This window comes from Pseudovibrio sp. M1P-2-3 (assembly GCF_031501865.1).
GTDB classification, from domain to species: domain Bacteria; phylum Pseudomonadota; class Alphaproteobacteria; order Rhizobiales; family Stappiaceae; genus Pseudovibrio; species Pseudovibrio corallicola.
The window spans coordinates 366809-482151 of the sequence record NZ_JARRCW010000001.1 but is presented as its reverse complement, the minus strand read 5'-3'; the positions used below and the strand labels follow the sequence as shown (position 1 = coordinate 482151).

General features: G+C 49.0%; 109 protein-coding genes, 3 tRNA genes and 1 pseudogene (2 of these 113 running past the window's edge). 38 read left to right on the top strand and 75 right to left on the bottom strand.

Features of this window, described 5'->3' with window-relative positions; all coding sequences use genetic code 11:
• Positions 1 to 1014: the final stretch of a heavy metal translocating P-type ATPase gene (locus P6574_RS02325; RefSeq protein ID WP_310618783.1), read on the top strand. It extends 1203 nt beyond the left edge of the window; the window shows 1014 of its 2217 coding nt (coding positions 1204–2217); its start codon lies off the left edge, out of view; its stop codon occupies positions 1012 to 1014.
• A 140-nt stretch (positions 1015 to 1154) separates the two neighbouring features.
• Positions 1155 to 2717, top strand: a complete 1563-nt coding sequence (locus tag P6574_RS02320) for a CYTH and CHAD domain-containing protein (protein WP_310618782.1) — start codon at positions 1155 to 1157, stop codon at positions 2715 to 2717.
• A 52-nt stretch (positions 2718 to 2769) separates the two neighbouring features.
• Here the strand turns inward: P6574_RS02320 and P6574_RS02315 are convergent, their stop codons facing one another.
• Together P6574_RS02315 and P6574_RS02310 are read right to left on the bottom strand one after the other, a co-directional pair.
• Positions 2770 to 4671 (bottom strand): glycosyltransferase, encoded by a 1902-nt coding sequence (locus P6574_RS02315; protein ID WP_310618781.1) that lies wholly within the window; start codon positions 4669 to 4671, stop codon positions 2770 to 2772.
• A 359-nt stretch (positions 4672 to 5030) separates the two neighbouring features.
• Positions 5031 to 5987, bottom strand: coding sequence for an MBL fold metallo-hydrolase (locus tag P6574_RS02310; protein WP_310618780.1), 957 nt, complete (start codon positions 5985 to 5987; stop codon positions 5031 to 5033).
• Positions 5988 to 6254: 267 nt separating this feature from the next.
• Here P6574_RS02310 and P6574_RS02305 point away from each other — a divergent pair, with 267 nt between their 5' ends.
• Both P6574_RS02305 and fosX read left to right on the top strand, forming a co-directional pair.
• The gene (locus tag P6574_RS02305) at positions 6255 to 6701 is read left to right on the top strand and encodes a DUF4345 family protein (protein WP_310618779.1); all 447 of its coding nucleotides are present in this window, start codon (positions 6255 to 6257) and stop codon (positions 6699 to 6701) included.
• A gap of 67 nt (positions 6702 to 6768) precedes the next feature.
• The gene (fosX, locus tag P6574_RS02300) at positions 6769 to 7173 is read left to right on the top strand and encodes a FosX/FosE/FosI family fosfomycin resistance hydrolase (RefSeq protein ID WP_310618778.1); all 405 of its coding nucleotides are present in this window, start codon (positions 6769 to 6771) and stop codon (positions 7171 to 7173) included.
• A 67-nt stretch (positions 7174 to 7240) separates the two neighbouring features.
• On the opposite strand, the gene P6574_RS02295 is transcribed toward fosX, so the two are convergent.
• Positions 7241 to 10117 carry an AsmA family protein gene (locus tag P6574_RS02295; RefSeq protein ID WP_310618777.1) on the bottom strand — a complete coding sequence of 959 codons (2877 nt, stop codon included), beginning with the start codon at positions 10115 to 10117 and terminating at the stop codon, positions 7241 to 7243.
• A 322-nt stretch (positions 10118 to 10439) separates the two neighbouring features.
• Between P6574_RS02295 and P6574_RS02290 the strand changes: the two genes are divergently transcribed.
• The 3 genes from P6574_RS02290 (at position 10440) to P6574_RS02280 (ending at position 12986) form a co-directional block, all read left to right on the top strand.
• A complete protein-coding gene (locus tag P6574_RS02290; protein ID WP_310618776.1) occupies positions 10440 to 10907 on the top strand; it encodes a tellurite resistance TerB family protein in 468 nt (155 codons plus the stop codon).
• An 8-nt stretch (positions 10908 to 10915) separates the two neighbouring features.
• Positions 10916 to 11677 carry a glutamine amidotransferase gene (locus P6574_RS02285; RefSeq protein WP_310618775.1) on the top strand — a complete coding sequence of 254 codons (762 nt, stop codon included), beginning with the start codon at positions 10916 to 10918 and terminating at the stop codon, positions 11675 to 11677.
• Positions 11678 to 11990: 313 nt separating this feature from the next.
• Positions 11991 to 12986 carry a hypothetical protein gene (locus P6574_RS02280; protein ID WP_310618774.1) on the top strand — a complete coding sequence of 332 codons (996 nt, stop codon included), beginning with the start codon at positions 11991 to 11993 and terminating at the stop codon, positions 12984 to 12986.
• Positions 12987 to 13116: 130 nt separating this feature from the next.
• On the opposite strand, the gene P6574_RS02275 is transcribed toward P6574_RS02280, so the two are convergent.
• A complete protein-coding gene (locus tag P6574_RS02275) occupies positions 13117 to 13719 on the bottom strand; it encodes an acetate uptake transporter (RefSeq protein WP_310618773.1) in 603 nt (200 codons plus the stop codon).
• Positions 13720 to 14048: 329 nt separating this feature from the next.
• Positions 14049 to 17495: a pyruvate carboxylase gene (gene pyc, locus P6574_RS02270; protein ID WP_310618772.1), complete on the bottom strand. Its 3447-nt coding sequence runs from the start codon at positions 17493 to 17495 to the stop codon at positions 14049 to 14051.
• Between the two features lie 283 nt (positions 17496 to 17778).
• On the opposite strand from pyc, the gene P6574_RS02265 reads away from it, so the two are divergent.
• A complete protein-coding gene (locus P6574_RS02265; RefSeq protein WP_310618771.1) occupies positions 17779 to 18459 on the top strand; it encodes an outer membrane protein in 681 nt (226 codons plus the stop codon).
• A gap of 277 nt (positions 18460 to 18736) precedes the next feature.
• On the opposite strand, the gene P6574_RS02260 is transcribed toward P6574_RS02265, so the two are convergent.
• A complete protein-coding gene (locus P6574_RS02260; protein WP_310618770.1) occupies positions 18737 to 19456 on the bottom strand; it encodes a LuxR family transcriptional regulator in 720 nt (239 codons plus the stop codon).
• 851 nt (positions 19457 to 20307) lie between these two features.
• Here P6574_RS02260 and P6574_RS02255 point away from each other — a divergent pair.
• From P6574_RS02255 to P6574_RS02240, 4 genes are all read left to right on the top strand, one after another.
• Complete coding sequence (locus P6574_RS02255; RefSeq protein WP_310618769.1) at positions 20308 to 23277, top strand: helicase-related protein; 2970 nt, start codon at positions 20308 to 20310, stop codon at positions 23275 to 23277.
• 16 nt (positions 23278 to 23293) lie between these two features.
• A complete protein-coding gene (locus tag P6574_RS02250) occupies positions 23294 to 23683 on the top strand; it encodes an RNA-binding S4 domain-containing protein (protein WP_310618768.1) in 390 nt (129 codons plus the stop codon).
• Positions 23684 to 23852: 169 nt separating this feature from the next.
• On the top strand, positions 23853 to 24194 hold the full coding sequence (gene fdxA / locus P6574_RS02245) for a ferredoxin FdxA (protein WP_310618767.1): 342 nt from the start codon (positions 23853 to 23855) through the stop codon (positions 24192 to 24194).
• Positions 24195 to 24608: 414 nt separating this feature from the next.
• Entirely contained in the window at positions 24609 to 25202 is a 594-nt protein-coding gene (locus tag P6574_RS02240) for a CarD family transcriptional regulator (RefSeq protein WP_310618766.1), read from the top strand.
• Positions 25203 to 25432: 230 nt separating this feature from the next.
• Here the strand turns inward: P6574_RS02240 and P6574_RS02235 are convergent, their stop codons facing one another.
• Both P6574_RS02235 and P6574_RS02230 read right to left on the bottom strand, forming a co-directional pair.
• Positions 25433 to 26893, bottom strand: coding sequence for a M48 family metalloprotease (locus tag P6574_RS02235; RefSeq protein ID WP_310622088.1), 1461 nt, complete (start codon positions 26891 to 26893; stop codon positions 25433 to 25435).
• Positions 26894 to 26904: 11 nt separating this feature from the next.
• Entirely contained in the window at positions 26905 to 27594 is a 690-nt protein-coding gene (locus tag P6574_RS02230; protein WP_310618765.1) for a nuclease, read from the bottom strand.
• Positions 27595 to 27867: 273 nt separating this feature from the next.
• Between P6574_RS02230 and P6574_RS02225 the strand changes: the two genes are divergently transcribed.
• Positions 27868 to 27944, top strand: a tRNA-Arg gene (locus P6574_RS02225).
• 168 nt (positions 27945 to 28112) lie between these two features.
• On the opposite strand, the gene P6574_RS02220 is transcribed toward P6574_RS02225, so the two are convergent.
• The 9 genes from P6574_RS02220 to P6574_RS02180 all read right to left on the bottom strand — a co-directional run bounded on the left by P6574_RS02220 (position 28113) and on the right by P6574_RS02180 (position 41704).
• Positions 28113 to 30659: an autotransporter outer membrane beta-barrel domain-containing protein gene (locus P6574_RS02220; RefSeq protein WP_310618764.1), complete on the bottom strand. Its 2547-nt coding sequence runs from the start codon at positions 30657 to 30659 to the stop codon at positions 28113 to 28115.
• Between the two features lie 323 nt (positions 30660 to 30982).
• Complete coding sequence (locus P6574_RS02215; protein ID WP_310618763.1) at positions 30983 to 31159, bottom strand: hypothetical protein; 177 nt, start codon at positions 31157 to 31159, stop codon at positions 30983 to 30985.
• A 152-nt stretch (positions 31160 to 31311) separates the two neighbouring features.
• Positions 31312 to 32109 (bottom strand): peptidylprolyl isomerase, encoded by a 798-nt coding sequence (locus P6574_RS02210; RefSeq protein WP_310618762.1) that lies wholly within the window; start codon positions 32107 to 32109, stop codon positions 31312 to 31314.
• A 5-nt stretch (positions 32110 to 32114) separates the two neighbouring features.
• On the bottom strand, positions 32115 to 32840 hold the full coding sequence (gene narI, locus P6574_RS02205) for a respiratory nitrate reductase subunit gamma (protein ID WP_310618761.1): 726 nt from the start codon (positions 32838 to 32840) through the stop codon (positions 32115 to 32117).
• Between the two features lie 11 nt (positions 32841 to 32851).
• Positions 32852 to 33562, bottom strand: a complete 711-nt coding sequence (gene narJ / locus P6574_RS02200) for a nitrate reductase molybdenum cofactor assembly chaperone (RefSeq protein WP_310618760.1) — start codon at positions 33560 to 33562, stop codon at positions 32852 to 32854.
• Complete coding sequence (gene narH / locus P6574_RS02195; protein WP_310618759.1) at positions 33562 to 35085, bottom strand: nitrate reductase subunit beta; 1524 nt, start codon at positions 35083 to 35085, stop codon at positions 33562 to 33564. Before narH ends, narJ begins: the two co-directional genes overlap by 1 nt.
• Positions 35082 to 38819 carry a nitrate reductase subunit alpha gene (locus tag P6574_RS02190; RefSeq protein WP_310618758.1) on the bottom strand — a complete coding sequence of 1246 codons (3738 nt, stop codon included), beginning with the start codon at positions 38817 to 38819 and terminating at the stop codon, positions 35082 to 35084. The genes narH and P6574_RS02190 overlap by 4 nt, the downstream gene beginning before the upstream one ends.
• A gap of 61 nt (positions 38820 to 38880) precedes the next feature.
• Entirely contained in the window at positions 38881 to 40275 is a 1395-nt protein-coding gene (locus P6574_RS02185) for a NarK family nitrate/nitrite MFS transporter (protein ID WP_405048069.1), read from the bottom strand.
• 64 nt (positions 40276 to 40339) lie between these two features.
• Positions 40340 to 41704, bottom strand: coding sequence for an MFS transporter (locus P6574_RS02180; protein WP_405048068.1), 1365 nt, complete (start codon positions 41702 to 41704; stop codon positions 40340 to 40342).
• Positions 41705 to 41960: 256 nt separating this feature from the next.
• On the opposite strand from P6574_RS02180, the gene P6574_RS02175 reads away from it, so the two are divergent.
• Positions 41961 to 42659: a cyclic nucleotide-binding domain-containing protein gene (locus tag P6574_RS02175; RefSeq protein ID WP_310618757.1), complete on the top strand. Its 699-nt coding sequence runs from the start codon at positions 41961 to 41963 to the stop codon at positions 42657 to 42659.
• A gap of 80 nt (positions 42660 to 42739) precedes the next feature.
• On the opposite strand, the gene P6574_RS02170 is transcribed toward P6574_RS02175, so the two are convergent.
• On the bottom strand, positions 42740 to 43387 hold the full coding sequence (locus P6574_RS02170; protein ID WP_310618756.1) for a hypothetical protein: 648 nt from the start codon (positions 43385 to 43387) through the stop codon (positions 42740 to 42742).
• A gap of 621 nt (positions 43388 to 44008) precedes the next feature.
• Here P6574_RS02170 and rirA point away from each other — a divergent pair.
• Entirely contained in the window at positions 44009 to 44509 is a 501-nt protein-coding gene (rirA, locus tag P6574_RS02165; RefSeq protein WP_310622087.1) for an iron-responsive transcriptional regulator RirA, read from the top strand.
• Positions 44510 to 44562: 53 nt separating this feature from the next.
• Here the strand turns inward: rirA and P6574_RS02160 are convergent, their stop codons facing one another.
• From P6574_RS02160 to P6574_RS02140, 5 genes are read right to left on the bottom strand one after another with little or no spacing between them, the layout of a single operon-like run.
• A complete protein-coding gene (locus P6574_RS02160) occupies positions 44563 to 45576 on the bottom strand; it encodes an energy transducer TonB (protein ID WP_310618755.1) in 1014 nt (337 codons plus the stop codon).
• Positions 45569 to 45967: an ExbD/TolR family protein gene (locus P6574_RS02155; RefSeq protein WP_310618754.1), complete on the bottom strand. Its 399-nt coding sequence runs from the start codon at positions 45965 to 45967 to the stop codon at positions 45569 to 45571. Before P6574_RS02155 ends, P6574_RS02160 begins: the two co-directional genes overlap by 8 nt.
• Before the next feature lie 60 nt (positions 45968 to 46027).
• Positions 46028 to 46405 carry an ExbD/TolR family protein gene (locus tag P6574_RS02150; protein WP_310618753.1) on the bottom strand — a complete coding sequence of 126 codons (378 nt, stop codon included), beginning with the start codon at positions 46403 to 46405 and terminating at the stop codon, positions 46028 to 46030.
• Entirely contained in the window at positions 46395 to 47132 is a 738-nt protein-coding gene (locus P6574_RS02145) for a MotA/TolQ/ExbB proton channel family protein (RefSeq protein ID WP_310618752.1), read from the bottom strand. The genes P6574_RS02150 and P6574_RS02145 overlap by 11 nt, the downstream gene beginning before the upstream one ends.
• A 13-nt stretch (positions 47133 to 47145) precedes the next feature.
• Positions 47146 to 47583 carry a hypothetical protein gene (locus P6574_RS02140; RefSeq protein WP_310618751.1) on the bottom strand — a complete coding sequence of 146 codons (438 nt, stop codon included), beginning with the start codon at positions 47581 to 47583 and terminating at the stop codon, positions 47146 to 47148.
• 278 nt (positions 47584 to 47861) lie between these two features.
• On the opposite strand from P6574_RS02140, the gene hemP reads away from it, so the two are divergent.
• On the top strand, positions 47862 to 48023 hold the full coding sequence (hemP, locus tag P6574_RS02135; RefSeq protein ID WP_310618750.1) for a hemin uptake protein HemP: 162 nt from the start codon (positions 47862 to 47864) through the stop codon (positions 48021 to 48023).
• A gap of 202 nt (positions 48024 to 48225) precedes the next feature.
• On the opposite strand, the gene P6574_RS02130 is transcribed toward hemP, so the two are convergent.
• The 7 genes from P6574_RS02130 to kynU form a co-directional block, all read right to left on the bottom strand.
• Entirely contained in the window at positions 48226 to 49431 is a 1206-nt protein-coding gene (locus tag P6574_RS02130) for an ABC transporter substrate-binding protein (protein WP_310618749.1), read from the bottom strand.
• 43 nt (positions 49432 to 49474) lie between these two features.
• A complete protein-coding gene (locus P6574_RS02125) occupies positions 49475 to 50476 on the bottom strand; it encodes a branched-chain amino acid ABC transporter permease (protein ID WP_310618748.1) in 1002 nt (333 codons plus the stop codon).
• A 9-nt stretch (positions 50477 to 50485) separates the two neighbouring features.
• Positions 50486 to 51358: a branched-chain amino acid ABC transporter permease gene (locus P6574_RS02120; RefSeq protein ID WP_310618747.1), complete on the bottom strand. Its 873-nt coding sequence runs from the start codon at positions 51356 to 51358 to the stop codon at positions 50486 to 50488.
• Positions 51359 to 51362: 4 nt separating this feature from the next.
• Positions 51363 to 52052, bottom strand: a complete 690-nt coding sequence (locus tag P6574_RS02115; RefSeq protein WP_405048126.1) for an ABC transporter ATP-binding protein — start codon at positions 52050 to 52052, stop codon at positions 51363 to 51365.
• Between the two features lie 59 nt (positions 52053 to 52111).
• Positions 52112 to 52885, bottom strand: a complete 774-nt coding sequence (locus P6574_RS02110) for an ABC transporter ATP-binding protein (protein WP_310618745.1) — start codon at positions 52883 to 52885, stop codon at positions 52112 to 52114.
• Between the two features lie 244 nt (positions 52886 to 53129).
• Complete coding sequence (gene kynA / locus P6574_RS02105; protein WP_310618744.1) at positions 53130 to 53966, bottom strand: tryptophan 2,3-dioxygenase; 837 nt, start codon at positions 53964 to 53966, stop codon at positions 53130 to 53132.
• Between the two features lie 3 nt (positions 53967 to 53969).
• On the bottom strand, positions 53970 to 55163 hold the full coding sequence (gene kynU, locus P6574_RS02100) for a kynureninase (RefSeq protein WP_310622086.1): 1194 nt from the start codon (positions 55161 to 55163) through the stop codon (positions 53970 to 53972).
• 347 nt (positions 55164 to 55510) lie between these two features.
• On the opposite strand from kynU, the gene P6574_RS02095 reads away from it, so the two are divergent.
• Positions 55511 to 55963, top strand: coding sequence for an NUDIX hydrolase (locus P6574_RS02095; RefSeq protein ID WP_310618743.1), 453 nt, complete (start codon positions 55511 to 55513; stop codon positions 55961 to 55963).
• Between the two features lie 4 nt (positions 55964 to 55967).
• Here the strand turns inward: P6574_RS02095 and P6574_RS02090 are convergent, their stop codons facing one another.
• The 6 genes from P6574_RS02090 to P6574_RS02065 all read right to left on the bottom strand — a co-directional run bounded on the left by P6574_RS02090 (position 55968) and on the right by P6574_RS02065 (position 60285).
• Complete coding sequence (locus P6574_RS02090) at positions 55968 to 57320, bottom strand: ATP-binding protein (protein ID WP_310618742.1); 1353 nt, start codon at positions 57318 to 57320, stop codon at positions 55968 to 55970.
• Between the two features lie 5 nt (positions 57321 to 57325).
• Positions 57326 to 57874: a heme NO-binding domain-containing protein gene (locus P6574_RS02085; RefSeq protein ID WP_310618741.1), complete on the bottom strand. Its 549-nt coding sequence runs from the start codon at positions 57872 to 57874 to the stop codon at positions 57326 to 57328.
• Positions 57875 to 58065: 191 nt separating this feature from the next.
• Positions 58066 to 58836, bottom strand: coding sequence for a hypothetical protein (locus P6574_RS02080; protein ID WP_310618740.1), 771 nt, complete (start codon positions 58834 to 58836; stop codon positions 58066 to 58068).
• A 7-nt stretch (positions 58837 to 58843) separates the two neighbouring features.
• On the bottom strand, positions 58844 to 59899 hold the full coding sequence (locus tag P6574_RS02075) for a Rieske (2Fe-2S) protein (RefSeq protein WP_310618739.1): 1056 nt from the start codon (positions 59897 to 59899) through the stop codon (positions 58844 to 58846).
• Complete coding sequence (locus tag P6574_RS02070; RefSeq protein ID WP_310618738.1) at positions 59900 to 60061, bottom strand: hypothetical protein; 162 nt, start codon at positions 60059 to 60061, stop codon at positions 59900 to 59902.
• Positions 60061 to 60285, bottom strand: a complete 225-nt coding sequence (locus tag P6574_RS02065) for a hypothetical protein (protein ID WP_310618737.1) — start codon at positions 60283 to 60285, stop codon at positions 60061 to 60063. The genes P6574_RS02070 and P6574_RS02065 overlap by 1 nt, the downstream gene beginning before the upstream one ends.
• A gap of 361 nt (positions 60286 to 60646) precedes the next feature.
• Here P6574_RS02065 and P6574_RS02060 point away from each other — a divergent pair, with 361 nt between their 5' ends.
• Together P6574_RS02060 and mog are read left to right on the top strand one after the other, a co-directional pair.
• Entirely contained in the window at positions 60647 to 61672 is a 1026-nt protein-coding gene (locus P6574_RS02060) for an IS110 family RNA-guided transposase (protein ID WP_310622079.1), read from the top strand.
• Positions 61673 to 62000: 328 nt separating this feature from the next.
• On the top strand, positions 62001 to 62525 hold the full coding sequence (gene mog, locus P6574_RS02055; protein WP_310618736.1) for a molybdopterin adenylyltransferase: 525 nt from the start codon (positions 62001 to 62003) through the stop codon (positions 62523 to 62525).
• Between the two features lie 63 nt (positions 62526 to 62588).
• Here mog and P6574_RS02050 read toward each other — a convergent pair.
• From P6574_RS02050 to P6574_RS02025, 6 genes are all read right to left on the bottom strand, one after another.
• A protein-coding gene (locus tag P6574_RS02050; RefSeq protein WP_310618735.1) for an IS630 family transposase occupies positions 62589 to 63652 on the bottom strand; the annotation gives its coding sequence in 2 pieces (ribosomal slippage) (positions 62589 to 63169 and positions 63169 to 63652; 1065 coding nt in all).
• A 157-nt stretch (positions 63653 to 63809) separates the two neighbouring features.
• Positions 63810 to 63886 (bottom strand) — tRNA-Arg (locus P6574_RS02045).
• A 73-nt stretch (positions 63887 to 63959) separates the two neighbouring features.
• A tRNA-Arg gene (locus P6574_RS02040) sits at positions 63960 to 64036 on the bottom strand.
• A gap of 191 nt (positions 64037 to 64227) precedes the next feature.
• On the bottom strand, positions 64228 to 65709 hold the full coding sequence (locus tag P6574_RS02035) for a two-component system sensor histidine kinase NtrB (protein ID WP_310618734.1): 1482 nt from the start codon (positions 65707 to 65709) through the stop codon (positions 64228 to 64230).
• A gap of 109 nt (positions 65710 to 65818) precedes the next feature.
• Positions 65819 to 67234 (bottom strand): dihydrolipoyl dehydrogenase family protein, encoded by a 1416-nt coding sequence (locus tag P6574_RS02030; RefSeq protein ID WP_310618733.1) that lies wholly within the window; start codon positions 67232 to 67234, stop codon positions 65819 to 65821.
• Positions 67235 to 67251: 17 nt separating this feature from the next.
• Positions 67252 to 68067 carry a TVP38/TMEM64 family protein gene (locus P6574_RS02025; RefSeq protein ID WP_310618732.1) on the bottom strand — a complete coding sequence of 272 codons (816 nt, stop codon included), beginning with the start codon at positions 68065 to 68067 and terminating at the stop codon, positions 67252 to 67254.
• A 417-nt stretch (positions 68068 to 68484) separates the two neighbouring features.
• On the opposite strand from P6574_RS02025, the gene rpmH reads away from it, so the two are divergent.
• The 10 genes from rpmH to P6574_RS01975 all read left to right on the top strand — a co-directional run bounded on the left by rpmH (position 68485) and on the right by P6574_RS01975 (position 77159).
• Positions 68485 to 68619 (top strand): 50S ribosomal protein L34, encoded by a 135-nt coding sequence (gene rpmH, locus P6574_RS02020; protein ID WP_310618731.1) that lies wholly within the window; start codon positions 68485 to 68487, stop codon positions 68617 to 68619.
• A gap of 63 nt (positions 68620 to 68682) precedes the next feature.
• The gene (gene rnpA, locus P6574_RS02015; protein ID WP_310618730.1) at positions 68683 to 69123 is read left to right on the top strand and encodes a ribonuclease P protein component; all 441 of its coding nucleotides are present in this window, start codon (positions 68683 to 68685) and stop codon (positions 69121 to 69123) included.
• Between the two features lie 10 nt (positions 69124 to 69133).
• Positions 69134 to 70918: a membrane protein insertase YidC gene (yidC, locus tag P6574_RS02010; RefSeq protein ID WP_405048067.1), complete on the top strand. Its 1785-nt coding sequence runs from the start codon at positions 69134 to 69136 to the stop codon at positions 70916 to 70918.
• Between the two features lie 195 nt (positions 70919 to 71113).
• A complete protein-coding gene (locus P6574_RS02005) occupies positions 71114 to 71752 on the top strand; it encodes a CatB-related O-acetyltransferase (RefSeq protein ID WP_310618728.1) in 639 nt (212 codons plus the stop codon).
• Positions 71753 to 71821: 69 nt separating this feature from the next.
• Positions 71822 to 72463: a ribosome biogenesis GTP-binding protein YihA/YsxC gene (yihA, locus tag P6574_RS02000; RefSeq protein ID WP_310618727.1), complete on the top strand. Its 642-nt coding sequence runs from the start codon at positions 71822 to 71824 to the stop codon at positions 72461 to 72463.
• Between the two features lie 212 nt (positions 72464 to 72675).
• A complete protein-coding gene (gene argB, locus P6574_RS01995) occupies positions 72676 to 73563 on the top strand; it encodes an acetylglutamate kinase (protein WP_310618726.1) in 888 nt (295 codons plus the stop codon).
• 161 nt (positions 73564 to 73724) lie between these two features.
• Positions 73725 to 74426 carry a pyrimidine 5'-nucleotidase gene (locus P6574_RS01990; RefSeq protein ID WP_310618725.1) on the top strand — a complete coding sequence of 234 codons (702 nt, stop codon included), beginning with the start codon at positions 73725 to 73727 and terminating at the stop codon, positions 74424 to 74426.
• Positions 74427 to 74520: 94 nt separating this feature from the next.
• Complete coding sequence (locus P6574_RS01985; RefSeq protein ID WP_310618724.1) at positions 74521 to 75432, top strand: LysR substrate-binding domain-containing protein; 912 nt, start codon at positions 74521 to 74523, stop codon at positions 75430 to 75432.
• Positions 75433 to 75511: 79 nt separating this feature from the next.
• Positions 75512 to 76354 (top strand): 2,3,4,5-tetrahydropyridine-2,6-dicarboxylate N-succinyltransferase, encoded by an 843-nt coding sequence (dapD, locus tag P6574_RS01980; RefSeq protein ID WP_310622085.1) that lies wholly within the window; start codon positions 75512 to 75514, stop codon positions 76352 to 76354.
• Positions 76355 to 76697: 343 nt separating this feature from the next.
• Positions 76698 to 77159, top strand: a complete 462-nt coding sequence (locus P6574_RS01975; protein ID WP_310618723.1) for a DUF4265 domain-containing protein — start codon at positions 76698 to 76700, stop codon at positions 77157 to 77159.
• Positions 77160 to 77216: 57 nt separating this feature from the next.
• Here P6574_RS01975 and P6574_RS01970 read toward each other — a convergent pair whose 3' ends face one another.
• The 3 genes and pseudogenes from P6574_RS01970 to P6574_RS01960 all read right to left on the bottom strand — a co-directional run bounded on the left by P6574_RS01970 (position 77217) and on the right by P6574_RS01960 (position 79652).
• A complete protein-coding gene (locus P6574_RS01970) occupies positions 77217 to 77840 on the bottom strand; it encodes an HAD family hydrolase (protein ID WP_310618722.1) in 624 nt (207 codons plus the stop codon).
• Between the two features lie 527 nt (positions 77841 to 78367).
• Positions 78368 to 78847: a hypothetical protein gene (locus P6574_RS01965; RefSeq protein WP_310618721.1), complete on the bottom strand. Its 480-nt coding sequence runs from the start codon at positions 78845 to 78847 to the stop codon at positions 78368 to 78370.
• A gap of 103 nt (positions 78848 to 78950) precedes the next feature.
• Positions 78951 to 79652 (bottom strand): annotated as a pseudogene (locus P6574_RS01960) (IS6 family transposase).
• 135 nt (positions 79653 to 79787) lie between these two features.
• Here P6574_RS01960 and P6574_RS01955 point away from each other — a divergent pair.
• From P6574_RS01955 to P6574_RS01945, 3 genes are all read left to right on the top strand, one after another.
• The gene (locus P6574_RS01955; protein WP_310618720.1) at positions 79788 to 80606 is read left to right on the top strand and encodes an SDR family NAD(P)-dependent oxidoreductase; all 819 of its coding nucleotides are present in this window, start codon (positions 79788 to 79790) and stop codon (positions 80604 to 80606) included.
• 62 nt (positions 80607 to 80668) lie between these two features.
• On the top strand, positions 80669 to 81175 hold the full coding sequence (locus P6574_RS01950) for an enoyl-CoA hydratase/isomerase family protein (RefSeq protein ID WP_310618719.1): 507 nt from the start codon (positions 80669 to 80671) through the stop codon (positions 81173 to 81175).
• Between the two features lie 82 nt (positions 81176 to 81257).
• Positions 81258 to 81413: a hypothetical protein gene (locus P6574_RS01945; RefSeq protein WP_310618718.1), complete on the top strand. Its 156-nt coding sequence runs from the start codon at positions 81258 to 81260 to the stop codon at positions 81411 to 81413.
• A 557-nt stretch (positions 81414 to 81970) separates the two neighbouring features.
• Here the strand turns inward: P6574_RS01945 and P6574_RS01940 are convergent.
• The 8 genes from P6574_RS01940 to P6574_RS01905 form a co-directional block, all read right to left on the bottom strand.
• Positions 81971 to 83152, bottom strand: coding sequence for an acetate/propionate family kinase (locus P6574_RS01940; RefSeq protein WP_310618717.1), 1182 nt, complete (start codon positions 83150 to 83152; stop codon positions 81971 to 81973).
• 8 nt (positions 83153 to 83160) lie between these two features.
• Positions 83161 to 84579: a bifunctional enoyl-CoA hydratase/phosphate acetyltransferase gene (locus P6574_RS01935; RefSeq protein ID WP_310618716.1), complete on the bottom strand. Its 1419-nt coding sequence runs from the start codon at positions 84577 to 84579 to the stop codon at positions 83161 to 83163.
• 272 nt (positions 84580 to 84851) lie between these two features.
• Complete coding sequence (locus P6574_RS01930) at positions 84852 to 85448, bottom strand: TadE/TadG family type IV pilus assembly protein (RefSeq protein ID WP_310618715.1); 597 nt, start codon at positions 85446 to 85448, stop codon at positions 84852 to 84854.
• A 34-nt stretch (positions 85449 to 85482) separates the two neighbouring features.
• On the bottom strand, positions 85483 to 86094 hold the full coding sequence (locus tag P6574_RS01925) for a TadE/TadG family type IV pilus assembly protein (protein ID WP_310618714.1): 612 nt from the start codon (positions 86092 to 86094) through the stop codon (positions 85483 to 85485).
• Positions 86095 to 86112: 18 nt separating this feature from the next.
• Positions 86113 to 86604: a pilus assembly protein N-terminal domain-containing protein gene (locus P6574_RS01920; protein ID WP_310618713.1), complete on the bottom strand. Its 492-nt coding sequence runs from the start codon at positions 86602 to 86604 to the stop codon at positions 86113 to 86115.
• A 116-nt stretch (positions 86605 to 86720) separates the two neighbouring features.
• Positions 86721 to 87587 (bottom strand): C40 family peptidase, encoded by an 867-nt coding sequence (locus P6574_RS01915; protein ID WP_310618712.1) that lies wholly within the window; start codon positions 87585 to 87587, stop codon positions 86721 to 86723.
• Between the two features lie 23 nt (positions 87588 to 87610).
• Entirely contained in the window at positions 87611 to 87961 is a 351-nt protein-coding gene (locus P6574_RS01910) for a MarR family transcriptional regulator (protein ID WP_310618711.1), read from the bottom strand.
• A 99-nt stretch (positions 87962 to 88060) separates the two neighbouring features.
• A complete protein-coding gene (locus P6574_RS01905; protein WP_310618710.1) occupies positions 88061 to 89443 on the bottom strand; it encodes a leucyl aminopeptidase family protein in 1383 nt (460 codons plus the stop codon).
• A gap of 302 nt (positions 89444 to 89745) precedes the next feature.
• Between P6574_RS01905 and P6574_RS01900 the strand changes: the two genes are divergently transcribed.
• Positions 89746 to 90453, top strand: a complete 708-nt coding sequence (locus tag P6574_RS01900) for a tetratricopeptide repeat protein (RefSeq protein WP_310618709.1) — start codon at positions 89746 to 89748, stop codon at positions 90451 to 90453.
• Positions 90454 to 90459: 6 nt separating this feature from the next.
• Here the strand turns inward: P6574_RS01900 and P6574_RS01895 are convergent, their stop codons facing one another.
• The 11 genes from P6574_RS01895 to P6574_RS01850 form a co-directional block, all read right to left on the bottom strand.
• Positions 90460 to 91446: a type II secretion system F family protein gene (locus P6574_RS01895; protein ID WP_310618708.1), complete on the bottom strand. Its 987-nt coding sequence runs from the start codon at positions 91444 to 91446 to the stop codon at positions 90460 to 90462.
• Positions 91447 to 91478: 32 nt separating this feature from the next.
• Positions 91479 to 92501: a type II secretion system F family protein gene (locus P6574_RS01890; protein ID WP_310618707.1), complete on the bottom strand. Its 1023-nt coding sequence runs from the start codon at positions 92499 to 92501 to the stop codon at positions 91479 to 91481.
• Entirely contained in the window at positions 92502 to 93965 is a 1464-nt protein-coding gene (locus P6574_RS01885; protein ID WP_405048066.1) for a CpaF family protein, read from the bottom strand.
• 33 nt (positions 93966 to 93998) lie between these two features.
• Positions 93999 to 95279, bottom strand: coding sequence for an AAA family ATPase (locus P6574_RS01880; RefSeq protein WP_310618706.1), 1281 nt, complete (start codon positions 95277 to 95279; stop codon positions 93999 to 94001).
• A gap of 10 nt (positions 95280 to 95289) precedes the next feature.
• Positions 95290 to 96006, bottom strand: a complete 717-nt coding sequence (locus tag P6574_RS01875; RefSeq protein ID WP_310618705.1) for a CpaD family pilus assembly protein — start codon at positions 96004 to 96006, stop codon at positions 95290 to 95292.
• A gap of 11 nt (positions 96007 to 96017) precedes the next feature.
• Complete coding sequence (locus P6574_RS01870; RefSeq protein WP_310618704.1) at positions 96018 to 97442, bottom strand: type II and III secretion system protein family protein; 1425 nt, start codon at positions 97440 to 97442, stop codon at positions 96018 to 96020.
• Between the two features lie 27 nt (positions 97443 to 97469).
• Positions 97470 to 98246, bottom strand: a complete 777-nt coding sequence (gene cpaB / locus P6574_RS01865) for a Flp pilus assembly protein CpaB (RefSeq protein WP_310618703.1) — start codon at positions 98244 to 98246, stop codon at positions 97470 to 97472.
• 39 nt (positions 98247 to 98285) lie between these two features.
• Complete coding sequence (locus P6574_RS01860; protein ID WP_310618702.1) at positions 98286 to 98795, bottom strand: A24 family peptidase; 510 nt, start codon at positions 98793 to 98795, stop codon at positions 98286 to 98288.
• Positions 98796 to 98891: 96 nt separating this feature from the next.
• Positions 98892 to 99104 carry a Flp family type IVb pilin gene (locus P6574_RS22045; RefSeq protein WP_405048065.1) on the bottom strand — a complete coding sequence of 71 codons (213 nt, stop codon included), beginning with the start codon at positions 99102 to 99104 and terminating at the stop codon, positions 98892 to 98894.
• Between the two features lie 184 nt (positions 99105 to 99288).
• Positions 99289 to 100230: a 2-hydroxyacid dehydrogenase gene (locus P6574_RS01855; protein ID WP_310618701.1), complete on the bottom strand. Its 942-nt coding sequence runs from the start codon at positions 100228 to 100230 to the stop codon at positions 99289 to 99291.
• A gap of 101 nt (positions 100231 to 100331) precedes the next feature.
• Positions 100332 to 101579, bottom strand: a complete 1248-nt coding sequence (locus tag P6574_RS01850; RefSeq protein WP_310618700.1) for a DNA recombination protein RmuC — start codon at positions 101577 to 101579, stop codon at positions 100332 to 100334.
• A 195-nt stretch (positions 101580 to 101774) separates the two neighbouring features.
• On the opposite strand from P6574_RS01850, the gene def reads away from it, so the two are divergent.
• The 4 genes from def (at position 101775) to truA (ending at position 105132) form a co-directional block, all read left to right on the top strand.
• Positions 101775 to 102305 carry a peptide deformylase gene (def, locus tag P6574_RS01845; protein ID WP_310618699.1) on the top strand — a complete coding sequence of 177 codons (531 nt, stop codon included), beginning with the start codon at positions 101775 to 101777 and terminating at the stop codon, positions 102303 to 102305.
• 442 nt (positions 102306 to 102747) lie between these two features.
• On the top strand, positions 102748 to 103689 hold the full coding sequence (fmt, locus tag P6574_RS01840; protein ID WP_310618698.1) for a methionyl-tRNA formyltransferase: 942 nt from the start codon (positions 102748 to 102750) through the stop codon (positions 103687 to 103689).
• 64 nt (positions 103690 to 103753) lie between these two features.
• A complete protein-coding gene (locus tag P6574_RS01835) occupies positions 103754 to 104308 on the top strand; it encodes a GNAT family N-acetyltransferase (RefSeq protein WP_310618697.1) in 555 nt (184 codons plus the stop codon).
• Positions 104309 to 104331: 23 nt separating this feature from the next.
• A complete protein-coding gene (truA, locus tag P6574_RS01830) occupies positions 104332 to 105132 on the top strand; it encodes a tRNA pseudouridine(38-40) synthase TruA (RefSeq protein WP_310618696.1) in 801 nt (266 codons plus the stop codon).
• A 135-nt stretch (positions 105133 to 105267) separates the two neighbouring features.
• Here the strand turns inward: truA and P6574_RS01825 are convergent, their stop codons facing one another.
• The 7 genes from P6574_RS01825 to P6574_RS01795 form a co-directional block, all read right to left on the bottom strand.
• Positions 105268 to 105855, bottom strand: a complete 588-nt coding sequence (locus tag P6574_RS01825) for a hypothetical protein (RefSeq protein ID WP_310618695.1) — start codon at positions 105853 to 105855, stop codon at positions 105268 to 105270.
• A 33-nt stretch (positions 105856 to 105888) separates the two neighbouring features.
• A complete protein-coding gene (gene dapE, locus P6574_RS01820; protein ID WP_310618694.1) occupies positions 105889 to 107058 on the bottom strand; it encodes a succinyl-diaminopimelate desuccinylase in 1170 nt (389 codons plus the stop codon).
• A 57-nt stretch (positions 107059 to 107115) separates the two neighbouring features.
• Positions 107116 to 107565 carry a DUF805 domain-containing protein gene (locus P6574_RS01815; RefSeq protein ID WP_310618693.1) on the bottom strand — a complete coding sequence of 150 codons (450 nt, stop codon included), beginning with the start codon at positions 107563 to 107565 and terminating at the stop codon, positions 107116 to 107118.
• A 240-nt stretch (positions 107566 to 107805) separates the two neighbouring features.
• Complete coding sequence (locus P6574_RS01810; protein ID WP_310618692.1) at positions 107806 to 109035, bottom strand: CPBP family glutamic-type intramembrane protease; 1230 nt, start codon at positions 109033 to 109035, stop codon at positions 107806 to 107808.
• Positions 109036 to 109140: 105 nt separating this feature from the next.
• Complete coding sequence (locus P6574_RS01805) at positions 109141 to 110382, bottom strand: hypothetical protein (protein ID WP_310618691.1); 1242 nt, start codon at positions 110380 to 110382, stop codon at positions 109141 to 109143.
• A 172-nt stretch (positions 110383 to 110554) separates the two neighbouring features.
• The gene (gene sigJ / locus P6574_RS01800; protein WP_310618690.1) at positions 110555 to 111478 is read right to left on the bottom strand and encodes an RNA polymerase sigma factor SigJ; all 924 of its coding nucleotides are present in this window, start codon (positions 111476 to 111478) and stop codon (positions 110555 to 110557) included.
• A 1-nt stretch (position 111479) separates the two neighbouring features.
• On the bottom strand, positions 111480 to 111926 hold the full coding sequence (locus P6574_RS01795; protein WP_310618689.1) for a carboxymuconolactone decarboxylase family protein: 447 nt from the start codon (positions 111924 to 111926) through the stop codon (positions 111480 to 111482).
• A 238-nt stretch (positions 111927 to 112164) separates the two neighbouring features.
• Here P6574_RS01795 and P6574_RS01790 point away from each other — a divergent pair, with 238 nt between their 5' ends.
• The gene (locus P6574_RS01790; protein WP_310618688.1) at positions 112165 to 112755 is read left to right on the top strand and encodes an NADPH-dependent FMN reductase; all 591 of its coding nucleotides are present in this window, start codon (positions 112165 to 112167) and stop codon (positions 112753 to 112755) included.
• Between the two features lie 7 nt (positions 112756 to 112762).
• Here the strand turns inward: P6574_RS01790 and P6574_RS01785 are convergent, their stop codons facing one another.
• The 4 genes from P6574_RS01785 to upp form a co-directional block, all read right to left on the bottom strand.
• On the bottom strand, positions 112763 to 113653 hold the full coding sequence (locus P6574_RS01785; protein WP_310618687.1) for an aldose epimerase family protein: 891 nt from the start codon (positions 113651 to 113653) through the stop codon (positions 112763 to 112765).
• 125 nt (positions 113654 to 113778) lie between these two features.
• The gene (locus P6574_RS01780; protein WP_310618686.1) at positions 113779 to 114297 is read right to left on the bottom strand and encodes a retropepsin-like aspartic protease family protein; all 519 of its coding nucleotides are present in this window, start codon (positions 114295 to 114297) and stop codon (positions 113779 to 113781) included.
• A gap of 116 nt (positions 114298 to 114413) precedes the next feature.
• Positions 114414 to 115079: a phosphoribosylanthranilate isomerase gene (locus P6574_RS01775; protein ID WP_310618685.1), complete on the bottom strand. Its 666-nt coding sequence runs from the start codon at positions 115077 to 115079 to the stop codon at positions 114414 to 114416.
• A 111-nt stretch (positions 115080 to 115190) separates the two neighbouring features.
• Positions 115191 to 115343 carry the 3' portion of a uracil phosphoribosyltransferase gene (gene upp / locus P6574_RS01770; RefSeq protein ID WP_310618684.1) on the bottom strand. 477 nt of this gene lie beyond the right edge of the window, so 153 of the gene's 630 nt are visible here — the last part of the coding sequence; its start codon lies beyond the right edge, outside the window — the gene reads right to left on this strand; it ends in the stop codon at positions 115191 to 115193.

Sequence of the window (115343 nt, the reverse complement as noted above, 5' to 3'; positions counted from 1 at the left end):
TTGGTGGCAGGAACAGGGGCTGCCGCGCGAGCGGGAATTTTGATCAAAGATATTGAAGCTCTGGAGCGGGCGCACAAGGTGGATACGGTTGTTCTGGATAAGACCGGCACCTTGACCGCTGGCAAACCCCAGTTGGCAAGCCTGCAGGCGTTCGACAAAAAAGAAGACCGCCTTTTGTTTATTGCCGCCACCTTGCAGCAAAGCAGCGAGCACCCGCTCGCCCACGCCGTTATTGAGGCTGCCAAAGCAAACAACATCCGCCTTGGCAAAGCCCATGATGTGCAGGCGATCCCCGGAAAGGGATTGATTGCGGAGCTGGCGGGTCAGCGGGTTTCCATTGGCAATGAAGCCCTTATGAATGAACTTGGCGTTTCCAGCATGATGGCCAAGGGCTTGATTAAGACCTATGAGGCAGCGGGCCAGACGGCTGTAACCGTTGCCCTTGATGACCGTGCCGTAGGCGTTCTGGGCTTTGCAGACCAGCCTAGGGAGAACGCAAAAGAAGCAATTCAGGACCTGAAAAACCGCGGTATTCGCACGGTTATGCTCACTGGAGACGCGGAACGGGTGGCTCAGACAATCGCCCAGCAAGTGGGCGTTGACGAAGTTTATGCCCGCATACAGCCAGAGGGCAAAAATGCCGTAATCCGGAAACTGCAAAAAGAAGGCGCCACCGTTGCCATGGTTGGCGACGGGATCAATGATGCTCCGGCCCTAGCTGCGGCCGACCTTGGTATTGCCATGGGCTCGGGCGCAGATGTTGCAATGGAGGCTGCTGGCATCACCCTCATGCGTTCGGACCCGCAAATGATCGCATCCGCGCTTGATGTTTCCAAAGCCACACTTAAAAAGATACGCCAGAACCTGTTCTGGGCCTTCATCTACAATATTGTCGGAATTCCACTTGCAGCGCTTGGGTTGCTCTCCCCTATTATTGCAGGTACTGCCATGGCAATGAGTTCAGTCTCTGTTGTTACCAATGCCGCCTTGTTGCGGGGCTGGAAGGTGAAATAGCAAGTTGACAGGTGCTTGAACCGACTTCAGGCACCCGTCAATTCTATCGAAAATACACTCTCGTCTTTACAATTTTATAGAATCCGTAGAGCCTTCACTTGGGCACATTTGGTAGCCTCCGTCTTTCATGGGGGGAGCACTTGTCTAAAAGAGAAATCGAACTGAAATTGATGGTTAACGCCGGCACTTTGAAACGGTTGCGAGATCAAAGTGGACCGAAAGGCTATGCTGTGGCCTCGGCTACGCTGAAAAAACTACGTTCCGTTTACTTTGACAGTGAAAACCACGACTTTCGCAGCGCCAAGACAACGCTACGCGTACGCCAGATCGGACCGAACTGGATCCAGACAGTGAAAGCGGGCCGCACTTTGAATGCGGGCCTCTCCAGCACCATGGAATATGAGAGTGACGCCAACGGGCCGCTCCCCGATGCAAGCCTGATCCCTCCCAACACCCTTTCCAAAAAGCTGATGGGCCTTATCGACCAAAAACGCGTTGGCCCCGTGTTTGAAACGGAGATTTACCGCGCAATCAAAGTCTTCTCCACTAACGAGGGGGACGAGATCGAGGTTTCCTTTGACATTGGCGAAGCCCGTGCCGGCAAGAAACAGGCCCCTATAAGCGAGGTGGAACTGGAGCTCACACAAGGCTCGCCTCGCGCCCTGTACTCCCTTGCCAAACACATCATCGGGTCGCAAAGCTTTACCTTTTCCATGCGCAGCAAAGCCGATTTGGGCTACCGGCTAGCACGAAACCAGCCTACTCTCCCGCCAACTTCGTCCAAGGAAGTTGGCCGGTTGTCCTTGACCAAGGATATGAAGAACAGCGAAGCGTTCCAGCTCATCTTGCGCGCCTGCATGGAACGCATTGTCCATGCGCGCGGTCAGGTGATCGATGGTGACCACCACTGTGGAACACAGCAACTTCATCAGGCACTAAACCTACTTTCAGCAACATTCGTAATCTATAAGGATATGCTGGACAAGGATCAGGTGAAACCACTGGCAAGCATAGCCCGCCACTTGATCGGCAGAGTACTTGAGCTGCGAAAACGGGAAACGGTGGCAAGTGACACGGTAGCGTCGTTGGAAACCGCAAGTCCTCTGCCAGAGAGCTTAGAACTTATCCTGTCCCACGCCTGCGAGGCTTTGTGTTCCTCTCAACGGGATTTACGCATGGAGCTTCGCCGCAAACAGACCAACGGTTTTTTGTTTGACCTTGGCAGTTTTATCGAAGTCAAACAGTGGAAAGAGCACCGCGCATTCCAAGAGGGGCCAATCACAAAGATGCCTTTGGAAGAGTTTGCCAGAGAAACAATGCGCAAACGATGGAAAGCCTGTCTGCGGGGCATCAAAGGAATTACAAAACGCGCTCCGGTTCTTGAAAACGGATTTGATAGGAACCTCAAGCGCTTCATTTCGGCTCTGGATATCTTTGGTTCCCTGTTCCCACCGGAAAGTACAGAGCCGTTCATCAAAACCCTGTCCAAAGTGCAAGCCTCCTACCAGCTTGCGGCCTATAGTACTGTGTGCGAGAGATTCCTTTTGCAAAACTCCTCCCATATCCTCCCTGAGTCAGAAGTGCTTATGGCGCATCGGTTTATTGCCGACTGGCACAAAGCCCAAACCTCTGACAAACTGCGGGAACTGGTGGAAGACTGGGAGCACCTTCAAACGCTTCCCAAATTTTGGAAAATGAAATAAGACGGCGCCGCCCCCTCAAGAAATTTATGGTTTAGCGAAAACGCGTCACCGCCTAACTCATTGTGCGCATGTCATTATCTGAAAAACGGCATCCACTTTTCGAAGATAAACTGCCTTGGTCCTCTGCTTTTTCGAGTAAATGATCTTTCCAGAATTCTTCAGTACTCACCTCTTTTGCGAAGGCTCTATAGTCGGCATTTACCTGCCGATTTTTGAGCAAAAAGGCCGTGGCATTTCTCGCAAACCGAAGGAGATTGGCCATGTATTTCCGAAGGGATTTTTCTACTTTGTATCCTGAAAAAGTTTGCGCATCGATTGTTACCACGTAGGGGCGCAGGAAACTCTCAAAAATATTTGCCCGACGATCCAACGGCATTCTCCTGCCTTTTTTATGGAGGACAAATTTTGGCAGGAGGTGGCCGTTAAGCGTTAAAAACCGGAGGAAGGCCCACAGAAAAAAGCTATAATTCCAGACCCCGTTGGGGACGGTTTTCTCAAGGTCGCAGGAGAAGTTTTCTTTAACTTTTTCGTTCTTAGTCAGGTTGGCAAATTGCTGGCGCTTTCTAACCATATCCAGATTGTTTTCCCAAAACTTTGGGCCCGAGAGCACATCTTCCATTGCAATGTTGACGGCGGCAGCACTTTCATAGTGATAGGATGCATTGTACCTATTGAAGTAGCTCCACATCATAGAAACTTTGCCAAAACGGCCAGTGCCAAGTCTCTTGAAAACAGAATGATTGATGAGGTGGTAGCGCATATCCAAATACACAATCAAAGGAGATTTCTTGATTGAGAAAGTTTCCTGATGAGAGGCAACACCGCTTACCCCTATAATCTCGAAGTTATTTGCAAGGGAGAAGTAGATGTCATCCCCCCGAACAAAGAACGGGAAGGTCCAGCTTTCCACTTGATCAATTGGGAAACAGAAGTACCACCATCCGCCATACCTGTTTTCCGAGGCTTTTGGGGTATCAAGAGCGCTCCTTACTACATCCTCAAATTTGCGTAGGTCTTTTCCGCAATGCATCGGCTGACAGCGACGGTGGAAGATTGCTCCGTTCTCCCACATCCTCCACTTTTTCTGCGCCGTAATCATGGCCCCGCTAATGGCAAGGTTAGGCCTTTTTGAATAGCGCAGGACGGAAAGGGTACGGCGAATATTCTCCGGATGGAAAACGGCATCATCATCCATAAACAGAATATGGGAGGACATCTTGTTTTCTTTTGCCTCCAACAGCCCGCGCATAAACCCGCCCGCCCCGCCAAAGTTCCTGTTCTTTATGACATGGCTTTGATCGAACGAAACCGCATCAGTAGCGCCGCCATTATCCACCACCAAAAGGTTAAAGTCGTTTCGAAGATCTTTGTTCTTGAGCATGTAATCTTGAAGCCGGTGTCCGGTGGACTGAACTGCCTCATCTTGTTTGAACGTGGTTATAACCGCAGTCAGGGACACATCATTGCAAGGTGGCCCCAAAACCACATAGTCAGCTTGGATTAGCTTTACATCTGTTTCAGCGACTACTGAAAAGTAAATCAAGCAGTTATCAAAGTCGTCAAGCTCTAGTGGAACAGGCTGGCTGTGCCCTTCCTGCAGTGATACGCGGGCCCTTTGGATAAGCACCGCAGTTTTGTTCAAATCGGCCCTATAGACAAAGACAGTGCAATCGCCTGTTCCTTGAAGGCTCAACGACAACAAATGGCGAGTATCCAGATCAAAGGCATACAAGGGAAACGAGTTGAAATAACTGTTGAAGTGTATCGAGCCACCAGAAGCTACAAAGTAGAAATTGCCTTTAAAGCCTGTCCGCGAATTTTGGGAGAAATGGTAATAAAGATCCGCCTCACCATTGATGTGGTCATCTGGAAAAACCAGCCTCTGAGCTATAGTTGTAGCCACTAGACCGGAGGGAGCTCCCTCTAGGCCCTTGCTTCCAGCTAATCTGTCCATACTGTGAGTGCCCAAAACCGTTTACATCAGTGAGGTGTTACTTTTTCGCGTATCTCAATCCGAAAACCGATGCCCACTTTTCGCGATACGCCGTAATAAAAAAATCAATTTGCCAAAACCAACAGCATTCCAATGCGTCTTATGCTTTCGCTTGAAACCTCAGGCAAAAATTACTTCAGGATCAGGCCCCTATACTTTAGCCCCTAATTCATGCCCCGCGCACCTCTTCAATTTGCGCGGTACTGAACCTTTTGGTCTCCAATAAGTGCCGCTGCAGCTCCAAACGTTCGGAGCCGCAGCAGTGGCATCTTCTTCAGAAGCACTTCCTATTTTCTTCCCTATTAAAGCCTGAGGACAGATTAATAGCCAAGGAAAGCCCCACCGTAATGTCGGCCAAATTTAGCAACGAAGAAAGCCTCAAAGCCATGCACTCTTCCATACTTGGGCTGCAATTTCTCGTAGGAGCTTTTAAGGGTTTTTCGCATGATTTTGGTATCATCCATCCGCTCGACTCCCCAGTGCAATATTTCCTGTTGGATGACCTGCTCAAACTCTACGGTCATATCCCGAAACGCCTTGAGGTCACTCAGGTCTCCCCTCACACCATGGCTGGGGATGTAGAACTGAGCATTCAGGTCCACCAGACGGTTAAGCGCACGAATGTAACCCGGTGAATAAAAGTCAGGAAAATCAAAGGGAGGGACGAGATTCACAAACATCATGTCAGGCGCAAAGACCACATCATCTTGCAGTACATGAAACGCATAGAGGGTTTGAGAGTGGGACCAAGGCATATAAAGTGCATCAATTTCCACGCCCCCTAGTGACAGGCGGGTATCTCCTTCAATCGGCTGCGTCACCTTGGATATGTTTGCACCCAGCTTGGGCCAGTCTGCCACCAGCATGTTGATGTCCCGATGACCAATAACCTCTGCTCCCTCAAAGAGCTCCGAGCCGCGAATATGATCCAGATGATTGTGTGAATAAACAAGCCACCGGACCTTCTCATCAGGAAACGTCTTTGCAAGAGCCTGTTTCATGCCCTTTGCATGGATCAGGCTAAAACAATCGAACACCGCAATGCCCTCGGGTGAGCGCAAGATCATTGAACGGGCAAACTTATGTTCATATGCATAAACCAATCCGTTAACTTGATAGAGTTTCGGGCCGATGCCGTCATACTGGCTGAAGTAATTTGTGGGGATGGCGCGGCTATATGCGAGGGACCGAACTTGGCGGCTCAAGCGGCGGGCACTGCGACGAAAAGCAGATAAACCATTTCCGGTTACTTCCGTGTTCTTTTTGTGGGTAGACATAGCCAATCTCCTATAACCACGTTTTGCTGGGTGTACCTTTTATGTTGTGTTTCGGCTTTGCTATTTCTATACCGATTCGCATAAAATTATTTTAAGGTTAAATAGTCGGCTCTGGAGCTTCCGGATACGGGGAACCAGGAACCTACCCAAACGCTGTAGAGAGCCTGAGACGATCAATTTCGTTCAAAATTTGTTGAGTTGATTTCATCAAGCTACGCCCACAACTATTCCCGAAGGCCGCGCTGAGGGCCGTTGATGAGGGCAAACATGAAAAACTTGAAACTAACGATTTTGCGGGTGGGAGCAGGCTTTTTCGCCATAATTGCAATGTTGACTGGCCTTCGCCAGTTTTTGGGCGGTGTAAACGGTGCACTTGAAGACTATGAACTTGGATATGTACCTTACGAGTCGATTGCCGGACTGGACAATGACCTGCGTTTTCTCGCGGTATGCTGGTTCATTGTCGGGGTGTCGCTTGCGGTTGGTGCCGTGCTGCCCCGCAAGAAACCAGACTTTATCCTACTGGGCCTTCTTGTTGTGGTGCTGGGTGGCTTTGCCCGCCTCTATGGATTTTTAGAGTATGGACCTATTCCTCACGAATACATCCCAATTACGATAGAATTTATTGGCGGTGTTCCCCTATTGCTTCTGTTTGCCAGTTGGCGGCAAGAGGAACAGGGCGCTCCTGCTGGAAATACAAAGAAGCTGGCTTAAACAAGCTCCCTTCCTTTGAAAGGGCAGCCCATAGATCTCCCCCCCCTTTGGTAGTTTGGAAAATGAAATGATTGAAGGCTTGAGCCACATTACTTTTATCGTCGCCGATCTGGACCGGATGGCTGAAATCCTCGTTGAAGGATTGGGCGCTGAGCAGGTTTATGAGAGCGGCGAGAAGACCTTCTCAAAGTCCAAGGAACGCTTTTTCATGGTGGGCAGTCTGTGGATCGCCACGATGGAGGGCGAGGCCCTGCCATCACGCAGCTACAACCATGTGGCTTTTAAAGTCAGCGATGACACATTGGATGGCTACCGCCAACGGCTTGAGCGCATTGGAGTAGAACTGCTACCTGACAGACCGCGCGTTGATGGAGAAGGCCGCTCTCTTTACTTCTATGATGATGACAATCACTTATTTGAGCTGCACACAGGCACACTTGACCAGCGTTTAAAATCATACGCGAAAAAGTAATGTTTCCTGACAAAGATAGGGAAGCAAGCTCTCTTTGACATGAGTGCTCCCCTATCTAGAACTTGACTTATTCCCCCGACAAATCGCCCGGGTTCATACCCCAGCCCTTTTCAATAGATTCCAACACGGAGGCATCGTCTGCTTTGCCTGAAATCACATCGTCAATATCGATTTCTCCGGAGGAAAACTCCGCATCGCGCTGACGTTGTAGAAGCGACTTTCGAGCCTGAACTATATTGAGCGGAGCAGCGGAAATTGTCGCCATTCCCTCCGGCTTGTTTTTCGGCACCATTGGCGGAAGAGAGGTTTCTGCCACAGCCACACTTTCAGCTGCATTAGAGACTTTTGCCCTGATAGAAGCTGTTTGAGTTTCTCCATCATTGGCATCTACAGGTTGTGTTTTCAGTTTCCGGGCAAGTTTTTGGGCCGACAACTGTTCTGCAAGGCGTTTGGAGACTTCTTTTCCAGCTTTACTGCGAGAGCTGGAAAGAGAGGCAGTATCTTCACCGGTCTTTTCTCCCACCGAGAAATCTGGCAGTGACAGGCCCCCAGCCACCTGAACAGGTGTTTCTTGCGGGCCAAACTGAACTTTATCACTGTCAATCGGCAGGTTTGTTTTCTCGATAAAGCTTGGAACCAGTTTCCAATCTACAGTTCCGTCTTTCAAGTCGATTGCCCCACGCCCCTCAATAAGGGACTGGTTGCTTTGAAGGGATAAACCGTTGAACTGGGCTTTGCCTTGGGTAAACGTGACTTCAGCACCCCATGTAACAAAGGGAGTGGAAGCACCATCACTCAAAGGCCATCCTTTAATGGCGCTCACTTTTAAAGTGCGGGCCATCTGATCCAGATCCAGACTATGAAGTCGTCCGTTATCCAGACGGAAGCTGAGGGCTCCTTCTGCATTTCCCCACAGCCGGGCCTGCGTATCCCCTTTGCTCGCCACATCCACTACCGCATTCAAAGTACCTTCAACCCGTGGCAGGTTGGATATTGATGCCAAAAACGGATCGGCGTTTACAGAGCGAAGGGAAATATCGGCTTCCAACGCCGGCATGCCCTGTTCCAGATGGGTCACAATTCGCCCGGAAGCCGCACCGCCATAAAGGCTTGCCTGTTTAAAATCCCAGTAAAGCCGTTCATCTTTTGAATGGGCGTAGAGGGTTGCACTGTCCACCGCCAGATCGCCAATACGAAGGTCTTGCAAATCAAGGTTCAAGTCTATGTTCAAGTGAGACAGATCCAGCGGGATACCGGTGCTGTTTTGTCCATCTTCGCCCTGCCCATTCAAAAAGGTACCATCGACAGACAGGCCGGACATAGCCAGCTCGCCTTTTAGCAAAGGAGTTGCCTCTTGCGTCACATGAATATCGCCTTCCAGCCGTGTATCACCCAAGAAAACCGACAGCTCCTTGACTTGGAGCTCCTCGTCTTGTTGTGAGAACGTACCGGAGGCAGACAGTTTATTGTCCTGCAACACTTCAGGGAGTTCCAGCCCATACCACTTGGCAAACTTGACGAACTGCTCGGTTTCAAAAGACAGGGTATAGCCGCTTTGCTCTCCTGTTGAATAGCCAGCGGAAAAGCGCGGGTTGGCCGCTTTAAGGCTTACGACAAATCCATCTGTCACAGTGCCTGAAAGTTCCAAAGGTTCCCCGCGCCAGTTGGCCTCACCAGTCACAACCGCTGAACTTCCGTCGCCAGAGAAGGTTACATCCAGTCCAAGAGCTTCTAAAGTCTCGCCATCGTCTTTGCGCGCAAGAGCATCTGGCAATTTTATCTGCTCTAATTTTGCGTCTTTCACACGCGCAGTTCCTTCAATATTCAAGTCTCTGGCAAGTGCCTCCAAAGACTGTCCTTGAGCGCTCAAGGTAAGGGAAACCTCCCCCTCTCCCGCAGCAAGGTTTTGAGCGCCTAACATTTGTAGTAGTGTCTGGAAGGGAATTGACGCACCGTTCACTTTTGCAGTTAACTGGTTTTGCTTATCTCCCCGCTCCCAATTGGCCGTGCCTTCCAGCATCAACTCACCTGCCTGCAAGCGAACGTCCCGCAGTTCCAAGCCCTTTTCCTGTAGGGATGCCCTGCCCGTCACTGCAACCGGTTCAAGCTCTGGGGAAACTGGATGGCCTATGCGGGTGAAGAATGCCTCAGGTTTGGAGACTTCAACACTCAACGCCAGATTGCCCAAAGGCGCACCGGCCCAAGTCACCTGCCCCTGCGCTGCAGCTTCCGCTTCGTTTGCCACGGATACAGCCAAATCCACCGAGCTTGGTCTTTTTTCAAAAAATGCAGCCAAAGACCCAAGACGTCCTTCAAAACGGTAGGGAATGTCTTGCGAGGTTACTTGTCCTTCAAGCGTAAGGTCTCCCCCATGCCCAGCGGAAAGCAGAAGAGCATCAAGGTTCGTTAGGGAAACATCCGCTTTTGTCTTCTTGTTTTGATAGCTAAGCTCACCTTGAACGACACGGAGCTCCACTGCACCAGCTGTCTGGAGCGGTGTAAATAGTTGCGTAAGATTGAAACCGGAGGAAGTGCCAGATGTCTCTTCCCCTGTTGAAACTGAGGGAGCCCAGCTGCGCGTTCCATCTTCATCCACCTGCAAATCAAAGCGGGGCTTTTCCAAAATCACATAGTCAATGCCCGGCTCTGCTTGCAAAATGCTCAGCCAGCCAAGACCAAGTACCATACGCTCACTTTGTGCGAACTCGAGCCCGTTTGTGGCCGAGGCGCCGGCAATGCCAACATTTTCGACTTCCAGCACGGGCGAGGGAAGCAGCTTGAACGTGCTGCGTCCATCCAAACGCAGCGCCCAGCCCGTTTGCTTAAAGAAGTTCTTTGCAAAAGCTGCCGTCCACTTTTCTTGCGGAACAAGGCTTGGGGCCATCACCAAGGCACCAATGACCAGCGCCATTAAAGCGCCCAGAAAAAGACTTACTCGTTTCATTCGTTTCGCTATACCCGATTCAGAGCGGCGCTTTTACCCAAAGCATGTAAACCTGTTCTTACCGCAGCTTGGTAAAAAAGTAGCCCCCATGGGCAAGGAAAAAGCGACGAAAATATGGAGCCTTACTCACTTACCCGCAGATCGGCCAAGTTTAAGCGGAATTCGCAACGGGTTTTACACCGGCATTTAAGGGAGAAAACGAGAGAGTTTTCCTTGAGTTTTAACGGTAAAAGCAGGCCCCTCAAAATCGGCATGTAAACATTTGGCATGGGCGTTGCTTCGCGTTACCATTGGTGAGCCCTATAACAAACTGGTATTTCTGATGCTGGACACTTTAAAATCATTTCTAAAAGACCTTACAAAAGGCGATGTAAAAAAACATGGTTATCAGGAGGATGACACGCGTCTGGCTGCTGCTGCTCTGCTTTTTCACATTATTGCTGTTGATGGCACCGTGGAAGATGTGGAGATCGCCGCACTTAACGATACTCTTAAACAACATTACCACCTCGACGACAGCCAGACAAAAGAGCTGATTGAACAAGCAAAGGAACGGGATGAAGAGTCCGTTGACCTTTATGGGTTTACATCGGTTCTTAAAAGGGAGCTGGATGAACAGGAGCGACTGACCATCATCGAGATGATGTGGAAGATGGTCTATGCAGACGGCTCGGTGCATGAGTTCGAAGATAACACGATCTGGCGCGTTGCCGAATTGCTTGGTGTCTCCTCCCGCGACAGAATGGACCTTAAACACAAGGTCGCCCAATCCTATGCAAAAGGGCGATGAGAGAATTCGTGCAAGCAAAGCCCCCACTGAAAACGGTAGATGCTCCCAAAGTCCTGATTATTCTCCATCAAGAAGGCTCGACACCGGGGCGTGTGGGGCACGAGCTGGTTAAACGTGGCTTCCAGCTGGATATGCGCCGCCCCAGATTTGGCAGTCCCCTTCCCGAAACCATGGAAGACCACGCCGGTGCCATCATCTTTGGCGGGCCGCAGTCTGCCAATGATACCGATCCCTATATTCTTCGCGAAACCGAGTGGATCAAGGTTCCCCTTGCCGAAAACAAGCCCTATCTGGGAATTTGCCTTGGCGCCCAGATGCTTGCGCGCCACTTGGGGGGAACTGTGCAGCCCAATGGCAAGGGACGAGTGGAAATCGGGTATTACCCTATTGAGCCAACGCAGGCGGGCAAGAACTTCATGCAGTGGCCCTCCAAGGTTTACCAATGGCATCAGGAGGGGTTTTCTCTTCCCTCAAGTGCGGAGCTTCTGGCCTCGGGACCTGGCGATTTTCCCAATCAAGCCTTTCGTTTTGGAGAGAAGGGTTTTGGGATTCAATTCCATCCGGAGCTGACACAGGCCATGATGCACCGTTGGACCACGAAAGCCTCCGAGCGGATGAAGGACCCGGGAGCACAAAGCAGGCATGACCATTTCTCGGGACGGGAGATCTTCGAGCCAAGAGTTCAACAATGGCTGCGAGATTTTCTAGACCTGTGGATTGGCTACCCCCATGGACAGCAGGAAGTGCCTAAGGAAAGAACCAGTATATAACACGGATTTTACAACTGACCCGCCTGTGCAACGCTAAAAGATGGCTCCCCCCAATACTGTTGAGGAGGAGGCCAAAGAGGTACGACACCGGTATTTCAAGCGAATTCTTGTCGTTTGAAATATAAAAGTTAGAGTGCGAAGCGTGAATGCGAATGAACGCAACGTGCTCTAAAGGGCGCAAGGCACAAGCGTGAACAATACACCAAAACCCAAGACACTTTACCTCCATATTGGCAGTCACAAAACCGGTACAACATCGCTTCAACATAGCCTGTATAATAGCCGTAGGGTTTTGGCGGAGCAGGGATTTAGCGTGTTTAGCATGCAGCCGGATGGCAAGGAGGAGCCTCGCGGGCATGCATACCTTTGGCTGGGGCGCAATACGTCAGACCTGCAAAGTGGCAAAGGGGCTTTCATTTTAGAAAAAGAAAAGCTCGCCCAACAGCTCGCAAACGTAAGCGGTTCTGTTATTTTTTCCAGCGAGCATTTTTCCTGGGTGTTTGATGAAGGCGAGTTGATCCAGTTTCATAAGGCCTTGAGGACGTATTTCGCACAGGTGAAAGTTATCATCTACCTGCGGCGGCAGGATCGTCAACTGATCTCCCATTTCCAGCAATCCGAAAAGGACCGTCACTCTTGGGGGAGGTCATTTTATGGAACCAGCACCAAAGCTATTCCGGACTTTGAGCCACACTTTGATAACTACCTCAACTACCACCAGCGCTTAAAAATCTGGAGCAATGTGTTTGGGAAAAAGAATATCATTCCCCGCGTGTTTGAGGCCAGTCAGCTTCAAAATAGTGATGTAATTGATGACTTTTGCCAGTTGCTCGGCATAGGGCGCATCGAGAAACTAAGGATGAACGAGGCCATTGGGCAGCTTGAAAAGCATTTCTATCATCTGCTTGAAGAAGCCCAGTTCCCGCACGGGCATTTGCGCCGAACACTCATCCAAAACCTGCAGCGCTCGCCACAAGCGCTTCCCAGCAAGAAACAGGCAATTGCCATTTATGAACGTTACCGGGACAGCAACAGACAACTGAACACCGAATTTGGCATTTCCAGTTTACCTGCCTTGTTTAAGGAGGACTTTTCTTTTTATCCCGAGGTCTCCATGAATGGATGGCGGGCGGATCAGGCTGATGAGGCTGTCCGCACTCTGCTTGTCCTGTTGCGGCAGCTGGACGAGGACAGTTTTTTGAATATACGGCGGAATTTACGTTGGAAACAAAGCCTGACCCGTCGCCTCTCCCGCATTTGGGCGTTCCACCCAAAAGCTAAAGGGACGGACCTGAAAAAATCGCGCTAATACCACTCAGTATTAAGGGGAACCTTTGGGTATTTATGGATACCGGCTCGGTGATCGGTATCCCCTTGGAAATAAACAGGGTGTCTCCCCGGACTTGATCCGGGGTCAAGTTACATCGTTATTTGCTGTTTCAGGCTACAGATTTCAGCTTTGGGGGCATAGGCTTTGAGGCGCACAGCAGTGGCTGCCCCTTTGGCAGCACTTCACGACCAAGTGCTTCTTTATAAATGATGGCCGCAAAGCTGTAGAGCGCGGACAAAGAAGTGATAGTCAGAGCATAGCCTGAGGCGACCATAAACGCAGGATCCACAAAGCTGCCCAAAAGCGACAGAGCCAAACCGATGTTCAAGCTGATGGACGTAATCGCATCTTGCAAGGTGTTATGCAGCGCCGCATACATCAAAATTGCAGAATAGATTGCAAACGGCACGGTGAACCAGCCCATATCCGCTGGTGTGCTTTCAAAGAAACCCAGTTCGTTGCCCGTGAGGAGACCACAAAATGCCAGCCAGAAAACGCCGTAGATTGTGAAAGCGCTGTAGCCAAAGTTATTGCCGCTTTTAAATGCCTGAAGGCCAGCGATAAACTGGGCAAGACCGCCCACAAAAAAACCAAGCCAAATGATCGGCCCCGTGCCTTCGAGCAATCCGATGTTTTGCATTTGCAGCGTAAAGGTGGTCATTCCAAATCCAGCGAACCCAACGGCTCCCGGATCACTTGTTTCACTTTGCACGAGGCATCCTCCGAATTCTTTTTTGTCTTGTCAGGCGGTAGGAGTCTAATGGGCGGCTCGCAGGCCCTTGGGCAACCAAAGGACCTGTCTATAAACAAAAATAAAAAAGGTGCGAGCATTTCCTCGCACCTTTGCACGTTTTCATCCGCGTCTGTGTAGTTTCACAGAGGCAAGACCAATCAGTTCCTTATACATCGCTTTTGGATCCCGACTCATTGGCCGGGATGAGCTTGTTACTAATCAAGGTTGTCACCCCGGACTTGATCCGGGGTTCATTTTCAGCCGAACTAAAACGGCTTTTTACAAGACCCCACTAGTACAGGTTGGCCTTACCCCTCAAAAGTTACCAGCAGGTCTTTGGCATCAATCTGGTCACCGCAAGCCACCAGCACTTCTTTCACGACCCCATCCGTTTCTGCATGCAGCGCTGTTTCCATCTTCATGGCTTCGATTGAAAGCAGTACATCGCCCGCTTTCACATCTTGCCCAACACTCACAGCTACGGTGGAGACAACACCGGGCATTGGAGCACCGACTTGGCTCTGGTTGCCCAATTCCACTTTGCGGCGTACCTTGCCCCCTTTTGCACCGTGAGCACGGTCTGCAATGCGAACGCGGCGCGGCTGGCCGTTCAACTCAAAGAATACCCGCTTCTCACCATTTTCATCGGTCTCGCCAATGGCAAGACAGGTGAGCACCATCACCTTGCCCGGCTCCAGTTCGATCATGATTTCTTCGCCAACAGGCAGGCCATAAAAGTAATTCGGCGTGGGCAGAACACTTGTGGGGCCATACATCTCTTGGGAGGATACAAAGTCGGTGAAGACTTTGGGGTACATGAGATAGGAGCTCAGTTCCGTTTCCGCTGCATCTCGCCCCAAAATGTCAGAAAGCTCGTTCTTGCGGGCCTCCAGATCTTCGTCTTTCAGCAAGGACCCCGGGCGAACTGTAATCGGCTGGGTGCCTTTCAGCACCTTGGCCTGCAACGCCTCCGGCCAACCTCCTGGGGCTTGACCCAAATCGCCATGCATCATCTGCACCACGGATTCAGGGAAGGCCACATCCTTGGTGGGGTCCAGCACATCCTCGGGAGTAATGCCTTGCGAGACCATCATCACCGCCATGTCTCCAACCACTTTGGAGCTTGGGGTCACCTTGACGATATCACCGAACATCATATTCACATCTGCATAGGCTTTCGCCACTTCATGCCAGCGGGTTTCCAAGCCAAGAGAACGGGCCTGCTCCTTCAAGTTGGTAAACTGGCCACCGGGCATCTCGTGCAGGTAAACCTCCGAGGCGCCGAAACGCAGATCACTTTCAAAGGCACGGTATTGGGTGCGCACGGCCTCCCAGTAGAACGAAATCTCCCGCATCACTTCCGTATCCAGCCTTGGATCTCGTGAAGAGCCTTTGAGAGCTTCGACAACGGACCCCATACAAGGCTGCGATGTGAGGCCGGAAAGCGCATCGGATGCCACATCAATGGCATCAACTCCAGCCTCGACGGCGGACAAAATACTGGAAGCCGCGATACCAGAGGTATCATGGGTGTGGAAGTGAACCGGAATACCCACTTCCTCTTTCAGCGCCTTAATCAGCAACTTTGCGGCCTGCGGTTTCAAGAGGCCAGCCATGTCTTTGAGGCCAAGAATATGCACGCCAGCTGCTTCCAGCTCTTTTGCCAGATTAACGTAGTATTTCAGGTCATATTTAGGGCGGGCACTGTTGAGGATATCGCCGGTGTAACAGATCGCCGCTTCACACAGCTTGCCTTCTTCCTGCACAGCGTCCAGCGACACCCGCATGTTTTCTACCCAGTTAAGGCAGTCGAACACGCGGAACAGGTCAATACCGTTCTCAGAAGCAGTTTTGATGAAATGACGAACCGCGTTGTCTGGATAGTTGGCGTACCCGACCCCGTTGGAACCACGCAAAAGCATTTGCAGCAGAATGTTTGGTGCTTTTTCACGTACTAAACGCAGGCGCTCCCACGGATCTTCGGTAAGGAACCGCATGGCAACGTCAAACGTTGCACCGCCCCAACACTCCAGCGATAGAAGCTGCGGCAGGCCTTTGGCATAGCTATCTGCAATCTGCGCAATATCGAAAGTGCGCATGCGGGTCGCCAGCAAGGACTGATGAGCATCGCGCATGGTAGTATCTGTGACTAAGACCTGTTTTTGGTCCAGCATCCACTTGGCGAAACCCTCAGGACCCAGCTTATCCAATATCTGCTTGGTGCCATCGGCAATTGGCTTGTTGATTATCGGAATAACCGGCGCGGCGGCATCTGCAGGCGGGCGCGGCCTGCTTTTCACTTCCGGATGCCCATTCACTGTGACATCGGCCACATAGTTCAGCAGCTTGGTGGCACGGTCAGAGGTTTTGATGTTTTCAAACAGCTCCGGCGTATCATCAATGAAACGGGTTGTGTAGTTGTTGGAGCGGAACTCCTTGTGGCTGACGATGCGCTCCAGAAACAGAAGATTGGTGGCAACGCCGCGGATACGGAATTCCCGCAGGGCCCGATCCATACGCTGGCAGACCTGCTCGGCAGTTGGAGCCCATGCGGTAATTTTTTCCAGAAGCGGATCATAGTATCGGGTGATCACCGCACCTGCGTAAGCGGTGCCGCCATCCAGACGAATACCAAAGCCTGTGGAACCCCGATAAGCACTGATTCGCCCATAATCAGGGATAAAGTTGGCTTCCGGATCTTCTGTTGTAATGCGGCATTGGAGAGCATGACCGTTCAAAGAGATGTTTTCCTGAACAGGCACGCCGGTTTTCAGCTCATCCCCAATGCGGCCACCTTCGGCAATGGCAATCTGTGCCTTGACGATATCAATGCCGGTCACCTCTTCCGTAACAGTGTGCTCCACCTGAATGCGCGGGTTCACCTCAATGAAGTAAAGCTCATCCGTGTCTGCATCCATGAGGAACTCAACGGTGCCCGCCCCTTGATATCCAACTGTCCGTCCGATTTTGAGCCCGTACTCGCAAATCTCTTCGCGCTTCTTCTCGCTCAGATACGGTGCAGGTGCGCGCTCAACCACTTTCTGGTGGCGGCGCTGGATCGAGCAATCACGTTCAAAAAGGTGGACGAGATTGCCGTGGCTGTCGCCAAGAATCTGAACTTCCACATGGCGGGCACGCTCCACCAGCTTTTCAAGGTAGACTTCATCTTTCCCAAAAGCTGCCTTTGCTTCACGCTTGGCTGAAACGACTTCGCGCTCGAGGGTTTCCTCATCACGGATAACCCGCATGCCGCGTCCACCGCCCCCCCATGAGGCTTTTAGCATCACAGGGTAGCCAACGCCTTTGGCCAGTTTTTTGATCTGCTCCATATCATCGGGCAGTGGATCCGTTGCCGGAACCACCGGCACACCGGCTTCAATAGCCAACTCACGTGCAGAGACCTTATTGCCCAGTCGGCGCATAGTGTCAGGAGATGGACCGATAAACGTTATGCCTGCAGCAGCACAGGCATCTGCAAACTCGGGGCTTTCGGATAAAAAGCCATAGCCGGGGTGGATGGCGTCAACCTTACGTTCCTTGGCAACTCGCAGAATTTCGTCGATGGAAAGATAAGCCTCGATCGGCCCAAGCCCCTTCCCCACTTGATATGCTTCATCAGCTTTGAAGCGGTGCAGGGCAAGTTTGTCCTGCTCGGCAAACACGGCGACCGTGTCCATGCCCAACTCATTAGCGGCCCGAAATACACGAATTGCGATTTCAGAACGATTAGCGACGAGAATTCGACGAATTTCCAAAAAACACCCCCATTAAATCGATTTAGACTGCATCTAATTACAAACTCGGCATCTGGTTGCAAAGTATATTTTTTAGGCAATGAGTCTTAAAAAGAGGCATTGCAACATCTACGCGGGGTCGTTGAATGATTGCAGTTTCTTGCGCGGCACCGGTTACATGGCGTTCCATACCGCCACTAACGCATACTCTGAACATCAGTTCCCCCTCCTCCCCATTTACCATATGGTAACTTATACTGATTACCGCTGAATTTTTTCGAAATATATAAAATTGGAAATATCAGTGATAAAATTAGTACTGGCTGTTGCGGCAGTTTCTTTGGGCTCTGTAACATCTGCATTTGCAGATAGTATGGTTGCTGGTTGGTATGTTGAGGCAGCCGCGGGTGTAAGTCTTGGAGAAGTTAAATTTGACGACAACTCAATCGATGATACAGCCTTTATCGGTCGCGTTAACTTTGGTAGATCTTTTGACAACAACCTGCGCATTGGCATTGAAGGCTCGTATTCTCAAGCTCTCTCAAAGTCCGGAAATGTATCCGGCACTGCATGGGAACATAAAGCCGACATCTGGTCTTTGATGGCCCTTGGCTACTACGATTTCAATAACAGCACCAAATTCACCCCATTTGTCGGTGCTGGTCTTGGTCTCGGCATAATAGATTATGAATCTAAATCCACGTTCAATCATATGAACGTTGATATGAGCGTTGAATTCTCTGATACGACTATACATGTTGCAGGTAAACTAACGGCTGGTGTTGCCTATGAGCTTAACGACAAGCTTCATATTATTGCTGATTATAGTCTGAACTACCTGCACGATGCTGAGTTCTATGACACATTCAAGTCTACATACGTTAGCGCTACGCACGGCCCTATAGGCGTTAGCGCTGCACTCGGCCCATTAGACGTTAGCGCTATCCAGAACACTTTTAACCTTGGTTTGCGCTACTCTTTCTGAGAGATCGCGAACTTAGATGATAAGCACTGAAGAGGTGCAACTGTAATGGCTGCACTTTTTTCTTTCTATACTTTAGATAGTCCAACTCAGGTGCCGAATTGGGTTTGTTTGAGTAAAGTTAAAAGGGTCTCTCTTAAACGATTGAGAACACCCTGATAACTTTACTCAACTTTTGTCTAATTATTTTTTATGGTCCCAAAAAGCGCTGGTTTTTTTTGGATAGTAAATCACCTAGAAAGGGTCGCAAGCCCGACCCCTCCTATTTACTCCGGGCGATTTAACGGATCAATCCAAGCCGGAACCCTTCTGCCACTGCATGGGTCCGGTTTGCGGCGTGCAATTTGCGAGCAGCAGACGCCAGATACCAATCTGCAGTGTGCTGGGAGATATTCAGTATTTGGCTGATCTCCCAACTGGTTTTGCCTGCCGCTGACCACTTCAGGCACTCCAGTTCGCGAGGTGTAAGTCTATGCCGCGGACGGTTCGCACTGGCCCCCACCAGCTCACGGACCTTGTTGCTGGCATAGATTCCCACCAAGTGAAGGACGCTAATTTCCCGCTCGGTCAAGCGAACTTCAGGGCCGCCCAAAAGCAGGACGCCTTGATAGCCTTGCAGGCCGTGAATAGGGACACAAATACCATCCGCCATGCCATATTCCTTGGCATCGGTGAGGATTTGCTGTGCCATAGCGGACAGCTCCCGGTCTCGCGAAACGCTTGACCACAAGAATGGACGAACAGCAATGCGGGCTTGGGCTATGAGCGGATCATTTTGCACATAGTCCCGGTCCAGATAGCGTTTTTGCCACTCAGCGCTCCAACCGCTGAGCATGATAGCGCCATCAAAAGATACACCCGGATCTGGAATAGCAGCTAAGCAAAACTGAGGAAAACCGAAAGAATTCCCAAGTTCTGAAAGACGACGAGCAACCCCCTCAGGTGCTTCCTCTTGGTTAATGGAGTCAATAAATTCTAGTGCAGCAGTTAAAGGATTCATATTATTTACCCCGTACTATTAGGCCCTCCAATAACCTTACTCTACGCAAATGCTGATTGTTTTAGAAGGTGCATTAACAAACCAAGACTTAGTATTGGACCTATATTCATTACCTTAACTATACATAGACACTAATTTAGCAGGATAACTTCATTTATAATGTGGTGTTCATTGACACCTCAACTATGAGAAAAACTATTTCATGCAATATTGTAATTAATTACACTTCATTATTATTTATGCAGCTAACAAAAATAATTACACCTGCCATTTAAAGAACTTAATACACGTATATTACGAATCGCTCATCTTCAAATAGAGATATTTTATCAAACATCGTTCTATTTCCATCAAAAACAAATCAACTTATGAACTCGATAAACGTGACCTATGCGCGTCACATAAAAATTCAAAGCAGAGATATATCACAGGAGGGGAAAACGGGGATAACCGAATCTGGGTAACAATAGGTCAAGGAACTTCACATTATCCCCAAGTGAAACTATGGAATACATAGGGAGAACACTGAAATATCACCGCCCTCAATTCCTGAAAATCATCCCCACTCAACTGTGTGTCACTGTGCGTCGAGTCGTTTCTGGTGCAGAAAATTGACAGGTTGCCCCCAACTGCACCACAAAATATCCCCAGTATAATTATTCAGCTTACAATTAAGTCCTAAAAGATTACCCCAAAGTTTTAAAAGAGAGGGCGACATGCCGTATTGGCTGTGCTAGAAGGGCCCCGTTAACAGCCGGAGACAATGGAATTCGGCAGGTTGAATTGCGGCTCATGCCGAGAAAAGGACTAGTTTCAGGCTTCAACGCCCGTTTCGAAGACAACAGCTGCACATGCATACAAAAACACTACCGCGCGCGGCACGTTCGCGCACTGTAACAGCAATTCTTGGGCCCACGAATACGGGCAAGACCCACTTGGCAATAGAGCGCATGTGCTCCTATTCCTCAGGCCTGATAGGCCTGCCCTTACGCCTGCTTGCTCGGGAAGTCTATGAGCGGCTGGTGGAGAAAAAGGGAGAGAGCCTCGTTGCGCTGATTACCGGCGAAGAGAAGATCATCCCCAAAGAACCCCGGTTCTGGGTCTCTACCGTTGAAGCAATGCCCAAGGACCTTACCGTGGACTTTGTCGCTATCGACGAGGTCCAGCTGGCAGGTGACCTCGACCGTGGCCACGTTTTCACCGACCGGATTTTGAACCTGCGCGGCCGCGAAGAAACACTTCTACTTGGCTCGGCAACTGTTCGTCCATTGCTTGAAAAGCTCCTGCCCGGCCTGAATGTCATTACTCGCCCGCGCATGTCCGTGCTGACTTACGCCGGTTCCAAGAAAATCACCCGCCTGCCGCGCCGCTCTGCAATTGTCGCGTTTTCCGCCGATGAAGTTTATGCCATAGCAGAGTTGATCCGCCGCCAAAGAGGTGGTGCCGCCGTTGTTCTGGGCTCCCTGTCGCCGCGCACACGCAATGCACAGGTTGAGCTCTTCCAGAACGGGGACGTGGACTGGCTGGTGGCAACTGACGCAATTGGCATGGGGCTGAACCTGGATGTGGATCACATCGCCTTTGCCGGTAACCGCAAATACGACGGCTACCAGTACCGTCAGTTGACGCCTGCGGAGACTGGACAGATTGCCGGACGTGCGGGACGACACCTGCGTGACGGTACATTTGGTGTAACCGGCCGCGTCAACAGTTTCGAAGACGATTTGGTCTATCAGCTGGAAGCTCACCAGTTTGCACCTCTAAAAGTGCTGCAATGGCGCAACCCTGATTTAAATTTTTCCTCCATATCTGCACTTTTGCAGTCATTGGACCGTTCTCCAAACGAAGAGGGCTTGACCAAAGCCCCTCCAGCGGAGGATATCGGAGTGCTCACGCTCTCCTCCCGTGACAGTCATATCAGGTCTGTCGCAACAACTCGCGAGCGTGTCTCGCTCCTGTGGGAGGTTTGTCAGGTTCCGGACTATCGCAAGATAGCACCGGCCAACCATGCAGACCTTGTCATGGGGATTTATTCCCACCTAGTTCGGGATGGGGCAATACCTGATGACTGGTTCCAGAACCAGATTGCCTTTGCTGACCGGACAGACGGGGATATCGACACACTGTCCAACCGGATTGCACACATCCGTACATGGACCTTTGTGGCTAACCGTGCCGACTGGCTAAAAGACCCTGCGCATTGGCAGGAAATTACCCGCGGCATAGAAGATAGATTATCCGATGCCCTTCACGAACGGCTTAAACAGCGCTTTGTGGACCGGCGAACCAGCGTTTTGATGCGACGTCTGAGAGAGAACAAGATGCTCGAAGCGGAAATCACCGCCACCGGTGATGTACTTGTTGAAGGTGAACACATTGGCCAGCTCCAGGGTTTCCGGTTTGTGCCGGACGCCAGTGCTGAAGGACAAGACGAAAAAGCTGTCCGTGCCGCTGCCCAAAAAGCTCTAGCGAGCGAAATTGAAACCCGTGCGAACCGCTTGGCCGATTCCGCCAATGAAGATTTTATTCTTTCGGCAGATGGCACCTTGCGTTGGCAGGGCGAGCCTGTGGCGCGCCTGATTGCCGGTGAACACGTGTTACGTCCGGCTCTTATCCTGCTTGCCGACGAACACTTGACCGGCCCTGCGCGGGACAAGGTGCAAGGACGCACCGACCTTTGGGTAAAAGCCCATACAGAAGGCCTGCTCAAGCCGTTGTTCGAACTGGAACAATCTGAAGGCGTTGAAGGCATTGCACGCGGGGTTGCGTTCCGTCTTTCTGAAAGTCTTGGCGTTATTGAACGTCAGGAGATTGCAGAGGACATTCGCCAGCTCGACCAGACCATGCGCGGTACTTTGCGCAAGATCGGCGTTCGCTTTGGTGCCTACCACATCTTCATTCCTGCCCTTCTTAAACCAGCCCCAAGCCAGCTAATGGCTCAGCTTTGGGCGCTTAAGAATGACAAGGAAGGTATAAAGGGTCTGACTGAGCTTCCAGAGCTTTCCGCATCCGGTCGCACGTCCGTGCCTTATGACAGTGAGATCGAAGCCGCACTTTATAAAGTGGTCGGTTTCCGCGTATGCGGTCCTCGTGCCGTGCGCGTTGACATTCTGGAACGCCTTGCTGACATTATCCGTCCGCTGGTTGCGTGGAAGCCTTTGGAAGAAGGCATCGAACCACCAGAAGGCGCCCGCCCTGAAGGCGGCGCGTTTACTGTGACAGTTTCCATGACCTCCCTGCTTGGCTGCGCTGGCGAAGATTTCTCCAATATCCTTAAGTCCCTAGGTTACCGCCTTGAAACAAAGGAAATTGAAAGACAAATCGTCAAAGCAAAAGAGCTCGACGCCTCAGAAGCTGAGCAGGAAACTGCCCAGACGCCTGCGGATGCTCCTGAATCTGGCGAAACTTCCGAACCTGCGAACGAAGAAGCAAGCGCTGAAAGCGTGAAGCCTGAAGAAGTTCAAGCTGAGCAGACATCTGAGGAAACCGCAGAGGCCGAAGCTGCGGAAATGGAAACGGTTACACTGGAAATCTGGCGTCCGGGCCGTATGGACCGCCGTCCACGCCCTCGCGAGCGTGAGCGGACTCAAGGTTCCCACCGTCACCAGTCTCAAGGTGAAGGAGAGCGCAAAGGACCTCGTCAACCACGTCGCCAACCAGGAAAACTTGGCGGCAAAGGACGCGGAACTCAATCCAGCAACCCGCAAAAGAGCAGAGGCTCAGCCGGTTCCCAGCCGCGGCGTGAAAAACCTTTGGATATGGATTCACCGTTTGCAGCGCTCATGTCCTTGAAACAAAATCTGGAGAAGGGCGACAAATAGTCGCCCCTATCAAGGTATGGACACGCAAGCAAGCCAACGAATTGACAAATGGCTCTGGTATGCGCGCGTTACAAAGTCCCGGACACTGGCACAAAAACTGTCAGTGTCCGGACATGTCAGAGTTAATAAAGTCAAAATCAGCGCCGCAAAGCATCCCATAAAAAAGGGGGACGTGCTCACCATCGCACTTCCACGGCGGACAATGATTCTCAAGGTTTTGGAGCTTGGAACCCGCCGGGGGCCTGCACCCGAAGCCCAGTTGCTTTATGAGGACCTATCTCCTCCTCCCCCACCCAAACCGAAGGTGGCCCATGGGGAACGGGAGAGAGGATCTGGACGGCCCACCAAGCGGGAACGACGCAAAATGATCCACTTCATGAACGTCAAGGAAAACGATTCTGATTAGCGCCTTCAAGCAAGAAGATTTCGCTCTCCTGCAACGAATGCAGGAGATAGATGCACTTGCGAAGGACAAGGAAAAACGGTAGGCATTGCCTCTTGAAGGTGGAGACTTGATGCCTTTGAACCTTTGGGGCTGTTATTGACTGTGTCGCCAATAATCTAAGAGGAAAACGATGACTTACGTAGTCACCGACAACTGTATTAAATGTAAATATACTGACTGCGTGGAAGTGTGCCCAGTAGACTGCTTTTACGAAGGTGAGAATATGCTCGTCATTGATCCGGACGAGTGTATTGACTGCGGCGTTTGTGAGCCTGAATGCCCGGCCGAAGCTATTTTGCCGGACACGGACCCGGGCCTTGAAAAGTGGATTGAGCTGAACGCCGAATATGCGGCTAAGTGGCCAAACCTGACCGTTCGCAAAGACCCGCTGCCAGAGGCACCGGAGTTTGACGGCGTGAAGGAAAAACTGGACAAGCACTTTTCTGCAAACCCAGGCACCGGCGATCAATAAGAATCACTTCCGGGGCATATTCTAGAGCCTCTCTAGGGCTTCTGGCGACTTATTTATTACCTAAAACAATCTGCGGATGGCTCAACTCGGCATTTTTACTGTAAGAGTTGGAAATCCGTGGATAATGTGTTATATGTAGAAAAGGTCGCTTGTCTTACTAGTCACACTCCTTCCCAAAAGGGGTTTTTTTATGGGCGCAGTTTTATTGAAACAACTGCTGATTTTCCGCCCTGCCCGGCTGGTTTGTTGAGAAAGAAATGACCGTCACATTTGAAGGTTAACGTCGCACAGTGCGAAAGCAGGGTTTTCGCATAATGCTCGTTTTCACGTCAGGTATAGAGGAAGGTGTCACATGTACTGTGGCGCCAAACCGGCTGTGTAAAGCCGGTTTACTGCGCAGGAGAATTACAGCGTATGGCCACACCCGCAAAGAAAACCGCGCAGCGTCAGGGATTCAAAACCGGAGAGCACATCATCTATCCATCCCACGGGGTTGGCATGGTTACAGCAATCGAAGAACAAAATGTTGCTGGGTACTCTTTGGAGCTCCTCGTTATCGAGTTTGAGCAGGATAAAATGACACTGCGTGTGCCTGTTGCAAAAATTGCTTCCGTGGGAATGCGAAAGCTCTCAGATGCTGCTGTTGTAAAGAAAGCTTTTGAAACAATCAAAGGCAAACCACGCGTTAAACGTACTATGTGGAGCCGCCGCGCTCAAGAATATGAAGCAAAAATCAACTCCGGTGACCTGATCCAGATTTCTGAAGTTGTGCGTGATCTGTACCGCTCCGACACACAGCCCGAGCAGTCCTACTCAGAGCGCCAGCTTTATGAAGCAGCCCTCGACCGCGTGGCACGCGAGATTGCAGCTGTACAGCGCCAGACAGACACCGAAGCCGTTCGTCAGATCGAACAGGCACTGTCGTCCTCCCCTGCCCGCGCAGCAAAAGCTGCTGCTGCCGCAGCAGCGGCTGAAGAAGGCAACGGCGAGCAGGAAGCTGCTGCTTAAGCTCACCTCCTCCTTTTCGGTACTCATTAAACCCGGCCATCGTGCCGGGTTTAATTTTGCCAAGCCAGATATGCGTGCGGCGACCACCTTTCGACTAGAGCGCGTTCCGTTTGATTGGGTTCAATCAAACGGAACGCGCTCAAAATAAATAAGTTAGAGAGCACAGTATGAATGCAAATGAACGCGATGTGCTCTACAGTATTGATATATCAATAAATAGCCTAACCGCTCTAATCAACAACCACCTTTAAGAGCCTTTTATCCTCAAACCGTTCATTTCCTTTAGTCTGGTTCAAAATGCTAAACAGTTCATAGCGGCGGGCCGGCTCGATGCCGCTCATTTTAACAGCAAGTTTACGAGCCGTATCTCCCTTCCTCGCCTCTATAATTTTGATACGTAAAGGTCTTAGGCGCGCCAGCTCAGCAGCGGAGAGCTGCCGGAAACTGTTCAAGGTCTGTTCAAACTGACTGGTGAAGGTAGAGCCGGGGGTTCTGCTGGCAAAGATGAAGCGGTATCCGGTGCTACCAATACGAACCACGCCAATTCGGAATGACCACCCGTCGGTGACTGCAGAGCCAATCACAGCGGGCAGACCATTCACTGTCGTGGGGCGCACGCTATTTGCAATCAGGCCATTGATCCAGCCACTGCGCAGGTAACTTTCCAAAGTGTCATAGCCTTTCAAGTCTGCTCCATCAAAACGCATTGCAGTGCCGCCGCCATTGCTGGCAAGAACAGCCTCCGTTGCATTTTCCAAAACATACCCTTTGGGCACAGAGAACGAAATTCCTAGAGCCTTATGAAGGAAACTGCGTCCTCGAACATACCCCTCTAAAGGATCATCCCCGAACAGCACCCCATCAATGCTTGTGAGATATTGCTGTTTTCCCTTCACTCCAATTCCAGGGGCCCCAATTTGGCGAGCACTGCGAATGGCCCGCTGGACCCGCTCTGGCGTATTGGGGTGAGAAGAAAGTAAATCAGGAGCGCTGTTTGTCTCCCCGCTCAAGCTTTGGAACTTGGCAAACTCCCCCATTGTTTTAAGAAAGCGCGCCGCCGCAAAGGGGTCATATCCCGCTTTGGAGAGCGTCCTGATGCCAATATCGTCGGCCAGCAGTTCCTGTTCCTGCGAAAAGCGGGCAAAGGAGACCTGAGAGGTTCGCTCTGCCTCACTCACAGTGCTCTGGTCGGCAACCACACTGCTCATCACCCGGTTTGCAAGTGCAGCTGCTGCTGCCCGCCTCTGCCGCTGGACTGCGTGGTTTGCCGTCACATGTGCCATTTCATGGGACAGCACTGCAGCCAATTCGGAGGTATCATTGGCCAGAGCCAGAAGACCACGGGTAATATAAAGATATCCTTCAGGCAGTGCGAACGCATTGACGGTGGGAGAGTTCAAAAGCGTAATGCGGTAATGTGTATTCGGATTATCAGAGGCAGCGACTAGGGAACCGACTACACGCGCAATCGCCTGTTCCGCCCCCTCATCGCTGTAGACTCCGCCATAGGTCGCCACCACACGGGGATGCTCCTTTTGGCTAACTCCGTCCACTAGGCTTGGTCTCAATCCACCTGATTTGCTGGACTTACGGCCAAAGTCATCCGTTATCTGGCAAGAGGCGAGCACGCCAAGAAAAACCAGAGTTATTAGCCCCTTCAGGAACAGGGGGAGAGGGAAGCGAGGCAGCATTGTCAAAGTTATCAGCTCTCAGGTGGCCCGGTATCCAGAATTTCGAACTGTGCAGGATGATCCAGCAGGATTTGTGGCCCGCCTCGAAGTTGGATCACTCCACGTAATCGAACCCGTTTTTCTTTCAAGTCTTCAAGATCACCATGAACACGTTCAAAATCTTTCACATTTCCTCTTTGAATAATGCCAGTAAAATCTCGTGTCCAGACCTTCCCAAAGTTTAAATAGATTACACTTCTTGTGCGCCCTATGGACAACACCTTTCCCTCAACTATTTGAAACAGACCATACTGCTTTGAAAGATCAGGATCTTCTGCATTAATTGCACGATATTTTTTCCATAAACCCAAGCGTAAATCACGTGCTTTTTTTTCTAGGAGGAGCCAGCGTTTCAGGCAGGCCGGCGTTCCAAATCGAGGACGTACAATCGCCAGCCCCTCAGAAATCAAGGTTTCGGAGAGGTTCACTTTATTCCTATCAAAAATAACTGAAGGCCACTCTCCCCACCGGCTTGGCTTTTCCGCCACTGGAAACGCAGTTGCGAACGTGCTCCCTTTGAGCCATCTCTCCATGCGGAGGAGAGCTTGCCCCCGTTGTAAATCCACATCTGCCAGCGCAAACCGTTTCCCATTTCCATTCAAAAACTGATTATTGCTATTCAAGGAGAGAACGGGAGACGCAAAACCCTCTTGCAAGGGCATGCAGGGCTCTGCCTGCCCTCTTGCACTCAAAAAGCAAAGGACGGTCAGGATGATGATAAACTGTAGATAGGGCAAACTGCTTCCATTCCTGAACATGGCTTCTCACCAGCTCACTTCTCGCCACCTGCAAGGCACCATAAAAAGGAGGCGCGGGAAACAATTGGAAACAGCCTATGAAAGGTCGTAGCATGGAATTTCCAGTGATCATCCTCGTGAAATCACTCGCATCACGCGTAAAATCATGCTATCGGGCAACTTCTATCCTAGGTTTCTGGCCCCGTAGCTCAGATGGATAGAGCGGCCGCCTCCTAAGCGGCAGGTCACAGGTTCGAATCCTGTCGGGGTCACCACTTCTCCTTTCTCTCAAAAGCTAGTTTTCCCCTCGGGAAATATATTTGAGGATGTGATTTGCATATAAATCTGCAACCATCCCATAAACGGGCTTTAGAAGTTGTACCCGTTCATGGGGAGTAAGGGAGGCGGATTGACACACATCAGCCTTCCACGGCTATCCGGTGCTAAAAGCTCCAGCGGAATTTTGCCTGAACAGTTTGGTCCAGTTCACCCTCTTCCACGGCACCTTCATAGGCTAGCTGTAACAGCCCAGCTTGCCCGACTTCTGCTTGCATAGAGGAGGAGAAATTAAATTGATCGTTTGCACCGGTCTGTTGATCCAGCTGGATCAAGGCACCATTCAAGCGTGCGGTTGGGTCTTGTTGCCATACAGAGGTTTGGCGTTGATAGCCAAGGCCAGCGGCGACTTTTACGGGAGCACCGAACACACTGCTTTCATGAGCAAGATTCAAGCCAACGGCTGTTTGCAACTGTGCTTCTGTGTTGGCATTGAATTGAAGAGCTGCCGAACCGCCCTGCTCGCCATATGCGCCCATGTGATGGCCAACCAGCGCGGCCTCAGCATACGAATTGAGCGCCAGTGACCCAACCTCCCATGCGCCGCTCCAACGACCAAAAAACTGCGCCTGACTTAAAGAAGTGTCTCCGGTAAGCTGCTGGCGACTTGCCCCCAGATCCACAGTACGCTGTGCACTTAGGGTTCCTGCACTCACTGCGCCGCCAAAAGTGAAGGAGGTAAGGCCGTGGTCATAGCGCTGATAAGCGCCTACGGTTGCCATTTGGGCTGTAAACTGGGTAAAATCGCTCTCGCTGCTGTGCTGGTCATGACCGGCAAACAAACCGAAGCGTCCTGAGAATGCCTCCTGCTCCAACCCGGCCAGCTGCCCCTCGCTCAGTTCACTGCCAAAGGACGCACTCCACTGGCTTAGCCCTTGCTGTTCGGGCCCCGTTACAGGCAATGCGGCCCGCAGGGAAAACTGTGATTGTGGTAACCGGGAGGTGGCCGAAGACCAATTGCTGGCAGCTAACTGAGACAAGGCCTGACTGGCCTGCTGGCCATTGAGATAGGCAAAACTGGAGACCAACTTTCCATCCAGATTTGAGGAGTTTCCATCTAAAGCTGCATCCATCACGGTGCCCATTTGACGCGCAGCAGACGATTTTGCTAGAGATTTCGCCTTTTGATCATTTCTCTCCAACGTGAGTTTGATGGTCTCTTCTTTGTGCTTGAGGGAGGCCTCCAAAAACTTGGAATTGAAGATCACTTTATCAAAAGAGCCCTTTATATTATCGGCTTCAACAATGGTATATGTTTTCTTCTTTTTATAATCCGTACGCTTGCCAAATGCCGCGACTTTGACCGAGGCGCCTTCATCAATCTTCACAAAGCTACTCACAGACAGCTTGTCTGCTTTAAGCGGCTGCACATCGATATGCAGTTTGCTGTCCTGATAAAAGCGGGCTGTATCCGCTTTTATGGTTCCACGCTCAGCCCCCCAGCCCGGGTCCAGATGCCCATTGGACTTCACATGCAATTTGCTAGCCGTACCGCTACCCTTCAGCCATGCACCTTTGTTGACATTCACCTTGCCTGCCATCGTAGCTTTGCCGAACAGCTTTACAGTACCATCCGTGATGCTGACAGTACCTGTCACCTGCGCATTAGAAGACAGAGTGACACGGCCTTTATCGTACACTTTCATAAAGCCTGTCATCTCCGCATTTGAAGACAGAGTGGCTCTGCCTTCATCGTACACTTTCATAAAGCCTGTCATCCGCGCATTAGAAGACAGAGTGACACGGCCTTTATCGTACACTTTCATAGAGCCTGCCATATCAGCATTCTTACGCAGCTCCACCACTCCACCACTCACATACACATCTCCGTATTTCCGCTTAGTGTTAGAATAGCGGCCATCTACTAGTATTAATGTGCCGCCTCTTACATATGTGGTGATACCCCCACTTATGCTATTATCTATTCGTGTGGAGCCGGAATGGTGGTATATCTTCCCCTCTCCGGTGATACTAGGTAGAGAATAGCTATTACGGGAGGAATGCCCATGTGTAATGATTATTTTACCTTTATCGGCTGGTCCTTTGATATAGATCTCACCTGCACCAATAGCTCCAGCATTTTTCCCGAGCACTAGAGAGCTCTGAGTAGTTCCAGAACTATTCCCAATGATTATATTACCTGTGAGGGCCAGAGCGCCCTTGTTTTTCAGAACCACCTGTCCATCAGATGCTTCGCCAATGTAGATATTCCCAGCAGAAACTTGGGACCCATCCCCATCAACCAACAACAACCCTGAATCACCATCTGAGGCGCCGACAAATATATTGTATCTAGTTCTGCCGTCAGATTTCGCACTGAACTTTGCACCGTCCAAAACCTTCAAGACTCCGCTGGCACCATTTCTGCCAATACGTACGTAATTTTTCGCTTGTAACCACCCGTCTTCACCATGAACAATAAGGCGGCCAGATTCCCCGATCCCGATATTTAGATAAGAATCCACCTCGCTTCCCTCAAACTCCTTTAGGTTGGGGTATTTATTTTTATTCCGCACCTCCCTAGCAAAAGCCTTATCCGAGCTTAGGATAACTTCTGTAGGACCTTCATCGAAGGTCCCGATATCAAGTGCATATGCAGGCGTGGTGGCCAGAATGGTGGAAACGAGAAGGGGGAAAGAGCGTGCTTTATTCATGATGGCTTTCCTCTGATATGGCAGCTACACGCCTAAATCTGCAAAATGAATTTTGGCATATAGTTGCTCACTGGAAGCCATTAACAAGCCGCCATTTCCCTAAGGTCAATAATGACATGCTCTCGAAACCAGGAAATACGGCTGGGAATATGTTGCAGGAAAGTTAAAGCTCGGTCAGCCTGCAGGTGGCAAGGCAGCAACAAAACGCAACTTGCCTCCCTTAGTGCCCGCTCCATTTGATTGACTTCAACCAAATGACAAGAATACGAACAAAATAAGGGTTTAGAGCAAGTCCAGTGAGTGCGAATGAACGCGACATTTACTCAAAGGAAAGAGAGCCTTTCGTTCATAACGGGAAGTATAAAGTAGCTGCCTTCAAAAGTGGTTTTTCTTGATGGCAGGGCATTCTCCACACCCAACATGGAATAGGAATGGGAAAGAAGGGAGAGTTTTGCCTCTACTCTGGCGTTAAGGGTGCAACGTCTAATGCCAAGCTGCATTATTGGAAACCTAGAGGGAAACACTTTCTAACTCAGATGAAATTGGACCGATGGGTTCACGTTTGAAGTGCAACACAGCTAATGTTGTGTTGTTATGTGCCAAGAGTGCCCGCACGCGAAACGGGCACTCTAGCAGTTATTTGAGACCTGTTTTAAAGGTTAGTCATGGGAACACCGGAGATTTGTGCACCAGAGACAAGTTCTTTAGTGAACTCTTGCGCCGCTTTCGCCCATCTCAGTTTCTCCAAAGCCTCGGAAATATTTTCCTGAACAGCTTCAAAAGGCAATGTTTCACCCTCTGCCATGGCGCCAAGATGGATTACATGATAGCCGAAACGGGTCAGCACTGGTTCTGGGGACACTTCGCCAGCTTTCATCACCCGCAGTGCCGCTTCAAATTCAGGAACCGTGTCTCCCGGACCCAGCTGGCCCAAGGACCCGCCACTATCCTTTGAAGAGCAATCGCTTTCCCTTGCTGCAAGTGCTGCAAAGCCGCGTGTATCCTTTCGGGCGGCTTCGAGAATGCTTGACGCACGTAGGAGAGCCTTTTCCTTCTCTTCCTTGCTGCGCGGATCACACGAGCACAGGATATGAGAGGCTTCCCAAAGAACAGGCGTCTTGAAACGCGAAGGATCACGGTTCCATTCTTCCTGAACTTCTTCAAGCGACGGCTTGGCAACATGAACGGCACTTTCAAGAAGACCCCTGATCAAGGCCTCCTCGTCTGTTTCCACTCTGCCTGCCCCAACCTCAACAGGTTCAGCTTTCAAGCCGCGCTTCTTCGCTTCTTGTAAAAGCAAGCTGCGAATGGCAAGGGCTTGAGATGCTTTGCGCCAAGCCAAGTGGGGCTTTCCTTTTGGAGCTTCATGATTTTGGGTTTCAGTTGCAATTGCTGTTCTGGAGATGACTTCCCCGTTTACAACCACATCTGGAGATAACCGTTTATCCATTTTTGTTACTCCGCAGGTTCTCTCAAGGATTTGTTTCCACTTTCAGAAAGGGGAAACTGACGACGAGAGCGGACAATCTGGTATCCGGGCCGGGTCAGGTAGCGAACCGGAGCGGAAAGCATGTGAACCAGACGGGTGAACGGGAAAACCAGAAAGATTGTCAGTCCCAAGAAAATATGCAGTTTGAAGATCCATGAAACATGAGCAATCTGTGCCGCTGCATCACCTTGGAAGGTAAAGATACCCTGAGCCCAAGCCATCAGCAGGGTCATTTCGTGACCATCCAGATGCTGAACAGAAACAAGGATAGTGCAAAGACCAAGGAACAGCTGAACAATCAACAGTGCCAGGATGGCAATATCTGCAAAGCTTGAAGTCTTGCGAATGCGTGGATCAGTCCAGCGGCGGTGGAACAAGATGCAAGCACCAGCCAACGCCATTAATCCGGCAACACCGCCAACAGACACGGCTAGAAGTTGCTTGAGACCATGATCAACGCCCAGCAAATCAATAAGCCAGATTGGGGTCAGCAGACCAAAGAAGTGGCCGAAGAAGATAATCAGTACGCCCACATGGAACAGGATGGACCCGACTTGCAACTGTTTACGGCGCAACAGCTGTGAGGACGACGTTTTCCAAGTAAACGGGTCACGCTCGTAACGAGCAATTGACCCGACAATCAGCACTGAAAGTGCGATATAGGGGTAGATGCCAAAAAGAAACTCGTTCATTTGTGCCTCCGTTATTCAGCCGCAGGGGAAACCTGAGCTGCATGGTTCTTCGGGGGGTCCATTTTCGCTAGCATATCGCGCACTTGCGGGCAGCCTGAATTGGGATCTGGACCAAAGGTGACCTGAGATTCCTCCCAGACCTGATCCAAGGCATCCAGATCACTGGGATCATCATCAGGTTGTCCCAAAAGTTCGGCCACGACTTCTTTATCTGTTGTGACACCGCTCAACTGGACAAGGGCTTTGAAGACCGCAGCATAAGGCGTGTCCCTGCGTTGCAGGCGCTCGCTCAAGGCTTCAAAAATATGCGCAGCATCCGCCAGTGTCTCTTTGACTTCTGTTTCAGGGCGCGTTGCCAGAAACTCAAGAAGAACAGGAAGATGGTCTGGCAATTCGGAGGTTGCAGGGGTAAAGCCTGCTTCCTCATAGGTTTCCACCAGAGAGACCATGGCTCCGCCGCGGTCGCGGCCTTCACCATGCACATGCTCAAACAGGTTCAGCGACAAAGTGCGGGAGCGGTCGAAGAGCATGACAAACTGCTCTTCCAGATCATAGATGTCATTAATGGTCAGGGCATCCACAAGAGGGCGCAGATCCCGCCGTGCAGCCGCTGTCAGCCGGGTGTCGGAGGCGAGAACGCCCCCAATTTCCGGCATGGCAGTTTGAAGCTCACGGGTTGGGTAGCTCAGAACCAGTGAGATGGCTTTAAGGGTTCTATCCATTACGCGGCTCCCTGAGGCATTTTCAAGGCAGCTTTCTTGCCGCCAAACAACGAGCCTTTGCTGATGCCAGATGAACACCCGTTACCGTCTGTGAAACCACAACCGCCCCGTAGTTCATAGGCGTCTTCCACCTGTTCACGGTGAGTTGTTGGAATAACAAACCGGTCTTCATAGTCTGCAAGCGCCATGATTTTATACATATCTTCAATCATATGCGCTTTCAGGCCAACCCGTTCTGCAATGCCCTCATCAATAACACCATCAACGGTTTTCGCCCGCATATAGGCGCGCATGGCAAGCATACGCTCCAACGCCGTTGTAACTGGAGCCTCATCACCAGCAGTCAGCATGTTGGCAAGGTACTTCACAGGAATACGCAGGGACTTTACGTCTGGCATATCGCCATCAACACCGATTTTACCAGCTTGAGCCGCATTCTGGATTGGAGAGAGCGGCGGAATGTACCAAACCATTGGCAGGGTCCGGTATTCCGGATGCAGTGGGAAGGCTACTTTCCACTCCATTGCCATTTTCCAGATTGGGCTTTCTTTCGCGCCTTTGATCCAGTCTTCTGGAATGCCATCGCGGCGTGCGGCGGCGATCACTTCAGGGTCATTTGGATCAAGGAAGACACCCAGCTGAGCATCATAAAGATCAGTTTCCTGCTCTGTGTTCGCAGCTTCCTCAATCTTGTCAGCATCATAAAGCATCACACCAAGGTAGCGGATACGGCCAACACAGGTTTCAGAGCATACTGTCGGGTTGCCGGATTCAATGCGTGGGTAACACAGGGTACATTTTTCTGACTTACCAGTGTTCCAGTTGTAGTAGATCTTTTTATAGGGGCAACCGGATACGCACATACGCCAGCCACGACATTTTTCCTGATCGATCAGAACAATGCCGTCTTCCTCGCGCTTGTAGATAGCGCCGGATGGGCAGCTGGCTGCACACGCTGGGTTGAGGCAGTGCTCGCAAAGGCGGGGAAGATACATCATGAATGTATTTTCGTATTCCCCGTAGATCTCCTTTTGAATGCCTTCGAAGTTGTAGTCCTGACTACGTTTTTCGAATTCACCACCGAGGATTTCTTCCCAGTTTGGTCCTTTTTCGATCTTCTCCATGCGCTCACCGGTTATCTTTGAGCGTGGACGGGCCGTTGGGAAAGCCTTGACCTCTGGGGCTGATTTCAGGTGGTCATAGTCGAAATCAAACGGTTCATAGTAGTCGTCAATTTCAGGCAGGTCGGGGTTGGCGAAAATATTCGCCAAGATCCGCCATTTAGACCCCTGTTTGGGCTGAAGCTTGCCGGAGCGGGTGCGTTCCCACCCGCCGTTCCAGCGCTTCTGGTTTTCCCAATCTGTCGGGTAACCTGTACCGGGTTTGGATTCCACGTTGTTGAACCATGCGTATTCAACACCGTCACGGTTGGTCCAAACGTTTTTACAAGTCACTGAGCAGGTGTGGCAACCGATACACTTATCCAGGTTCAGCACCATGCCTATTTGAGCGCGGACTCTCATTGTGCAGCCTCCCCTTCTTTGGCAGGTTCGTCCAGCCAGTCAATTTTTCGCATTTTCTTAACAACGACGTATTCGTCACGGTTGGAGCCCACGGTGCCATAGTAGTTGAAGCCGTAGCTCAGCTGAGCGTAACCACCAATCATATGCGTGGGTTTCAAGGTTGCACGGGTTACGGAGTTATGAATGCCGCCGCGCAGGCCGGTTTTTTCCGAGCCCGGTGTATTCACGATTTTTTCCTGAGCGTGATACATGAACAGCGTTCCGTCCTTCATGCGCTGGCTCACCACCGCACGGGCTGTCAAAGCACCGTTGCTATTGAAGACTTCGACCCAGTCGTTATCGACAATACCGGCTTTCTTCGCATCAACTTCCGACATCCAAACCACAGGTCCACCCCTGTTCAGGGTCAACATAAGCAAGTTATCGGAATAGGTTGAGTGAATACCCCATTTCTGGTGCGGTGTGATGAAGTTCAGCACCACATGTGGTTCGCCGTTTTCTGCCTCAGGGCTCACATCCGAGTTAATGGTTTTTAGGTCAACCGGTGGACGATATTGGCAGAAGCCTTCACCAAACGCCCGCATCCAAAGGTGATCTTGATAGAGCTGTTGACGGCCTGTCAGTGTGCGCCACGGGATCAACTCATGAACGTTGGTATAACCGGCGTTGTAACAAACCTTCTCGCTCTCGATACCTGACCATGTTGGTGAGGAGATGATCTTGCGAGGCTGAGCCGCTATGTCAGCAAAACGAATTTTTTCGTCTTCTTTAGGCTCTGCCAAGTGCTTGTGATCACGCCCGGTAGCCTGACCCAATTGGTCCCATGCCTTGACAGCAACTTCACCGTTGGTTTCCGGTGCAAGCATCAAGATAACTTCAGTGGCATCAATGTCGCTAACAATCTTCGGCAGACCTTTAGCAGGACCCTCACGCCATTCGCCATTGAGTTCGCGCAGATGCTGAACTTCGGTTTTGGTATCCCAAGCGATACCCTTACCGCCGTTGCCCACTTTGTCCATGAGAGGCCCAAGGGCAACAAAACGATCATAAATCGCGGTATAGTCACGCTCCACCGGAATATAGTTCGGTGCAGTTTTACCGGGGATCAGGTCACATTCGCCTTTCTTCCAGTCCTTCACATCTGGCTGCGCGATTTCTGCAGCCGTATCATGAAGAATAGGCAGGGCAACAACATCGGTCTCTTTACCCAGAACCTCAGGAGCAACTTCTTGGAACTTCTTGGCAATAGACTTGAAGATTTCCCAGTCAGACTTGGATTCATAGGCCGGATCAACCGCCGCCTGCAGCGGATGGATGAAAGGATGCATATCACTGGTGTTGAGATCGTTTTTCTCATACCAGCTAGCGGTTGGCAGTACGATATCCGAGTAAACAGCTGTTGTACTCATACGGAAATCAATGGTGACCAGAAGATCCAGTTTGCCTCTAGGAGCTTCGGCGAACCATTTTGCTTCCTTCGGCTTTTGTCTGCCTTCCTCTCCAAGATCCTTACCCAATACACCATGATCGGTGCCAAGAAGGTGCTTGAGGAAGTATTCATGGCCCTTACCGGAGGAACCAAGCAGGTTTGAACGCCAGATGAAGAGGTTGCGAGGCCAGTTCTCTGGCGCATCAGGGTCTTCGCAGGACATTTGCAGCTCGCCGGATTTCAGCTTGTCAGCCACATAGTCTTTAACTTCAACACCAGCTTCCTTGGCAGCCCGGCCAACTTCCAGCGGGTTGGTTTTCAGCTGGGGAGCGGATGGCAACCAGCCCATGCGTTCGGCTTGAATGTTATAGTCAATGATGCTGTTGGCAAACTCACCCTTTGGCGCTGTTGGAGATAGGATCTCGTCAGCTGTCAGGGTCTCATAACGCCACTGATCCGTATGCGCGTACCATGCGGACGTCGCGTTCATATGACGCGGTGGGCGTGCCCAGTCCAGAGCAAAGGCAAGCGGCTGCCAACCAGTTTGCGGGCGCAGTTTTTCCTGTCCCACATAGTGGCTCCAACCACCGCCCGATTGACCAACACAACCACACATGACCAGCATGTTGATGATACCACGGTAGTTCATATCCATGTGGTACCAGTGGTTCAGACCGGCTCCGAGGATAACCATGGACTTACCGTTGGTTTTTTCGGCATTGCGAGCAAACTCGCGTGCAACAGTGGTAATTTTTTCCGCTGAAACACCAGTGATCTTTTCCGCCCACTTAGGAGTATACGGAATATCTTCATCGAACTTGGTTGCTGTCCAGTCACCGCCAAGACCACGATCAAGACTATAGTTGGCGCAGTACAAGTCGAATACGGTCGCAACCAGAGCTTCACCTTCAGGAGTCGCAACTTTTTTGACAGGAATATTACGGGTCAGAATGTTCGGGTGTTCACACTTTACAAAGTGCTCGGTTGCATCGCCGCCGAAGTACGGGAAGTCAACGCCAACGACATCGTCATGATCTTCTTCAAGGATCAAAGAGGTCTTGAGAGCGACGTCTTCACCACTTGCCCGTTCTTCAAGGTTCCATTCACCTTTTTCACCCCAGCGATAGCCAACCGACCCATTTGGAGACACAAGCTTGTTGCTCTTGCCATCAATGGCAACGGTTTTCCAATCCGGGTTATTTTCTTCACCCAGTTTACCGTCCAGATCATCAGCACGTAAGAACTTGCCCGGGATCAGTCTACCGTCTTTTTCTTCCAGTTTAACCAGCATCGGGAAGTCGGAGTATTTGCGAACATACTCATCAAAATACGGTGCCTGACGATCCAGATGGAACTCACGCAAGATCACATGACCCATCGCCATTGCAAGCGCACTATCTGTACCCTGCTTGGGGTTGAGCCAGATATCACCGAACTTTGAGGCTTCAGAGTAGTCTGGGCAAATAACAGCAGACTTGGTGCCGCGATAACGTGCTTCAGTATAGAAGTGCGCATCCGGTGTACGGGTCTGCGGAACGTTGGACCCCCAAATCAGAAGGAAGCCTGCATTATACCAGTCAGCAGATTCTGGAACGTCTGTCTGCTCACCCCAAATCTGCGGGGAAGCCGGTGGCAAATCGCAATACCAATCGTAGAATGACATACATGTGCCGCCGAGCAGGCTCAAATAGCGTGAACCGGCTGCGTAGCTGACCATAGACATGGCTGGAATTGGCGAGAAGCCAAAGATCCGGTCAGGGCCATATGTCTTCGCTGTATAGGCATTGGAAGCTGCAATAATTTCCGTAGATTCTTCCCAAGTCGCACGGACAAAACCACCCTTACCACGGGTTTTGACATAGGATGCACGAAGAATTGGATCTTCCTGCAGCGCTTTCCATGCCTCTACCGGGCTCAGGTTTTTGCGCATTCTGCGCCACGCCTTGAGCAGCTTGCCGCGAATGAGAGGGTTCTTCACGCGGTTTGCAGAATAAAGATACCAACTGTAACTGGCACCACGGGCACAGCCACGCGGCTCGTGGTTTGGCAGGTCAGGACGCGTGCGCGGGTAATCGGTCTGCTGGGTTTCCCAAGTGACGATCCCGGACTTCACGTAGATTTTCCAGCTACAAGACCCGGTGCAGTTCACACCGTGGGTCGAGCGGACAACCTTATCATGACGCCAGCGGTTCCTGTAGGTATCCTCCCAGTCACGGCTTTCACGGGTCACTTGACCATGGCCGTCAGAGAACTTCTCTAGTTCTTTGGACTGAAGAAAGTTCAGCCTGTCGAGCAAATGGCTCATATTTGTCTCCTATTGGCGAGACGTGCGCTGGTCATGTCCAGCGCACGATAACATCGATGGCTCAGCAAGGAACCGGCGCATTTTTACGGCTGTAGAAGAACCAAGTAATTGCAACGCACACTGCGTAGAAAGCTACGAACGCCCAGAAAGCTGCGTGCGGTGTTCCAGTCATATCGATTGCAGTTCCGTAACCTTTTGGAATGAAGAAGGCACCGTAAGCTGCGATTGCACTTGTGAAGGCGATGATCGCTGCACTTTCTCTTTCGGACTGCTTGAGCATGGCGTCTTTATCCAGATGAGGCATCAAACGAGGCACTTCCTGACGCATGATGGATGGGATCATCTGGAACGTAGAGGCATTGCCTACACCTGTCAGGAAGAACAGTGCCATGAAGCCAGCGAAGAAGGCCCCGAAGTGTCCTTCCCAGTCGCCATCAGGCAAAGCTTCGTGCACGACAACAACAATAAGGATTTTGGCGATGAATACCCAGAAGGTAACTCGGCCACCACCAAACTTATCAGAAATCCAGCCTGTACCGGCGCGGCTCAAAGCCCCTACAAGCGGGCCAAGAAACGCATAGGCAAATACGTTTACATCGGGGAACTGGGTTTTGATCAAAAGAGGGAAACCGGCTGCGTAGCCGATGAAGCTGCCGAAGGTACCTGTATAAAGGATACACATAAGCCAGTTGTGTTTACGCTTAAAGATAACAGCCTGATCTGCAAAACTTGCTTTGGCTGAAGCAATGTCATTCATGCCGAACCAAGCGGCGATAGCGGACAGAGCAATAAATGGTACCCAGATAAATCCAGCATTCTGGATCCAGAGGTTGCTTCCATCTTTCAGAGTTTGAGCATCGCCACCTATAGCACCGAACACACCTGCTGTGATCACCATCGGAACCACAAACTGCATGACGGATACGCCGAGGTTACCAAGACCTGCGTTCAGGGCAAGTGCGTTACCTTTGGTCTTCTTTGGGTAAAAGTACGCAATATTTGCCATGGAGGACGCGAAGTTACCGCCACCAAATCCACACATAAGCGCCAGCAGGAGGAATACGAAATAGGAGGTATTGGGGTCTTGAACCGCAAAGCCTATGCCCAGTGCAGGAAGGAGCAAAGACGCAGTGGAAATGGCTGTCCATTTACGGCCACCAAAAATCGGAACCATAAAGCTGTAGAAGATGCGCAGTGTAGCACCGGAAAGGCCTGGGAGCGCCGCCAACCAGAAAAGCTGGCCTGTTGTGTAGTTGAACCCGATTGCAGGGAGTTTAGCAACAACCACTGACCAGACCATCCATACGCAGAACGCCAAGAGAAGCGCCGGAATGGAGATCCAGAGGTTTTTGGTTGCAATAGCTTGACCTTTTTCTTTCCAGAATGAGGGGTCTTCGGGACGCCAGTCGGTCAAGGTATGACCGTTTTTTTCCTGTTGTTGGCTAGCTGTCGCCATTGATTTCTCCAGTACAGGTAGATGAGTGAGGAGGCTGAACACTCAGCCCCCTAATATTCGCAGGTTAAACAGGCTGTGTTTGAGCAGCGGATTTTGCTCTACCTGCTTGGGAGCCAGGCTGCTCCAGTGGTGCTTCAGGAACATCTGAAAGATATTTTTCATCTGCCAACAGTGGGTGGCGAGCACGTTCCATACGGCGGATTGCGATGTGCATCCAAATGGTGGAAACGGCCACGATTACGAACAGAAGCATGAAGGGGGCAGTCCAAACGCCTGTCAGGTCCAAAAGAACTCCGAAAGAAATGGGTAGGAAGAAGCCACCCAAACCGCCGATCATGCCAACAAGACCACCAACGGATCCAACATGATGCGGATAATAAACCGGAATATGTTTAAAGACGGCAGCTTTTCCGAGGCTCATTACGAATCCAAGAATTACGGTTAGCGCAACGAAAACTCCGACAGACAAAGCAAAGCTGAACTGAATTTCTTCTGTGATACCGGAAACAATATAACTTGTTTCAGGGTAACTCATGATGAACAGAACAATGAGAGAGACGACAAACGTCAGGTACATAACAAAGCGGGCACCCCATTTGTCTGACATCCAACCGCCGAGTGCCCTGAAGATGGAACCGGGAAGAGAATAAAGACCGGCAAACACACCTGCTGTTGTCAACTCAAGGCCATAAGCTCCCACATAATAGCGGGGCAGGAAGGAAGCCAGAGCCACAAAGGCACCAAACACGAAGAAGTAATAGGTTGCAAAGCGCCAAACCTGAATATCTTTAAGAGGTTCCAGCTGGGCACCAGCAGAAACGTGTCCTTTACCAGTGCGCTTGCGCTCTAACTGCACCGGGTCTGTTTTTGAAAAGAGGAAAAACAAAACTGCAGCTACGACCAACACAACGGCGTAGACACGGGCTGTGCCTTCCCATCCAAGTGCAACAACAAGGAAAGGAGCTGCAAAGTTGGTGACTGCCGCCCCAACGTTACCTGCACCAAAAATTCCGAGTGCAGTGCCTTGGTGTTCTTTTTCAAACCATCGAGACGTATAGGCTACGCCAACAATAAAGGATCCGCCAGCCAAGCCCAAACCAAGAGCAGCGACTAGAAACACCCCATAAGATTCAACGGAGGTTAGCAGCCATACAGCAACCGCTGTAATTAACATTTGCAGCGGGAACATCACCCGCCCACCAAACTGCTCTGTCCAGACACCCAAGAAGATGCGGCTGACGGAGCCAGTCAAAATTGGCGTGGCAACCAGAAGGCCGAACTGGGTATCGGACAGTCCCAAATCTTCCTTAATCTGAACACCAATAATGGAAAAAATTGTCCAAACGGCAAAACAAACAGTGAATGCAAAAGTGCTAAGTCCCAAGGCTCGGTATTGATCCGAACGTGAAACGTCGGCGAGTGTATGCATAGCGGCTCCTCCAGGCATTTTAACTCACGGGTCGCGATTTATCGCTTGAAACAAGCATTTATGTGAATAGGATTGAAAAGATTTGATTTGGATCAGATAAAGGTAATTTCTATAAGTAAATAAATATCTTACATAAATTTGTCACTTGATTGATTTAGCGTAGACAAGCTCTTGACATCATTAAATCAAATATACACTTGACAAATATCAATTCAAATCATATGCAAAAAATAAAGTTCTTTAGGGTGAAACTCAGATGCGGTCCATTGATATACCTGGCGTTCGAGCGCTCCCTCTTTTTCAGGATATGAGCGAGGAAAATTTCCAGCGTCTCATGCGGGGCTGCTATGTGCAGACATTTCCACCCCAAGTGGACCTGATTACGGAAGGGGACCCCTGTGACTTTCTACACATTGTTGTAGAGGGTAGTGTCGAACTTTTCGCTGCCTGGAATGGCCGCGAGACAACCATGGCAACAGTTCACCCGGTTACATCCTTTATTCTGGCTGCAACCATAAAAGACGCCGCTTATTTGATGTCAGCGCGAACACTCGAGAAGTCACGATTAATCCTCTTACCTTCAAACGACGTTCGCGATATTTTTGATGAAGACCACGCTTTTGCGCGGGCAGTTGTTGCAGAACTAGCAAAATGCTACCGAACAGTGGTCAAGGACACCAAGAACCTCAAGCTCAGAAGTTCCATTGAGCGCTTGGCAAACTATCTTTTGCGGCTGCAGATAAAAAACAATGGGTCGAAAGAATTTGAGCTTCAGATCGAAAAGCGCCGCCTCGCCTCATATCTGGGTATGACGCCGGAGAACCTCTCAAGAGCAATTAAAGCCCTTCAGCCCTACAGTGTGACTATAGATGGCCCACGGGTGTGCATTGCAGACCGGGATGACCTAGCAACACTCGCCAAGCCCACTCCCCTTATTGATACACCAAGTCAGTAATATAAGAGCTGGCCCACGAACGAACTTCGTAGGCCATTTTATTGAGGGTATGGGAAGCTCAGAGAAGTTGCTTCGAGGCCCTAGGCCTCCTTGGCTGAATGGGCAGATGCTACAGTGTCTTTGTGTGCAGCAACATCGGTCTGCCGCAGCCCGGTGATCGTAATCCATCCCGCAGAGAGCATTGCAAAGTATCCCATCAGTTCCAGAGTTTCTTCCCAAACGAGGCTCGAGTCTATTGGCAGCCACTTCTTTTCAAAAATATCGCCGCCCACAACGAAGGCCAGTGAAACCAGACACCACCTAAATGTCGGGGAAGCCATAAAGCGAAGCGCCCGCCTGAAATAAAGACGAGGCCTCTTCAGCCAAACAAGGCCAATGCCCCCCAAAAAGGGCAGGCACAGCAGCACTGTCATAAGTTTGAGACCGTTTACAGTGTCGGCTCCCGCTCCATAAATTCTCAAGAAGGACGTTTCCCGAGCTGCAACCACGAGGCTGAGCACCGCAAAGAAAACCGCAAAAGTATAATGTACCGGTTCCGATCGCCGTTCATCACGTTTACTTAATAATGCAAGATTGGCCCAGATCAGCGTACTTCCCGCCATTACAAGAACCTGTGCCATCTCAAAAGGGCCATTTTCGGCAAAAAAAGTCTCCATAGGATAGATGGAGAAAACAATTCCCAAGGCAAAAAGTGCAAGGGAACAAACCACGCCAGTTTTATTATTCATTATTGGACCTATTTTATTCAGGTCCAATAACAGCCAGTCCCCTACCTAAAGGACACTTCGAGGCAGGTTGATTGCTGCAAATTACAAGACAGGCTTTAACTTTGACAAGGAAAGTTCAGAGACCTAGAAATTGGACCAGTGTTAATTATAGGTAATTTTTTATGTTTAGTAAAATTAGTCTGTAGAAATCTGAGTAAATTTTACCCGATTTTCACCGGCAAGACCAAGTCAATCAGCCCAAAGTCCGAAAAACTAAAAAAACAAAAGCATTTTATCAGGAGATGCTTGACGACTTACACAACAACCAACCTACACCTTTTGATAGTTCTTTCAAATAGTTTGCATCCTGCGCCAAACCATATTGGAAACCCCTCACTCTGATGGGAGTGAACCAAAGACTCTTTTGGCAATTAACCGCCAAGAGGCCCCTCGCAGAACATTTTTTTGAAGAAGAGTTAAGGGTGCGATTCGTGAAATTTGCCACATTTAAGCCAAAATCAGCGGCTCATGTTTTACAATTAACAGTTTTAAATCATTCTAAACTAGGGAGAATTTATTGTTGAGTGCTGGAGCCATGTTTTTCTATTGACGCAGGGCATCATTGTCGTCATAAATTATGTTATGCGCTTGACACAACAAACAAACTACGCCGTTCGCACACTCATGTACTGTGCTGCTAACCCTGACAAACCAAGTAAGGTTGCTGAGATTGCAGCCTCGTTTTCTATGTCTGAAACCCACCTTTTCAAAATTATGAAGGTGCTGGTTGATGCTGGGCTGATGAAAACCATACGAGGCCGAAACGGCGGCATCGTTCTTCCACGGCCTCCCAGTCAGATCACTGTAGGAGAAGTGGTAAGAGCTACAGAGGAAGCCTTTTTGCTTGCAGAGTGCTTTGATAGCTCTCGTCAAGACTGTCCTCTCGTCAACCACTGCGGGTTTAACAGTGTGCTTCACCGCGCTCTCAATGCCTTTCTGGAGGTATTGGACGGGTGTACCATTGCAGAACTGGCGGAAAACAGAAACAGTATTCGCCACCTTCTGCAAATTGAAGGAGGAGGAGAACTTCAAGCGCCCCCGCCTCCTCTCAAATCTGAAGCCTCAGTCTCTTCACAGCTTTAGTACAATACACAAGACCAGATCAGCCCGAATTTCAGGGCTGATTTATATATAACCTAGCGAATCCTAAAGGTTATGGGTACCCTCATAGGTATAACCTTACTCTTAATTTCAGCAGGAAACTTCGGAAACGGGGCGGCTCTCTTCACAGCTAGCAAGGCCGCTTGATCCAGTATATCTTTACCACTGCTTTGAGACAGGCGGAGACCTGTTATTGATCCATCACGATGAACTTTAAAAGACACCCGAGTAACGCCTTCAATTTTTCTACGCTTAGCCTTCCGAGGATAACTTCTTTCAGCCGCACGCTGCACTCGGCGCTTGGCCTTACCTAAATAGTTATCTTGGCTGGCATTCCCAACGCCCTGCCCGCCAGCATCACGCCCCCCAACGACTTTTTTGACAGTAGAGTTCCCTCTCTTGTTATTTACAGCCGCTGTCCCTTTTTTCTGGGCAGGCTTACTTTCCTTTTTGGTCGTCTTCTTTATCGGCCGCGCAGGCGCGGGTTTGGGGACATTTGCTACCAAAGACGGCTGATCAGGTTTTTCTTTCTCTTTGACCTGCTCTTGCTTCTTTGGCTCCACCTGCTCAGGCTTTACCTCTTTTACAGGTTCGCGCTTAACCTCTTCCCGCTTTACTTCTTTGAGCTGTTTTGGCTCTGTTTCCTTGGCGACGACTTGAACAGGTGTTGCAAGAACTTCTGTAATACCCTCACCAAGAGGTTCAACTGAAGCCACATCAACAGGCAAGACCTCCACTGGAGGTTCCACAGGCGGCGTCTCAGTATGCTCAAGAGCTGTGACCTCCTGAGGTTCAGTGTTTTCAACTTCCTTAACCTCCCTCACCTCTTCAACTGGTTCGGGAATAGTTTCCTCAATTTCCTCCTCAGCGCCCGCCACCAGATCTTCCAAAGACCCGACCACAGCAAGGGAAGCACCGCTTGAGGAGGACATTTGTACATCTGGCACTTCATCCGCAAACAGGCTGAATCCGGAGACATGCAGGCCTACCGACACAAGAATAGCGACTGGCAGTCCTTTTTTTGCAAGATGCGACACAGGGCTACCCATTGCCCTGCCCCTTAATGGTGATGAGTGAAATATGATTGACACCAAGCTTTTTCAATTGGCCAAGCAGGCGTGTTAGCGACTTAGCATTCAAAGACTTATCCGCGACCAACATTAATGGGGCCTCTTTTGAATATGGGCCCGTATCCGCAATGTCTGGCAGAGAGATCTCCGCCCCCTCCATTGTCATAGCACCCTCAGCATCCACTATGAGGGCACCAGCAATCAGCTCGCGTTCAGCTTCTTCCGCAACTTCAGCGGGGTTGATATCTTTGGCACTGTCCCGATCAATCGTCCCTGCAAACAGGAAGAAGATCAGCATCAGGAACACCACATTTATAAGCGGAATAGTATTTTCGAAAGGCCGCTTTTCCTTTTTGAGTGTTAAACGCATTGATCTGTAATTTTTATCTTCACAACTCTTAAAAGAATAAGCGCCTCAAAACAGGCAGGATTATTGCCCAACCAAGGTTGCATTCAGTTGCAGGGCTTTAAGCCTTTCCAGAACCAGAACAACATCTTGGACATTGGCATCTGTTCGAGGCATGACAGCAATTGAGCGCTCTTTATCCAAATCCGCCAGTCTCTGTTCAAGAAGAGAAAATTCCATAGGCTGACCACCAATATCGAGTTTGCCCTCTGCCCCGACGCGAATGAGAACAGGAGATTGCTTTATATCCCCGCGCCCGCTGGTTCCACTCGTAATATCCAAACGCTGGTACACAGAGAATGTGGAGGCCAGCATGAAGAACATGAGCAAAAGGAAAATGACATCAATGAGTGACGTCAGTCCCGGAGCTCTTCTTTTTCGAGCTCTTGCTTCAAGACGCATCTCTAACAATCCCAAGTCCGGCAAATCCGTCCTCTACCGAAAGGGGGAGGCTATGAGCGTTTGGCAGGTCCGTTACTGAGCCGGTAAACAGGGCTGTGATCAATTCCTCCATTGACGCCTGTTCCCGTTCAATTTTGCCTTCAAAAATGCTGAGGATGACTGTTGTTGGAATAGCGACAGCAAGGCCAACGGCTGTTGTGAGAAGCGCCACCCAGATACCACCGGCCAACGCGGATGGGTCAACTTGTGAACCAGCAGCCGCCATTGCCTGAAAGGCTTCGATCATACCAAGAACCGTGCCGAACAAACCTAGCAGTGGAGCGATTTGGGAGATAAGGTCCAGCCCGCGCAAATAAGAGCGAAGCTCGAACAGCTTGGCCATGCAAACGCGCTCCACGTCTTCACGAACGCGCTTCTCATCTACGTTTTCCCGCATCAAGCCGCGCATACCGTGGGACAGGCAAACGGCGAGAATGGAGCCTTTTTCAGCAGCGCTCTCGCATGCTTCCCTTTTACGGCCAGACTGCCACAGGTACAAAGTAACCTGAGCTTCCTTTTGGCGGCCCACACCCATTGCATAAAATTGCCAGAACTTTGACAGGGCAATTGCAACAGCAATAACACTCAAGCCCAAGAGCAAAGCAACCACACTGCCCCCGCTTTCGAGCAGGCTTTTCAACGGGGCAAGTGAGTTAAATCCAGAAAGGAAATTTGTAAAAGAAATCATTATCAGCTCACTCTCAAAGTGTCAGATCAATATTGGCAAGGGAGGACGTGGTTAAAGCATCCAGACAAATATTCTGATTTAGGCCATCACCATCACAGCTGCGCACATCGTTGACCAACAAACTGGAGATATTCGTGCAGTCTTGACCTGAAAGGTCATACTGGCGCACTCTCGTTTTTCCAGCAGGAAGGCGTCCGGCTTTCACAGTCAGAAAATCAAAAACACCGCCAGAGCGATCAAAAATCACGAGATCGACACCCAGCTGTTCAATGGTTTGTGACAGTCCGTTCTGCATCACAAGGCTGACACGGCAACTTTGGCCTTGAGATACAGCTTTGTTCAGCTGAAGACTTATTTCACCACCGGATGAAGCGTTCTCTGCCAAGGCAGAGTTTTGAAAACAAAATAGTGCCGCTACCAACCCAAGAGCGACGCTTCTAAATCTGGTCATATCCTAGCCTAACCAAGCAAATGCTTCTGAAAGTCATTCGCAATAAGAGCGCACGCTCGGCTGGCTGGCCACAGGGAGAGGGCGTAGCTGGCTTGCTGAACGTATGAAACCTGTCCCTCGTGCTCGATGTGACGCGAACCACCAACTTTGCACGAACAGGCATTGCATTTCTAATAAAACATGAGTATGCAAGTCAAGAATAAATAGCCAGCCTGCGACAATTTATATCGTTGGGCAAGCCAGATCAGGATGGAACTGCATGACGATGGAGCGGCCCCTTGCCCACCAAAACTTCAAGCTCGCAAAGCTCTGAGTTTACAAAGAAAACTCTAGACAGTGTAACCTTGTTCAATGGAGACAAGGAGGTTCAGATCAGCCACAATGATGAAACCTACAAGCTAACGATTACAAAGCTTGGCAAGCTGATTCTTACGAAATAACTCTTTAAAAAATATTTGTATAATACGTTCACAAAAAAGCCCGCAATGCGTCTGAAGCACTACGGGCTTTTGTTTTTCTATAACTGGCTCAGTAAACCGTTAAAGCAGTGAGACGTGTTATTGAAACAGTTCACTGCTTTAACCTATTGTTTAGGCACGTATCTTTAACCGAAAACCGATATCCACTTTTCGGCGGTACGCGTTAGTTCTGCGCGGAGATCGCGTCAAAGGAATCACCGCTGACTTTAAACAGAGCGTAAGATCCTGGAACGTCTCCAGCTCCATCAAAGTTCAAGTCACCAGAGGCGCCTTTATAGTCAATTTCTTTTCCAGCAGAAATCAGCTCAGCTGCCTTTTTCCATTCGCCCGGAAGAATTGGTTCCCCTTGGCCGTTTGACACCTCGATAATTGCGTCCGCAACTTTTGATTTGTCACCACCAGCTTTTTCCAATGCCAGCGCCATTATGAAACCAGCGTCGTAAGACGTTGTTACGAAAATCGCGTCTGGATCGCCACCGGCCCCTTTGAAGGCTTCATTAAAAATGGACAGGCCGTCAGATTTAGAACCCACAGGAGAAGATGCGGTGAAGGTTTCGAGGTTTTCTGCCCCAAGTTCACGAATCAGAGCATCGGACTTCATGCCATCTCCGCCAACAAAGTTGGAAAAGAAGCCGTTTTCCAATGCTTGACGAAGCATGGTCAGACCAGTTCCATCGCCGTAATCGAAAATTACCAGTGTGTCGGCACCTTCGCGAGCCAACGCTGCAAGGTTGGAACGATAGGAAGCTTTGCCTTCCTCGTGCGCGGCAAAGCCTGCAACCTGCCCGCCTTTTGCTTCAAACTCCTGCTTGAAAGCTTGTGCAAGACCGGAGCCATAGTCGTTGTTCAGGTAGGCAATCGCTACCTTGTTTCTTCCCTGTTCCAGCATGGTACGTGCCAGATAGCGGCCTTGGTCCACATCGGAAGGAACCGTTCTGAAAACAAGGCCGTTATCATCAAGACCTGTAATTTCCGGAGAAGTCCCCGACGGGGTAAGCATGGCAACACCTGCAGGCACACTAACGGAGTTGGCAACAGCCAGAACAGCACCGGAACAGTGCGGGCCAATTAGACCGGAGACCTGCTCCACATTGACGAGCTTGGTTGCAGAATCTACCCCGTTTTGTGGATTACACCCACTATCACCCAAAACAGCGACGAGTTTTTGGCCACCCAGAATGCCACCCTGCTCGTTCACCTGAGCAATGGCAAGGTTTGCAGCATCCAACATAGGGGGCGCCATTGCCGCAATAGGCCCTGAAACGCCGCCCAGAAGACCAACTTTAACTTCATCAGCCGCAACGCTTCCGGCCGAAAGAATGGTGGCACTTAGCAAACTTGCCGTTACCGCGAATTGCTTCAGTTTCATTATCTACCTCCAGCTTATATTCGGACACGCAACCGGAAGCGGTCTACGTTCCCCTCGTTTGTGAAAGGGATGCATTTTCAGTATTATTATTCTGCATCTTCTTATTCTTATTGGAATTTACGTACAGCTTTTCAGGCAATATCCCCTCAGGCCTGAAGCGCAGCACCAATTGCAACAGCAAGCCAATAACGAATACACGCATGTATTTGGCTTTGATTGCATATTCTGCGGGCAACTGGTCTGTGACCATTTCTGAAAAAGACCAGATGATCCAAACGACAGCCACACCCAAAATGGCTCCGCGGTTATTTCCTGCTCCCCCGAGGATCAGCATGATCCATATGAGGAAAGTGGCAATCATGGGATCAATGGCTTCTGGCGTTACAGAGCGATTGAAATGCACAAACAAAGCGCCACCAAGGCCCATAATCGCCGAGCCAAAGATAAAGGCCTCAAGGCGGCGGGCCTCGATATTTTTGCCCATAGCAGCGGCTGCATCTTCATTATCCCGAATACCGCGCATCATCCGGCCCCAAGGGGCTTTAATCTGGCGTTCGACACAAAAGTAGACAAGAGCCAGCACGACCAGAACCAGTGCCAGAAAGGCCAACTGGGACTGAAAGTAGGGCAAGTCTCCAAAGGGGCGAGGAATTTTGCTAACACCGCGCGCACCACCTGTCAGCCAGCCTTCAGACTTGATGACGAGCCTGATAATTTCAGCTATTCCAATGGTCGCGATAGCAAGGTAATCCGAACGAAAACGCAGACAAATCTTGCCGATGGGCCATGCGATGAGAGCCGACGCCACCATTGCCGCCGCCCATCCAGCAACGATTGGCAGGCCAAAGCCTCCAATGCGCCCGATAACCTCTGGAGAGGTAACAATTGCAGATGTGTAGGCGCCCACGGCAAAGAAACCTGCAATACCAGCATTAAACAGGCCCGTGTATCCCCATTGAACATTGAGCCCTATGGCAAGAATGGAATAAATTCCGATGAAGATCGCCATGTAAACGGCATAGTTTGCCAATCCAAAAAGTTCCATGACGTCCCCCTAAAGCACTTTGCCGCGTAACAACCCGGTTGGCCGTACAATCAGAATGATCAATAGAATGGCAAAGGCCATCGCCGCTTTGTATTCACTTGGAATGACCAGTACGGACAGCTCTTCGGCTATTCCAACAATCAAGCCTCCAAGAACAGCCCCTTCAATGCGTCCAACACCGCCAAGAATGGCCGCAGCGAACATTGGCAGCAGCATAGACCACCCCATCATGGCTTTTAGTTCCGTATTAATTCCAAGGAAAAAACCTGAGGCGGCGCAAAGTAGCCCCACAATTACCCAAGTAAGAACTGTAACCCGGCGGATATCTATGCCCGAAAGCTGGGCAAGCTCCGGATTATCGGAGATCGCACGCATGGCCTTGCCCCACTTGGAGGTTTGCAAAAACGTCCAAAGCACGCCCACAATGCCGACCATCGCCAAAATGGTGTAAAGTTCCCTGTCGCGAAGGCGAATGCCCCAGAATACATCCGGACGCACAATTCCGCGCGTATAGGTTTGTGTATCGACACCCCAGACAACCTGCACAACTGCGCGCAGCATTAGCGCGATACCAAGCGACGCCATAACCGTGACGATTTTGGGTCTTTGACGTAAATGCTCGTAGAACACCCGATCAATTCCAACCGCCAGCAAGGCACTTATAAGCATAGCAATGGGCAGCGCCGCCCACGGGCTTATACCAAAACCTGCGACCAGACCCAAAGCTGCGAATGCACCGAATGTTGCAAGATCTCCGTGGGCCAGATGGGCATAGCGCAGGATTGCAAACACCAGCGTAATTCCAACAGCTCCAAGAGCGTAGATAGATCCCAGAACGATCCCCGGAACCAGATAGAAGTTAATTAATTCAAGAAGTGTCATTCGCTTATCCGCCCAAGAACATTTCTGCGACCTCTTGGTCCGCTAAAAGTGCCTCGCCGGTTCCCTCATGGCGGTTTGAACCGCTTGCCAGCACATAACCTCTGTCGGCAAATGCAAGCGCCTGTTTGGCGTGCTGCTCTACCAGCAAAATGGAGACCCCTGTGTCACGTACATCCCGTGTGATTTGGAAAATCTGCTCCATATATCTAGGGGAAAGCCCCGCAGTAGGCTCATCAAGCAAAAGCAGCTTCGGGTCCAGCATCAAAGCCCGCCCCATGGCCACCATTTGCCTCTGCCCGCCGGACAGGTTTCCAGCCAATGTTGCGCTGCGCTCCTTTAAATCTGGAAATAGGGAATAAACGCGGTCGAACGCTGCAGAAAGATCCCCTTTACGCAGGAACGCGCCCATTTCCAGATTTTCCCGAATGGTCATTTCTTTGAAAATATTATCCACCTGAGGAACATAGCTCACTCCGTTTTGGACAATCTTGTTGGGAGACCAACCCGCCATATCGGTTCCCTCAACGACAATAGCGCCGCTTCGCACATTCAACAGCCCGAATACCGCCTTCATGGCCGTAGATTTACCAGCGCCGTTTGGCCCGACAATAACCACGATTTCCTTATGGTCTACGTGAAGATCTATGCCATGCAGGATATTTGCATCCCCATACCCAGCCACCACGTTTTCCATGGAAAGAACTCGCCGGTTTGAGGTGGACGCCTTACCCTGTCTCTCTGTTTTTGTAAGCATTATAGCGCCTCCGCCTGGGCAACTTCTCCCAAATAGGCTTCTAGAACTCTCGGGTCCGAGCGTACCGTCTGGAAATCTCCCTCAATCAAAGGTGTACCCTCGGCCATACAGATAACCGGATCACAGAGCTTCTCGATCATCTCCATGTCATGCTCGATAAGCATGAAAGTGTAACCGCGCTCCTTATTGAGAATTTGTATTTTCTCTTCCAACTTGCGCAGCAAAGTACGGTTCACACCGGCAGCCGGTTCATCAAGCAATACAAGCCGCGCATCGGTCATCATGGTTCGGCCCAGCTCCAAAAGCTTTTTCTGACCACCCGATAGATTACCGGCCAATTCATCCGCAACATGTGTGAGTTCCAAGAACTCCAGTGTATCCCAAGCTTTCCGTCTGGTTTCTTCCTCCTGCCTCAAGACCGAAGAATGGCGCAGCCAGTTGGAAAACAGGCTTTCTCCTAGTTGCGCCGGCGGCACAAGCATCAAGTTCTCCATGACACTTAAACGATGAAACTCATGGGGAATTTGAAAGGTTCTCACCAAGCCAAGGTGAAACCGCTGATCGGTCGTTAACTGGGTAATGTCTTTATTTTGAAAATAAATCTTCCCCCCTGTTGGCTTGAACGCACCGGCAATCAGATTGAAGAGAGTCGTCTTCCCGGCACCATTAGGCCCTACCAAGCCTGTTATGGTGCCCTGCTCTACCGAAAACGAACAATCGTGAAGCGCTCGAAACCCTCCAAAAGTTACTGTCAGCCCATCGAGCCTAAGCATTATATCCCCCCAAAAGTCACAGAATGTCACTTTTATTGCTTGTTATTATAAACCTACCCAATGAATTAGCAGGTTATATCATTAACTTTCCTTCATCTGCCCTACAATCGAATAGAGGCTGCAATCAATTGGAATTTCGCGTTTCACTCGATTTTTTATGATTTTGAACAAATTATCCTCAAAATTTAGAGGAATTTGGAAACAATATTTCAAATTACACTCATTAGTCGCGCAAATTAGCTCCCTACAAGTCTCCACGTACCGACCATAGCTCTGGAAACAGGACGACCTCCAGCATACGGCGAAGATAAGGGACACCTTCCGTACCGCCGGTCCCTCTTTTGAAGCCGATGATCCGCTCTACAGTGGTCACATGATTAAAACGCCACCTGCGGAAGTAGTCTTCAAAGTCCACCAGCTTTTCCGCCAACTCATAGAGACACCAGTATTTGTCGGGGAATTTATAAACTTCTGCCCAAGCTTGGGAAACACTCACATCCTTTTGGTAGGGCGTTGTCAGGTCACGGTTCAAAACAGAAGGATCAATGGACAATCCGTTTCGCGACAATGCCCGAATGGAAACATCATAGATGCTGGGTTGATGGAGGACTTCAGTCAGCCAAGCATGGATAGACCTATTGTGCTTATGAGGCTGGAGGAGCGCTGCCTGCTTGTTTCCCGCCATATATTCGATCGCCCGATACTGATAGGACTGAAATCCGGAGGACTGCCCCAAGCTCTCACGGAAACGGGTATAATCACTGGGGGTCATTGTACGCAGAACATCCCAAGCCGAATTGAGTTGATCAAAAATACGCGCAACCCGAGACAGGGTCTTAAAAGCCTGCGAATAGCTGTCCTGTTCGATACAGCTAGCGGCTGATTGAAGTTCGTGAATTGCCAGTTTCATCCAGAGTTCGGATGTTTGATGCTGCACAATGAAAAGCAATTCATCGTGGGCATCCGACAACGGTTTTTGCGCATTTAAAACCTGTTCCAGCTTCAAATAATCAGCATAGGACATCTTGTCATCAAACGACAGTTCTGCACCGTGATGTGAAATAGTCTCCCCAGTAGTCATACCTCACGTTACCTTTGCTTTTTTATAAAACGCCTCATTGTCCCACAGCCTCTCACCCATAACGCGCTGCAGAACTTTCGCGGCCTTCAAAATATCCTCCTCATCAAGATAGAGCGGCGTAAAGCCGAAGCGGATAATATCGGGCGCACGAAAATCACCTATAACCCCACCAGCTATTAGTGCTTGCATCACCGCATAGCCCTCAGCCACTTTGAAGGAGACTTGCGAGCCACGACACTTGCTATCTCTCGGGCTCACCAGCTCCAGTTCAGGACATCGGGCTTCCACTTCCTCAATGAACAGCTCACTCAATACCACGGATTTTTGCCATAGCCCCTCAAGGCAGACACCATCAAACACATCCAGCGCCGCATCCAGCGCAGACAACGCAAGAACAGGCGGCGTTCCCACGCGCATTTGGTTAACACCGGCTGCAGGAGCATAATCCAGCTGAAATGCAAAAGGGGCTTCATGGCCCATCCAACCGCTGAGCGGGGTATCAATGCGAGATTGATGGCGCTGCGAGACGTAGAGGAAAGCAGGAGCGCCCGGCCCTCCGTTGAGGTATTTATAACCACATCCAACCGCAAAGTCGGCCTGACACTCCTCAAGATATACTGGGAAAGCTCCGGCGGAGTGCGCCAGATCCCATAGTGTCAACGCGCCAGCGTTATGAGCTGCTGCCGTCAAGTCTTTCATATTATGGCGGCGTCCAGTTCGATAATCCACCTCGGTCACCAAAACCACAGCGATACTCTCATCAATACTATGAAGCAGGTCCTCAGGCTTGACCAATCGCAGCTCATAGCCCGCTTCACGAAGACGAACCAGTCCTTGCGCCACATAAAGATCTGTTGGAAAGTTGCCAGTATCAGAGAGAATAACTTTCCGTTCAGGCCTTAGATTCAGTGCAGCCGACAGCACCTTAAACACATTGATGGAAGTAGAGTCGCTTGCAATAACAGTTCCTGAAGGCGCACCTACAAGACGGCCGATTTTGTCGCCAACACACTCTGGCATATCGATCCAGCTGTGTTCATTCCATCCAGTGATGAGCGAACGTCCCCACTCGTTCTCAACAGTGTCCTTAAGTCTTTGAGATACGCCTTTTGGCAGAACACCTAGAGAGTTTCCATCCAGATAGATTACACTCTCGGGCAGGGAAAATAACTCCTTGCGTGGCAATTTCTCGTTCAAGAGGTTTTCAGTAACAGAAGCACCGGAAGCACTGTCTTTTTTACCACTCAAAATCTATCCCCCGATTGGCGCCGTTAAAGCGCTCTCCTTGTTTATTTCAAAGACCAACGCCTCGCTGCAATTATGTAGATAAAAATCACATAATTTGAATACTTTCATAAATCACAGCAAGATAAAATGGAAATATATTTCATTTCGAAACTTAAGGGCGCAATTTATTAGTTTTAGAGGATTTCATCTTACTGGAGAATCTGGCAGCAAGGTCTGTTCAACTGGGAGCCCCAACTTCACCCCCCCTCCCAAACACAATGGACACGCGTCCCGATAAGATATCTGGACTTTTCAAAATGACGGAAGCACTTTTGAAAATTGATAGACCAGCCGTAGAAACCGAGGAGCAGTTTGCTGCTCTCCCCTTTCGAAGGAGCAAATCTGGAGATATACAAGTGCTCTTGATTACATCGCGGGAAACGAAAAGATGGGTTCTACCAAAGGGGTGGCCCATGCCCAACAAAAGCGGGCCAGAAACCGCGGGAATTGAAGCCTATGAGGAGGCCGGACTTTACGGAAAAATCAAAAAAAAATCTGTAGGGTCATACCTCTATTTCAAGGTATTCAAAACAGGAAGAAGCTTGCCGTGCTCTGTTAAAGTCTACCCCATGAAAGTGGACCGGCTTTCAGAGAGGTGGCCGGAGCAACACCAGCGAACTCGCAAGTGGTTTGGCATAAAAAAAGCAATCCAGTCCGTGGACGAGCCGTCCCTCAAAGCTCTTTTGAGAAGCTGGGCGGTCTTGGCGTAAAGTCTTAAGTTGCGTTTTGCTTTGGCAGCCACTTATGCAGCTTATCAAGAATACCAGCCTTGGTAACTGGCTTACTTACATAATCATCCATACCCGCACTCAGGCATCGGCGCTTGTGCTCTTGTGTTGCATTGGCAGTAAGCGCAACAATAGGCGTATGCGGCAAACCGCACTTGCTCTCATAGCTCCGAATTTTCCGTGTTGTTTCATAGCCATCCATCACCGGCATGGACACATCCATAAAAACCAGATCCGGCTGTATTTCATGGAACGAATCCAAAGCTTGCTGACCGTGGTCGGCAAGTGTCATCTCAACAGGCTCACTTTCCAGATAGGCCATCAAAACAAGCTGATTGACTGGCGTATCTTCTGCGACAAGAATTCTGGATCCAGATTTATACCCCCTCAAATCACCGATAGCTTCTTTGGCCTGCCGTTGCTTTTCCATCTCAATGTAGATGCTGCTGGCTATGACAAGGGGGACCTCAACATAAAAGCACGACCCGACACCCAGCTCGGACTTCACGTAAACCTCTCCATTCAACAACTCCACCAGTGAGCGGGTAATGGCCAGCCCTAAACCGGTACCTGCATATTTTCGACTGGAAGAACTGTCTATTTGTTGAAATTTTTCAAAAACCTGATCTACCTGATCATCTGCGATCCCGATACCTGTATCGCGAACGGACACAGTGGCATAAGCAAGCTGTCCTTCTACTTGGAAGGATACAGAGATATACACGCCACCTTTTTCAGTAAATTTTACCGCGTTCCCCACGAGATTAGAGATAATCTGCCTTATAAAGGCTTGATCACTCACAAACATGAAGGGCCCTGCCTCAGGGTAGTCAACTTTCAGCTCCAGTCCCTTTTTTTCAGCCCGGTGCCAATTGATATTCATAACCGACCCCAGAACATCCTGCAGGTTCAAAGTGCCCACATTCACATCCATCTGCCCGGCTTCTATCTTCGAAAAGTCCAGAATATCATTGATAATTTCAAGAAGGGCCTGAGAAGAGTCCTGTATCATTGCAGCATACTCACGCTGCTTCACATCTAACCGGGTCTCGAACATCAACTCTGACATTCCAATGATCCCGTTCAAAGGCGTTCTGATTTCATGGCTCATATTTGCCAGAAATTCCGACTTAGCCACATTCGCCCGCTGAGCCTGCCGAGTAGCGAGCCGTAATTCATGGGTTCTCTCGTGAATACGCTCCTCAAGCTCCTCAAGTGTGGTGGAAAGCGCGCTATTGACCAAGTATAGCTCTCTTGCTTTGTCCTCAAGCAGCTTCTCGGCCTCTTTTCTGGCCTGCCGCTCTCTTTCAAAACGGCGTTGGAGACGCTGAATATCCATACCAACTATCGCCGAACAAGAGTAAATGTCGCTTTACGACCCTCACTCTCGGCAGGTGAGACCATCTGCAACTCTATGTCAGTACCAAAATGGGCACTGGCTCCTCGAATAAGCCCCAGAGCCAGATGGGAAAATGGCCGTGTGGATGAGTAGTCCATTATCAGCTTATTTGGTTCGGGCCTTTGATAGGAAAAAGTGGGAAGCTCTGCATGTGGGTAGAGTTTTCGGACCTCTCGATGGATATGATCCTCAATTCCCATAAGAAACACAAAGATATCATCAACTGAATCAAAAAACTCAGGATAGCGAATAACAAATCGGGAAAATAAATGACGGCCAAACACCTCAACCAAATCAGCAACAGGGATATTCGTTTTTTCACTGAGGTGTGTCACCAACTGCAAAATTTCAGTATGATCATACTCGCCAACAGCTGTATATACGCCTTTACTTGGCAAAAACTCTTCCATGGCCACGATGATATCGTCTGCGACATCGGGAGAGAACTCTTCCTCGACCATCTCGATAAATTCTGTAAACACGATACCGAGCATACCAATCCCTCCCATATGTCTTGGGATATAGTCGCAGAAAGGCCGTTAAGAGAAACTTTCGCCTAGAGGCATATATAGCTTTTCCAATAGGTTCCAGCTCACGTTAAGTTAATGGGAAATAAAAGCTGGCTCCCTTTTGAAGAAAACAAGAGGAACTCTGCTTCACTACTGACAGTGTCTCAGCAGCGCTTTTAAAGGCGCTCAACGGACGTTGGGTCAATTTTAAAAATCAACAGGTCGTCTCGCTGCTCAACTTCCCCCTCCATAGATATCAGGAGGGCGGTGTAGTCTAGAAAATCACTGGAAAGGGGATTGCCTTGCTCATCTGACAAAAGGAAAAAACTCTGCCCTTTTATGGGGCTGCTTGTAACAAATACGGGTGGTAAGCCGCCGATGATACAAAGGTTGGCGCAGGCTTTGTGGGCAAGGCCGTTGCCGGGCCGCATTGCACCGATATAGCATTTCCCATCACAGATCTCACCGGTTAACCGCCAACGCCCAAGGCTTTTGGAAGGGGAAATGATAGGACTTTGTTGGCTTGCTGCAGCAGTCTCCTCCAACGCCTCTATTCTTCCCACTTGAAGCATATTGATGGTACCACGCTTCAACGGGACCCCCTGAATTTTAACAGGGCCACTGATATCAGCAGTGAGTTTGGACTGAATTCCGCGCTTCCCTATTCCAGCTAGTAAGATCGCTTCCGAGCTGCCTTGCTGCCCCTCCTTCACGACACGCAGAATCGGATAGGGCTTGGCTTCAATCACCCCCATGAGAGGCTGCTGGTTTTGAGACCATGAAAAGTGTCCATCCCCGGGGTCTGACAGGGACGCTCCCAGACCAAATGCAACCCCAGCAGCCGCGCCAACAAGCACCGCAGAAACTACAAAAAGGAACCAGCGAAGAGCTTTGGGAGGTTTTTTTGACCAACCAATAAAAAATGGATCAGGCTGTTTAGTGGGCATCCCTTCCCTACTCTTTCTTCAAAAGAACTGGTGGAATTTTTGTCCCGGGAGGGTGGGCATGAGAGTTAAGAAACAGGGCTTGCCCTCTCAACTCAAGTGAGTATGTGGCAACTTTTTCCTTGAAAGGCGGGGGGGAACAACCATCCTCCAGACGATATTGATAACCATGCCAAGGGCATGTGACACAACCGTAAACAATTTTCCCCTCTCCCAAGGGGCCGTTTTGATGGGCGCACACATTGGAGATAGCGAAAACCTTATTTCCATCCCTAAAAATGGCGACCCGTTCATCCTCTTTCACATTGACGATAATGGCGCGTTTGTTTGGAATACGGAAAGGAGAGCCCACATTCACCCAATTGCCTCCGTCCTCAGCCACGAGGCCGTTTTGATCGACCAACCCCTCATGTCGGGCGGCAAGTAAATGTAAAACAATCACCATCGAGGCCGAAGCTCCAACAACAACTGGAAACAGCGGCCCGGCTGCACTTTGCAAAGCGCCCAAGGCAACATGCGCAACTATTAGGGCGTAAGCCACATAAATTCCCATATGAAGGGTCTTCCAGAGAGGAGGCCCCAGAAAGTGCAGCCAAAAGTCATGGCTTGTAACCGCTAGCACCACCAGAAGAAGCAGAGCCAGTAGACCAAGAATCTCAAAGGGAAAACCTAGGAACTGAAAAAAGCTCGTATTGCTGGTAAGAACTGCCACATATTTATTGGTTGGAGAAAATGCATAGTACCAGTCAATAACGTAGGACACATGAAAAAATGCAAGAGCACATGTAATCACGCCAAGGTGACGCCGATTATATAGCAAAGGCAGAAATCGCCGGTCCAAACGAGATAGCGGTCCAATACTCAAAATAACTGTCAGTAGGAAAAAGACACAAGTCCCGTATGCCTGTGCCTTATATATTGCACCGTCAATTGGCCGCGTCACCTGCTGATAGAAAGGAGCGAGATACAAATAAATTGACAGGTAGCTCCCAATACAGGCCAGAGCGACCAAATCATAAACCAGTTTCGTGCGATTCCAGATAACCGGAATGTACTTTACACTCACTTATTCCTCCCCAATTGTTTGAGCAGTTTCATCAAGCGCAACAGCGGGTTGTTCATGTTGACCGGAGGGTTTTTGCCAAAGTGCAACCGCAAGAACTGCAGGAATAAGAACTGCGAGAAAAAACCATAGGATACGGTGTGCCCTGCGATACCTTCTTTGCATCACCCCTCCTTTGGTCTCTGTTGTTTAAGCAGAACACGCCAGCGCACCAAAACAATTGGCCAAAGCAAGACAAGCCCCGGCAACAGTTGCGGACGAAACCAATAGGCTCCTCTCGCAGCGTCCTCAACGCGGCCAATTCCAAACACAAGAAACGGGAGAGCCACACAAGCCCCCAAGACGCAATAGACAATGGCAACTAGAATGATGAGTTCAGCTGCACCCATTTCGCTTTCAACCTCCTTTCAAGCCTCACTCCGGCTCACCGAGCTTTGACGGGAGCGAGCTACGCCTGCAAGACTATCGAGATTGTTTTAAAGAAGCCGATAGGGATAGTTTAAAGTTCTCAGCAGAACCAACAGCCCTTAACTTCAATTTACCTCTTACGCCCTCAGCATGGCACCGTTCTATGGGAAGCAGTATCCTTCCATAGGGTTGAGCTTGCATATTCGTAAAATCTGCATAGGCATCACTAACAGGCTGGTCCACTTCGAAGGAGCAAATGTGATGGAGTGGATGCCCCACCCGGCGGCATCGCAATGTGCCATATTTACGATTGAAGCAATCGAAGATTGGGAAGGGACATCCATGGCAGAGGTTAGCATTATAGGTTTAGATTTGGCAAAGCACAGTTTTCAAGCTCATGGTGCGGCACCAGACGGCAAGGTTTTATTTCGACGGAAATTGTCACGCGGGCAGATGTTACCGTTCTTTGCCAAACAAGAACCTTGTGTTGTGGCAATGGAAGCTTGCGCTACTGCCCATAGTTGGGGGCGAGAAATTCGCGCTCTGGGGCATGATGTTAAATTGATTCCCCCAATCTATGTGAAACCATTTGTAAAACGTCAAAAAAACGATGCAGCTGACGCGGAAGCCATTGCGGAAGCAGCGTCGCGCCCCACAATGCGTACGGTTCCGATAAAATCAAAGGATCAGCAAAGTCGCGCCGTGTTATTCCGTAGCCGCGATCTTTTTGTACGTCAACGTACTCAGTTGATCAACGCCTTGAGAGCTCATTTGGCTGAGTTTGGCTGCCTCGCACCAAGAAAGGCGGTACACGTTAAGAAACTGGCTGAGGCTTTGAATGCTCCGAACAGTGACCTGCCTCCTGTGGTGCTTCAACTCGGTCAGATCTACCTGGAGCAAATTGCACTGCTCACAAACCGGATCCAGTCCCTGGAAAAGCAGCTTCGAATAGAAGCGAACCAGGACAAGGCTGCGCAAAGATTGCAAACCATGCCCGGAATAGGGCCGATAACGGCCATGGCGGTTACAGCATTTGCCCCATCAATGAGCACGTTCCGCCGAGGGCGGGACTTTGCCGCATGGCTGGGGCTTGTGCCAAAACAATATTCAACAGGGGGAAGGCAGATCTTGGGCCGAACCTCGAAAATGGGCCAGCGCGATATCCGAAGGCTTTTGATCATCGGAGCTATGGCACTCATTGGTGCTGCCCGGCGGACGGGGAGGCCAGAAAGCTTATGGCTTGGAAGAATGCTTGAAAGAAAACCAAGTATGGTGGTGGCTATCGCGCTTGCAAACAAAATGGCTCGTAGATTGTGGGCTATGTTGGTCAAAGATGAAGACTACCGAAACCTGTCCCCGGCTAAATAGGTGCTTCAGGACAGGTCCGTCGGGATGTGAGGAGGGCTTTGAGCAGTAAGGGTAAACGATCGACTAGATCCGACTTGGCATAACCAGTCTTTCGCACCGGGCAAAAAGCCCGCAAATGTGTATTGGAGCCAAGTTGCGTATCTCCATACCGGCCCGCGGCAAATGCAGCGCCGCACAACGAGGCCTGACAGATGACCGCAACCGATCACATGCCAAAATTGCTCGAAAAACAACTTGCAAAACACGGGGCATCCACAGATGCGTTGCGTTCTCTCCTCCCCCCAATTAAAAGATGAAAATACAATCGACCACGGCAGTGAGAGACAGAATGAAAATTGCTTCAGTAACCATCTCAGACCGCGCTTCCAGCGGTGAGTATGAAGATAAAAGCGGCCCTGCAATTCAGCAATACATGCAAAATGCGCTGGTTTCTCCTTGGGAACCTATTAGCCGAGTTATTCCTGACGGGGTTGATAGTGTCAAAGACTGCCTTATTGAGCTTTGTGATGATTTGGAAGTTGATCTAATTCTCACGACCGGTGGTACGGGACCTTCCCCACGCGATTTAACGCCAGAGGCCATGGCACAAGTTATAGAAAAAGAGCTGGCAGGATTTGGAGAACTTATGCGCAAAGTCAGCCTTGAGGAAGTTCCAACAGCAATTTTGTCACGCCAGACTGCCGGTATTCGCGGAAAAAGCCTGATCATCAACCTGCCGGGCAAACCAGCGGCCATCAATACCTGCCTGAATGCAGTTTTCCCTGCAGTCCCCTATTGCCTAGATCTGATTGGCGCCGGATATATTGACACCGACCCTGAAGTCATCAAGGTCTTTCGTCCCAAAGCGAAATAGTTGAGATATATGAGCTTGTATCCGTTGGATGGAAGCTCCTTCACCATTTAATACCAACGGCACTTATAATTGACCTGTATGCGCCCAATTTCGTCTACCGATTGATGTGATTGTGTGGGGTTGTTGAATAAGCTTATTCCAAGCGGAACAGGCGGCATCGACAATTTCCTGGTAGTCTTGAAAGGTTCGGTTAGAGAGCCAGTTTTGCCGTAAGTACTGCCAAACATTTTCAACCGGGTTGAACTCCGGAGAACGGGGTGGGAGCAGCAAGATGGTTATATTATCAGGCAACTTCAGTTTTGCTGTTGTATGCCAACCCGCTTGATCCATCAGGACCACTGCGTGCGCCCCTTTGGCGACGGTTCGGCTGATTTCTTTAAGGTGAAGCTGCATGGAATTGGTATTGGCTTTGGGCAAAACAAGTGCTGCCCCTTTGCCGTGGGCGGGGCAGATGGCCCCGAATACATAAGTTGATTGATAGCGCCCGTCGCTGGGAGCCCGTGGTCTCGTTCCTTTTTTTGCCCACCTTCTGGTGAGCCCATTTTTTTGACCAATGCGGGCTTCGTCCTGCCACCAGATTTCCATGGATGTTTGTGAGGGCAAGCGCACTTTTATTTCTTTAAGCCGGGCATGGAAGTTTTTTTATATGTCTCCATAACTTGCTCGTCCTGTGCCGGGTGCTGTGGCCGAACGCTGACCCGAGAAAATCCCAGAACTGTGAGGAGGCTTGAAATAGCCCTTTCGCTATAGCTGACCCCAAACTTCTGCTCGATCACACCTTGCAGATCCCGCCGACGCCAGCGAATTACGCCGTGTTGTTGTAAATCAGGCCCAGCCTCAACCAGATCTGCAAATTCAGCCATTTGCTCTTTATTTAACCACCGGACACGGCCCGGGCTCTTACGATTGTACAGGCCGTGCGGCCCTTCTGCGTTAAACCGATGCACCCAGTCTCGCAGTGTTTGGCGGTCCATGCCGCCCATGCGTGCCGCCTCCAAGCGCGACAACCCATCATAAACAGCAGCAAGAGCAAGAAGGCGGCGGCTCTGCCTGACATCCTTACTTTGACAAGCAAGAGTTCGTAACGAAGAAGCATCATAGTCTCGGCGCAATGGGATCGCTGACATTGGGAATCTCCTTTCCCAATGTTGAATCACAATTCAAGTGATTTGGGAATCCTCATCCCGAGTCAAAAACAGGTGCCGTTGGTATAAAATGGAGAGGCGCATGCAAGATAGCAGGAATGACGCTGATTATTTTAAGAGATAAATTTTAATGGAGGAATGGCGCACCGGGGAGGATTCGAACCCCCGACCCCCAGATTCGTAGTCTGGTGCTCTATCCAGCTGAGCTACCGGTGCATTATCACATTTCCAAGCATTCACTATTAAGGTGAGTGCTATATAGTCCGAAGTATATTTTTTATTTATAGAATGGCGCACCGGGGAGGATTCGAACCCCCGACCCCCAGATTCGTAGTCTGGTGCTCTATCCAGCTGAGCTACCGGTGCATCACTATAATCTAAAAGAACATTTACTGGCCAACCGGCCTAGCGCTGTTCCCTCGGAACGGGGCCTTATGTACTCACCTCTTGCTGGCTTGGCAAGCGCTTTCGTTGCTTTTTTCCATTAGAACTGTGAATTGGGGATAAAGAATCACTCGTGAGAATAAACTAAGTCCATTTCCACTCCAAATCATATCTTAGGAGTGAAGCTGTGTCACAGTCGTTTGTCCGTAGTTTTGCTCATGATGCGGTAAGGTGATCTCAAAGCATGTACCAGTGGTGACGCTTTCATCCAGTTTGATAGTTCCCCCATGAGCCTCAACAATCTCCGCAGCAATCGCAAGGCCGAGCCCCGTACCATCAACTTTACCGGCGGAATGAAACGCCTTGAAAAGAGACTTTCTGGCATTTGCTGGAATGCCGGGTCCCGTATCAAGAACTTTAATCGTGCATGTCATCCCTTTGGCATAGGCTTCCACCATCACCCGTTTGATAACAAACTCTTGCTTATCTCCCTGCATGGCTTGAACCGAGTTCCTGCATAAGTTCATCAAAACCCGAAAGAGCTGCTCGGGGTCTGCCTCAACTTCAAGCTCTACAGGGACATTGTTCACCAACTGAACATCTGAGTGCCCTTCCAACCCAAGCACTTCAGCAACATCCTGCACAACCTCTCGCAGGCTCACCAATCTCAAGCTTGGGGGTTCCTCCTGCGCTTTGCCATAGGAGAGAACCGCACTGGTGTACTTGGCCGCCCGATCCAGACTATTCAATATTTTGGGGGTTATTCTCTGCACAGTCGGGTCAGGTAAAAGCTCTAACCGCTCTGAAAACAGCTGGGCAGAGGCAAGCAGGTTTCGCATATCGTGATTTATTTTTGAAACAGCAAGCCCCAAAGCGGCCATACGCCGCTGTTGGTGGAAATCTTTATTCAACTTCTTCTGCATCTGGCAAAGTTGCTGTTCGGCTAACCCGATTTCATCCAGACGCTCCGTAGGCTTAATGATGCTATGCGCATTTTCTGGTGCTGAAGCAAAGCGCTCCATTGAACGGAAAATCCGCTTCATAGGCTTAACAAACAACCATCGTAGAGTGCCGTAAACCAACCCTGCAGTTATCAAAGAAATAATCAGGGATAGTTTTAGAATATTAAGTGAGTACCGAACCATGTCGCTGCGCAGGGAGGAAGTGGGAATAACCATTTCCACTTGCCTTTCACGCCCCATCTGTATTTCACCAACCACTAGAATATCGCCTTGTTTCCGACCAAACAAAATGCTCAGACTCTCACTCACAGAATCCCAAGCGGACATATTGTCCATATACACCGTATCAACGATATCTTTTTGCTGATCGCTCATGGCAATAAGCTGGTGCGTTCCTCCTTCCGAATAAGAGATCACAACAGCATCGGTTGCCTCCAACAGCTGGCTTTGTAGAACTGGAGAAAAGTGTCCGGTCTCAGAAAGGAGGGTTGCTGCGACACCCGCGACACCCAGCTTGTCACTCAGCCATGCGTTGCGAAAATTTGCGATAGAGGGAACAAAGATAAGCACTTCACTGAGCATGACAAACAAAATAGTCATCACCAGCAGCTTACTGGACAGGCCCCAACGGCTCTTCAGCTTTTGTTTTTCATTGGAACAGTCTTCCAGATTGCCATTTTCAATTTCTGCCATAAAGCTCGCTCTGTCCGGCCTCACTGTTTGTTTTTATGGTTCAGCGTAACTTGGTTTTTCTCTAAATATCTTTAGCTTAACCCAAATTGGCAAAAAACAAGAATACCGACTATCCAAATAATCTTAAAATGCGCAGGGCCCCACGTAAAACAGATTTTTTGGGCACATCTGCGTAGTAGGAAAGAGCTGCACGTTTAATGGCTTCAGACCTTGTTGGGTAAGGCATCACAAGACCTAGCAGGGCACCCACTCCCATTTTTTTTGAAATCATTAGGGAAAGAACGTTTATCAGTTCTCCAGCATTATCGCCGACAATTCCCGCCCCCAACAAGCGCCCGCCGCGACCAACGAGCAATTTAACAAACCCCTCTTTTTTTCCAGAGCTAAGCGCACGGTCGTTCTCGGAAAAACTAGAGGTAAGCACTTTCAGGAAGCGCCCGTGTTTTTCCCGCGCTTCCGCCTCTGACAGGCCAACCTCGACAATTTCAGGATCGGTATAAAGAGTTCTTGGAGTCAAAAGGTTGTGGGCATTTACTGGCAATCTAAAGAGTAAAGACTTAATTGCCAGTGCGCCTTGAGCACCCGCCAGATGCGTAAACTGAAGTCCTCCGGTTACATCTCCAATCGCATAGATCTTAGGATTAGAAGTCCTCAAGCCCTTGTTTACCTGAATTCCACTTTGATTGCACTGAACCTCAGCCTGATCCAGACAGAGTTTTTCCACATTTGCCTGGCGTCCCGCTGCAATCAGCAGGTGACTTCCTTCTATGCCGACTCCCCGATCTTCATGACGAAGCTCAACGGATAGGCCTCGACCACTTTTCCTAACACGTTCAATATTGGCGTTATCAAGAATAGTCACGCCTTCCTTGCGCAGGGATGACAAAACAACAGCGCAAAGGTCAGCATCCATTTTCGAAAGGGCTTTTCCAGCTTCAATGACAGTGACTTGGCTCCCCAGCCGGGCATGAGCCTGAGCCATTTCCATACCAATCGCTCCGCCGCCAACTATAATCAGATGCTCGGGCTTCTCCTGAAGATCAAACAGAGTTTCATTTGTAAGATATGGAACACTGTCCAGCCCATTAATTTCGGGAATAGACGCTCTGGAGCCTGTAGCAACCACAAATCGCCGCGCTTTCACCTCCAGTTCTCCCACTTGAAGTGAGGAAGGTGAGGTAAACCGTCCTTCACTTCTTAGAACAGTAACTCCCAGACCTTCAAAGCGCTCCTGCGAGTCATGGGGAGCAATCTGGTCAATAACACCATGCAAAAACGTGCTCGCTGCCCCATAATCCACTTCCGGTTCGTTTACAGACATCCCGAACCGCACCCCATCCCTCTGCTCCTGCACATTTTTTGCGACCGCAAGGAGGGACTTTGACGGGACGCACCCATAGTTAAGGCAGTCCCCGCCCATCTTGCCATTTTCGACAAGAACGACACGAACTCCAAAAGATGCAGCTGCCGCAGCTACGGTAAGCCCCGCAGCACCGGCACCGATAACACAAATATCAGGTTTCAAAACTTGTCCGACCAAACCTATAATTCCTTATCAGATGAATTCCGGTCAATTCTCTTCTGGCGAAGCGTTTTGAGGAGCACCGGTATTAAAGAAACAATACCAAGCGCTGCGAAAGCGCCAAGTATTTGTGGCGTTATCAAAGCAGAGATATGGACTTGACAACGACCTGCAAGGGCACACCCTGGATCGGTTGCTTCCTGAGCGATGATCAGGCTATCCAGACCGGAACCAATCAACGTATAGGCAAATGTTCCCGGCAAAATACCCAGTGCCGTTGCAAAAAAATATGTACCCAAACCCACATTGAAAGCTGCTGGAGCAATATTTACCAGCCAGAAGGGGAAGATCGGCGTTAAACGCAAGAATAAAAGATAATAGAAAGCGTTATCACGGAATCCAGCGGCCATTTTTTGTAGCATTGCTCCACTTCGTTTTTCCAGTGTGGAACCTACTGAGCTGCGCGCAATCAGATAAATCACGGTTGCTCCTACTGTCGCGGCAAAAACTGTGAGCCCTCCCCCCAAGATCCATCCAAAAAGAAATCCGCCCGCGATGCTAAGGACTGCCGCCCCAGGAAAAGAAAGCGCAACAACCACCACATAAACCACAATGTAACTAACGGCACTCACAAACGGGTGCCCCTGAATAAGTATCATCAGGTCGTTTCGGTGTTTTATCAGCGTATTGAGTGTAAAGTGCTCGTGCGCCCCGTAAAGATAACCAATGCCCATAATGAGAAGAACGATTCCTACCGGTCCCCACCGGCGCAAAAGTACTTTTGTATCAAACCTGCGTCTTGTTGGCTTCACCTCGTCCCCTTTGGAGGATTTCATCCAGACCCTACCTTAAAAAATCAACTTACAACCGAATACATCGCAGGATGTATTTTGGGTCTCCTGCCTTGAGCACTGATACAACCAGTGCCCGCCAAACGACCTTCTGTGAAAACCTTTCCTAACAATTCTACAGTTTTTTTGGGAATCACAGGTTCGTGTTCACGGTTACATTTCAACTAAATTTGAACCTTTGCACGAAGATAATTACTCTTTAACGTCGATCATACAAAATAGATTGAGCTTTAGCTTGCACCCAATATTGACTTGGTTTCCTAGGAAGAATATAAGCGCCATCGACTAGGATTAGCCATCCAAGCAGCCGTTTTCGCGGCGGCCCCTTGAAAAAGGAGCGAGATGAGCGTCCGACCATAACATTTTAGATCAGAGTTTTGCTCTGAATACAGGTAAGAAACGATGAAGCGTACTTTCCAACCAAGCCGTCTGGTTCGCGCACGGCGCCACGGCTTCCGGGCTCGCATGGCAACAAAAAATGGCCGTCAGGTTCTGGCACGTCGCCGGGCAAAAGGCCGTAAGCGTCTCAGCGCATAGTGGTAACGCTACGCGGTGGGGAAAATTTACAATTCAAACGGTTCTAACCACCGCGACAACACTATGAAAACACTTAAAAAGCGCTCCGAGTTTCTGGCCGTAGCAAAAGGCGGACGGACTACTCGGCGTGCTTTTGTGCTTCAAGCAGCAAAAACCCGGGACTGTGGCGACCCTCGTATGGGTTACACAGTTACAAAAAAAACCGGAAACTCTGTAGAGCGCAACAGGATTAAGAGACGGCTTCGTGCAGCCGTCGCGCAGTTAAGCGATCATGCTACGGTATCAGGTGCAGACTTCGTGCTTATTGGGCGCAGAGGTGCTCTCAGTCAGCCTTTCGATACGCTGGTTAAAGATCTTTCCAGCGGCATGAAAACAGCTTTTCGGAAGAAGAAACCTCGCCCTGCCCGATCAGGATCTGGAGTGCCACATGCCAGACAACCTCAGAAGTTGTCGCACTCCGCAACAATCCACCCTTCGAATACGAGTGATCTAGTCGATGAATGATAATCGAAATATGATCCTGGCGATGGTTTTGTCGCTGGTTGTACTACTAGGATGGCAGTTCTTTTACGCCCAGCCACAAATGGAAAAGCAGCAGACCGAACAGGGGCTGGTGCAGGAACAAAGCACACAAGCTGGTTCCAATGTACCGGCTGCTGGATCGAACGGCGCTATTAGCCTGCCCCAGAATACCTCAGGCGGGAAGCAAGTTGTCACAATGACCCGTGACACCGCTCTTGCCAAGAGTCAGCGAGTTGCGATCGAAACCCCGAGGCTTTCCGGTTCAGTCAACCTCGTTGGCGGTAAATTTGATGATCTGCGACTGAAGGACTATCGTCAGACTCTCAACCCAGAAAGCCCGACGGTTATCCTTTTATCACCCAAAGGCAGCCCCAACCCCTATTATGCTGAGTATGGCTGGGTTGCGGACCCAGGTGCTTCTATAGCTCTTCCCAGTGCTGAAAGCCTTTGGAAAGTTGACGGCAATACCAACTTAACGCCATCCACACCTGTTAGTATCAGCTGGGACAATGGTCAGGGTCTCATATTCAAGCGTACGCTGAGTGTTGATGACAACTATATGTTCACCGTCAACCAGAGTGTTGAGAACACAACCGGTTCCAATGTCAGACTTTACCCGTATGGCCTTATTGTGCGCACGGGTGAACCTAAAACTTCCGGCTATTTCGTTTTACATGAAGGTTTGATTGGTGAGTTTGGCGAGAATGGCCTGAGCGAGCTGAAATATAGCGACCTGATTGACGACAAAAGCGTTCGTCCGGCGAAAGTTAACGAAGGCTGGCTCGGGTTTACCGACAAGTATTGGGCAACCACTTTGATCCCGACACCGGGAACAGATTTCCAGCCAAACTTCTCCTACAGTCAAAATACGCAGAATTTCCAGACAGATTTCCTTGGCAACGCTGTCGAGGTTCCTGCTGGCGGTACAGCTTCAACGTCTTCCATGCTGTTTGCAGGTGCAAAAGTCAGCGCCATTCTAGATGCCTACCAGAAAGACAAGGGCATCGAGAACTTTGAGCTGATGATTGACTGGGGCTGGTTCTACTTCCTGACCAAGCCTATGTTCTGGCTCATTGACGCTCTTTACACAATGACAGGCAACTTCGGCGCTGCTATTTTGCTGGTTACTGTTCTTGTGAAAGCTGTCTTCTTCCCGCTTGCGAACAAGTCCTACGTCTCCATGAGTAAAATGAAACTCGTGCAGCCGCAGATGACGGAAATTCGCGAAAAGTACAAGGATGACAAGCAGAAACAGCAGCAAGCCTTGATGGAGCTGTACAAGACGGAAAAGATCAATCCTTTGGCAGGTTGCTTGCCTATCCTGATCCAGATTCCGGTCTTCTTCTCGCTCTATAAGGTGCTGTTTGTAACCATTGAAATGCGTCACGCGCCGTTCTTTGGCTGGATTCAGGATCTTTCAGCTCCAGATCCGACAACCCTGTTCAACCTGTTTGGACTCATTCCTTGGGATCCACCAACATTCCTGATGATTGGTGCTTGGCCTTTGATTATGGGTGTCACCATGTTCCTTCAAATGAAGATGAACCCGGCGCCAACAGAACCTGCACAGCAGATGATCTTCAACTGGATGCCAGTCATCTTCACCTTCATGCTGGCTTCCTTCCCTGCAGGCCTGGTGATTTACTGGGCATGGAACAATACCCTATCGATCCTGCAGCAAGGCGTTATCATGCGTCGTCAGGGAGTGAAGTTCGAACTCCTCGATAACCTGAAAACAACATTCAGTAAAAAGCCGAAAGAAGACAAACCCAAGTAGGGTCTTCAAGTCTGAGTGATATATAAAGCGGCGCAGCGATACTGATTGCGCCGCTTTTTTTGTGCACGCAAAAGCTTGCAAGACGTACCAAGCTCGCATAACATTCAGACCTAAACGGGGAGTGGGTTCAGTGAACAAGTAAGCATCAGCTAAATCATCAAAAAATAGTGCTGTTTACTTTTTGGAGGACCTCCTATGAAAGGCCCTAGTTCTTTGACTCGCTACCCTCTAGCTGGCGAGCCCCATACCGTATTCTTGAAAAACTTCATCAAGCATCCATCCATAGCAGTGGGTGACTTCACCTATTACCATGACTTCGATGGTGCTGAGGACTTTGAGAAAAAGAACGTTCTCTACCATTACGAGACAAGTACGGACCGGCTGGTTATTGGACGGTTTTGCGCCATAGCAACCGGGACCACCTTTCAAATGAATGGCGGTAACCACCTTCTGGATGGTTTCTCCACATATCCATTCGCCATATTTGGCAATGGTTGGGAGGATGGGTTCCATATTACAAACTATGAAAAGGCAAACCGGGGTGACACAATCGTGGGGAATGACGTTTGGTTTGGGCGCGATGCCCATATCATGCCGGGCGTTACCATTTCTGATGGCGCAATCATCGGAGCCAAAGCTGTCGTCACCAAAGATGTTCCGGCTTATGCTGTGGTAGCCGGAAACCCAGCACGGGTTGTCAAATATCGTTTTGATGAAGACACAATTGAAACCCTCCTTCAAATCGCTTGGTGGAACTGGGATCAAGACAAGCTATCTCGAAATATTAACGCCATTCGCGGCTCAGATCTGGATAAGCTCTTGAACCCTGCTTAAACGTTCTGGAAGAGAAGCCTTGTTTCCTACAAGCTCGACGTTTGAACCAAAGATCGCTAAAAGACAAAGATGACTACAGAACCAAAATATACAGAAGAACAACTGGAAGCCGGGCGACTGATGTTCGCCCGCAGCTGGGAATTTGTTACCAGCGTTGCCGAAATGCGCCAACTTCCCCCTTTGGGGCCTTTGGAGATTGCGTTCGCAGGCAGGTCGAATGTTGGAAAATCTAGCCTTATCAATGCTTTGACAGGAAAAAAGGCTTTAGCACGCACATCCAACACTCCCGGACGAACCCAGATGCTGAACTTCTTCATCGCCATGGATAGTCCAATTGGCATCGTGGACATGCCCGGTTACGGATACGCCGAAGCCCCCAAAGGCATGGTTGATGCGTGGACCACGCTGATTTTTAAATATTTGCGTGGCCGCAGTACATTACGCCGTGTTTTTTGCCTGATTGACAGCCGACACGGCTTGAAAAAGAACGATATCGAAGCCATGGATATCCTTGATAAGGCAGCAGTTCCCTATCAAGTGGTTCTAACAAAGGCCGACAAAATCAAACCCGGACAATTGGAAAAAGTTAAGGAAGACACCGTTCGTCTCTTGGCTAAGCGTCCCGCCGCCCACCCTGAAATTCTTGCCACCTCCTCTGAAAAAGGTTGGGGCCTTGATGAATTACGGGCTGAAATCCATAGCTTGGGTTGACCTTGAAACAGGTGTGACAGCACTTTCAAAAGAAGGCTGTTACACTTCACTCCTCTTGAGAACTTTTCCATATATATGGCAAATAAATCCGCAGCTCTTAGGTTTTAGAACTCCTCAAAAAGGGGTATAAGCGCTAATACTGAACTCTGCCCTCAAAGAGTGTTAGATATCGTTTAGCAACCATTTATTCGGTTCATCAGGTGTACATCATAATGAGTTCCACAGAAGCAAAAAATCGCGCTCATATCATTGCTCAAGCCCTTCCTTACATGCAGAGATATGACAAACGTCGGGTGGTTATCAAATATGGTGGGAACGCTATGGGTGATGAAACCTTAACCCAAGCATTTGCACGGGATGTAACCCTTCTGCGCCAAGCTGGTGTCCACCCTGTTGTGGTACACGGCGGCGGCCCACAGATAGGAGCAATGCTGAAGCGTCTTGATATCAAGAGCGAATTTAAAGGCGGCCTAAGGGTCACTGACAAAGCGACTGTAAGTATTGTTGAAATGGTTCTCGCCGGTTCCATAAACAAGAATATCGTGCACAGCATCAATAAAGAAGGCGGACGGGCAATCGGTCTTTCTGGCAAGGACGGGGACATGGTTATGGCCCGTAAGCTGCACAGAAAACACAGAGATCCAGATTCAAAAATTGAAGAAATTCTTGACCTTGGGTTCGTAGGGGAACCTGAGTCCGTTAATTCGACCACACTTGAGATGATCTTGCAGCAAGACCTCATCCCTGTTCTTGCACCAGTAGCTCCAGGACGTGACGGCGAGACCTATAATATCAACGCCGACACCTTTGCCGGTGCCATTGCTGGCTCAATAAACGCAAAACGCCTTTTGTTCTTGACGGATGTTCCAGGAGTTCTGGACAAGGAAGGGAACTTGATCAAGAAGCTTACTGTAGCTGAGGTCCGGGCGCTGATTGAAGACGGAACGATTTCAGGGGGAATGATCCCCAAAGTTGAAACCTGTATGGAGGCTTTGGACCGCGGCGTGGAAGGTGTCATGATTGTCGACGGAAAAGTTGAACATTCCATCCTTTTGGAATTATTTACTGATCACGGCGTGGGAACATTGATCGTTCCTTAAACATGCCTTTGCAAGGAGGCACCCACAACCTGCTCTAAAGTCCCAGTTTAAGGCGACATAAATTCAAGCGATACAGCGCAGCAACTGTATCGCTTTTATTTTTCTTTCCCTTTAACCTGATTGGTCCTATTCTGCTGTGCCAATCGCGAAAAAGAGGCCTTATGTCCCCTGTCGGCTTTAGCGGCGTTAATAGCTGGATTTTTGATCTGGATAATACGCTGTACCCAGCTCACTCCAATCTCTTCCCACAAATTGACGAGAAGATCAGTGACTATGTACAGAAGATCACCGGAAAATCACGAGTAGAAGCGCGTGCAATTCAAAAAAGCTACTACAAGAACTATGGAACAACCCTGCGTGGATTGATGGTCAATCACGAGGTCGAACCGGATGACTTCCTTGAATTTGTTCATGATATCGATCACTCGGAACTAGACTACAACCATAACCTGCGCAGCGCTATCGAGCAACTTCCAGGAAAATGCTACATCATGACGAACGGCAGCAAAAAGCATGCCGAAGCTGTTGCCCACAAGCTGGGTATTCATGACCAGTTCGAGGAAATTTTTGGTATCATGGAAGCCGGATTTATTCCAAAGCCTGAAGAGCAAGCCTATAGTCTGTTCTTGCAGAAAAATAATATTTCCCCTCACAAAGCTGTCATGTTCGAGGACCTATCACGAAACCTGCTCATTCCTGACCAACTGGGCATGAAGACTGTGCTTGTTGTCCCACAAGGGACGCGTGAAGTGTTCAGAGAGGACTGGGAAATGGAAGGGCAGAATGAAAAACATGTTCATTTTATCACTGAAGATTTAGGGGGCTTTCTTCACAGTGTGATCAACCAGCTTCCCAGCGGGTGACAAACAGAAAAAAACTGCCGCGCACTAGATCATTCCCCCAATTTACTTTATTGAGATTATTTCAATAAGATTAACGAAATTGGAATAATGGGTCATGGTCTCTTTGCGCGCGCTTCACGCATTTTCTCTTCTGGCAAAACACGGACGAGCTGCTCGTGCGGCAGAAGACCTGGGAGTGACACCTTCTGCTTTGACCCACCTGCTTCGCTCACTGGAAAGCGAGTTGGGAGCAGCCCTTGTTGTACGGGATGGTCGTGGTCTAGCGCTCACAGAAGAAGGGCAGCGCCTTTCAACCAACCTTGGCAACTCGTTCGACCAGATTGAACACGCAGTCGATGCGTTCCGGCGACGAAGCAGAACGGAACTGCGCATTTCCACCTTGTCAACCGTAGCCACCAGATGGCTTATTCCCCGGCTTCCTAATTTTCAGGAAAAGCACCCGGATATTGAGCTGCTGATTTCGACCAGCATGAGAAGTGTCGACCTGGAAAAAGAGTCCTATGACTGCGCAATTCGGCTAGGAAACGGGGCATGGCCGAACGTGGAACGGCAAATGCTCTGGAAAGAAAATCTGGTCGTTGCATTCGCTCCGCAGCTCTCACAAGATGCGCCCGACCCGAATATAAAGCAGCTGCAAAAGCTCAAGCTTCTGCACACAGCTTCACGGCGGGAAGACTGGCCTATATGGCTGAAGGCCAACAAATTTGAACACCCTGAAACCACGTCAGGGGCAATTTTTGAAAGCCGGACAATGGCAATTCAGGCAGCTGTTGCGGGTATGGGTGCAATTGTCATCGACAAGCACTTTGTTGAAAATGAAGTAAATGCTGGGCACCTCATGGTTCCAAACTGGCCAATAACCGAAATCGAAACGGGTTACTGGTTTGTACGCAATTCCAATAAGCCTCTGACAAGGCCTGTCACAGCATTTCGAGACTGGCTCGTGGAGCAAGCCGGGGCTCAAGAGTTTGCACCGGAAGACAAGTACACTCCGCAGGGAGCTTGACTTGAGGCCATGAGCATGGCTACCTCCATCAACCGTATGCAACAAGTTTTCGATAGGACAGAATTTCAAGATGAGCCAGATCGATTTTTCCGCTTTGGAAGCGACCATCAATTCCGCATTTGATGATCGGGACAATATAACATCCAATACTCAGGGTGACGTTCGCGACGCAGTTGAAAAGGCCCTTGAGCTTTTGGATCACGGCAAACTGCGAGTTGCGGAAAACTCTTCTGGAGATTGGGTTGTTAACCAATGGGCGAAAAAGGCTGTTCTGCTTTCCTTCCGCTTGAACCCAATGGAAATTATCAAGGGTGGTCCGGGTGAAGCAACATGGTGGGACAAGGTTCCTTCCAAGTTTGAAGGCTGGGGGCCAGCCGAGTTTGAAGAAGGCGGATTTCGTGCCGTTCCTGGCTCCATTGTACGGCGTTCCGCATTTATTGGGAAATCGGCTGTTTTGATGCCATCCTTTGTGAATCTGGGCGCCTACGTAGATGAAGGCACAATGGTTGACACTTGGGTTACTGTCGGCTCTTGTGCGCAGATCGGTAAGAATGTGCACCTTTCCGGCGGCGTCGGCATTGGCGGCGTTCTGGAGCCGCTTCAGGCCGGACCTGTTATCATTGAAGATAACTGCTTCATCGGGGCCCGCTCTGAAGTTGTAGAGGGCGTTATCGTCCGCGAGGGTGCAGTCCTTTCCATGGGGGTATTCCTTTCTGCAACCACAAAGATTATCGACCGGAATACGGGAGAGATTTTCGTTGGTGAAGTGCCTGCCTATTCTGTTGTTGTTCCTGGTTCACTTCCCGGCAAACCATTGCCAGATGGCACCCCGGGACCAAACCTGTCCTGCGCGGTTATCGTAAAGCGTGTTGATGCACAAACACGCTCCAAAACATCCGTAAATGACTTGCTGCGTGACTAATTTACACGCTGAAAACACGAAAAGAGCCGAAAAGAAATTCGGCTCTTTCTCTGGCACTGGTCTTAGTGAACGCATTCCCTCAGAATAAGACTTGCAACAGGTGAGTGCACCACCAGTTCGCGGCGGCGTTACTTTCGTTTTAAAGCAGTTAGACGATTTCTTGAAACACCTCAGTGTTTTAACATACTGTTTAGACGCGTATCTTTGACCAAGAACCGGTATCCACTTTTCGGCGATACACTCTAAAGACTGAATATGCGAGGCTTTTAACCCGCTTTTTATTGCACTCATGTACGTCATCGCTATAGTGCCGCACAATCGCAACAGGACCCTTGTATACCCGATGAAAACGAACCAGACCGTCGTGAGAATGGATTTTCCTCTGGACCCCGAGGAATGGCATGGAGCTGGTAAGGAAGCTCTTTGGGTAACATCTCTGGGAGCAAATCGCTACCGGATTGAAAATACACCATTTCTTGCGAAAGGCGTTAGCTATAAAGACGAGGTTGCCGGAGTACGCGGCAAGTCCGGTTTGAAATTCGATAGGATTGTAAAACACCACGGCCATTCCACCTACCGCATTCTCGTTGAAGAAACCGCAACACCGGAAGAATTTCAGGAGCACTGGCTGAAACTAGAGAAGCTGGGCTGTATTTGTGAAGATATGGACGGCGACATTCCGCTTTTCAGCGTTGATATTCCACCAACTACAAGCCTGAAAAAGGCTATTATTATTCTCGAAGACGCTTCCCATGTACACATTTGGGAATTCGAAGAAGGCCATAAGTACCAAGCATCCAAGTAAGGTCAAAGCAGGAAGACTATAATTTCCTGCTCCTTAACTTTTCCCCTTGCGCTCCTGTTAAATTAAAACAGGTAAGCTGTACTTCACAAGCTCCTGCTTGAACTGCTCTTCCCCTTGAAAGTGGATCGCATGCATTCCCAAATCGCGAGCCGCTTCAACATTTCTTAATGTATCATCAATGAACAACAACTCACTCGCCACAAGCTTGTTACGCTCCAACAACACTTCATAGAGACGGCGATCCGGCTTTAGAACGTTTTCCTCCCCCGAGATAACCATGTCTTTAAACGAGTCTATAAGGAACGGGTAATGCGGCTTTGTTATTGCCAGCTTCTCGCAGGAAAAATTTGAAATAGCATAGGTCGGAAAGCCCAGCTTCTTGAGTTCATGCAATAATGTGACACAAGTTTCAATCGGCCCATCAAGCATCTCAAACCACCGGTGATGATAGGCTTCGATCAAAGTTTTATGCTCAGGAAATTTCGCGCAGAGATCCTCTACAGCTTCATCCCAAGGACGCCCTTTATCTTGCTGAAGGTTCCAGTCCATGGTGCAGATATTTTCCAAAAACCATTTGCGTTCATCCTCATTCGAGATGAGCTTCTTGTATAGATTTTCAGGGTCCCAACGGATCAGGACATTGCCAATATCAAACACAACAGCACTGAGGGGTATTTTCATAGAACTTGGAGCCTTAGTAAAAAGTTAAAACCATCTGAACTGAAACTATAATCTCGCACCACTAAGCGACAATAATTTAGCAAAGTTTAACCGAACAATGGCAAGTACGCGTCTGCCACAGGAATATCGCCAAATTTTGGCTACACTGGTTACATTCCCCTCACTATCCAAGGTATGCGATTGGTCTGCCTGACCTGAAGAAATTTAGATACGCGATATAGAACTTGTTAGGCCGGTCAGGCCAAACGTTCACGATACCGCCCTTCCTTCACTGTTTCAAAATAGTTAATCCCGATAGAAACCTTGACCGCCGAACCAACATTCAGCCGATAACTAGTCCCAGCTGCGGTCAGAATTGTTTCACTGTATCGGGCGCAAGGAAATGTGGAGGCTCGGTGCAGGTCAGGAAGGGGATAAAAGTTGTCTATGCGTTACATTATTTGCAACTTGACTGTTGGCGGCAAAAAACAATTGGCATTCTAAGATAATATTGTTTCGCTTTATGTGAGGGATATGAGTCATGCTCATTAAAGGCATACCAAGTCACCAACCAACCCTTTCCCCCGAAACTTTTGCTTACTGCATAAACCGTTCCATGGTAGTGGCCCACTTTTGAGTATTTGGCATACGGATTCCCCCCCCCCTACGATATCAGTAACTTCTTTTACCTGTTTTTTTGCTTCCTTTAGTGGCACCGGAAGAAAGTTCAAACAGTCCAATTCTCGTTTTGATGCTAAAAAGCCATCTTTTGAAAGAAAAACTGCATACATTCCCTTATTGTCAACTTTTTTATCTAATTGGCGGATTTTAATATCTTTGACATTTCGAGAACTGTCGGCGAATTTCTGAAGCTTTTCGGCTGTTAACTTGGGAGAATTCGAACACAAGTAGATTGTTTTATTTAATTTTTGTTCACTCTCATTGTAAATCTTATCAGCAAATGCAGTGTGCCCATATAGGATACAGCAGAGAATTACGTAGAGTATTTTCTCGTACAGTTTGCTCATAATTTCTTCCAAGTTTTTCCTTGCTTCAACGGTTCAAGATAGACCGGTTCAGGCCTAACAGAAGTCTCTCCACCTTTTCCTAGCCACGCCAGTATAGCGGGATTTATGTTTGTAGGAAGGTCGGGGACGCCGACCGCTCTCCGTTGATACGATGAAGATGAATGTCGATTGCAGAACGTTGGTGGCGAGAGGGAACGAACAGATTACGCAGGCCAGAGAAGGTTGTCAGGAATCTTTGAAGCAGACCCGGCGATTTGAACTTTTGCATAGCTCTCTCTCGTTTTCGCAAAGGCAAATGCGAGTTCTGTGCGCGATTGTTTAAGCCCTTGTGGCTTCGGTGCTCAACAGCCAGTATCACCTTGCATTTTGCCACTCCTTAGGAGCCGAGTTTGTCGGTAACAATTCGTTTTGGAGTAACTCCCTACTGTCATAACAGACGGGTCAGTAAACGTTTGGCGGCCTTGGTATTGCCACCGTTTTTGAAGAATTTCGTCCAGAGTGTAACCATCCTGCTCAACGGCTCGCCACAGATAATATCGCTGGCCCTGTATCTTGATCACAACCTCATCAAGATACCAGATATCTGAGCTATGTGCTTTTTGCGTCGTAATTGACGGCTCTAAGCTGGGCCAAACTTAACTCCCCTGCGTCGGATGGTTTCATACGAGACCACAATGATCCGTTCCAACAGCATTTCTTCCACTTCGCGCAGGTTAAGTGAGAAACGATGATAAAGCCAAACGACATAGGCAATGATTTGAGGCGGAAAACGGTGGTTCTTGTAGCTGATCGATGATGTCGTCATGAGCCAACCGGTAACCCATTAAACAGGTGCCAAAGTTTACATGACAACGCCTTCTTTCCGTATAGAAAAATTTGGAATACTCTTTCCAAACGCCAACAAGCAGGCATATCTTGTAAGAATGCATAGGATCGTAATATGGCAAAATCTATCGTTATAACGGGGGCAACAGACGGAATTGGGCTGGAAACTGCCAGACTTCTAGCAGCGGACGGCCACAGTTTGCTTTTGCATGGTCGCAGTGACGAGAAGCTCAACCGGTTGAAGCAAGAGCTCACCAACATACCCGGTGCAGGGACTATCGAGAGCTATCGGGCTGATTTTTCAAAACTGTCCGAGGTTGAAGCCTTCGCAGCCCAAATAAGACAAAACCACGATTCATTGGACGTTCTAATAAACAATGCTGGTGTGTTCAAATTGCTAGACCCTCTTAACGAGGATGGGTATGATCTGAGGTTCATAGTCAACACCATTGCTCCATATGTGTTGACTAAAAGGCTGTTGCCATTATTTTCCGTGCAAAGTCGTGTGGTAAACCTTTCCTCCGCAGCTCAAGCATCTGTTGACCTTGGTGCACTCGCGGGAGAGCTATCTTTGTCTGCCAATGCAGCATATGCCCAAAGCAAATTGGCCCTCACCATGTGGTCCTTTCACATGGCTCAATCCCTCAAGAATGATGGTCCCGTTATCATTGCGGTGAACCCCGCCTCTTTCCTAGCTAGTAAAATGGTGAAAGAGGCCTACGGCACACAGGGCCATGATCTCAGCATTGGCGCGAAAATTCTAGTGCGAGCGGCTTTGGGAGAGGAGTTTGCTCAAGCATCAGGACAGTACTTTGACAATGACACCGGCCAATTCGCGCAGCCACACCCCGACGCGCTGAATGAGGCAAAAACGGAAAAGCTTGTTGCCGCAATCGAGGATATGATTATCAAGCTGAATCAGAAAGCCCCCTAAAAGAGCATCACTTACATTCTTCATAGGCAAATCCGAATCTCAAGTAGTTCCGAATAAGGTCATTGCGCCCAATACCAATAAGAAAGGGAAATACAATAAAATATGAAGGATTTACGACGTTCACTGCTGATAAAGCTCAAGGCATCCTCACCATTACTTTTGACTTTGGACCCGTTAATGTTCAAGGGCAGGAAATGCTTGCTGACTTGAATACTCTGGCAATGCGGCTGGAACGGGACAGGAAAATCAAGGTTGTTATTTTCCAGTCTGCAAATCCTAAAATCTGGGTTTGCCATTACGACGCTGAGCTTTTGAAAGACATGTCCGATGAAGCAGTCTCCCGCGAAGAAGTACAGCTTTTAGACCTCCAATCAGTCTGTGAGCGGATTAGTAAAGTTCCACAAGCCACTATCGCCAAACTGGAGGGCTTTGCGCGTGGCGGCGGGCATGAACTCGCCCTAGCACTGGATATGCGGTTTGCTGCACGCGGCAAGTATAAGTTTATGCAGATGGAAGTGGGCATGGGCATCTTGCCGTGTGGCGGTGGCGCCTCACGCATGGCCCGCTAGACTGGCCCGCTAGACTGGCCTCGGGCGCGCCCTTGAAATCATCCTCAGCTCACGTGATTTCGATGCCGACGAAGCTCAAGCCATGGGAACCATTAATAGAGCACTTGAGCCTGATGAAATCGGTGACTATGTGACGAACCTTGCAAAACGTATTGCGCAGTTTCCAGCCGAATCTATTAATGCCTGCAAACAGGCCGTTTACGAATCCATTGATAAGCCTATTCAAGAAGCCCTTTGAGCTGAAGCCTACTGGCTGTATCAGGCAACCAGCAAAACACCCGCCCTCAAACGCTTTAGTGCTGCCGATGAGCAAGGCCTAGAACACAGCATCGAAAACCAGAGAAACTGGAATGAGCTGGTCATGAAGGTTCAGGACATCACTTGACCTAGTTTCAAAGCAACCGCTTAGGCTATTTCAGCCACCATAGAAGCGCACTGTCTGTTTAGGACGAAATTCCCCGATCAGAAGGCTCGCAATAGTAGTTGACCGAACACTATGGCGAGCCTCAATTTATGTTTGCCGTCTAATGCTAAACATCCATTGTGATTATTCCTTAAGGGCAATAGATCATCGTGAGCGTTTTTCCTCTTCACTCCAATACGTCTTATTATTCATGCTTATAAATCCAGTCCTACCTAATTAGATCATGCCGAACTTAAACCACGAATTTCAAAGGCGTTAGGTCGGTCAGGCCAAACGCTCACTATCCAAGAGCTTTGCAAGGGCATGTAATTAGAACCCATGCGATGCCTTCAAAAAGCACCGCACAGCTTTATATGCCTATTATTTTTGGTTTACTGAGAACAGACACTTCTGGTCTGGCGGGCTATCATCACCTCTTCATTGGTAGGAATAGCCATCACTTGAACCTTAGATTGACCACTAGAAATTGTAATAGCTTCTTTGGCACGCTTGTTATTCGCATCACAGTCTATTTCTATCCCTAGAAACTCCAGCCCCTCACACACGCCTGCACGCGTTCTTGTGGAATTTTCGCCAATGCCGCCGGTAAATACCAGAGCATCAATGCCACCCATAACAGCCACAAGAGCGCCTAACTCACGCTTCACGCGGTTGTCGTAGTACTCCAGTGCCCGTTGAGCCCGTGGATCCTCAGAGTTTTCCAGATCACGCATATCCTGAGACAAGCCTGAAAGGCCTTTCATACCTGACTCTTTCAACAACAGATTCGATACCTCCTGCGTCGTCATTCCTTCAACATCTTGCAGGTAAAGTACGACACCAGGGTCAATAAGACCGCACCGGGTGCCCATTGCCAAGCCATCAGCAGGTGTGAAACCCATTGTTGTTGTCACGGATTTCCCACCCTTGATAGCACAAAGAGAAGCTCCGTTACCCAAGTGGGCCACAATAACGCGGCCATGCGCTACCTCTGGAGCAACACTGTGCAGTTCCTGAGCTATGTACTGGAAGGACTGACCATGAAAGCCATAGCGTAATACCCCTTGCTCGTAATAACTCAAGGGCAGTGCATAGGCCTCATTTTTAAACTCTTGGGTACGATGAAAAGCGGTATCAAAACAAGCCACATTGGGCTTTCCCGCAAAAGCTGTCTTTGCCCCTTTTATCCCCGCTAGATTATGGGGGTTATGAAGAGGGGCGAGAGAGCTGATTGCCTCCAGTTCCCGCTCTACCTGCTCACTAACCAATACAGGTTTTGAAAATTTCTTAGCGCCATGCACCACACGGTGACCAATGGCATCCACTTCCAATTCAGGGTCATACTCTTTGAGAAGTGCCAGAATGACCTGCAGAGCTGAGCTATGACTTTCTGACTCTGGCGCTGACAGCGCCCGGTCCATTAGAACGTTCCCTCCAGCAGCTTCACCCTTGACCCAGGCACCAGCTCCCAGACCATCAATCTGGCCTGAAAGCAAAGAAGTCTCACCACTAAAAAGCTGGAACTTAATAGAAGACGAACCAGCGTTCAGTACAAGTATTGTTTCAATTGTCATTCCAGATATTACTCCGCAGCCTCGGCTTGGGAGACACCAGAAAATGCCACTCCTTCATTATTGAAATAGTCATACAAACTGGCAAGAGCACAGGAAACCAAACGCGCGCGGTCACTATCTGCCCGGCTGGTCAGAATTATAGGAACGCGGGCACCAACAACCAAGCCCGCTGTTTCAGAATGGGCGAGGAAGGTCAGCTCTTTCACAACCATGTTCCCGGCCTCTAGGTTAGGCACAATAAGAACTTCCGCATTCCCAGCAACTTGGGAAACAATGCCTTTGGTTTGAGCAGCTTCCATGTCAATGGCATTGTCCATGGCCAGCGGTCCATCCACGATCCCACCTTTGATCTGGCCGCGGTCTGCCATCTTGGAAAGGACAGCGGCATCAATGGTGGACGGGATTGCTGGATTGACTGTTTCCAGAGCAGACAAAATCCCAACTTTTGGCGGATCAATACCAATTGACCGCGCTATATTGATGGAGTTTTGTGTAATATCCACCTTCGTATTCAGGTCTGGCGAGATATTGATGGCAGCGTCTGACACCAGCAGAGGAGTACTTCGGCCTGGAACATCCATAACGAAAACATGAGAAATACGCCGCTTGGTACGCAGTCCGCCTTCACGCTTGACCACATGCCGCAAAAGATCATCCGTATGCAAATGCCCTTTCATTACCGAGCGAACACGACCTTCATGAACCAAGGCAACCGCTTTGGCCGCAGCCTGATCTTCATCAATCGTATCAATCAGCTCATAGGAGCTAATATCGACACCGATTTTCTCTGCGGTCGCCTCAATACGCTTTTTAGGTCCACACAAAATTGGAATAATCAGGCCAGCCTGCGCCGCTAGCACTGTTCCATTCAATGAGTTCGCATCGTCAGGGCAAACAACAGAAGTTGGCATCGCTGGAAGGCCTTTGGCCAACTCCACCAGACCATCAAAGTGGTGATGACGTTTCATCAGCAGGCTTGGCAGTTTCTCCGGATCATAGGAAATTGAAACTGTTGGAGCAATAACTTCCGCCTCCCCTTCAGCAACGAGCGTCCCGTCATCCAGTCTCACTTCTGTGAGCATCCGCAAGCGGTTGTCAGAGAGTTTATCCAGAACAGTTACCGTTACATCAAGAACGCGGTCCACCTTGGCCTTAGCGTGGAAATTAAGCGTTTGATTTCGATAAACAGTACCCGGGCCTGGAAGTACATTCCCAACGACAGCCGAAATGAGTGCTGCACCCCACATGAACGGGGCGGACGGCCCTCCCTCTTCTTTTAAAGGAGTCCATTCTGTATCAGGAAGATGCAGCGGATTAATATTCCCAGATGCATGCGCAAACACATACAGGTCATTTGCAGTACAAATACGGGAGCGGGTGGCAGTATCCCCTACCTTGATCTGATCGTAGGTTCGGTTAGTAGCCATTTTGCCTCTTTATTCTTGACGCACGAGATCGTCCAGCCCTTCCCATTTTCGGGAATTAATTGAGCCATGGGTATCAGAATAGTTAACTGAGGTTACAATTCCATAATGCGCCAGTTTATTCCTTTTCGGCGCTCACTAATACAGTTTTTTACAAAAGAGCATTTGCGTTACGTCAATTTAGAGAAAATTACCAAAAATCCTCAGACAAGACCCTGAGGTAATTAAGTAAATTTTATTTTTATTTAAAATATATAAGTAAATTCAAATAAAAATTATGATGAAGAGTTCTTTTTATCATATGCATCACAATTGTTTATGTATTCAACACAATCCACCTGTCGTGATCGCAAAAAATATACATCTGCGAGATCCAGTGTTGCTTGCGAGAAAATATCCTTAAAGAAAGAAGTAAATAAAGGAGAATAGGTATAGTCTGCTTTTGCAATGACTAAATAACTTCCTGATATTTGCATCGCACTTGGTATTGTAATATCTGTAGGCGCCCCATTTTTGGGCCATGGCTCTCCTCCCCCTCCCTCAGCAGATTTACTCCAGCTCCATACAACTTGAGAAGCCCCACTCGCATCAAAAGAAACCACGCCAAGTTCGAGGGTCAACGCATCATCGCTAAATGGCTCCATTATCAAGGCAGCACTGTCAAAAATATCAGAAAGGCTCTGTGTCACGTTCTCTTCTCTGGCAACTAGGTCGGCAACTGTGTTGGAGACCTGAGTCACTTTTCTATCGTGGGTGAGCAAAATGGAAAATTCAGTGCCCGCCATAATCAGCAGAAGAAGAATCGGGACAACAATAGCAAATTCAACGGCAACAGCCCCCTGAATATCTCTCTTGAAACGCTGCAGCCACACGGAAAAATAGGATAGTCTCTTCATCTTATTTCCTTCATGAACCTGACGAATCTTTGGTTTCCCCCTCGGAGGACGTCCCGTTACCTCCCCCTCCCGTACTTCCAAAGGGCTCATTTCTGAAAATGGCCGTTGATATTAGAAGGCGATCACCATCTTCTGTATCTTGAAAAGCGTCTCTCATCCAATTGGTGCGCATGGGCCACTCATAAATGACACGTACAAGGCTGACTTGCGAAGCAGTTCCCACATTGAACGGAAGCCCTGTCTTCACATCATCCGTTTCTGGATCAATAACTGGCGTTGTACCATCTGCAACTTCTCCGAAATCCGTAAAGCTATTGACTTCAACATGCATGCGAACGATGTCAGAGCAAAAGAACATCCGATCACAAATCTGCGTCTTCATCTCGCTTTGAGACATATTAGCCGTTTGTGCCTGCCCCGTACGCACCAAGCGTGCTGTTTCCAAAGTCGCATGGTCCAGCATGGTTCCAGAAATATGCACCATAGATATTTCGAGGATGGCGAAGATCATCATAAAGAAAGGAATGGCAACAATCCCAAACTCCACGGCTGTTGCACCTGATGTATCGCGTAGAGCTTTTGGGAAATAACTCAAGACCCGTATTTGCGTCCAAACCAACACAGTTCCCCCTCACAAAAATCATTCAGCCGGTGTTTCCGAGGCCAGCTGGCCACCTTCCCCCAAAGTATTATGTTGATCCACTTGTCCAGCCACGGCCTCAAAGTAGGACGGTTCGTCACCGATGCGCACCACAGGTTCACACTCAGGTGTACAGGAATAACTGAAGCGGCCGCTGGACCGATGTACGCTGACAAACGTATCTGTATCCGCTTTCACTACAAGCATATCTTCCACAATGGGTTCAGAATCATCATTTAAAATGATCAAGTTTGTCTTTCCAAAGGACTTACCCGTAATGATAACCGTGGTTCTGTCATGCATAACCACGTCTGCAATGGAGGGATTTCCAACAATAACCGTGGAGGCAGGCTCTTCAATTCTGAACACTTTTGCCTGATCGGTGATGACATCAATACCACTTGCCGCATGTGCCTCAACAACAAGTATGGCCGCCCAAAAAGCAGAAAAAAGTACGCCCCAGTTCTTTAATTGATTCCAATCACCACCCATAAGAAACTCCCAGGAGAATCGAAAAACTATCAAACTATTAGGGTAAATATTGGCAAATGCACGCTGTAAGTGCAAATATAATTAAAATTTTATTAGGATTACAGTTAACCCATTACCTATAAACGGCGAATACTTGTAACTTCACCAAATTCTGAAGTTCGAATACGCTCAACCGCTTTGTCAAATGTTTCGTAAGCAACACTCATGGTGTAACCGTTTGCATGTAGCAGGGTTTTCGGATCACTTAAAATACCTACATGCCCCTTCCAAAATATCAGATCACCCCTTTTGAGTTCAGGTAGTCCTTGAGTAAGGTCCAAAGCTATACCCGCAGTTCCCTCCTGCATGTAGGCATCACGCAAAAGAGCGTGTCCACCGCACTGCGCGCACATCTGAACCAGTGCCGAACAGTCCAGCCCCAGAGTTGAGCGCCCCCCCCAAAGATAGGGGATTCCCACCAATTTTTCGGCTATTGAAACCCAGTCCTTAACAAAAGTATTCAGCAGTTGCAGGTGGTCGACAACAACAAACGAACCATCACTTAACCGCCCATAACTCAGCGTTCCATTTATTTCAATGCCAGTAACTTTAACTTGCGAGCCCAATGAAATCATTCCAACCGGGCCAGTTTTTAGATTGGCTTCCGGATAACGAAACGTCCTTTGAACCGCCACCTTGTGCGTTGGATCGATTACTTCTCCCAATGAAGATGCAGGAAGCCAACCAACATAACTGTCCGTTTGACATTGAACCCATGCCCATCCGTCATCTCTGACTTCAAAAACCATCATACTTTCACCATAAAGCACTTCGGTTTTCCTACCAGCCTCACCGGAAGGGGCAGACATTAACGGCTGTATATCGGTTCTTAAGGTTTTCAGTGAGCCTCTCACATAGGACTTCGCTTTATATTGCCCCTTATAAGACCACGCAGCAAGGTCAGGTCGAACGGGATGAAGATGAGGGTTTAATGGTTTCGCCATCTGCCTTTTACGTATCGCTCCCCTTAGCGAGTTAGGGCCTTGGCTTTTTCGCTAACCAAATCCCCTAGTTTTTCCAGATATAAAGCACCGTTTACTGTGCGCGTAACGATAACATTTCTACGGTCTTTCTCATCACGCCTGCGAGACAGCAACTTCTGTGATCCCAAAGTATCCAAAGCGCGCGTAATAGCTGGCTTGGTCACACCAAGTTTTTCAGCCAAGCCCCGTACAGTGTGAGGGGGGGGCTCCAGATAGACGCACAACATAATGGAAAGCTGCCGCGCAGAGAGGTCTTGTTCGGCTTCTCTTACAAGCGACAGAGTTACTTCCTGCCATAGTTTAAGCGCTTGCGCTGGCCGAATATCAACTGCCATACTTTTTCGTCCCGAACAAAATCTTCAATCAAACAACACAGAGTTTTCTATAATTTAAGGTGAAGTGGCTACTATCACATAAATAGTAGCCACTGTGGTTTATTTGTAGTTTGCACTCAACATGTCGAAGAGTGCGCGTATGCCGTGCGCTTCTCCGCCATATGTGCGCACATCCTTTTCAATGGGTGTCCAACCATAAATATCAAAATGGGCCCAACTGGATGTGTTCTCAACAAAACGCTTCAGGAAAAGGCCAGCCGTAATTGAACCAGCAAATCCGGCTCCGCTGGTGTTGATGTTTGCAATGTCAGCTATCTTAGAAGTTATGTACTTTTCATAGGGCTTCCATAGTGGCATCCGCCATAGTGGATCTGACACCGCTTCTGAATGGACACTCACGGTTTCGGCGAGCTCTTCATCATCGGTATAAAATGGTGGCAAGTCCGGCCCAAGGGCTACGCGAGCCGCACCCGTGAGCGTTGCCATATCAATAAGCAGCTCCGGTTTTTCCTCATCCGCAAAGGTAAGAGCGTCAGCAAGGACAAGACGACCTTCCGCATCCGTATTTCCAATTTCAACAGTAAGGCCTTTGCGACTTTTGAAAACATCGGAAGGACGGAAAGAATTGCCAGATACCGAGTTTTCAACTGCGGGAATAAGAACGCGCAAGCGTACAGGCAGCTGTGCTTCCATGACCATTGTTGCAAGACCAAGGACATTGGCAGCACCGCCCATGTCCTTTTTCATCAAAAGCATACCGGAAGCAGGTTTCAAATCCAGCCCACCCGTATCAAATACAACGCCCTTACCGACCAGAGTTATTTTCGGAGCATCCACGTCGCCCCATGCGGCATCAATAAGACGAGGCGCTCTGTCACTGCCCTTACCAACAGCATGAATGAGAGGGAAACCATTCTCCAGTTCCTCAGCCATTATAATTTTCACGGTCCCACCTTTTTTCTCAAAAGCATCCGTTGCGGCTTTCGCCAGCTCTTCCGGACCCATGTCATTGGCGGGTGTATTGATGAGATCGCGCGCAACCTGTACGCCGCTAATAACAGGAGACAAAGCCTCAAGCACACTTTGCGACTTCACCATAAGCTGTGCGTTACAAGCCTTCTGCTTGCTGTAATCAGAATAACGATAGGAAGCCAAAGCAAAGCCCAGAGCAAACTCGGCTTCGTTTTCATCCTGACCTTCGAGAATATAAGCACCCTTTGGCAGGGATTTTGCGGCCGCTGCGCCAAGATGCATGAGATTATCAAAATTCTCTCCTGCTCCCAGAAGAACCCTTGCAATAGTCCCATCAGCAGACGGCACAAGGAAGCAGGTTCCATGCTCTGCAACAAAGCCTTGAGCATTTGCCAAACCAGAGGCCAATTGCCCCAGATTGTTTAAAAGCTCCACACAGTTATCGCTCTCAACGATTTGTAGGAAATAGGGTTTTGCTTTGTCATCGAAAGGCAAAAGAGAATTAAACACGAACGATCTCCATGGCGGCTGTAAGAACTTAAGCTATTCAGTTGCTTATATTGATTGGGGGTTAAGGTACTTGCCCCTTTCTAACTACGCAAGCTCCCTTCAGGCAACTATCCCATGGCATATACCTTGACTTATCTGTAGCTAATATTAACCAGTTATTAGGGTTAATATATTCCTTATTACAACTGATAATTGATTATTATACCAGCAGGATACCCCTAATGCCTCGCAGTGGAATAAGACATCAGCATAAATCAGAACAATCAAACGTTTTAAGAGCTCTTGCCCTGACGGCTACTCTATTGAGCACGACCTATTTTGCTGGTTGCTCTGCTATTGACAAGACACCCAGTAACTCGCCGTTAAGACCAGAGATCAGTCAACTGAAGCCGGGAACACCAGAATTAAAGCGGGCTTTGGGCCACTGGCAAAGTACTTACGCTAAAGATAACAGAAACCTTGGTGCCGCACTGAACTTTGCTGCGGCCCTGCGCTTGAACGAGCAGGGAGAGCAAGCAGAAGCGGTTCTGCGCCGTACCATGATCGTACATCAAGGCAACCCCAATGTTGCAGCGGCCTATGGCAAAGTACTTGCAGAAAACGGAAAGCTACAGGAAGCATTGGGGGTTATAGACACAGCGATGGATCCCGCAAGACCGGATTGGAAAATGCAATCCGCGAGAGCGGCAATACTGGACCAAATGGGCAGAAAAGAAGAGGCTCGGCGCCTTTATCAACTGGCCTTGAAGGCTGCGCCCGGCGAGCCAAGTATCTTGAATAATCTGGGTATGTCCTATCTACTGTCCGGTGAGCTTGAACAGGCAGAAACCTCCCTGCGTTTGGCATTACAATCTCCAAAAGCAGGAAGCCGGGTAAGACAAAATCTGGCTTTAACCCTAGGACTGCAAGGAAAATATCAGGAAGCTATTCGCGTTGCTCAAGCTGAACTGGACCCCAATCAAGCCCAAGCAAATGTTGAATATCTTCGCCAAATGCTGGCACAAAGCTGAGTTCCACTAGTTCTTCATAGTATCAATCACTTGAAGAACTGTTGGCCCAATAATCACCAGCATAAGTACGGGCAGAAAGAACAGGATCATGGGTACTGTGAGTTTAGGTGGCAGCTCTGCCGCCTTTTTCTCTGCTACTTGCATTCGCTGAAGGCGATTTTCATCTGCCAATACCCGAAGAGCCTGACCAAGGGGCGTCCCATACTTTTCAGCCTGCACCAAGGCGAGAACCACATTTTTAACCGTGTCTAGGCCGATCCTGTCCGCTAGGTTTTGATAGGCTTGCCTGCGATCATCAAGGTATGACAGTTCAGCATTCGCCAGAACAAGCTCTTCTGCAAGATCGACGGATTGTATCCCGATTTCCTCTGAAACCTTCCTGAACGCAGCCTCAATAGACATCCCCGAATCCACGCAGATGAGCATCAAATCCAAAGTATCGGGCCAAGCACGGCGTATTGAATCCTGTCGTTTTTGTATTCGATTGGAGACATAAATATTAGGTGCATAGAACCCTACTCCTCCACATAACAAAGCAATGAGGATAGCCATTCCCGGCGTCACCTCTTCCGAGAGGAAGACCAGCAGATATAAAAGGGAACCCAGCATAAACATCAGCGGTAAAGCAACACGCAAAAACAAAAAGGTATAAAGAGGACCAGTTCCTCGATAGCCCGCTTTGCGCAGTTGCTCTACGGTTTTTTGATTGGAAAGGCGTTCTCTTAAATTATATTTCTCAACAAAGTGCTTGATATCCGCCTTTGGTTGATTACGGAGGCTCACGGCAGCATTTTTCTTTTCGTTCGCGAGGCGTGAACGCTCACGGGCTCTGATTTCGGCCCTTTCCAACGCGGCTGACTTCATACGCCCTTTGAGCTGATCCCTTTCCAGCAACGGCAGAGCAATAGAAACAATTGTGCCGGTGACGGCGATAAGCGTTAGACCAGCGATAAGAGTTTCCTGATCTGCAAATTGCTGCAAGTTAAATGCCATCGTCTGCCTTCATCTTTCAAATCTACCCACTCTCAAATATCAAAGTTGATCATTTTACTCATGACCACCACACCGATCAGCATCCAGACCGCGCCAATGACAAGCATGATGTTTCCGCGAATATCGTTGAATAAAAGTAGGATATATTCGGGGCTCACCAAATAAACGAGACCCGCCACAATAACCGGCAGACAGCCTATAATAGCTGCAGAGGATTTCGCCTCTGAGCTGACGGCTTTCACCTTTCCTTTCATAGCTTTGCGATCACGCAGAACTTTGGAAAGGTTGCCCAGCGCCTCTGAAAGCCCGCCCCCGGACTTCGACTGAATGGAAATAACAATTGCGAAAAAGCCAATATCAGGCAGAGGTACACGCTCGTTCATGCCCATCACCGCTTCCCCCAGCGCCACTCCCACATTCTGGGTTTCAACAATACGCGCGAACTCGCTGGCAACGGGCTCTTTTGCCTCTTTTGATATGACTTTCAGGCAGTCTGTCAGTGGCAAACCAGATTTCACCCCGCGCACAATAATATCAATGGCATTGGGAAACTCTTCAAGAAATGCAGCGAAGCGTCTTTTACGTGCCCGTGCAACAAAGAGCCTTGGCATCCCAAGCCCACCTACAAACAGTGCTCCAATACTCACCAGAGTATGTTGCTGGGTGAGGTAGGAGGCTAGACAAAAGACGACTGCACTAATTGCAGAAATGATGTAGAACTTCTTTCTCGACCAATTGAGGCCAGCTTGTGCCATCCAAACCGTAAAGGTGGGCTTTTTTGCCTTCTTTTTGAGGGCCTCCTGCTTTTCCTCATGGGCTTTCAACTGGCTTTGGACGCTTGTTTTTTTGGCTTGGTTCTCACGAAGGGCTTTGTGCTGGCTAAGCGCGAGTGAACCACTATTGGCAACGGCTCCTAACCGCTCATCCTGCTGTTTCGTTCCAGAAAGCGTGGGATAGAGAATTGCATAGGAAAGTCCCCCAACGCACAGAGCAACCAACACTCCCACAATCATTTGAAACACAATAGGCGGGAAGGAGCTGAGTATATCCTGCATCTATATCAACTCCACTTCTGCGGCATCCAGCGCCTGAGCAAGCCTTTGATCTTCCCCGAAGTATTGGGCTTTATCCCAAAAGCGAGGCCGCCCAATGCCCGTAGAGCGGTGCTGACCGGTTAGTCGACCGTTGGCATCCTCGCCGGTGATATCATAAACGAAGATATCTTGTGTGGTCACCACATCCCCTTCCATTCCAACCACTTCGGTTATGTGGGTTATACGGCGGGACCCATCGCGCAGCCGCGCTGCCTGAATGATAATATCAATGGAGCCGGTTATAATTTCTCTTACAGTCCGGTTGGGAAGCGCATAGCCCCCCATTGCGATCATGGATTCCATACGCTTGAGGCATTCACGAGGAGAGTTGGAGTGAATAGTGCCCATGGAACCATCGTGTCCGGTGTTCATTGCCTGCAACAAATCAAAAACTTCTGGACCACGGACCTCCCCGACAATAATCCGCTCCGGTCGCATACGCAGACAGTTCTTCACCAGATCTGTCATGGTAATCTGCCCTTCGCCTTCGAGGTTTGGGGGACGAGTTTCCAAACGAACCACATGAGGCTGCTGTAATTGTAACTCGGCACTATCCTCACATGTGATAATGCGCTCCGTGTGATCGATATAACGCGTAAGGCAATTCAAAAGCGTTGTTTTACCAGACCCAGTTCCGCCCGAAATAATTACATTGCATTGTGAGCGCCCAATAATTTGAAGAATTTCAGCTCCCTCTTTTGAGATGGAGCCATACCTTACCAATTGATCCAGCGTGAGTTTATCTTTTTTAAACTTACGAATTGTCAGAGCTGGCCCGTCCAACGCCAGAGGCGGCGCAATCACATTCACACGAGAACCATCGGGTAAGCGGGCATCACAAATGGGGCTGGATTCATCCACGCGCCGCCCTACTTGCGAGACAATGCGCTGACAAATATTCATCAACTGGGCATTGTCCCGAAAATGAATTTGAGTTGCTTCAACCTTACCAGCAGTCTCGATATAAACTGTCTCCGCTCCATTCACCATAATATCGGCAATATCATCGCGTGCCAGAAGCGGCTCAAGAGGGCCATATCCCAAGACATCGTTACAAATGTCGTCCAGCAGATCCTCTTGCTCGGCAATGGACATCACAATGTTCTTCAACGCAATGATATCATTGACAACATCACGTATTTCTTCTCGGGCCTCTTCCGCTTCGAGAAGCGCGAGCTGCGAGAGGTCGATGGCATCAACAAGAGCGTTAAAAATTGATGATTTAGTCTCGTAATACTCTTGTGTCCTCCGCTTTTTTGGAGGCGCTTCTTTAGATGTACCCTCCTCTAAGGTTTCCCCTTGGATCACAGGTGTATCCATAACAGATGACGTGTTCGTTTCTGCTTTCCCGGAGTGGTATGAAGCCAGTTTCAGACCAGAGCTCTTAGAGCCTTGTGACACAGAACTGCCGCGTTTTCCAAACATCTCAGGCAGCCTCCCCCTCAAAAGTTTCCAGCATCAACCCGCAGTCACTTTCCCAAGTTTTGATAGGAGCGGGGACAAGAAGGAATGTTTGCGGCCCCGCGTATTCTCTCTCCCCAACACTGTGAAAGCTATCTGCTCAATAACTGAACTCAGAGTTTTCCTTTTGTCCGTTTCAGCAACCATCTGACCGTTCAAAGCTGCTTCTCCAAAGACTGCGGCATCAAATTGAATTGACGGCAACAGGTCGACGTTTAGTTTTTCAGCAAACTCCTGCGGTTTAATTTCCGGGCGTTTGGGCATATTGACTTTATTCAAGAGAAGGTAGGGTGCTTTATCGTTGGGTCTTAACTGAGCCAGCAGGTCAACCATATTCTTTGTATTTCTCAGGTTCGCCAAGTCAGGTTCCGCTACAATGATAATCTCATCTGCACCTGTGAGAACTTTTCGAACCCAGTTGCTCCACGCATGGGGAATATCCAGCACCACGGCTGGTGTCCCCTTTCGCATTGTCTCAATAAGCAATTCGAAAGTGTCCTCGGAATACTCGTAGGTCTGCTCCAAACTGGCAGGGGCAGCCAGAAGGTTGAGGCGCTCATTACACTGGCACAGCAATCTATCCAGCAGCGTCTCATCAATGCGCTCTGGTGCTCCCATTGCTTCTGCAATCCCCTGCAGCGGATCCTCATTAAAATCCAGTCCCGCTGTCCCGAATGCAAGGTCAAGGTCTGCAAGGGCTACATCCACCTCAGCTTTTTTTGAGAGAACCCATGAGACATTGTGGGCGATCATGGAGGCCCCACATCCCCCCTTTGCACCAATAACAGCAAAGGTTCTTCCCAATGGCGCAGCATCTGCTTTGCAATAGAGCTGGCTAATGGAGCCAATCAGCTCTGTTATCGTCACTGGTCCCACCAGATATTCACTGATCCCGCGTGCCATTAGCTCACGATATAAATTCACATCGTTCGTTTTACCGATAATCAGAACTTTTGTTTCTGCATCGCAGACTTCAGCCAAACTCCCGAGGCTGGTTAGAAGGTCATTCCCTTCTTGATCAGTTTCCAAAATGAGCAGATTTGGCGTTGCGGAAGATGCGAAATACTGCGTAGCCGTTTGAATGCCACCTTTTTGGACTTTGAGATGAGCCTTGCGCATACGCCTGTCATCAGCAACAGAGTTCAAGATCTCTAGCGTGTTGTCAGCAAAACCAAACGCTTGAATGGCAATTCTTGGTATAAGCACAGATTGTTCCAACTCAGCAGCGGTTCCTTCCCTGCCCTGCGAGTACGGTATTTTTTTAACTGCAATACTCATAGAGCTCCTCCTAGTTGGAATCCGAAACTTTGGCGCCCACACCCTCAGTGAATGTGGAAGCAGTTGACTGGCCTTGACGGTACTTTTCAATAACGACGCCGCGCCGTGTAGCGTCAGGAGGAGTTGCCGCGCGTGGGTAAAGCAGGTCCGCAGGATTATCGACCATAGCTGCTAAGTTTGCTTGAGTGGCACAGCCGAAGTTTTGATAGTCTTTATTGTTCGCTTGTCCCACAAGATTTTCCGGCCACTGGCCACATTCAGCAACCGTTGCCTTAACCCGTGCAAATGACACTCTGATTGGGCCGGATGCTTCTGGGTCATGAACCGGATAACCGCGCATAACAATGTTTGTGGGCGCGATCCCCCCCTCTTTTAAGGAACTACGGATAGACGGCTTCACAGCCTGAACTGCCCGTTGGTTTGCTGATCCACGGGGGATCAGGACTTCCACATATCCGTTCCCTTCCAGCCTTGCTTGCTGCGCAAATGCAATCAAAGAGCCTTTCATTTGCTGGCTCAAGGAACGGGTCGATGCCCCAATTGGGAGGTCGAGGTTTTCTGAGGCTTCCGCAATGACGATTGGGTGCCGCTGTCGATAATCAAACGCTGAAAGAGGCAATGGGGACATGGTTCCAGCCGGCGGCTGGCACCCTGCTATGAAGAGCGCACTTACGCCCACAAGGAACACGGAACCAAATAAGCGAATGTGAACAAATGCCTTAGTCATTGGTGCGGCTCCTATTCATAAATATAGCCGACCTTACCGTGGTATTGCCCTTTACCAGGGGCACCACTGGAACGGTAAATCCGGTTCAATTGATTGAAAAAAACTGTATCACTATCATTTGGTGGCAATAGATTATCCGAGGGCTTTGCCAGTTGGTTTTCAGCAACCGGTCTAACGACATACGGCGTTACAAACACCACCAGCTCTGTTTGCTGGGAGAGAAAATCGCGGCTTTTGAAAAGCGGTCCAAGGATTGGCAGATCCCTCAAACCGGGCACTCCGGTAACTTCCTGACCATAGTCGTCCTTTAACAGACCAGCCATGACAATCGTACCGCCAGAAGGGACTTCGACAGTAGATTCAGCCCTTCGAACAGAAAGACCCGAGATGGCTATCCCGTCAATGAGGTTGACCGCCCCTTCCGAAGTCAGTTCACTCACTTCCGTCTTAACGCGCAGCTTTATGCGGCCATTGGAAAGCACCACCGGTGTAAAATCCAACCCCACCCCATAGGGCTTAAATTCTATTCCAATGGCGTCATCATCATAGGAAACAGGAATCGGAAACTCGCCACCAGCAAGGAAGCTTGCATTTTCACCGGATATGGCCACCAGCGTGGGTTCGGCCAATGTACGAACAATACCGTCACGCTGCAGCGCTTTAATTTGCCCGCCGATTGAAGAAGAGTTGGATGAAAATCCTCCTTCGATAATACTTTGCCCAGTAACAGCTGGATTGACGTTAAATCCATTCGCAGTAGCAAAGCCGAGACCATAATTTCCAATACCAAAGGAAGCAGAAAGATTAACACCAAGCTGTTTGACAATCGTTCTGGCAACTTCGGCAACAGACACACGCAGCTGGACCTGATCTTTTTCCGCAACAGCTATGGCATTAAAAACCTTTTTATCTTCACCTATGAATTTGCCTGCAATGTTGGCCGCCATTTGCGCATCGCTCGCAGAAACCGCCTTGCCAGATAGAATAACACTTCCATTCAGAACTTCCGCTTCAATCGCAGAGTTGGGTAGCAACTTTTGAAGCAGTGTATGCAGCTCACTCGTATCCGACTGCACATTCAGCTGGATAGATGCGACTTGCCGTCCTCCATGTCCGAACAAGACTAGGCTTGCATGCCCTGCCTCTTTTCCGAGTAAATAAATCCTGTTCTTGGTAGAAATGACAGCATCGGCAAACCTTGGATCGGAGACCAGTACGTCCCGAACCTCTTCCTCACTATTGATAATGACGGAGCGCCCAATTCCCAGATTGATATAGCGGCTTTCATTGGCTTCATTCTTCAGAATTTCAATAGTTTTCGGGAAATCCTGCGCTGCGACCCTATTCGTAGACAGGCCATAGTTGACCGCCAGCAAGAGGCATAAAAGAAAAGAGGAGCTCCATGAGCGGGTAAGTCTTTTTAGAACGCAATACATAATCAAGAACCTGCCAACACGATACAATTACTGATTACTAATGGCATAGGACTGAATGCCGTATTTCACGAAGGTCAAACTGCCCCGACCTTCTCTTGGCTCATCATCTCCATCCGCAGAATCTTGAGCAGAACGCAACGACAGGGAGATTGTTCCCATCTTCTGCGCTTGTGTCATAATTTCGGTTTGAACCGGCGTCAGCTCCAGTGTGGCAGTGCGGTTTGGCTCCAGATTTTTGCCATCATGCTCACCAGCCGTCTTACTATCGATGGCCAGCACTCGCACGTTTTCCAAAACGGTTTCACTCAAATACTTGCCGCTTTCACCGGACCTTGTAACCAAGACGTCAACTTTATCACCGGGAAGAATAAACCCGCCAGCAACTGTTACTGCTTTCACGGAGACTCCAATGGCGCGCTTTCCCTTGGGTAGAATGGCTGCCATAAACCCTCTGTCAGTAGCTATAAGGCGCTCTTCGCGAACGGGCTCGCCTGAATACATCGGGGTTTTCGCGATACGGCCAGAAAGGTCTGTAACAGCCTGCGGATATGAGGCTTTCAAGATTGTTCCTTCCTCAATAGCGTCCTTTGGCCAATCAACCCAGCGAAAGTCGGCGGACTGCAAGGATTGCCCAAGCTCAAGATCCTTGGCAACAACCAGCACCTTTTCTGTTTCAACTTTCTCCGGCGTTGCTGTTACAATCGGCACTGGATCAGGCTCTTCTCCCAAATTGAGTACAAGCAACGAAGCAAGCAGACCAGCCCCTAAAGCAACCACAAAAACAACTATTCTGCCCACTTTCATTCTATCCACCTAACCAATTGATAAAAATAGTTATATTCATTAAAGAACTAAGTACTCAAACCACATAGACCTTGGATATACTTGAAGGGCCGCGACAGACATCGTAATCGCGTAGGGTATTCCCGTTTCTTTGCTTAATAAACGAGAAGACCATTGATAGCGGTATACAATAGCTGGCAAGACCAACGTGTATCTACAAGCCAGTAAGGCAAGTGTCAGAAGCCCGCCGTAAATGGATAGCAGCAAAAGAAACTCAAGAGTCACACCGCTTAGACCCAGCCAAAGTACGATGCCAGCAGCCAGTTTGGCATCTCCCCCTCCCATAACCCCAAATGCGAAAAGAAGAACACCTACAAGCAAGACGGCACAGGCCACTGCCACATTCATTGCAAACTGCATCCACGGAATACCAAGAGACAGACCAGCGACAACAAATCCTAGTGAAAGCAAAACAGGAATATAGTTCGGCACTTTCATTGTAAAAAGATCACAAAAAGCAGCAAGAATAACTGAAAATGGAAATACTAATAAAACTGCCTTTACAACCACAGAACACCTCATAAGCAGCAACTAAGAATCACAGCATTCAAGACTCATAATCTTTACACCATAACTTCATAGTTGTTATATTTTGCTAAGAGGTAGTTAATTTATTTCTTTAATGGTACTTTCAGAAACAGAAGTAGAGAAGTCAGATAAAATTTTATTAAATATTTCAGATAGTTGAGATCCGCTAATTCCTAATGCTGAAATTAACGTAAGGGCTATCAATCCTCCGATCAGTCCAAATTCGACCGATGTATACCCATCATCATTTTTAATAAAAGGTAATACGTAACGAAAACAGACAGATATCATAGCAAACAGCTTTCAAAGATTGCGTGCAGCTCAAGCTTACCAGACCTCACTTTAAGCTGAGTAAACGCAGCAGTTGAAATGACCGCTATGATATTGGAGTACGACTTGAGATCAATACTGATCGCAAGCCTCACTCCTCCCTGAAGGGAATGAATTTACTTTATTGTTATTCAAAAAATGCAGGTCAGTAACCGGAGCACCAGTCAATTGTGTGCTTCAACCCCTGCCCTTGTTCATAGGCGGTGATCTGTTCTGCGATATTGTAGCTAAGCGCGTTCGGATCACTCTCAGAAGCCACATGAGGTGTCACAATACAGTTTTCCAATTGCCATAGTGGGTTTTCCGGTGACAGTGGTTCACTGGAAAAGACATCAATACTGGCACCTTTTAAAGTTCCGTCCTGCAGGGCCCTAGCCAGATCCTTCTCATTTTGAGTACCTCCCCGACCGGCATTAATATATACGGGAGCACCAAAATCCTCACTTCGGGACAAGTAGGTTAAAAGCTCATAGTCGATCAAACCCTGTGTCTGCTGTGTATGGGGCAAAAGGTTGACCAATATGTTTGTTTGCTGAAGAAAACCAAAGAGTTCAGATTGGCCTGCATAGCTTTGAATGGAAGGTAATTCCTTTCGAGAGCGGGACCAACCCGACACCTGAAATCCAAGTTGACGAAGAGCAACCGCACTCGCAGCCCCCAATTCTCCAAGTCCGAGGATGCCAACGTGAACTTCTCGCGCCGGGAGTTGCTGATACCCCTTCCACATGCGCTCTTTTTGCTGTTGCGCATATAGGAGATGCTGTCTGTGGTGTAAGAGAACCTGCAAAGTCACCCACTCGGTCATCCGGTCGGTCAAGTCAGTGTCTACAATTCGCACAACCGGAACAGTTGGAAGCTGGGGGTTAAATATTAAATGATCAACACCAGCACCAAGTGAAAAAATAACTTCCAGGTTTGGAAGGGTCTCGAATACATCAGCGGGCGGCTTCCAGGCTAGAAGATACTTGATCTCTTCATGGTTAGCTATATTGGGCCATGTTTGCACCTGATGGTTCGGCAAACGGCTTTCCATACGCTTTTTCCACTTAACCCCATTCATTTTGCTTAACGCGATGGCAACCGACATTCCAGATATCCCTAGTTTCAACTATAAATTTTATTATCTAGCACAGACTCTTTTAGTTGAAACAACTAATCATATTCGGCTTCTTTTTGCTGTGAATGAGCCTAGGAAAAGTGGAACGGGGACGGCAATTCATCCTCCTCTAGAACCCGGTGTTCAGCAGCATTTAGTGTCTCCCTAAAACCCGGGTGGGATGGATCTTTGCTTATCACAAGCTCCGGGGAAGAAGACCCAAGTTCAAGCTCTTCGATCTTCTGTCCACGCTTTTGGATTTTATCGCCGGAAACGATAATCTGATCAATATCTTTGGCAGTCTGGGAAAAGTGGGTATGTAGTTTTTCGACACGTTCCGCCAGTCGTGAAACATCAAGCAGAAGCTTGGATACCTCGGCCTGAATAACGTGAGCTTGCTCGCGCATTCGGGCATCCCGCAATACCGACTGGACAACTTGTACGGACAACATCAAAAGTGATGGAGAAACAATGACTACACGCAAGCGATAGGCTTTTTGGACAAGATCAACAAAGTTCTCATTAATTTCGGCAAAAACACTTTCAGAGGGCACAAACATCAGTGCAGTCTCCTGCGTTTCTCCCACCAGTAGATACTTGGAGGAAATATCATCCAGATGCTTGGAGATATCCCGTTTGAAACGAGTTGCGGCTGCTTTAAATTCCTCACGGTTTTTAGCAGAACGGACAGCCTCATACCCCTCAAGCGGAAACTTTGCATCAATCACCAAGGGGGGCGCGCCAGAGGGCATATGAATGATGCAGTCAGGGCGCGTGTTATTTGATAGTCTCCCTTGAAAACTATAGCTTGATGAGGCCAGCGAGTCTTCGATGATCTGCTCCATTCGCCTCTGTCCGAAAGCTCCTCGCGCCTGCTTATCTGAAAGAACCTTTTGCAAGCTTGTCACTTGACCAGCAAGATCACCCATAGTTTTTTGAGCCTGATCCAATAAAGCCATTCGCTCATGCAGACCACGTAGACTGTGATGGGTTTGCCGGTGGGTTTCTAAGACTGAAGCTCCGAGCGTTTTGCCCATACCATCCAACCGGTCATTTACGGCCCGCATTAAATCTGACTGGCGAGAACCAAAAATCTCCGCCATCGTTTGCATACGGCCAGTTATTTCGCTTTGAGATTCCAGAACTTTTTCAAGCTTTGCATCCAGTTCTCCATCCTCCCCGCCCTCAAGTTGGTAACCGTTTCGTGTGACGGTTCTCAGCTTTTTACGTGTCCGAGCACCCGAATACAGCAAAATAAGGATCCCAAACGACAGACAAGCGATAACCACGAGCTGAGTGGAAAATGAATAGTTTCCGAGGGTAAAAAGAGTGTCCTGCATGAAACAAACATAGAACATTTTCACTCTCAAGAGAATGTAGCCAATAAATGAATGCTTGGAAAAGCGTTCGAAATCAGCTCTCCCCTAATCCATTTATTCAAGAACAAAGGCACCAAATAATCCCAAATTTATCTAGTTGGCTTAATGCAGCACAAGAACATTGATTTTTTGCTGCTGATTTTCTATCTCCATATTATGAGCAAAAAAGAAATTGTCCTCGTTCCCGATGCGTGCCTGCGCGAAACGTGCTTACCCATCGAAGACGTAACTGATGAAATTCGCCAGCTGGCCGATGACATGCTGGAGACAATGTATGCCGCCCCAGGCATTGGACTGGCAGCACCGCAGATTGGTGTCCTGAAACGCATTTTTGTTTTGGATGTTGCCGAGCGTGAAGAGGGCGAAGCAGACAAAAAAGAACCAATGGTCTTCATCAATCCGAAGATCACCTGGTCTTCTGAGGAGACCGCCGTCTATCAAGAAGGTTGCCTGTCTATTCCGGAAGTCTATGAAGATGTGGAGCGCCCTGTAGCGGTTAAAGTATCCTATCTGGACCGCGATGGCACAGCCTGCGAGATCGAAGCGGGTGGACTGCTGGCAACTTGTATTCAGCATGAGTATGATCATCTGAATGGTGTGCTGTTTGTAGATCACCTATCACGGCTGAAGCGTGAGCGCGTTATGAAGAAATACACAAAGGCCCAAAAAGCCAAAGCAAGCGCTTGATACTCATATCTTGTGGTGGGGCGGCACTTTTTGCTTTGCCCTACGGCTCCACTGTGCCCTCTTCACGGTCTGAGCCAACCACATTAAACGCCTCAATCTAAAGTTAACTCTCAAAGTCCCTTAAGGATTGTAAGCATATCAACATTGCAGATTGATCTGCGCGTAGAATAATTCTGCGTTGCTGCCAGTGGATGCTACAGCAATATAGTTCTTCTTTACTCAGCGGTTCAAAGAGAACACGCCGGAGTGAAACCCAAAGCTATGCTGAACCTAACCCCATAGCCTTAGCTCCCGACTTTAAACGAGGCAAAAGATCCACTTCACTGACAAAGGCTCTTCAGTAACCACAAATAATCCCTCAAGTTACCATGAAGTCCTTGCCCTTAGAGGTTAGCTTGGCAATAAAGCGAGCAAGCAATTTTTCCAATAAAGGCAAGCCATCATGTCATTACGTGTCGTTTTTATGGGTACTCCCGATTTTTCCGTTCCAACCCTTATGGAAATTGTTGGCCAAGGCTGGGAGGTGGTCGCCTGCTATAGCCAGCCACCGCGCAAAGCTGGCCGAGGCATGGAACTTAAAAAATCACCAGTTCATGAAGCCGCAGAAAGTCTTGGCATCCCTGTTTATACGCCAAAGTCTCTTCGCTCTGCGGAAGAGCAGGAAGTCTTCCGCTCACACAATGCCGACATTGCAGTGGTTGTCGCCTATGGCCTCATCCTCCCCAATGAAGTGATCGAGGCACCCACTCACGGCTGCTTGAACGGGCATGCCTCACTACTTCCCCGCTGGCGTGGAGCAGCGCCCATCAACCGCGCAATCATGGCTGGAGACAAAGAGACCGGCATTCAGGTTATGCGGGTTGAAGAGGGGTTGGACACGGGCGCAATATGCTTGTCTGAGAGCGTAACCATCTGCGCGGATATGACAGCAGGCGAACTACACGACCGCCTGTCTAGTTTGGGCGGAGACCTCATGGTTCGCGCGCTCTCTGCTCTTTCGAGGGGCGGCCTGAGCGAAACACCACAAAGCGAGCAAGGTGTCACGTATGCGGCAAAAATCAAAAAAGAAGAAACCCGAATAAACTGGTCCCTTCCCGCCCAGGAAGTGCACAACCACATCCGCGGTTTGTCTCCCTTCCCCGGCGCATGGTGCGAGATCACATTTGGATCCAAGCCCGAGAGAGTAAAAGTATTGAGGTCCAGCTTGGTTAAGGGAGAAGGGCCGACTGGTACTGTTTTGCAGGCTGAAGGCAGCGATCTGATCATCGCGTGTTCTCAAGGAGCCGTGAAACTTACTCAAGTGCAACGCGCGGGAAAACGTGCCGTTAACAGCGAAGAGTTTCTTAGGGGTGCTTCTCTCAAACAGGGTCAGGCTGTTTCCTAGCCCTTAAATTTGCATTACACTGCAAGGCAGATCAACAACCCCAAGCGGGAGTATCTGCCTTCACATGAGTGCTATCACGCTACATTTGGATCGGGATATCCATATCCGTGCTTTTGAAGCTAAAGACCAAGAACAGGTATTTGAGCTTGATATGGACGCGTTTCATGGCTCTTGGGAGGCCCAGCTTGCCAAGGATCTAAGGGAGTGCGGCGCTTCAATTCTGGAGCTGGTGGCAGTTGGCCATAAGGACCAAGTGGAAAGCGGAGAGGTCATTGGGCATTTGATGGCCTCCCGTGTAACCGGAGGTGGTAAGGGACACCTTTTGGACATATCGGTTCTCACACCCGTTTCCGTATGCCCCCATCATCAACACCGCCGAGTTGGCACCGCGATGATCATCGAAGCTATTGACCACCTACAGCGCATGGACGAGGATCTGATCCTCGCACTGGGGCCCCCAGAATATTTTCCTCGTTTTGGTTTTAAGGCAGAGCTTGCAAAAAGGCTTCAAGGCCCTTATGCCGGTCCGGTGTTTTCGGCTTTGGCACTAACACAAGAAGGAAAGCAATACTTTCCCTTTGAAGTTAGTTTTCCAACTCCCTTTGAAGACCTTGAGTAACCCGATAGACCTAAGAAGCACGAATGCCCCGCTATAAAATTACAGTAGAGTATGATGGTCGCCCCTTTGCAGGGTGGCAACGACAGAAAAACGTCATCACAGTTCAGGAAGTCATTGAGCGCGCCGTCAAAAAATTCTGCGGTGAAACGATAACTCTTGGCGGGGCCGGACGGACTGATGCTGGCGTCCATGCAACAGGGCAAGTCGCCCATATTGATCTTGAAAAAGATTGGCCTGCCAAGACTGTACGCAATGCCCTCAACTTCCACTGTCAGCCAGACCCTGTTGCGATCCTCGCCTGCGAAAAAACTGGCCCCGGTTTCGATTCACGCTTTTCTGCAACTCGAAGGCACTATCGGTACCGGATTGAAAACCGCCTGTCCCCCTTGACCTTTGATATCGGACTTGCGTGGCATGTAAAACCAGAGCTTGATGCTGATGCCATGAATGATGCAGCACAAGTTTTACTAGGGCATCACGATTTTACAACATTCCGCCATACCCACTGTCAAGCCAAAAGCCCTTGGAAGACAATGGAAAAAATTTCCGTATATCGCAGAGACCAAACCGTATTTTTAGAGTGTTCATCTCGCTCCTTCCTTCACAATCAGGTTCGTTCAATGGTGGGCACCCTACGTCTTGTAGGTGAGGGAAAGTGGAACAAGGAAGATGTCAAAACAGCTCTGGAAGCAAAAGACCGAACGGCTTGCGGCCCTGTTGCCGTACCCGATGGCCTTTACCTGACACAAGTTGATTATCGAAGCGCCGAGGAAGATTTGGCCTCCTTGCGTGTATATCAAGAAAGTCTCAAAGTGACGGCCTAATTGACTTCAGGAGAGCGGCTATGTCTCAGGCCGCTCAATGCCCTCCTCAACTCCTTCTCCCCTACCTAACAGGCAAGCGGATCGAAGAATTCGCTCTAGAGCGCTAGGCGTGAATGAAAATGAACGCAACTTGCTCTAAATCAGAGTATCCATGGTATTCTCTATTAAAATACTAAGAAGAATATCTAGCACAACCAAGCCAATAGCTACGCCTACTGATGCGCCAGCGACGACGCGGGCAATCATAAACCGGTACCATAGCATCCACCCCATGATAAGCAGGCTGAGCGTCAACAAAACATCAACTGACAAAATTCCAATAATAAACAGAAGGTTCAGAAAGCTCATCGGTAAAATGATGAGAAGGCTGGTCCAGTTCCGTACCGAAATATAGGAGGCGTACTGTCCCTTAATCCCCAAAGTGCTTGCAAGCAACGCAATTACAATAGGAAATGTAACCCAGTCCAATACCGAAGTTGCCAGCATAACTCCAAAATCAATCGCCTGCGGGGTGTTCGTCTGCCCTCCCCCCGCTGTGGCCAGCATTCTTTCCCTAGCCACCATAGACAAGGCATAGAACGGTAAGAGCAAGAAAATAACGGAGAAAGACCGCCAAAAACCATCATTCGAAAGATCGAAATAGCTCGCAGCCTTATTTGGAGCCCGCATCAGCTCGATTGATCCTTGAAAAGACCTGACTATCTCTGAAGAACTTGGTAACATCAGCAACCATCCTACTTGATAGGCGCTTGAAGCCTAGCTACTAAAATAATTGTTCAAAAAGTCCCTATAAATTTCTGTGAGCTGATCGAGATCCTTCACAGAAATACACTCATCGACTTGATGCATTGTCTTTCCCACAAGGCCGAACTCGACGACCGGGCAGTAGTTCTTGATAAAGCGGGCATCTGATGTACCACCACCTGTAGAGAGCGCAGGCCTGCGCCCAGTGACAACCTCAACAGAGTTTGACAGGGTGTCGATCAATGCAGTGTCATGGGTCAAGAAACTATCACTTGGCTGATCTTTAAAAGAAACAGACCATTCAAGCCCTTTTGGAGCAGCTTCTGTAAGCACCGTCACAAGGTGGCTTTGGAGCGTTGGTACCGACCAAATATCATTGAAGCGAATATTGAAACTGGCAGAAATACTGGCTGGAATAATATTGGAAGCTGAGTTCCCCACATCAACACTAATACACTCGTAATTAGAAGGTTGGAAACGCTCGTTCCCCTTATCCAGTTCCATAGCGTCCAGTGTACTCAGTAGTTGCAGCATACCCGGTATCGGATTATCCGCCAGATGCTGGTAAGCCACATGCCCCTGCTTTCCGTGAACTTGTATTTTTCCAGATAAAGATCCTCGGCGCCCCACTTTGATTGTATCACCCAGCATCTCCGGGTTGGTTGGCTCACCTACAATACACGCGTCAAATTCATGCTCCTGCGCTTTTGCCCACTCCAGCAATTTAACGGTTCCATTAATTGCCGGTCCCTCTTCATCTCCAGTAATCAAAAAGGAGATTGTTCCCTTTGGCGGACCTCCGTTTTGCTCCAGATAACTCAAGGCAGCAGCAGTGAAGGCAGCTACTCCACCTTTCATATCGGCGGTTCCCCGCCCATACATCATACCGTCAACAATTTTTCCGGAAAACGGTGGGTGAGACCAAGACGCCTTATCCCCCACAGGAACCACATCCGTATGCCCAGCGAATACAAAGTGCGGGTGTCCGGAACCTATTGTAGCAAAAAGATTTTCAACGTCAGGTGTTCCGTCCTCACAGAACACTGGCCGAGAAACTTTAAATCCTGAAGCCACCAAAATATTTTCCAGAGTTTCGAGAGCTCCCGCTTCCGCTGGCGTCACCGAAGGACACTCAATCAGCTTACGGCAAATGGAGGAAGCCAATGAAAGTGTTTCGGTCATCGTCAAATCTTTCTGTGAAATAAAATAGGGCGTGCAGCAGGTTGTAACTACAATTTCCTACTTGCGTGGTGAGCGCTGCAGGGGTTTACTATTGGGCTCCGGCCCATACCGGTTCGCACCTGATTGGCTGGGTTGAAGTCCCATAAACAGATATACCGCGAAGTTTACAAATGGCAAGAAGGTCAAAAGGGCTAGAAAACCGCTCCATCCTCTATCTTGAATTCGCTTGATAACCAAAGCCAGAAGTACCCAGTTTTCAACAAACATAAGATAGGGAAGCAACTGGTTCTGTTTCATAATCTCCGAGAGAAACTGATCCACTGCGATCTCATTAAAGCTGGAGTGAGCCATTGCCTCCAATATAGGTCCTGCTGCAATATTTAAGGTTATAAAGGAAATAACGAGTACCAGTGCGAGGCCAAGCCAGTAAGCTTGGCGGGACGCTCTTCCGAATGGACTAAAGAAAAGCCAAAAAAGACCAATAGAGCGGTTCGGCGTGTGTGCCATGAGTTACTTCACATCCTTAAACAATTGATGCCTCGATGTAAGCGCTCTTCCAATTGCTTTCAAGAAAAACATGAAAGCAAATTCAACTCTCCCGACCCTCGTGTGTAACCACAAACCACCCTTTTTTGAAAGAAAGCACCAAAACCTCACAGGCCTTCAACAAACAATCGCGTTTCTCTGCGAAATGGCATTCATAAGCAGACTTTCCAAATTGGGGCCCACCATCCGTTTTGGGAGACTCTAGTGAAGCTGCAAAACCCCAAACCAGCGAAACGCAGCTCCCCCTAAAATTGCATGGCTAATCCACACAGTTATGAAGGACCTTTGATAGTAAAAGATAACTCCCCAATAGAAGCTAGCAGCTATTGTAAGCAATACTGCGCTCAATCCAAAATTTATATGAAACCCACCAAACGCGATTGCCGTTGCAATATTGGCAAACCAAGGTGTGTATGGCTTTCGGCTCCCAATGGCTGTCATCAAAGGTACCTGAAGCCCACATCGAACTGTATACTGCTGAAACGCGGTGAAAAATAACAGATAAAGCAAAAACCAGACAGAAGCGATGACCGGATTCCCCATCTGTATATTTACTACCTGCACCGCCGGCGACATTTGCCAAAACCCCACACTCGGGGCTTCTATTTTTCTAAAGACAGCCATGACCAGTATGCCCGGTACACTAATGATAGCCCCCATCAGGACTTGAAAAGGAAGGCCGGATAACCGCATGCCAAGTAGGGGTTTTGGAATTCGCATCCGTATAACAATAAGCCAGGAGAAAATCGCAAATAGAGAGATAATAACTATCGAATAAACCGTTGATGCTAAGACGGCAAAAGAGAAGTTCAAAAAGTGTCGCGCTGAATACATAGAATATGAAGTCATGCTTGCAGTCAGACATAAAAGCATTGCAATTATGTACCCAAGTCCTTTTTGACGAATGGACAATAAACGATATTGACTTGTTGTATATGCCATCTGCCGAGATAACTGCACTTGAGCTATATTACTCAACATATCATACAAAGCCGCATTGGCGTTCTCTGACATTGGTAATAAAGCGTATCTATCCCAGCCCACCAAAGCGACAATACCACTGCTCAAACTCTTTAGGCTTTGGGTAGAGGTTTCCAGCTTGTCATTCGCCATAAGGTAACCTGACAGCCCCACTATAGTGCCAGGTCCAATAGTTTCCTCCAAAGTCTCATCGGAATAACCAAGGGTGAATTCACCACTGACAATAAAAGTCAAATGATCCTGAACAAAATCAGGAGAGGTAACGATTTCCCCGTCTTCAACCCGGTAGAACTCAAGAAGAGGCAAAAGCTCCTCTTGAAGAGGTAATAACTCTGGATCATCTAGGCCGAATGTACTGATCAATTTTTTCTGAAGTTGATCCGTTTCGTTATCATCGTCAATATAGTTAAGAGGTGGTTGACCATAACGCAGCCCTAGGTGAGCCTGCATGGAACATGTCTCCTTATGTTTTTCTAGGAGACTAAAACTAAGATTTGAGAAATTCCCTAATATTGTCCATGAACTTCAAGGTAAGATTCTGGTTCTCCAGACGCTCTACCCCACTTTTAAAAACCCGAACCAAGTGAACGCCGCTCCAGCTAGCAACCAATGGCTCGTCAGAATTGTAATCAATGACCGGCGGAAGAAGAAAATTATTCCCCAATAGATACTAAAGACAAATCCTAATAGGACAATCTTCCAACCGAAGAACAAATAGAACGCAGCAAAAGAAGCAGCAGACGCAATATTTGCAATTGGTGCCGCATAGACCCACCGGCTTCCCAATGCATAAACTACTGGAATCTGGACCCCGCATCGAACCACAAACTGTTGAAGCGGAACGAGAAAGAGCAGGTAACAAAAGAACTCCCTATTTGAAAGACTGGCAAAAAAGTGCCTCAGTGAGAGCTCTGTTTTGCGAAAATGAAGCTCAGGGCTATCAAAAGCCGGTTCTAAAAGATCTCGCAATGCAATCATAACAACAAGAAGCGGCAGGCTGATGAGCGCTCCCCAAAGAACTTGTTTATCGATAGATTTTGTCTGTATTCCCAGTTGAGGCCTTGGAATTTGCATAGCCTTAAGCATGAATCGAACTTGCACGAAAAACAGCAACAATACCGCTAAAGATCCCCAAAGAGGCAATAGAGTTGGATGAGTAAACAAGCGTGGGAAGAACTCTCGGGATACGGAGTAGATTGTCAAAATGGAAACAGCTTCCAGCAATAGAACAGCCAGAACGCCCATGGACCACATGCGCTGTGTAAGAAGTAAAAACTCTCCTTTCAAATAACCCAGTTGCTCGTGATCTCTTTTTGCACTCTCCTCTAACATGACTTTGAAAAAGAGCGCATTGGCTTCAGCAGAAATAGGTAGCGACCCATGCCGATCCCAAGGGATCAACGCAATAACGCCCGTAATTGTCATGTTAAGAATTTGTGTAGAGGTTTCCTGCTCCTCGTTTGCCAGCAAATAGCTTGTCGAACCAACTAGCCCGCCCTGAGGTACCTGACGGATAAGTTTCGACTGGAGAGGGCTCTGCCTGTCAAAAACACCAACTCTCCCTCTAACAACAAACAGAAGCTCATGGCTCACATATCCGGATCCAGACACCTGCCAATCTCTTGGCACCCGTTCATATCGGCAGGCGCGCACAAGCTCTCCAACCATAGGTTCCAAAGCTGGAAATGCCTCGACTAAGAGCTCACGAAGTTCTTCTTGATACCTACAAAGATCCACTGCGCTCTGAACAGACTCATGCGTTGAGTACTTTACCATCTGCTTATTGGTAAATTTCATTCTCAGGACTCTCCAGAATTACTTGTCAGCCCTTTTTCTGCCATCCTAAGGGGCGTAACTGAGTAAATCACTAAGATCCCAATGAAAACCAACACCAGCACAAGCTGGACCTGCCAAATTCATGACCGCAAACATAACAAATCAATTAAATGAGGTTTTGAAGGGCCATCACTTAACAAGTTGTGTTTAGTTTCCCCGTTGTCCGGTCATGATGGACCGTCGTATCAATGCGGTCGAGTTTATCCGGGTTGCGAACGATATAAATATGTTCCAGCCTACCGTTCTCCCCCGCACCAAAGCTCACAATGGCCCTTAAGCCGTCAGGGCTGACAACCCTAAGCCCCAACAATCCATTAAACTCTTCAACATATAGATGATCATCTGCCCAAGCTTTATGAAGCACCTGCAACAGGAACTTGATTACAGATTTCTTACCAACCAAAGGTTTGGAGGCAGCAACTACCTTACCTCCTCCGTCAGCTCTTAACTGAATATCTTCTGTAAGAACTGCGCTCAATGCACTTTCATCTCCAGTCGTTACCGCCCTTTTAAAAGCCACAAGATATTCTCTTTGTTTATCAAGACTCGGCGTGTACTTTGCACGGCTTTCTCCAACATTATCGCGCGCCCTTGAAACGAGCTTACGGCATGCGACCTCTTGAATTCCCAAAGTAACTGCAACATCGGCATACGACCTACCAAAGATTTCGTGGAGAAGGAATGCAGCTCTCTCCTTCGGCGACAGCCGCTCCAAAACAAGCAGGAAAGCCGTGGTTAAGGATGAAGACAGAGCTAAATAGTCCTCTGTCGTTTTCTCACTGTGAGTGTGAAGCGGCTCTGGCAGCCAAGGTCCAAAGTAATCCACGCGCTTACGCTGCGCGGATTTCAGAATATCAATGCATGTATTGGTGCATACTGCCGTAATCCAGGCTTCAGGGTTCTTTAGCTTACTTTTGTCTGGACTAACCTGCCATTTGATATAGGTGTCTTGAAGTGCATCCTCAGCCTCGCTCATCGTACCTAGTAAACGATAGGCCAGCCCCAGAAGTTGGGGCCGGATAGCTTCAAATACTTTAAGATCTGAGTATTTTTCCATTTCAGTGTTTTGATACCTGTAGCCGGTTCCAAAGATTAATCATAGCAATGGTTGTAGTTAAAATACTAATCTGCTCAGCTGTAAAATGCTTTAGCAACTCAGCTCTTAACTTGGACATATCCTCTTTTGGATCCAGAACAGTAAGCGCCTCTGTCCATGCAAGAGCCGCCCTCTCTGCCGAGGAAAAGAGATCAACGTGAGACCACACAACAAGCTTATCAAGGCGGTCCTGCGTTTCACCATCACTGCGTGCCTCTTCCAGATGCATATTTACACAATAGGCACATCCGTTGATTTGCGAGGCACGCAACGTGAGTAAGTGTCGCAGTTTTGGTTCAAAATCCCGGGCAACTATCCCCATGTGAACTGCATAAAGTTTCTGAAATAGATCCGGTGTGTGCTCTTCATAGACGATCGGGGCGGCTATTGTGCTTTCATGTAGGTTCATCTCAAATAGTCTCCATAAACGTAAGGGATACCAGTTCGTCGAACGAGAGAGACAATTTGTGACATCTGGAATATTTTTTTTCAAAACAGAGAAGCAGCCTTGAATATAAAAAGTATTTACTTTACTTATCGCATATCCTCTTGGTTGGAGTGAGCTGCTGAATAACTTGGCCCCCACTCTTACCTATTGTTTCATACGTATCCTCATACAAGAGGTGTTCCAGATCCATAGGCCCAATATGCAAAATACAAAGGTACTTCTTATTTGCGGAAGCAACAGAACAGGTTCTTTCAATCAGCAAATCATGAATGCAGTTGAAAGCCTGCTCCAAAAGCGCGGGTTTCAGTTCGAAACTCTTCAAGCTGAAATGCAAAGTCTTCCAATCTACACACAGGATAAGGAACAGGACGAAAGTTTCAGGAAACTCACCCTCAGTGCTCAACTCAAATTGGCCCAAGCCGACCTTATCTTGGTTGCTTCGCCTGATTATAATGGATTTTTCCCACCAATTCTGAGCAATATTCTGACTTGGATTTCCAGAGATTTTGGCAAAGGAAGACCTCTGCGAGAGACCACAAAAGTTGCTGGCCTGATCAGCGCGTCCCCTGGAAACATGGGCGGAATTCGTATGCTGCCGAACCTCAGAGACTTCCTGATCGAACTCGGAGCCGTGGTTCATCCAACACATGTTGTCGTCCCGCAGGTAAACGCGAAACTGGATGAAAACGGGCTATTGGTTGATGAAGAAATCAGAAATAAGCTCAACAACCTGATCACCTCAACGGTTGCATTGCTTGATGGCATAAAGCCCCTTCAAGCTGCTGCTTGAGCACACTCTAGGAGAACCTATATTCCGTTATGTGACGGTAGTGTCCGGCATTAAAAAGGGTTTCCGCTCCTGTTGAAATGTCGGGCCAGCTCTGTGGCTCTAAACAAAATCCAGCTTTTGCCCCATATGTCCGCCCGTTATGCCCTTCAATTGGAATATTGAGCTTTGCACCATCATAAAAATGGAGGCTAGGCTCTGTTGACCATACTTCCATTTTCGTCATGCTGCTAGGCTCTTCCACCACTGCACACAGATGGGGACGACGCAATGGGAACATGCGCAGACAATAGCTAAAGTCAACAGCCTTCCCATTATCCACGTCCATCTCTCTCATTTCTTGAAAGCTATAAGGTGTCTCGTTCACATCCCGTATCTCACCCGTGGGGAGATTATCCTCTCCAACCGGGAAGTAACTGCTGGCGGGAATCATAATTTGGTGGGAGCCAATATCTGCCTTATCGCTCAGGTTAAAATAGACATGTTGGTAGGGGTGAAAGCAGCGACTCCCAGTACTCCGGCCAACGATTTCCAGTTTTACACTATTGTTGGGACTTAGAGAAATATTACAGGTCGCTTCTACATAATTCACCTCCGGCCCATTATGCAAAGCAATATCGATAGACAGGGACATACTATTTGCGCTGACACTCTCAATAGACCAAACCCTATCTCCACCCAACCGGCCAGAGTTACGCCCCCCGACCAGTCCATAGCAAGACTCATAGCTCAAATAGGCATCCAGACTATCAAACCCGAGAACTAAAGGGCGTCCAGCAAACGTCAAATCGCGAATTATTGCACCAAGTGTCAGGATCCGCATAGACAAGTATCCCTGGTGCAGCGTAACTTCCTTCACCTCCTCGCCATTTTGCAATTGACCGAACCGACGAATGTTCATTGTTGCCTCCTCGGATTTAGGCTGCCTATGCTAGGCACATCCCAATCTACAGCAAAATACTAAGGAGAAAGTAAGGGGGTGTCTTCTCTGTCTAGGGAAAATGCATCTACAAGAAGAAAGGAGGGTTAATAGGCTGTGAGCTGAAGGTAGCCATCCTTTATTTCAATTTCATCGTAGTATCGTAAAGCCGACATACCCAAAAGAACAATCGAAAGAGATTTATCAGGAAAAACCATTGCATCCACATTGGTCAAAGCAAGCGGCCCCAGCTCGAAATCACTCAGCTTCACACGTGCAGCCTTCACTGTTCCATTCGCAGTTGAAACTGAATGACGGAACTCCCCCTCCCCCACATGAACGCCTATGTCATGTGCGATATTTCTAGGGATCGCAAGAGTGGTTGCCCCAGTATCAATCAAGGCATGGACCGGGCTATGATTAAGCATCACTTCAGCTTCGTAGTGCCCACTATAGTTCCTTGGAATTCGAATTGTATTTACATGCTTTGTTTTTGGGGAGTGTTGCTGCCCTTGCTGCCGCTCAACCTTGCGGGTCATGTTTCCAATAACATTTTCCTGAAGAAAACGAGGAGCAAATACAGCAGTAATACCGGCAGCAACCAAGACAAATAAAAAACGACGCATTATCCCTCGCAGACAACCCGTTAAATTCATCCAAAAAAATAAAATAAAGCACAATAAATACTATTATCACTCAACAATATCATTTCACTACTGTCAAGTAATTGATGAAGATAAACTCAAGCTAACCTTACAGCCGCCATAAACTCACGTAGCTTCTTATTATCCAATTTACCATTCGTTCGTATTCCTGAACAAAGATCCACTCCATAAGGACGAACGTGGTGAATGGCCTTTCGAATATTGGAGGAGTTCAAACCGCCTGCACGAAAAACCGGAATATCAACTGTCTGGACTATATGGCGGCTAAAATCCCAGTTATGCGTTTGCCCTGTTCCACCAAGTTTGTTTTGGGATGGCGTACCAGAATCCAGAAGCAACGCATTGGCCAATGCTGCATAGTCCTGAGCTATTTCAGAGGCATATTCATTCTCCACGTGAACGACCTGAATAATGCGCGTAGAAGCTGGTAATCCTTGGTGCAGTTTTTCATAGATCGATGGGTCCACATGGGACACGATTTGAACGGTATTAGCACCGCAAGCGTGTACGTGGTCAATGATATCATTGGCAGTTACACGAGATGTCAAAAGCACCGACGCAACTGGAGGGGGAATTCTACGTGCTATTTCTCCAATTAATCCATCAGAAATAATCCCGGGGCCAGATGGCATTGCCGCAACTAGCCCCAAGGCATCCGCCCCTTCTTTTATAGCTAGAAACGCTTCGTCCAGAGTGGAAATACAACAGTTCTTCACACGAACCCGATGACCTAATGGAAACATGATAATCTCCTTTCTGTCGGCCAGACTAAGATCATCAATATAAATAGAAAAGGAAATAGTTATTTCAAAAAAGGCGGCTCTTAAGAGCCGCCTTTAAAAAGATAGTATATTTTACTTAGTACCGTACATGCGATCACCTGCATCGCCGACTCCGGGAAGTATATATCCCTTTTCGTTGAGCCTGTTATCAATCGCAGCCGTATAGATCGGAACATCCGGATGCGCTTTATTAAAGGCTTCAATTCCTTCAGGTGCAGCCAGCAG

What these genes read in the sequence shown, in the direction of transcription:
- P6574_RS02315 (WP_310618781.1), bottom strand. Translation starts at nt 4,671, where the DNA reads ATGGACAGATTAGCTGGAAGCAAGGGCCTAGAGGGAGCTCCCTCCGGT.
- P6574_RS02310 (WP_310618780.1), bottom strand. Translation starts at nt 5,987, where the DNA reads ATGTCTACCCACAAAAAGAACACGGAAGTAACCGGAAATGGTTTATCT.
- P6574_RS02305 (WP_310618779.1), top strand. Translation starts at nt 6,255, where the DNA reads ATGAAAAACTTGAAACTAACGATTTTGCGGGTGGGAGCAGGCTTTTTC.
- fosX (WP_310618778.1), top strand. Translation starts at nt 6,769, where the DNA reads ATGATTGAAGGCTTGAGCCACATTACTTTTATCGTCGCCGATCTGGAC.
- P6574_RS02295 (WP_310618777.1), bottom strand. Translation starts at nt 10,117, where the DNA reads ATGAAACGAGTAAGTCTTTTTCTGGGCGCTTTAATGGCGCTGGTCATT.
- P6574_RS02290 (WP_310618776.1), top strand. Translation starts at nt 10,440, where the DNA reads ATGCTGGACACTTTAAAATCATTTCTAAAAGACCTTACAAAAGGCGAT.
- P6574_RS02260 (WP_310618770.1), bottom strand. Translation starts at nt 19,456, where the DNA reads ATGAATCCTTTAACTGCTGCACTAGAATTTATTGACTCCATTAACCAA.
- P6574_RS02255 (WP_310618769.1), top strand. Translation starts at nt 20,308, where the DNA reads ATGCATACAAAAACACTACCGCGCGCGGCACGTTCGCGCACTGTAACA.
- P6574_RS02250 (WP_310618768.1), top strand. Translation starts at nt 23,294, where the DNA reads ATGGACACGCAAGCAAGCCAACGAATTGACAAATGGCTCTGGTATGCG.
- fdxA (WP_310618767.1), top strand. Translation starts at nt 23,853, where the DNA reads ATGACTTACGTAGTCACCGACAACTGTATTAAATGTAAATATACTGAC.
- P6574_RS02240 (WP_310618766.1), top strand. Translation starts at nt 24,609, where the DNA reads ATGGCCACACCCGCAAAGAAAACCGCGCAGCGTCAGGGATTCAAAACC.
- P6574_RS02235 (WP_310622088.1), bottom strand. Translation starts at nt 26,893, where the DNA reads ATGCTGCCTCGCTTCCCTCTCCCCCTGTTCCTGAAGGGGCTAATAACT.
- P6574_RS02230 (WP_310618765.1), bottom strand. Translation starts at nt 27,594, where the DNA reads ATGCCCTTGCAAGAGGGTTTTGCGTCTCCCGTTCTCTCCTTGAATAGC.
- P6574_RS02220 (WP_310618764.1), bottom strand. Translation starts at nt 30,659, where the DNA reads ATGAATAAAGCACGCTCTTTCCCCCTTCTCGTTTCCACCATTCTGGCC.
- P6574_RS02215 (WP_310618763.1), bottom strand. Translation starts at nt 31,159, where the DNA reads ATGCAGCTTGGCATTAGACGTTGCACCCTTAACGCCAGAGTAGAGGCA.
- P6574_RS02210 (WP_310618762.1), bottom strand. Translation starts at nt 32,109, where the DNA reads ATGGATAAACGGTTATCTCCAGATGTGGTTGTAAACGGGGAAGTCATC.
- narI (WP_310618761.1), bottom strand. Translation starts at nt 32,840, where the DNA reads ATGAACGAGTTTCTTTTTGGCATCTACCCCTATATCGCACTTTCAGTG.
- narJ (WP_310618760.1), bottom strand. Translation starts at nt 33,562, where the DNA reads ATGGATAGAACCCTTAAAGCCATCTCACTGGTTCTGAGCTACCCAACC.
- narH (WP_310618759.1), bottom strand. Translation starts at nt 35,085, where the DNA reads ATGAGAGTCCGCGCTCAAATAGGCATGGTGCTGAACCTGGATAAGTGT.
- P6574_RS02190 (WP_310618758.1), bottom strand. Translation starts at nt 38,819, where the DNA reads ATGAGCCATTTGCTCGACAGGCTGAACTTTCTTCAGTCCAAAGAACTA.
- P6574_RS02185 (WP_405048069.1), bottom strand. Translation starts at nt 40,275, where the DNA reads ATGGCGACAGCTAGCCAACAACAGGAAAAAAACGGTCATACCTTGACC.
- P6574_RS02180 (WP_405048068.1), bottom strand. Translation starts at nt 41,704, where the DNA reads ATGCATACACTCGCCGACGTTTCACGTTCGGATCAATACCGAGCCTTG.
- P6574_RS02175 (WP_310618757.1), top strand. Translation starts at nt 41,961, where the DNA reads ATGCGGTCCATTGATATACCTGGCGTTCGAGCGCTCCCTCTTTTTCAG.
- P6574_RS02170 (WP_310618756.1), bottom strand. Translation starts at nt 43,387, where the DNA reads ATGAATAATAAAACTGGCGTGGTTTGTTCCCTTGCACTTTTTGCCTTG.
- rirA (WP_310622087.1), top strand. Translation starts at nt 44,009, where the DNA reads ATGCGCTTGACACAACAAACAAACTACGCCGTTCGCACACTCATGTAC.
- P6574_RS02160 (WP_310618755.1), bottom strand. Translation starts at nt 45,576, where the DNA reads ATGGGTAGCCCTGTGTCGCATCTTGCAAAAAAAGGACTGCCAGTCGCT.
- P6574_RS02155 (WP_310618754.1), bottom strand. Translation starts at nt 45,967, where the DNA reads ATGCGTTTAACACTCAAAAAGGAAAAGCGGCCTTTCGAAAATACTATT.
- P6574_RS02150 (WP_310618753.1), bottom strand. Translation starts at nt 46,405, where the DNA reads ATGCGTCTTGAAGCAAGAGCTCGAAAAAGAAGAGCTCCGGGACTGACG.
- P6574_RS02145 (WP_310618752.1), bottom strand. Translation starts at nt 47,132, where the DNA reads ATGATTTCTTTTACAAATTTCCTTTCTGGATTTAACTCACTTGCCCCG.
- P6574_RS02140 (WP_310618751.1), bottom strand. Translation starts at nt 47,583, where the DNA reads ATGACCAGATTTAGAAGCGTCGCTCTTGGGTTGGTAGCGGCACTATTT.
- P6574_RS02130 (WP_310618749.1), bottom strand. Translation starts at nt 49,431, where the DNA reads ATGAAACTGAAGCAATTCGCGGTAACGGCAAGTTTGCTAAGTGCCACC.
- P6574_RS02125 (WP_310618748.1), bottom strand. Translation starts at nt 50,476, where the DNA reads ATGGAACTTTTTGGATTGGCAAACTATGCCGTTTACATGGCGATCTTC.
- P6574_RS02120 (WP_310618747.1), bottom strand. Translation starts at nt 51,358, where the DNA reads ATGACACTTCTTGAATTAATTAACTTCTATCTGGTTCCGGGGATCGTT.
- P6574_RS02115 (WP_405048126.1), bottom strand. Translation starts at nt 52,052, where the DNA reads ATGGAAAACGTGGTGGCTGGGTATGGGGATGCAAATATCCTGCATGGC.
- P6574_RS02110 (WP_310618745.1), bottom strand. Translation starts at nt 52,885, where the DNA reads ATGCTTAGGCTCGATGGGCTGACAGTAACTTTTGGAGGGTTTCGAGCG.
- kynA (WP_310618744.1), bottom strand. Translation starts at nt 53,966, where the DNA reads ATGACTACTGGGGAGACTATTTCACATCACGGTGCAGAACTGTCGTTT.
- P6574_RS02095 (WP_310618743.1), top strand. Translation starts at nt 55,511, where the DNA reads ATGACGGAAGCACTTTTGAAAATTGATAGACCAGCCGTAGAAACCGAG.
- P6574_RS02090 (WP_310618742.1), bottom strand. Translation starts at nt 57,320, where the DNA reads ATGGATATTCAGCGTCTCCAACGCCGTTTTGAAAGAGAGCGGCAGGCC.
- P6574_RS02085 (WP_310618741.1), bottom strand. Translation starts at nt 57,874, where the DNA reads ATGCTCGGTATCGTGTTTACAGAATTTATCGAGATGGTCGAGGAAGAG.
- P6574_RS02080 (WP_310618740.1), bottom strand. Translation starts at nt 58,836, where the DNA reads ATGCCCACTAAACAGCCTGATCCATTTTTTATTGGTTGGTCAAAAAAA.
- P6574_RS02070 (WP_310618738.1), bottom strand. Translation starts at nt 60,061, where the DNA reads ATGCAAAGAAGGTATCGCAGGGCACACCGTATCCTATGGTTTTTTCTC.
- P6574_RS02065 (WP_310618737.1), bottom strand. Translation starts at nt 60,285, where the DNA reads ATGGGTGCAGCTGAACTCATCATTCTAGTTGCCATTGTCTATTGCGTC.
- P6574_RS02060 (WP_310622079.1), top strand. Translation starts at nt 60,647, where the DNA reads ATGGCAGAGGTTAGCATTATAGGTTTAGATTTGGCAAAGCACAGTTTT.
- mog (WP_310618736.1), top strand. Translation starts at nt 62,001, where the DNA reads ATGAAAATTGCTTCAGTAACCATCTCAGACCGCGCTTCCAGCGGTGAG.
- P6574_RS02035 (WP_310618734.1), bottom strand. Translation starts at nt 65,709, where the DNA reads ATGGCAGAAATTGAAAATGGCAATCTGGAAGACTGTTCCAATGAAAAA.
- P6574_RS02025 (WP_310618732.1), bottom strand. Translation starts at nt 68,067, where the DNA reads ATGAAATCCTCCAAAGGGGACGAGGTGAAGCCAACAAGACGCAGGTTT.
- rpmH (WP_310618731.1), top strand. Translation starts at nt 68,485, where the DNA reads ATGAAGCGTACTTTCCAACCAAGCCGTCTGGTTCGCGCACGGCGCCAC.
- rnpA (WP_310618730.1), top strand. Translation starts at nt 68,683, where the DNA reads ATGAAAACACTTAAAAAGCGCTCCGAGTTTCTGGCCGTAGCAAAAGGC.
- yidC (WP_405048067.1), top strand. Translation starts at nt 69,134, where the DNA reads ATGATCCTGGCGATGGTTTTGTCGCTGGTTGTACTACTAGGATGGCAG.
- P6574_RS02005 (WP_310618728.1), top strand. Translation starts at nt 71,114, where the DNA reads ATGAAAGGCCCTAGTTCTTTGACTCGCTACCCTCTAGCTGGCGAGCCC.
- yihA (WP_310618727.1), top strand. Translation starts at nt 71,822, where the DNA reads ATGACTACAGAACCAAAATATACAGAAGAACAACTGGAAGCCGGGCGA.
- argB (WP_310618726.1), top strand. Translation starts at nt 72,676, where the DNA reads ATGAGTTCCACAGAAGCAAAAAATCGCGCTCATATCATTGCTCAAGCC.
- P6574_RS01990 (WP_310618725.1), top strand. Translation starts at nt 73,725, where the DNA reads ATGTCCCCTGTCGGCTTTAGCGGCGTTAATAGCTGGATTTTTGATCTG.
- P6574_RS01985 (WP_310618724.1), top strand. Translation starts at nt 74,521, where the DNA reads ATGGTCTCTTTGCGCGCGCTTCACGCATTTTCTCTTCTGGCAAAACAC.
- P6574_RS01975 (WP_310618723.1), top strand. Translation starts at nt 76,698, where the DNA reads ATGAAAACGAACCAGACCGTCGTGAGAATGGATTTTCCTCTGGACCCC.
- P6574_RS01970 (WP_310618722.1), bottom strand. Translation starts at nt 77,840, where the DNA reads ATGAAAATACCCCTCAGTGCTGTTGTGTTTGATATTGGCAATGTCCTG.
- P6574_RS01965 (WP_310618721.1), bottom strand. Translation starts at nt 78,847, where the DNA reads ATGAGCAAACTGTACGAGAAAATACTCTACGTAATTCTCTGCTGTATC.
- P6574_RS01955 (WP_310618720.1), top strand. Translation starts at nt 79,788, where the DNA reads ATGGCAAAATCTATCGTTATAACGGGGGCAACAGACGGAATTGGGCTG.
- P6574_RS01945 (WP_310618718.1), top strand. Translation starts at nt 81,258, where the DNA reads ATGGGAACCATTAATAGAGCACTTGAGCCTGATGAAATCGGTGACTAT.
- P6574_RS01940 (WP_310618717.1), bottom strand. Translation starts at nt 83,152, where the DNA reads ATGACAATTGAAACAATACTTGTACTGAACGCTGGTTCGTCTTCTATT.
- P6574_RS01935 (WP_310618716.1), bottom strand. Translation starts at nt 84,579, where the DNA reads ATGGCTACTAACCGAACCTACGATCAGATCAAGGTAGGGGATACTGCC.
- P6574_RS01920 (WP_310618713.1), bottom strand. Translation starts at nt 86,604, where the DNA reads ATGGGTGGTGATTGGAATCAATTAAAGAACTGGGGCGTACTTTTTTCT.
- P6574_RS01915 (WP_310618712.1), bottom strand. Translation starts at nt 87,587, where the DNA reads ATGGCGAAACCATTAAACCCTCATCTTCATCCCGTTCGACCTGACCTT.
- P6574_RS01910 (WP_310618711.1), bottom strand. Translation starts at nt 87,961, where the DNA reads ATGGCAGTTGATATTCGGCCAGCGCAAGCGCTTAAACTATGGCAGGAA.
- P6574_RS01895 (WP_310618708.1), bottom strand. Translation starts at nt 91,446, where the DNA reads ATGGCATTTAACTTGCAGCAATTTGCAGATCAGGAAACTCTTATCGCT.
- P6574_RS01890 (WP_310618707.1), bottom strand. Translation starts at nt 92,501, where the DNA reads ATGCAGGATATACTCAGCTCCTTCCCGCCTATTGTGTTTCAAATGATT.
- P6574_RS01885 (WP_405048066.1), bottom strand. Translation starts at nt 93,965, where the DNA reads ATGTTTGGAAAACGCGGCAGTTCTGTGTCACAAGGCTCTAAGAGCTCT.
- P6574_RS01880 (WP_310618706.1), bottom strand. Translation starts at nt 95,279, where the DNA reads ATGAGTATTGCAGTTAAAAAAATACCGTACTCGCAGGGCAGGGAAGGA.
- P6574_RS01875 (WP_310618705.1), bottom strand. Translation starts at nt 96,006, where the DNA reads ATGACTAAGGCATTTGTTCACATTCGCTTATTTGGTTCCGTGTTCCTT.
- P6574_RS01870 (WP_310618704.1), bottom strand. Translation starts at nt 97,442, where the DNA reads ATGTATTGCGTTCTAAAAAGACTTACCCGCTCATGGAGCTCCTCTTTT.
- cpaB (WP_310618703.1), bottom strand. Translation starts at nt 98,246, where the DNA reads ATGAAAGTGGGCAGAATAGTTGTTTTTGTGGTTGCTTTAGGGGCTGGT.
- P6574_RS22045 (WP_405048065.1), bottom strand. Translation starts at nt 99,104, where the DNA reads ATGATATCTGTCTGTTTTCGTTACGTATTACCTTTTATTAAAAATGAT.
- P6574_RS01855 (WP_310618701.1), bottom strand. Translation starts at nt 100,230, where the DNA reads ATGTCGGTTGCCATCGCGTTAAGCAAAATGAATGGGGTTAAGTGGAAA.
- P6574_RS01850 (WP_310618700.1), bottom strand. Translation starts at nt 101,579, where the DNA reads ATGCAGGACACTCTTTTTACCCTCGGAAACTATTCATTTTCCACTCAG.
- def (WP_310618699.1), top strand. Translation starts at nt 101,775, where the DNA reads ATGAGCAAAAAAGAAATTGTCCTCGTTCCCGATGCGTGCCTGCGCGAA.
- fmt (WP_310618698.1), top strand. Translation starts at nt 102,748, where the DNA reads ATGTCATTACGTGTCGTTTTTATGGGTACTCCCGATTTTTCCGTTCCA.
- P6574_RS01835 (WP_310618697.1), top strand. Translation starts at nt 103,754, where the DNA reads ATGAGTGCTATCACGCTACATTTGGATCGGGATATCCATATCCGTGCT.
- truA (WP_310618696.1), top strand. Translation starts at nt 104,332, where the DNA reads ATGCCCCGCTATAAAATTACAGTAGAGTATGATGGTCGCCCCTTTGCA.
- P6574_RS01825 (WP_310618695.1), bottom strand. Translation starts at nt 105,855, where the DNA reads ATGTTACCAAGTTCTTCAGAGATAGTCAGGTCTTTTCAAGGATCAATC.
- dapE (WP_310618694.1), bottom strand. Translation starts at nt 107,058, where the DNA reads ATGACCGAAACACTTTCATTGGCTTCCTCCATTTGCCGTAAGCTGATT.
- P6574_RS01815 (WP_310618693.1), bottom strand. Translation starts at nt 107,565, where the DNA reads ATGGCACACACGCCGAACCGCTCTATTGGTCTTTTTTGGCTTTTCTTT.
- P6574_RS01810 (WP_310618692.1), bottom strand. Translation starts at nt 109,035, where the DNA reads ATGCAGGCTCACCTAGGGCTGCGTTATGGTCAACCACCTCTTAACTAT.
- P6574_RS01805 (WP_310618691.1), bottom strand. Translation starts at nt 110,382, where the DNA reads ATGAAATTTACCAATAAGCAGATGGTAAAGTACTCAACGCATGAGTCT.
- sigJ (WP_310618690.1), bottom strand. Translation starts at nt 111,478, where the DNA reads ATGGAAAAATACTCAGATCTTAAAGTATTTGAAGCTATCCGGCCCCAA.
- P6574_RS01795 (WP_310618689.1), bottom strand. Translation starts at nt 111,926, where the DNA reads ATGAACCTACATGAAAGCACAATAGCCGCCCCGATCGTCTATGAAGAG.
- P6574_RS01790 (WP_310618688.1), top strand. Translation starts at nt 112,165, where the DNA reads ATGCAAAATACAAAGGTACTTCTTATTTGCGGAAGCAACAGAACAGGT.
- P6574_RS01785 (WP_310618687.1), bottom strand. Translation starts at nt 113,653, where the DNA reads ATGAACATTCGTCGGTTCGGTCAATTGCAAAATGGCGAGGAGGTGAAG.
- P6574_RS01780 (WP_310618686.1), bottom strand. Translation starts at nt 114,297, where the DNA reads ATGCGTCGTTTTTTATTTGTCTTGGTTGCTGCCGGTATTACTGCTGTA.
- P6574_RS01775 (WP_310618685.1), bottom strand. Translation starts at nt 115,079, where the DNA reads ATGTTTCCATTAGGTCATCGGGTTCGTGTGAAGAACTGTTGTATTTCC.